The organism is Bradyrhizobium sp. in8p8, assembly GCF_000426845.1.
Lineage (GTDB): Bacteria > Pseudomonadota > Alphaproteobacteria > Rhizobiales > Xanthobacteraceae > Bradyrhizobium > Bradyrhizobium japonicum_C.
The window spans coordinates 57,672-173,014 of the sequence record NZ_AUGD01000013.1; the positions used below are offsets into that span (position 1 = coordinate 57,672).

The 115,343-nt window shown below is 64.5% G+C and carries 98 protein-coding genes, 1 tRNA gene and 1 pseudogene (2 of these 100 cut by a window edge); 40 read left to right on the forward strand and 60 right to left on the reverse strand.

The genetic code is table 11. The annotated features are described in order from the left end of the window. A protein-coding gene (gene pobA / locus K408_RS0128290) for a 4-hydroxybenzoate 3-monooxygenase (RefSeq protein WP_024341611.1) crosses the window boundary here: on the reverse strand, positions 1-192 show its start. The gene continues 981 nt to the left of window position 1, outside the view; the window shows 192 of its 1,173 coding nt (coding positions 1-192); its start codon is at positions 190-192; the stop codon falls past the left edge of the window. Positions 193-242: 50 nt separating this feature from the next. Here pobA and K408_RS0128295 point away from each other — a divergent pair, with 50 nt between their 5' ends. Then, entirely contained in the window at positions 243-1,148 is a 906-nt protein-coding gene (locus K408_RS0128295) for a helix-turn-helix domain-containing protein (protein WP_024341612.1), read from the forward strand. Between the two features lie 4 nt (positions 1,149-1,152). On the opposite strand, the gene pcaG is transcribed toward K408_RS0128295, so the two are convergent. Both pcaG and pcaH read right to left on the reverse strand, forming a co-directional pair. After that, the gene (gene pcaG, locus K408_RS0128300) at positions 1,153-1,779 is read right to left on the reverse strand and encodes a protocatechuate 3,4-dioxygenase subunit alpha (protein ID WP_024341613.1); all 627 of its coding nucleotides are present in this window, start codon (positions 1,777-1,779) and stop codon (positions 1,153-1,155) included. A gap of 3 nt (positions 1,780-1,782) precedes the next feature. Further along, entirely contained in the window at positions 1,783-2,574 is a 792-nt protein-coding gene (gene pcaH / locus K408_RS0128305; RefSeq protein WP_024341614.1) for a protocatechuate 3,4-dioxygenase subunit beta, read from the reverse strand. A gap of 91 nt (positions 2,575-2,665) precedes the next feature. Between pcaH and K408_RS0128310 the strand changes: the two genes are divergently transcribed. The 3 genes from K408_RS0128310 to K408_RS0128320 all read left to right on the forward strand — a co-directional run bounded on the left by K408_RS0128310 (position 2,666) and on the right by K408_RS0128320 (position 6,525). After that, positions 2,666-3,595, forward strand: a complete 930-nt coding sequence (locus tag K408_RS0128310; RefSeq protein WP_024341615.1) for a LysR family transcriptional regulator — start codon at positions 2,666-2,668, stop codon at positions 3,593-3,595. Between the two features lie 79 nt (positions 3,596-3,674). Further along, on the forward strand, positions 3,675-4,979 hold the full coding sequence (pncB, locus tag K408_RS0128315) for a nicotinate phosphoribosyltransferase (RefSeq protein ID WP_024341616.1): 1,305 nt from the start codon (positions 3,675-3,677) through the stop codon (positions 4,977-4,979). Positions 4,980-5,220: 241 nt separating this feature from the next. Next, a complete protein-coding gene (locus tag K408_RS0128320; RefSeq protein WP_024341617.1) occupies positions 5,221-6,525 on the forward strand; it encodes a sensor domain-containing diguanylate cyclase in 1,305 nt (434 codons plus the stop codon). 11 nt (positions 6,526-6,536) lie between these two features. Here the strand turns inward: K408_RS0128320 and K408_RS0128325 are convergent, their stop codons facing one another. Beyond that, the gene (locus K408_RS0128325; RefSeq protein WP_024341618.1) at positions 6,537-7,157 is read right to left on the reverse strand and encodes a TetR/AcrR family transcriptional regulator; all 621 of its coding nucleotides are present in this window, start codon (positions 7,155-7,157) and stop codon (positions 6,537-6,539) included. Between the two features lie 661 nt (positions 7,158-7,818). On the opposite strand from K408_RS0128325, the gene K408_RS0128335 reads away from it, so the two are divergent. Beyond that, on the forward strand, positions 7,819-11,223 hold the full coding sequence (locus tag K408_RS0128335) for an acyl-[ACP]--phospholipid O-acyltransferase (protein WP_024341620.1): 3,405 nt from the start codon (positions 7,819-7,821) through the stop codon (positions 11,221-11,223). 21 nt (positions 11,224-11,244) lie between these two features. Here the strand turns inward: K408_RS0128335 and tcuB are convergent, their stop codons facing one another. Next, the gene (tcuB, locus tag K408_RS0128340) at positions 11,245-12,345 is read right to left on the reverse strand and encodes a tricarballylate utilization 4Fe-4S protein TcuB (protein ID WP_024341621.1); all 1,101 of its coding nucleotides are present in this window, start codon (positions 12,343-12,345) and stop codon (positions 11,245-11,247) included. Then, the gene (gene tcuA / locus K408_RS0128345; protein WP_024341622.1) at positions 12,332-13,723 is read right to left on the reverse strand and encodes an FAD-dependent tricarballylate dehydrogenase TcuA; all 1,392 of its coding nucleotides are present in this window, start codon (positions 13,721-13,723) and stop codon (positions 12,332-12,334) included. The genes tcuB and tcuA overlap by 14 nt, the downstream gene beginning before the upstream one ends. 142 nt (positions 13,724-13,865) lie before the next feature. Here tcuA and K408_RS0128350 point away from each other — a divergent pair, with 142 nt between their 5' ends. Then, entirely contained in the window at positions 13,866-14,549 is a 684-nt protein-coding gene (locus K408_RS0128350; RefSeq protein ID WP_024341623.1) for a GntR family transcriptional regulator, read from the forward strand. 5 nt (positions 14,550-14,554) lie between these two features. Here K408_RS0128350 and K408_RS0128355 read toward each other — a convergent pair whose 3' ends face one another. The 15 genes from K408_RS0128355 to mobB all read right to left on the reverse strand — a co-directional run bounded on the left by K408_RS0128355 (position 14,555) and on the right by mobB (position 33,042). After that, a complete protein-coding gene (locus tag K408_RS0128355; protein ID WP_024341624.1) occupies positions 14,555-15,310 on the reverse strand; it encodes an IclR family transcriptional regulator in 756 nt (251 codons plus the stop codon). 8 nt (positions 15,311-15,318) lie between these two features. Next, the gene (locus tag K408_RS0128360) at positions 15,319-16,200 is read right to left on the reverse strand and encodes an NAD(P)-dependent oxidoreductase (protein WP_024341625.1); all 882 of its coding nucleotides are present in this window, start codon (positions 16,198-16,200) and stop codon (positions 15,319-15,321) included. Positions 16,201-16,258: 58 nt separating this feature from the next. Beyond that, positions 16,259-17,455, reverse strand: a complete 1,197-nt coding sequence (locus K408_RS0128365) for an ABC transporter substrate-binding protein (RefSeq protein ID WP_024341626.1) — start codon at positions 17,453-17,455, stop codon at positions 16,259-16,261. A 14-nt stretch (positions 17,456-17,469) separates the two neighbouring features. After that, positions 17,470-18,327 (reverse strand): alpha/beta fold hydrolase, encoded by an 858-nt coding sequence (locus tag K408_RS0128370; protein ID WP_024341627.1) that lies wholly within the window; start codon positions 18,325-18,327, stop codon positions 17,470-17,472. After that, positions 18,324-18,764, reverse strand: a complete 441-nt coding sequence (locus tag K408_RS0128375; RefSeq protein ID WP_024341628.1) for a hypothetical protein — start codon at positions 18,762-18,764, stop codon at positions 18,324-18,326. Before K408_RS0128375 ends, K408_RS0128370 begins: the two co-directional genes overlap by 4 nt. A gap of 163 nt (positions 18,765-18,927) precedes the next feature. Then, positions 18,928-20,013, reverse strand: a complete 1,086-nt coding sequence (locus K408_RS0128380) for a HupE/UreJ family protein (protein WP_024341629.1) — start codon at positions 20,011-20,013, stop codon at positions 18,928-18,930. A gap of 18 nt (positions 20,014-20,031) precedes the next feature. Next, positions 20,032-20,505 carry a Cys-tRNA(Pro) deacylase gene (ybaK, locus tag K408_RS0128385; RefSeq protein WP_024341630.1) on the reverse strand — a complete coding sequence of 158 codons (474 nt, stop codon included), beginning with the start codon at positions 20,503-20,505 and terminating at the stop codon, positions 20,032-20,034. 131 nt (positions 20,506-20,636) lie between these two features. After that, on the reverse strand, positions 20,637-23,405 hold the full coding sequence (fdhF, locus tag K408_RS0128390; protein ID WP_024341631.1) for a formate dehydrogenase subunit alpha: 2,769 nt from the start codon (positions 23,403-23,405) through the stop codon (positions 20,637-20,639). Continuing rightward, positions 23,402-25,105 (reverse strand): NADH-ubiquinone oxidoreductase-F iron-sulfur binding region domain-containing protein, encoded by a 1,704-nt coding sequence (locus K408_RS0128395; protein ID WP_024341632.1) that lies wholly within the window; start codon positions 25,103-25,105, stop codon positions 23,402-23,404. The genes fdhF and K408_RS0128395 overlap by 4 nt, the downstream gene beginning before the upstream one ends. A gap of 290 nt (positions 25,106-25,395) precedes the next feature. Beyond that, positions 25,396-27,048 carry an L-lactate MFS transporter gene (locus K408_RS0128400; RefSeq protein WP_024341633.1) on the reverse strand — a complete coding sequence of 551 codons (1,653 nt, stop codon included), beginning with the start codon at positions 27,046-27,048 and terminating at the stop codon, positions 25,396-25,398. A 338-nt stretch (positions 27,049-27,386) separates the two neighbouring features. After that, the gene (locus tag K408_RS0128405; protein WP_024341634.1) at positions 27,387-29,411 is read right to left on the reverse strand and encodes a sensor histidine kinase; all 2,025 of its coding nucleotides are present in this window, start codon (positions 29,409-29,411) and stop codon (positions 27,387-27,389) included. Beyond that, on the reverse strand, positions 29,404-30,831 hold the full coding sequence (locus K408_RS0128410) for a sigma-54-dependent transcriptional regulator (RefSeq protein WP_024341635.1): 1,428 nt from the start codon (positions 30,829-30,831) through the stop codon (positions 29,404-29,406). Before K408_RS0128410 ends, K408_RS0128405 begins: the two co-directional genes overlap by 8 nt. Before the next feature lie 138 nt (positions 30,832-30,969). Further along, positions 30,970-31,203: a sulfurtransferase TusA family protein gene (locus K408_RS0128415; protein ID WP_024341636.1), complete on the reverse strand. Its 234-nt coding sequence runs from the start codon at positions 31,201-31,203 to the stop codon at positions 30,970-30,972. Positions 31,204-31,248: 45 nt separating this feature from the next. Beyond that, positions 31,249-32,505 (reverse strand): molybdopterin molybdotransferase MoeA, encoded by a 1,257-nt coding sequence (locus K408_RS0128420; protein WP_024341637.1) that lies wholly within the window; start codon positions 32,503-32,505, stop codon positions 31,249-31,251. 9 nt (positions 32,506-32,514) lie between these two features. Beyond that, complete coding sequence (gene mobB, locus K408_RS0128425) at positions 32,515-33,042, reverse strand: molybdopterin-guanine dinucleotide biosynthesis protein B (protein WP_024341638.1); 528 nt, start codon at positions 33,040-33,042, stop codon at positions 32,515-32,517. A 206-nt stretch (positions 33,043-33,248) separates the two neighbouring features. On the opposite strand from mobB, the gene K408_RS0128430 reads away from it, so the two are divergent. Both K408_RS0128430 and mobA read left to right on the forward strand, forming a co-directional pair. Further along, positions 33,249-34,139, forward strand: a complete 891-nt coding sequence (locus tag K408_RS0128430; RefSeq protein ID WP_024341639.1) for a formate dehydrogenase accessory sulfurtransferase FdhD — start codon at positions 33,249-33,251, stop codon at positions 34,137-34,139. Continuing rightward, complete coding sequence (gene mobA, locus K408_RS0128435; RefSeq protein WP_024341640.1) at positions 34,120-34,779, forward strand: molybdenum cofactor guanylyltransferase MobA; 660 nt, start codon at positions 34,120-34,122, stop codon at positions 34,777-34,779. Before K408_RS0128430 ends, mobA begins: the two co-directional genes overlap by 20 nt. Positions 34,780-34,784: 5 nt before the next feature. Here the strand turns inward: mobA and K408_RS0128440 are convergent, their stop codons facing one another. From K408_RS0128440 to K408_RS0128455, 4 genes are all read right to left on the reverse strand, one after another. Continuing rightward, entirely contained in the window at positions 34,785-35,084 is a 300-nt protein-coding gene (locus K408_RS0128440; RefSeq protein ID WP_029674345.1) for a hypothetical protein, read from the reverse strand. Between the two features lie 111 nt (positions 35,085-35,195). Continuing rightward, positions 35,196-37,145: a molybdopterin biosynthesis protein gene (locus K408_RS0128445; RefSeq protein ID WP_024341642.1), complete on the reverse strand. Its 1,950-nt coding sequence runs from the start codon at positions 37,143-37,145 to the stop codon at positions 35,196-35,198. Between the two features lie 13 nt (positions 37,146-37,158). Next, positions 37,159-38,265 carry a molybdopterin-binding protein gene (locus tag K408_RS0128450; protein ID WP_024341643.1) on the reverse strand — a complete coding sequence of 369 codons (1,107 nt, stop codon included), beginning with the start codon at positions 38,263-38,265 and terminating at the stop codon, positions 37,159-37,161. A gap of 54 nt (positions 38,266-38,319) precedes the next feature. Then, entirely contained in the window at positions 38,320-39,147 is an 828-nt protein-coding gene (locus K408_RS0128455) for an ABC transporter substrate-binding protein (protein ID WP_024341644.1), read from the reverse strand. Between the two features lie 277 nt (positions 39,148-39,424). Between K408_RS0128455 and K408_RS0128460 the strand changes: the two genes are divergently transcribed. Both K408_RS0128460 and K408_RS0128465 read left to right on the forward strand, forming a co-directional pair. Then, positions 39,425-40,318: a substrate-binding domain-containing protein gene (locus K408_RS0128460; RefSeq protein ID WP_024341645.1), complete on the forward strand. Its 894-nt coding sequence runs from the start codon at positions 39,425-39,427 to the stop codon at positions 40,316-40,318. Between the two features lie 99 nt (positions 40,319-40,417). Then, the gene (locus K408_RS0128465) at positions 40,418-41,629 is read left to right on the forward strand and encodes an ABC transporter substrate-binding protein (RefSeq protein WP_024341646.1); all 1,212 of its coding nucleotides are present in this window, start codon (positions 40,418-40,420) and stop codon (positions 41,627-41,629) included. Between the two features lie 70 nt (positions 41,630-41,699). Here K408_RS0128465 and K408_RS0128470 read toward each other — a convergent pair whose 3' ends face one another. Continuing rightward, positions 41,700-42,677: a TAXI family TRAP transporter solute-binding subunit gene (locus K408_RS0128470; protein WP_024341647.1), complete on the reverse strand. Its 978-nt coding sequence runs from the start codon at positions 42,675-42,677 to the stop codon at positions 41,700-41,702. A gap of 106 nt (positions 42,678-42,783) precedes the next feature. On the opposite strand from K408_RS0128470, the gene K408_RS0128475 reads away from it, so the two are divergent. The 3 genes from K408_RS0128475 (at position 42,784) to K408_RS0128485 (ending at position 46,397) form a co-directional block, all read left to right on the forward strand. Beyond that, entirely contained in the window at positions 42,784-43,758 is a 975-nt protein-coding gene (locus tag K408_RS0128475; protein WP_024341648.1) for a Bug family tripartite tricarboxylate transporter substrate binding protein, read from the forward strand. 406 nt (positions 43,759-44,164) lie between these two features. Beyond that, a tRNA-Ile gene (locus K408_RS0128480) sits at positions 44,165-44,240 on the forward strand. 1,425 nt (positions 44,241-45,665) lie between these two features. Continuing rightward, positions 45,666-46,397, forward strand: a complete 732-nt coding sequence (locus tag K408_RS0128485) for a hypothetical protein (protein ID WP_024341649.1) — start codon at positions 45,666-45,668, stop codon at positions 46,395-46,397. 658 nt (positions 46,398-47,055) lie between these two features. On the opposite strand, the gene K408_RS0128495 is transcribed toward K408_RS0128485, so the two are convergent. The 7 genes from K408_RS0128495 to K408_RS0128525 all read right to left on the reverse strand — a co-directional run bounded on the left by K408_RS0128495 (position 47,056) and on the right by K408_RS0128525 (position 54,125). Next, positions 47,056-47,499 (reverse strand): cupin domain-containing protein, encoded by a 444-nt coding sequence (locus tag K408_RS0128495; protein WP_028146023.1) that lies wholly within the window; start codon positions 47,497-47,499, stop codon positions 47,056-47,058. A gap of 34 nt (positions 47,500-47,533) precedes the next feature. Further along, the gene (locus K408_RS0128500) at positions 47,534-49,702 is read right to left on the reverse strand and encodes a xanthine dehydrogenase family protein molybdopterin-binding subunit (protein ID WP_024341652.1); all 2,169 of its coding nucleotides are present in this window, start codon (positions 49,700-49,702) and stop codon (positions 47,534-47,536) included. Positions 49,703-49,704: 2 nt separating this feature from the next. Next, on the reverse strand, positions 49,705-50,175 hold the full coding sequence (locus K408_RS0128505; RefSeq protein WP_024341653.1) for a (2Fe-2S)-binding protein: 471 nt from the start codon (positions 50,173-50,175) through the stop codon (positions 49,705-49,707). Between the two features lie 62 nt (positions 50,176-50,237). Beyond that, a complete protein-coding gene (locus K408_RS0128510) occupies positions 50,238-51,086 on the reverse strand; it encodes an enoyl-CoA hydratase/isomerase family protein (RefSeq protein ID WP_024341654.1) in 849 nt (282 codons plus the stop codon). Between the two features lie 25 nt (positions 51,087-51,111). Continuing rightward, positions 51,112-52,425: an epoxide hydrolase family protein gene (locus tag K408_RS0128515; RefSeq protein WP_024341655.1), complete on the reverse strand. Its 1,314-nt coding sequence runs from the start codon at positions 52,423-52,425 to the stop codon at positions 51,112-51,114. A 241-nt stretch (positions 52,426-52,666) separates the two neighbouring features. After that, complete coding sequence (locus K408_RS0128520; RefSeq protein ID WP_024341656.1) at positions 52,667-53,356, reverse strand: VOC family protein; 690 nt, start codon at positions 53,354-53,356, stop codon at positions 52,667-52,669. Positions 53,357-53,459: 103 nt separating this feature from the next. Beyond that, positions 53,460-54,125: a sensor histidine kinase gene (locus K408_RS0128525; RefSeq protein WP_024341657.1), complete on the reverse strand. Its 666-nt coding sequence runs from the start codon at positions 54,123-54,125 to the stop codon at positions 53,460-53,462. Positions 54,126-54,434: 309 nt separating this feature from the next. Between K408_RS0128525 and K408_RS0128530 the strand changes: the two genes are divergently transcribed. The 6 genes from K408_RS0128530 (at position 54,435) to K408_RS0128555 (ending at position 62,216) form a co-directional block, all read left to right on the forward strand. Then, entirely contained in the window at positions 54,435-57,272 is a 2,838-nt protein-coding gene (locus tag K408_RS0128530; protein ID WP_024341658.1) for an ATP-binding protein, read from the forward strand. A 96-nt stretch (positions 57,273-57,368) separates the two neighbouring features. Continuing rightward, complete coding sequence (locus K408_RS0128535; RefSeq protein ID WP_245265920.1) at positions 57,369-58,094, forward strand: hypothetical protein; 726 nt, start codon at positions 57,369-57,371, stop codon at positions 58,092-58,094. 130 nt (positions 58,095-58,224) lie between these two features. Further along, positions 58,225-59,241, forward strand: coding sequence for a heme-binding protein (locus tag K408_RS43565; RefSeq protein WP_196232411.1), 1,017 nt, complete (start codon positions 58,225-58,227; stop codon positions 59,239-59,241). A gap of 15 nt (positions 59,242-59,256) precedes the next feature. Continuing rightward, positions 59,257-60,213: an alpha/beta fold hydrolase gene (locus K408_RS0128545; RefSeq protein WP_024341661.1), complete on the forward strand. Its 957-nt coding sequence runs from the start codon at positions 59,257-59,259 to the stop codon at positions 60,211-60,213. Positions 60,214-60,266: 53 nt separating this feature from the next. Further along, positions 60,267-61,307 carry an alpha/beta fold hydrolase gene (locus K408_RS0128550; RefSeq protein WP_024341662.1) on the forward strand — a complete coding sequence of 347 codons (1,041 nt, stop codon included), beginning with the start codon at positions 60,267-60,269 and terminating at the stop codon, positions 61,305-61,307. A 186-nt stretch (positions 61,308-61,493) separates the two neighbouring features. Beyond that, the gene (locus K408_RS0128555) at positions 61,494-62,216 is read left to right on the forward strand and encodes a hypothetical protein (protein ID WP_024341663.1); all 723 of its coding nucleotides are present in this window, start codon (positions 61,494-61,496) and stop codon (positions 62,214-62,216) included. 10 nt (positions 62,217-62,226) lie between these two features. Here the strand turns inward: K408_RS0128555 and K408_RS38935 are convergent, their stop codons facing one another. The 7 genes from K408_RS38935 to K408_RS0128590 all read right to left on the reverse strand — a co-directional run bounded on the left by K408_RS38935 (position 62,227) and on the right by K408_RS0128590 (position 70,030). Then, the gene (locus K408_RS38935) at positions 62,227-65,124 is read right to left on the reverse strand and encodes an ATP-binding protein (RefSeq protein WP_024341664.1); all 2,898 of its coding nucleotides are present in this window, start codon (positions 65,122-65,124) and stop codon (positions 62,227-62,229) included. Positions 65,125-65,369: 245 nt separating this feature from the next. Further along, positions 65,370-66,260: an enoyl-CoA hydratase/isomerase family protein gene (locus tag K408_RS38940; protein ID WP_063828476.1), complete on the reverse strand. Its 891-nt coding sequence runs from the start codon at positions 66,258-66,260 to the stop codon at positions 65,370-65,372. A 61-nt stretch (positions 66,261-66,321) separates the two neighbouring features. Then, positions 66,322-66,969, reverse strand: a complete 648-nt coding sequence (locus K408_RS0128570) for a cysteine hydrolase family protein (protein ID WP_024341665.1) — start codon at positions 66,967-66,969, stop codon at positions 66,322-66,324. Positions 66,970-66,986: 17 nt separating this feature from the next. Then, on the reverse strand, positions 66,987-67,517 hold the full coding sequence (locus K408_RS0128575) for a hypothetical protein (protein ID WP_024341666.1): 531 nt from the start codon (positions 67,515-67,517) through the stop codon (positions 66,987-66,989). Positions 67,518-67,806: 289 nt separating this feature from the next. Continuing rightward, positions 67,807-69,036 (reverse strand): YbfB/YjiJ family MFS transporter, encoded by a 1,230-nt coding sequence (locus K408_RS0128580; protein WP_024341667.1) that lies wholly within the window; start codon positions 69,034-69,036, stop codon positions 67,807-67,809. Positions 69,037-69,067: 31 nt separating this feature from the next. Further along, complete coding sequence (locus K408_RS0128585; protein WP_024341668.1) at positions 69,068-69,304, reverse strand: tautomerase family protein; 237 nt, start codon at positions 69,302-69,304, stop codon at positions 69,068-69,070. 15 nt (positions 69,305-69,319) lie between these two features. Next, on the reverse strand, positions 69,320-70,030 hold the full coding sequence (locus tag K408_RS0128590) for an SDR family NAD(P)-dependent oxidoreductase (RefSeq protein WP_024341669.1): 711 nt from the start codon (positions 70,028-70,030) through the stop codon (positions 69,320-69,322). Between the two features lie 210 nt (positions 70,031-70,240). On the opposite strand from K408_RS0128590, the gene K408_RS0128595 reads away from it, so the two are divergent. From K408_RS0128595 to K408_RS38945, 3 genes and pseudogenes are all read left to right on the forward strand, one after another. Beyond that, complete coding sequence (locus K408_RS0128595; protein WP_024341670.1) at positions 70,241-71,164, forward strand: LysR family transcriptional regulator; 924 nt, start codon at positions 70,241-70,243, stop codon at positions 71,162-71,164. A 112-nt stretch (positions 71,165-71,276) separates the two neighbouring features. Next, on the forward strand, positions 71,277-71,477 hold the full coding sequence (locus K408_RS0128600; RefSeq protein WP_024341671.1) for a hypothetical protein: 201 nt from the start codon (positions 71,277-71,279) through the stop codon (positions 71,475-71,477). A gap of 14 nt (positions 71,478-71,491) precedes the next feature. Further along, positions 71,492-71,898: pseudogene (locus tag K408_RS38945) on the forward strand (hypothetical protein). Positions 71,899-72,519: 621 nt separating this feature from the next. On the opposite strand, the gene K408_RS0128610 reads toward K408_RS38945, so the two are convergent. After that, complete coding sequence (locus K408_RS0128610) at positions 72,520-74,283, reverse strand: winged helix-turn-helix domain-containing tetratricopeptide repeat protein (RefSeq protein ID WP_024341673.1); 1,764 nt, start codon at positions 74,281-74,283, stop codon at positions 72,520-72,522. A gap of 158 nt (positions 74,284-74,441) precedes the next feature. Here K408_RS0128610 and K408_RS0128615 point away from each other — a divergent pair, with 158 nt between their 5' ends. After that, complete coding sequence (locus K408_RS0128615) at positions 74,442-76,019, forward strand: amidase (RefSeq protein ID WP_245265921.1); 1,578 nt, start codon at positions 74,442-74,444, stop codon at positions 76,017-76,019. 50 nt (positions 76,020-76,069) lie between these two features. Here the strand turns inward: K408_RS0128615 and K408_RS42895 are convergent, their stop codons facing one another. From K408_RS42895 to K408_RS38955, 3 genes are all read right to left on the reverse strand, one after another. Further along, positions 76,070-76,492: a hypothetical protein gene (locus K408_RS42895; protein ID WP_024341675.1), complete on the reverse strand. Its 423-nt coding sequence runs from the start codon at positions 76,490-76,492 to the stop codon at positions 76,070-76,072. Between the two features lie 255 nt (positions 76,493-76,747). Next, positions 76,748-77,113 (reverse strand): DUF3833 family protein, encoded by a 366-nt coding sequence (locus K408_RS44155; protein WP_433994147.1) that lies wholly within the window; start codon positions 77,111-77,113, stop codon positions 76,748-76,750. A gap of 114 nt (positions 77,114-77,227) precedes the next feature. Then, positions 77,228-78,157 (reverse strand): LysR family transcriptional regulator, encoded by a 930-nt coding sequence (locus K408_RS38955; RefSeq protein ID WP_024341676.1) that lies wholly within the window; start codon positions 78,155-78,157, stop codon positions 77,228-77,230. A gap of 93 nt (positions 78,158-78,250) precedes the next feature. Between K408_RS38955 and K408_RS0128635 the strand changes: the two genes are divergently transcribed. Then, positions 78,251-79,237 carry an MBL fold metallo-hydrolase gene (locus tag K408_RS0128635; RefSeq protein ID WP_029674353.1) on the forward strand — a complete coding sequence of 329 codons (987 nt, stop codon included), beginning with the start codon at positions 78,251-78,253 and terminating at the stop codon, positions 79,235-79,237. Between the two features lie 32 nt (positions 79,238-79,269). Here the strand turns inward: K408_RS0128635 and K408_RS0128640 are convergent, their stop codons facing one another. Next, on the reverse strand, positions 79,270-79,746 hold the full coding sequence (locus K408_RS0128640; RefSeq protein WP_024341678.1) for a DUF3833 family protein: 477 nt from the start codon (positions 79,744-79,746) through the stop codon (positions 79,270-79,272). Between the two features lie 242 nt (positions 79,747-79,988). Here K408_RS0128640 and K408_RS0128645 point away from each other — a divergent pair, with 242 nt between their 5' ends. Then, on the forward strand, positions 79,989-80,258 hold the full coding sequence (locus K408_RS0128645) for a hypothetical protein (RefSeq protein WP_024341679.1): 270 nt from the start codon (positions 79,989-79,991) through the stop codon (positions 80,256-80,258). 58 nt (positions 80,259-80,316) lie between these two features. Here K408_RS0128645 and ku read toward each other — a convergent pair whose 3' ends face one another. The 3 genes from ku to K408_RS0128660 all read right to left on the reverse strand — a co-directional run bounded on the left by ku (position 80,317) and on the right by K408_RS0128660 (position 83,195). Further along, the gene (ku, locus tag K408_RS0128650; RefSeq protein ID WP_024341680.1) at positions 80,317-81,285 is read right to left on the reverse strand and encodes a non-homologous end joining protein Ku; all 969 of its coding nucleotides are present in this window, start codon (positions 81,283-81,285) and stop codon (positions 80,317-80,319) included. 172 nt (positions 81,286-81,457) lie between these two features. After that, the gene (locus K408_RS38960) at positions 81,458-82,414 is read right to left on the reverse strand and encodes an SDR family oxidoreductase (RefSeq protein WP_024341681.1); all 957 of its coding nucleotides are present in this window, start codon (positions 82,412-82,414) and stop codon (positions 81,458-81,460) included. A 61-nt stretch (positions 82,415-82,475) separates the two neighbouring features. Next, positions 82,476-83,195: a hypothetical protein gene (locus K408_RS0128660; RefSeq protein ID WP_035728959.1), complete on the reverse strand. Its 720-nt coding sequence runs from the start codon at positions 83,193-83,195 to the stop codon at positions 82,476-82,478. A gap of 210 nt (positions 83,196-83,405) precedes the next feature. On the opposite strand from K408_RS0128660, the gene K408_RS0128665 reads away from it, so the two are divergent. After that, positions 83,406-84,026: a TetR/AcrR family transcriptional regulator gene (locus tag K408_RS0128665; protein WP_024341683.1), complete on the forward strand. Its 621-nt coding sequence runs from the start codon at positions 83,406-83,408 to the stop codon at positions 84,024-84,026. Positions 84,027-84,066: 40 nt separating this feature from the next. Here K408_RS0128665 and K408_RS0128670 read toward each other — a convergent pair whose 3' ends face one another. Continuing rightward, positions 84,067-84,864 (reverse strand): adenylate/guanylate cyclase domain-containing protein, encoded by a 798-nt coding sequence (locus K408_RS0128670; protein WP_024341684.1) that lies wholly within the window; start codon positions 84,862-84,864, stop codon positions 84,067-84,069. Between the two features lie 176 nt (positions 84,865-85,040). Here K408_RS0128670 and K408_RS0128675 point away from each other — a divergent pair, with 176 nt between their 5' ends. From K408_RS0128675 to K408_RS0128690, 4 genes are all read left to right on the forward strand, one after another. After that, positions 85,041-85,409 carry a rhodanese-like domain-containing protein gene (locus K408_RS0128675; RefSeq protein ID WP_028146025.1) on the forward strand — a complete coding sequence of 123 codons (369 nt, stop codon included), beginning with the start codon at positions 85,041-85,043 and terminating at the stop codon, positions 85,407-85,409. Positions 85,410-85,504: 95 nt separating this feature from the next. Then, positions 85,505-85,711: a hypothetical protein gene (locus K408_RS0128680; protein WP_024341685.1), complete on the forward strand. Its 207-nt coding sequence runs from the start codon at positions 85,505-85,507 to the stop codon at positions 85,709-85,711. Between the two features lie 86 nt (positions 85,712-85,797). Beyond that, positions 85,798-85,977: a hypothetical protein gene (locus K408_RS0128685; protein ID WP_024341686.1), complete on the forward strand. Its 180-nt coding sequence runs from the start codon at positions 85,798-85,800 to the stop codon at positions 85,975-85,977. Positions 85,978-86,184: 207 nt separating this feature from the next. Beyond that, positions 86,185-86,478 (forward strand): hypothetical protein, encoded by a 294-nt coding sequence (locus K408_RS0128690; protein WP_024341687.1) that lies wholly within the window; start codon positions 86,185-86,187, stop codon positions 86,476-86,478. A gap of 26 nt (positions 86,479-86,504) precedes the next feature. Here the strand turns inward: K408_RS0128690 and K408_RS0128695 are convergent, their stop codons facing one another. The 3 genes from K408_RS0128695 to K408_RS0128705 all read right to left on the reverse strand — a co-directional run bounded on the left by K408_RS0128695 (position 86,505) and on the right by K408_RS0128705 (position 90,598). Continuing rightward, positions 86,505-87,695, reverse strand: a complete 1,191-nt coding sequence (locus tag K408_RS0128695) for an adenylate/guanylate cyclase domain-containing protein (protein ID WP_024341688.1) — start codon at positions 87,693-87,695, stop codon at positions 86,505-86,507. Positions 87,696-87,845: 150 nt separating this feature from the next. Beyond that, entirely contained in the window at positions 87,846-88,430 is a 585-nt protein-coding gene (locus tag K408_RS0128700; protein ID WP_024341689.1) for a HutD/Ves family protein, read from the reverse strand. 80 nt (positions 88,431-88,510) lie between these two features. Then, entirely contained in the window at positions 88,511-90,598 is a 2,088-nt protein-coding gene (locus K408_RS0128705) for an adenylate/guanylate cyclase domain-containing protein (RefSeq protein ID WP_024341690.1), read from the reverse strand. Between the two features lie 315 nt (positions 90,599-90,913). Between K408_RS0128705 and K408_RS0128710 the strand changes: the two genes are divergently transcribed. The 4 genes from K408_RS0128710 to K408_RS38965 are packed head-to-tail and all read left to right on the forward strand — an operon-like array spanning position 90,914 to position 93,488. Continuing rightward, positions 90,914-91,219, forward strand: a complete 306-nt coding sequence (locus K408_RS0128710) for a BufA1 family periplasmic bufferin-type metallophore (RefSeq protein ID WP_024341691.1) — start codon at positions 90,914-90,916, stop codon at positions 91,217-91,219. A 43-nt stretch (positions 91,220-91,262) separates the two neighbouring features. Continuing rightward, positions 91,263-92,180: an MNIO family bufferin maturase gene (gene bufB, locus K408_RS0128715; RefSeq protein WP_024341692.1), complete on the forward strand. Its 918-nt coding sequence runs from the start codon at positions 91,263-91,265 to the stop codon at positions 92,178-92,180. After that, positions 92,170-92,952, forward strand: a complete 783-nt coding sequence (locus tag K408_RS0128720; RefSeq protein ID WP_024341693.1) for an HvfC/BufC N-terminal domain-containing protein — start codon at positions 92,170-92,172, stop codon at positions 92,950-92,952. Before bufB ends, K408_RS0128720 begins: the two co-directional genes overlap by 11 nt. After that, a complete protein-coding gene (locus tag K408_RS38965) occupies positions 92,949-93,488 on the forward strand; it encodes a DoxX family protein (RefSeq protein ID WP_024341694.1) in 540 nt (179 codons plus the stop codon). Before K408_RS0128720 ends, K408_RS38965 begins: the two co-directional genes overlap by 4 nt. An 82-nt stretch (positions 93,489-93,570) precedes the next feature. On the opposite strand, the gene K408_RS0128730 is transcribed toward K408_RS38965, so the two are convergent. The 3 genes from K408_RS0128730 to K408_RS0128740 are packed head-to-tail and all read right to left on the reverse strand — an operon-like array spanning position 93,571 to position 95,654. Next, positions 93,571-94,416, reverse strand: a complete 846-nt coding sequence (locus K408_RS0128730) for an SDR family NAD(P)-dependent oxidoreductase (RefSeq protein WP_024341695.1) — start codon at positions 94,414-94,416, stop codon at positions 93,571-93,573. 1 nt (position 94,417) lies between these two features. Next, the gene (locus K408_RS0128735; RefSeq protein ID WP_024341696.1) at positions 94,418-94,978 is read right to left on the reverse strand and encodes a carboxymuconolactone decarboxylase family protein; all 561 of its coding nucleotides are present in this window, start codon (positions 94,976-94,978) and stop codon (positions 94,418-94,420) included. After that, complete coding sequence (locus K408_RS0128740) at positions 94,956-95,654, reverse strand: TetR/AcrR family transcriptional regulator (RefSeq protein ID WP_024341697.1); 699 nt, start codon at positions 95,652-95,654, stop codon at positions 94,956-94,958. Before K408_RS0128740 ends, K408_RS0128735 begins: the two co-directional genes overlap by 23 nt. A 167-nt stretch (positions 95,655-95,821) precedes the next feature. Between K408_RS0128740 and K408_RS0128745 the strand changes: the two genes are divergently transcribed. The 4 genes from K408_RS0128745 to K408_RS0128760 all read left to right on the forward strand — a co-directional run bounded on the left by K408_RS0128745 (position 95,822) and on the right by K408_RS0128760 (position 99,585). After that, positions 95,822-97,033: an ABC transporter substrate-binding protein gene (locus K408_RS0128745; RefSeq protein ID WP_024341698.1), complete on the forward strand. Its 1,212-nt coding sequence runs from the start codon at positions 95,822-95,824 to the stop codon at positions 97,031-97,033. Positions 97,034-97,061: 28 nt separating this feature from the next. Further along, positions 97,062-97,931, forward strand: a complete 870-nt coding sequence (locus K408_RS0128750; protein WP_230646635.1) for an MBL fold metallo-hydrolase — start codon at positions 97,062-97,064, stop codon at positions 97,929-97,931. Between the two features lie 123 nt (positions 97,932-98,054). Then, the gene (locus K408_RS0128755) at positions 98,055-99,023 is read left to right on the forward strand and encodes a Bug family tripartite tricarboxylate transporter substrate binding protein (RefSeq protein ID WP_024341700.1); all 969 of its coding nucleotides are present in this window, start codon (positions 98,055-98,057) and stop codon (positions 99,021-99,023) included. A gap of 25 nt (positions 99,024-99,048) precedes the next feature. Next, a complete protein-coding gene (locus K408_RS0128760; RefSeq protein WP_024341701.1) occupies positions 99,049-99,585 on the forward strand; it encodes a VOC family protein in 537 nt (178 codons plus the stop codon). Positions 99,586-99,669: 84 nt separating this feature from the next. Here K408_RS0128760 and K408_RS0128765 read toward each other — a convergent pair whose 3' ends face one another. Beyond that, positions 99,670-101,214: a L,D-transpeptidase gene (locus K408_RS0128765; RefSeq protein WP_024341702.1), complete on the reverse strand. Its 1,545-nt coding sequence runs from the start codon at positions 101,212-101,214 to the stop codon at positions 99,670-99,672. 266 nt (positions 101,215-101,480) lie between these two features. Beyond that, on the reverse strand, positions 101,481-102,917 hold the full coding sequence (locus K408_RS0128770) for a lipopolysaccharide biosynthesis protein (RefSeq protein WP_024341703.1): 1,437 nt from the start codon (positions 102,915-102,917) through the stop codon (positions 101,481-101,483). Between the two features lie 347 nt (positions 102,918-103,264). Between K408_RS0128770 and K408_RS0128775 the strand changes: the two genes are divergently transcribed. Beyond that, entirely contained in the window at positions 103,265-104,332 is a 1,068-nt protein-coding gene (locus K408_RS0128775; protein ID WP_024341704.1) for an endo-1,4-beta-xylanase, read from the forward strand. Positions 104,333-104,335: 3 nt separating this feature from the next. On the opposite strand, the gene K408_RS0128780 is transcribed toward K408_RS0128775, so the two are convergent. The 3 genes from K408_RS0128780 to K408_RS0128790 all read right to left on the reverse strand — a co-directional run bounded on the left by K408_RS0128780 (position 104,336) and on the right by K408_RS0128790 (position 109,638). Beyond that, positions 104,336-105,283: a DUF6492 family protein gene (locus K408_RS0128780; protein ID WP_024341705.1), complete on the reverse strand. Its 948-nt coding sequence runs from the start codon at positions 105,281-105,283 to the stop codon at positions 104,336-104,338. Between the two features lie 97 nt (positions 105,284-105,380). Next, positions 105,381-106,175 (reverse strand): protein-L-isoaspartate O-methyltransferase family protein, encoded by a 795-nt coding sequence (locus tag K408_RS0128785; RefSeq protein ID WP_024341706.1) that lies wholly within the window; start codon positions 106,173-106,175, stop codon positions 105,381-105,383. Between the two features lies 1 nt (position 106,176). Further along, positions 106,177-109,638, reverse strand: coding sequence for an ATP-binding protein (locus tag K408_RS0128790; RefSeq protein ID WP_024341707.1), 3,462 nt, complete (start codon positions 109,636-109,638; stop codon positions 106,177-106,179). A gap of 135 nt (positions 109,639-109,773) precedes the next feature. Between K408_RS0128790 and K408_RS0128795 the strand changes: the two genes are divergently transcribed. After that, on the forward strand, positions 109,774-115,343 hold the 5' portion of the coding sequence (locus tag K408_RS0128795; RefSeq protein ID WP_024341708.1) for a non-ribosomal peptide synthetase. It continues 868 nt past the right edge of the window; the window shows 5,570 of its 6,438 coding nt (coding positions 1-5,570); the start codon lies at positions 109,774-109,776; the stop codon falls past the right edge of the window.

The window sequence follows — 115,343 nt, forward strand, 5'->3', positions numbered from 1 at the left end:
CCGCTCGCCGCACCGCGCCTCGCGCATCAGCTTGGCAAAGCCGTGCTCGAGCACGCCGGCGCGGATGCGGGCGAGCACGTGATCGCGGCTGTATTTCTCCAGCACGATCGTGTCGATGCCCTTGAGATGCAGCAGCTGGGACAGCAGCAACCCGGACGGCCCGCCGCCGATGATACAGACCTGAACTTTCATTATTGCGTCCTCCCGTCGGCACTTTTTTGCAGACTTTGCGCTGCAGACGGATGGAGGGTTTCGCCTTTGTCTTGTACTATTCGAACATGAGAAGCACAGCCCCTGCCCCGGCGATCCGGGTGTACAATTTGTTCGGCGAGTCCGGCGACCTGCCCGACGTCGTGCACTGCGAGACCATCGCATCCCGTTCGGTGCTGCACGACTGGACGCTGGCCGTGCATCGTCATGCCCGGCTGCACCAGGTCTTGCTGATCGAGCGCGGCGGCGGCGAAGCGACGCTCGACGGGCGCGTGGTGCCCTTGAGGCCGATGCAAATCGTCAACGTACCTGTCGGCCACGTTCACGGCTTCCGTTTCGTACCGGACACTCAGGGCTGGGTGTTGACCATCGCCGCCGAGATCCTGGATGAGGCGCTGCTCGCGGCCGAGGGCTTGCGCGGCGCATTGTCACGATCCGCCGTGGTGCGCGGCACGCCGCAGATCCGCGCCACGATGAAGCAGATCTTCGCCGAGCACGCCGCGCGCGATTTCGGCCGTGCCCATGTGCTCCGCGCCTTGTCCTCGGCCATGGTCGGGCTCGTGGCGCGCGCGCTCTCAGGGGAGAGCGGCGGCAACGGCACTGCCGAATCCAGCCTGTTCCGCCGCTTCGAGGCGCTGCTGGAGCAGCATCATCTCGAGCGCTGGAGCGTCGCCGACTATGCCAAGGCGCTGTCGGTGACGCCGACGCATCTCAACCGGATCACGCGAAGGGCGACCGGCGATACCGCCTCGCATTTGATCCTCAACCGGCTGATCCGCGAGGCGCGGCGCAACCTCGTCTACACCAACCTGCCGATCTCGACGATCGCCTACGCGCTCGGCTTCGAGGACCCCGCCTATTTCAGCCGGGTCTATGCCGCAGCCACGGGCCTATCGCCGCGCGCCTTCCGCGCGCAGCTCCATGGCGAAGAGGCGTGAGGCTTCACACGTCGAAGAACACCGTCTCCTCCGGCCCCTGCAAATTGATCGTGAAGGCGTACACGACCTTGCCGGCGCGCTCGCTGCGCGTTGCGATCAAGGTCTTGCGGCGCACCGGCTGTTCGATCAGGTTGAGCACGGGGTCGGCGGCGTTGGCGGCCTCTTCATCCGAGAAGTAGAGCCGCGTGTTGAGGCCGATGTTGATGCCGCGCGCGACGATCCAGACATTGATATGCGGTGCGCATTTGCGGCCCGCCTTGTCGGTGATCGCGCCGGGCTTGATGGTCTCGAAGGTGACGAGGCCGCTGTCGAAGTCGGACCCGGCGCGGCCCCAGCCGCGAAAGTCCTCATCGAGTGCGCCCGCCGAACGATCCGCCGGATGGTTGTAGCGACCGGCCGCATTGGCCTGCCATATCTCGAGCAGAACGTCGCGCAGCGGCGTGCCGGTGCCGTCGAGCACCTTGCCCTCCAGCGTGATGCGCTCGCCCTTGGTGTTGGGCGTCACCAGCACATTGGAGAAATTCCTCTCGAAGATGTCGAAGCCGGCCATGGCCGGGATCAGGCCGATATGGACGTAGGGCCCGGCGGTCTGCGAGGCAGTTTCCTTGAGATAATTGAGCGGCTGCGGCATGGCTCAGTTCCCCGCGGTGCGATTTTCGAAATAGGTGGAGCGCTGGCCGCGCAGCACGATGTCGAAGCGATAGGCGAGCGAATCGAACGGGCTGGAGGCGTTGAGGTCGAGCGGCGCCACGAGGCGGTCGAGCGCATCCTTGTCCGGGATCGTCGTCAGAATCGGGCAGATTGGAATCAGGGGGTCACCTTCGAAGTACATCTGCGTGATCAGCCGTTGCGCGAAGCCGGAGCCGAACACCGAGAAGTGGATATGGGCCGGGCGCCAGCTGTTGACATAGTTGCGCCAGGGATAAGGCCCCGGCTTCACGGTGCGGAAATAATAGTAGCCGGTTTCGTCAGTGAGCGCGCGTCCGCAGCCCCCGAAATTCGGATCGATCGGCGCCAGATAGGTGTCCTTTTTGTGCCGGTAGCGGCCGCCGGCATTGGCCTGCCAGAACTCGACCAGCGTGTTCGGCACCCCGCGGCCGGTTTCGTCCAGCACGCGGCCATGCACGATGATCCGCTCGCCGATGGGGTCGCCGTCCTTGGCGTAGTTGCGGATCAGATCGTTGTCGAGCGGGCCGAGATCATTGTGCCCGAACACCGGCCCGGTGATCTCCGAAACCGAGTTTTCCAGCGACAGCAGCGACTGGCGCGGCGAGCGCAGCACCGAGGATTTGTAACCGGGCGCATGCGCCGGCGGATGGATGGAACGATCGCGCTGGAAGAAGCCGCCATCGCCGAGCGGGGGCGTAAAAGGCTCGGGGCTGTTGAGGCGGGGATCCCGCAAGGCTGCTGGCGCCTGGGCGTTCATCGACGTTGTCTCTCCCTGGGAGCCCGGAGGCGGGCGTGGTTATCGGGAGATGATGGGACCCTCTATTCTCAAGATAAATAGATGAATTATAATGAATCACATGAAGGAAATCGATCATTTGGCCCTCGACGGACATGCCCTCGAGCTATTCCTCGCCGTGCTGGAGGAGGGATCGGTGACGGCAGCCGCGACACGTCTGGGGCTGACGCAGTCGGCGGTCAGCCACGGGTTGAACAAGCTGCGGCGGATTGCCGGCGATCCGCTGTTCGCTAAATCCGGCCGCGGCATCGTCGCCACGGCGCATGCCCAGGCCCTCGCGACGAAGGCGCGCGCGCTGATCGACGAGATGCGCAGCTTTGCCGGCGGCGTCAGCTTCGCGCCGGCGCAGGCCCAGCTGTCGCTGACGATCGCCGCCAATGATTTCCAGCGCGACCTGCTGCTGCCGCGCTTCTTCGACCACGTCGCCGCGCAAGTGAGGAGCCTGAACCTGCGCGTGATCCCCTCGCAATCGCCTTCGCCTGCGATGCTGCGCGAGAACCGCTGCGATCTCCTGATCACTCCGCTGCCGCCGTCCGGCGTCGACATCGTGCAGAAGCGGCTGCTGAGGGATCATTACGTGTGCTACTACGATGCAAAGGCCCGTTCGGCACCGGCCAGCCGCAGCGCCTATCTCGCGGCACGTCACGTCACGGTGGTCTATACCGACAACGAACGGCTCGATTTCGACCGCCGGCTGGCAGCAAACGGGCTTCATCGCGATATCGCGATCTCGGTGCCGAGCTTCTCCGGCGTACCGTCCTTCCTGCGGGGGTCGCAGATGCTTGCGAGCATGCCGAGCCTGCTCGCAGCCGGCGTGATGCGCGGGTTTGCGCAAGCGCCGATCCCGCTGGCGTCTCGCACGCGGACCCTGGCCGAGCTGCCGATGTTCATGGTCTGGCATCAGCGTTACCAGAAGGACCCGGCCCACCGATGGATCAGGAGCCAGCTGGAGGCCGTCGCGGCCACGGCCGCCAAGCCGTGATAGCCGGTGCCGCGTTCGACAAGACCGCCCCTCCGCAAACCCACTGGTTGCGGGACGGCCCCCGCGCTAAAATCCCTTCATGACAGTGACCGACATTGCGAGCCGGACCTACAATCACAGCTGGCGGCTGGATCCCATTATCCGCAGCCTGCTTGATACCGACTTCTACAAGCTATTGATGTTACAAATGATTCGGGAAGACTACCCGGATCAGCAGGTGACCTTTTCGGTCATCAACCGCTCGCGCCATGTACGTCTCGCCGAGATCATCGACGAGGGTGAGTTGCGCGCTCAGCTCGATCACGCCCGCACCATCCGCTTCACCAAGAAAGAGCTGATCTGGCTGGCCGGTAACACCTTCTACGGCAAGACCCACATGTTCTCGGCGGACTTCATCCGCTGGCTGGCGGAGTTCCGCCTGCCCGAGTACGAGCTGCGCAAGGTCGAGGGCCAGTACGAGCTGCATTTCCATGGTCCCTGGACCCACACCACGATGTGGGAGATTCCGGCGCTTGCGATCATCAACGAGCTGCGCTCGCGCGCTGCAATGAAGGGCCGCGGCCGCTTCGAGCTCGACGTGCTCTATGCCCGCGCCAAGGCCAAGCTGTGGACCAAGGTGGAACGGCTGCGCAAGCTCGAGAATTTGCGGCTCTCCGACTTCGGCACGCGCCGCCGTCACGGCTTTCTCTGGCAGCGCTGGTGCGTCGAGGCGGTGAAGGAAGGCCTGGGTCCGTCCTTCATCGGCACATCCAACGTGCTGCTCGCGATGGACAACGATCTCGAAGCCATCGGCACCAACGCGCATGAGCTGCCGATGGTCGCGGCCGCGCTCGCCAGGGACGACGAGGAACTGCGCTGGGCGCCCTACCGCATCCTCGACCAGTGGCGCCAGACCTATGGCGGCAATCTCCTGATCGCACTGCCCGACGCCTTCGGCACCAAAGCCTTCCTGCGCGATGCGCCGGAATGGGTTGCCGACTGGACCGGCTTCCGTCCCGACAGCGCGCCGCCGATCCAGGCAGGCGAAGAGATCATCGCCTGGTGGCAGAGGAAGGGCCGCAACCCCAAGGACAAGCTGCTGGTCTTTTCCGACGCGATGGACGTCGGCTCGATCGAGGAGACCTATCACCACTTCGCCGGCCGCGTGCGGCTCTCCTTCGGCTGGGGCACCAACCTCACCAACGACTTCGTCGGCTGCACGCCGGACGGCTCGTTCAACCTCGATCCGATCTCGCTGGTCTGCAAGGTCTCGTCGGTCGATGGCCATCCGGCCGTCAAGCTCTCCGACAATCCGGAGAAGGCGACCGGCCTTCCATCGGAGATCGAGCGTTACCTGCGCGTGTTCGGCGACGCGGGTCGCGTGCGCAAGCCGGTGCTGGTGTAGCACCCCACCAATTCTCTCGATCGAGGCAGCCGCGCACAGGGGATGCGCGGTATCGGATCGTCACCCCCAGCAGTCCCAGTTCACCCGCATTTGAAGCGATTTGCTTGCGCCTGCTTCACGACGGCTTCACCCTCTGACGGAGTCTTCCGCACCTTTCAGATCGAGTTAAGCAACCATCCCGTCTACTTCGTGTTGCAGGCGCAACGCTTCGCTGCGATCGTTGATCGGCTTGGGGAATAAGGTGTTTCGCAGAACAGCGACGTCAGCGGAGCGACACAGCTTCCTTCACGTCATCAAGCTCGTCTCGCCTTTCGTGATGGTCGTCGTGCTCCAGGCGGCGATCGCGGGATTCAGTCTCGAGGTGATGTCGTCGGTCCGCGCCTATGTGGCGGGCGAAGCGCTATGGTCGCGTTCGCAAAAGAACGCCGTCTATTTCCTCAACCGCTATCTGCACTCGGGCGAGGCCAGCCTGTTCGCGCAGTATCGAGCCTCGCTTGCCGTTCCCATCGGCGACGAGTTCGCGCGCTGGGCGCTCGAGCGCGATCCCGTCGACGTCGAGACCGCCCGCATCGGCTTCCTGCAGGGCGGCAACCATCCCGATGACGTACCAGGACTGATCAGGCTGTTTCGCTACTTCAACCGTGTCAGCTTCCTCCAGGAAGCGATCAGCGAATGGGCCGCCACTGATCCCATGCTGCTGGAGCTCAGCGTGTTCGGCGAGCTCATCCGGTCCGAACTGGAAAACGGCCCCATTGCAGACGATCGCCTGCAGTTTCTTGCGTCGCGGCTCTCGGAGCTCAACAGCCAATTCACGGTGCATGCAAAGCGGTTCTCCACCGTCCTCGGCGAGGGCTCCCGCGCGATCAAGTTGACGCTGACCTGCATCAACCTCCTGACCGCAGCGACGCTGATCCTGCTTCTGATCTGGCATACGCGGCGTTTGGTGCTGCAACGGCAGGCGTTCGAACACGCCTTGCATGCCGAGAAAGAGCGCCTGGCTTGGCAGGCGTCGCACGATGGGCTGACCGGCCTGTTCAACCGCCGCGCCTTCGAGGCCCGCCTGCAAAGCGAGCTGGACGATGCCGCGGCGGGTGCGTTCGGCCTCATCCTGCTCGACCTCGACCAGTTCAAGAGTGTCAACGACAACTGTGGCCACCTTGCCGGCGACCGCCTGCTCTGCGAGGTCTCGCGCCTCCTGCAGCAGGACCGGCATGCACATGATCTTGTGGCTAGGCTCGGCGGTGACGAATTCTGCCTGATCCTGCCGCGCTGCCCGCCCTACGAGGCTGTCGATATCGCCGAGCGTCTGCGCAGATCGCTCGAGATGTTCAATTTCGCCTGGGGCGACCGCTGCTTTTCCGTGACCGCCAGCATCGGCGTCGCCTGCATCACCGACCGCAACACCACGCTCGAAGATGCGATGCGGCGCGCGGATGCCGCCTGCTACCGCGCCAAGGAAAAGGGACGCAACAGCGTTCAGGTCGAGGGCGGGAGACCTGATGTGGTCGTTGTTGCGGCACGGCTCCGCGAGCCGGCGCGCGCTTAAGCAGCTCGTTGTCAGCTCCGGGGCAGAATCCCGAGGCCCGTGAGATGAGTGTCGACAAACTGTTCGATCTGCTGGCGCAGCATCTGCGGCGGCACGGCCACCATGCGCTCCTCGAGGCCGAGCGAGATGATGCCATGCACGGCGGAAAACAGCGTGCGCGACAGCAACGCGATCTTCACGTCATCGGCATCCGGCAATAGCCGCACCAGGGGTGGATGCATCAACGCGAAGGCATCCATCACCATCTGAAGAATATCGTCCGGGTAGGGACGGTCGTCCTCCATCCGATGCTCGAACAGCGAGCGCAGCAGATTGGCGTGCTCGGCAAAGAAATCGAGATAGGTCGCGGCCAAGCCATAGAGCTGGCGAACGGGATCTTCGGCAGGAACGCCCCGGAGCTGCGCCGTGAGCGCCTGAACCGTCTCCCGATTGACGGTCAGGATAACCCCATCGAAGTCTCCGAACTCGTTATAGACGCTGCCGACCGAGCAGCCGGCGGCCTCCGCGACGTCCCGAACCTTCAATGATCTCAGTCCCTTAGCTGAGATGATGCCACGGGCGATCTCCACGATTTGGAGCCGCCGCCGAATTTTTTTCTTATCGCGGAGCGATTCGTCTTGAACATTGTTCATTCTCGAGCTACTCACGTGAACATTGTTCAAATTAACCTGGAGACCTGCAAAATGCAAACCCTCGCTGTTGATATCGCCGTCACCTTCGTCGACGACGCCAAGGCTCTCGTCACCGGTCTGTGCCGCGCCGCCCTCAACGCCGCGACGGCGCCCATCAACCGCGTCGCCAATACCTGCGACGTTGCCGGCGTCCTCGAGCAGCGTCGGGCGACCTTCCGGATGTGGCGGGCGAGCCGCGCCCGAGCCCGCCGAGAGCGGCGCCGGTTTAGCCTGCTCGGTCGCTTCTCGCCCTTCCGCCGCCTTGCCCATCTGACCTGAGGCGCGCAGCCGGGACATTCCGATCTGCTCGAATGCGCAGCCCCGGTGCAAGGGGGCACTCACCACGTCCCGACGGTCGCGGCGGATCGGGCGGACTTCACCGGACGCGGTTCAGCTTTCTCATCGCGGCACGATATCCCGATCATGCGGTCTTCTGCAGCCGCGACAGCACATAATTGCGAACCTAACGAGACCACTTGTCGACCAACAGGATCGGAGGACGAGGAACAGACCAGGCCGGCGACATTCGTGTCCGGCAAAGGTTGATCCGGTCCGCTTCCGGTCGTGACGCCTCCCGACGATTGAACAACCTCAAGCCGCCTTTCCAAGAACAGGACTAGTCATGATCAGGGAATTGATGTCGTCACGCCGTTTCGCGCCGCTGTTCTGGGCGCAATTCTTTTCGGCGCTCAATGACAATGTGCTCAAGAACGCGCTCGTCATCATCCTGCTTTACAGCGCGGCGACGAGCCACGGCGATGCGCTGGTGACGGTCGCAGGCGCCGTCTTCATTTTCCCCTATTTCATCCTGTCCGGGCTCGGCGGCCAGCTTGCCGACAAATACGTCAAATCCGTCGTCGCAAGGCGGTTGAAATTCGTCGAGATCTTCGCCGCGTGCTTTGCCGCTGCCGGCTTCTTCCTGCATTCGGTGCCGCTGCTGTTCGCAGCGCTCGCGCTGTTCGGCACTATCGCCGCCCTGTTCGGGCCGGTGAAATATGCCATGCTGCCGGACCAGCTCGAGCTCGGCGAGCTCGCGACTGGCAACGCGCTGGTCGAAGGCGCGACCTTCATGGCCATCCTGCTCGGCACCGTCGCCGGCGGCCAGTTCGTGGCCGGCTCCGCACATATGGGCTGGGTCGCCTCCGCCGTGGTCGCGCTGGCGCTGCTGTCATGGGCGTTTGCCGCCCGCATTCCCCAGACGACGCCCTCCGCGCCCGATCTCCCCGTCGATGCCAATCCATGGACCTCGACGATGAGCCTGCTCAGGACGCTCTACGCCGACCATCGCCTGTGGGACGGCACCGTGATCGTCTCCTGGTTCTGGCTGGTCGGTGCGATCGTGCTGTCGCTGCTGCCGGCGCTGGTCAAGGACGTCGTCGGTGGCACCGAGGGCGTGGTGACGCTGTGCCTTGCCATCTTCGCGATCGGCATCGCGATCGGCTCGCTGTTTGCCGCAAGCCTGAGCCACGTACGTCCCAATCTCGCGCTGGTGCCGATCGGCGCCATCATCATGGGATTTGCGGGGCTCGATCTCGCCTGGGCCATCGGTGTCGCTGCCAAGGGGCACGAGATCACTGCGCTCGGCTTTGCGACCTCGTTCGGCGGCCTGCGTATGCTGGTCGACTTCGTTGCCTTCGCATTCGGCGGCGGCCTCTTCGTTGTGCCGTCCTTTGCCGCAGTCCAGGCCTGGTCGCAACCTTCCGAACGCGCCCGCATCATCGCCGCCGGCAACGTGCTGCAGGCCGCCTTCATGGTGGTCGGCTCGCTGTTCGTCGCGCTGTTGCAGGCGGCCGGGCTCCATGTCGGCTGGATCTTTCTCGGCCTCGGCGTCGCCAGCTTCGGCGCGGTGTGGTTCGTGCTCACGAAGTGGGGCAAGGAAGGCGTGCGCGATGCCGGCGGGCTTCTGTTCCGCGCCCTGTTCCGTACGGAGGTGCGCGGACTAGAAAACCTGCCGCCTCCGGGCACGCGCATGCTGATCGCGCCGAACCATGTCAGCCTGATCGACGGCCCGCTGCTGCATGCCGTGCTGCCGATCGACGCGAGCTTCGCGGTCGATACTGGTATCGCCAAAGCCTGGTGGGCCAAGCCGTTCCTACGCGCGGTCAGGCACTACACCATGGATCCGAGCAAGCCGCTGGCCGCGCGCGACCTGATCAAGCTCGTCGCCGCGGGCGAGCCAGTCGTCATCTTCCCGGAAGGACGCATCACCGTCTCGGGATCGTTGATGAAGGTGTATGACGGCACCGCGATGATCGCAGACAAGGCCGATGCCGTGGTTGTGCCGGTCCGCATCGAAGGCGCGCAACGCTCTTATCTCAGCTATCTCAACAGCAGCCAGATCAAGCGGTCCTGGTTTCCGCGTGTGACCGTCACCATCCTGCCGCCGGTCAAGCTCCCGGTCGATGAAACGCTGAAGGGCAAGGCACGCCGCAATGCCGCCGGCGCCGCACTGCAGGACGTCATGATCGATGCCCTCGTGAAGAACGCCATGCTCGATCACACGCTGTTCGAAGCGCTCGGACATGCCCATCGCGACCGCGACACCGGCAAGGTCATCATCGAGGACGCGCTCGGCGCCAGGCTAACCTATCGCAAGCTGATTCTCGGCGCGCAGGTCCTGAGCCGCAAGCTCGAGAGCGGCACCGCCGTCGGCGAGAATGTCGGCGTGCTGCTGCCGAACTCGGCGGGCGTTGCCGTGGTGTTCATGGCGCTGCAGAACGTCGGCCGTGTGCCGGCGATGCTCAACTTCTCCGCCGGCCCGGTCAACGTGCTCGCCGCCATGAAGGCCGCGCAGGTCAGGACCGTGCTGACCTCGAAGGCCTTCATCGAGAAGGGCAAGCTCGACAAGCTGATGACCGCGATCTCCGCGGAGGCGCGCGTGGTCTATCTCGAGGACGTCCGCGACACGATAGGCATCGCCGACAAGATCAAGGGCCTGCTCGCAGGCACGACGCCGCGTGTCGCCCGCCAGGCCAACGATCCCGCCGTCGTGCTGTTCACCTCGGGCTCCGAAGGCACGCCGAAGGGCGTGGTGCTGTCCCACCGCAACATCCTCGCCAATGCGGCGCAGGCGCTGGCGCGGGTCGACGCCAACGCCAACGACAAGGTGTTCAACGTGCTGCCGGTGTTCCACTCGTTCGGGCTGACCGGGGGAATGATGATGCCGATGCTGGCGGGCATTCCGATCTACATGTACCCCTCGCCGCTGCACTACCGGATCGTACCCGAGTTGATCTACCAGACCGGCGCGACCATCCTGTTCGGCACCGACACGTTCCTCACCGGCTACGCCCGCTCGGCGCACCCTTACGACTTCCGCACCTTGCGCCTCGTGATCGCCGGTGCCGAGGCAGTCAAGGATCGCACGCGCCAGGTGTTCATGGAGCGGTACGGCATTCGTATCCTCGAAGGCTATGGCGTCACCGAGACCGCGCCCGTTCTCGCCATGAACACGCCGATGGCCAACCGGCCCGGCACCGTCGGCCGCCTGTCGCCTCTGATGGAAAGCCGACTCGACCCGGTCCCCGGCATCGATGACGGCGGACGCCTCTCGGTGCGCGGGCCGAATGTGATGCTCGGTTATCTCAGGGCCGAGAATCCCGGCGTGATCGAAGTACTTCCCGAAGGCTGGCACGACACCGGCGACATCGTTTCGATCGACGCTGCCGGCTTCATCACCATCAAGGGCCGCGCCAAGCGTTTCGCCAAGATCGCGGGCGAAATGGTCTCCCTCTCCGCGGTCGAGAGCATCGCAGCAACCCTGTGGCCGCACGCCGCTACGGTTGCCGTGTCGATCCCCGACGCACGCAAGGGAGAGCGCATCGTGCTGCTGACGACGGAAAAAAACGCCGAGCGCAGCGCGATGCTGGCTCAGGCCAAGACGATCGGCGCATCCGAGCTCACCGTGCCTGCGACAATCATGGTGGTCGACAAGGTGCCGTTGCTCGGCACCGGCAAGACCGACTATGTCACGGCCATGACGATGGCCCGTGAGCAGGCGTCCGCGCCGGACCGGGAGGTGGCGTAGGGCCGGCAACCGGTTCGTCGGTCACGCCGCGGTCCGCCGCTCCTGCGCGTAGCGCACCAGTGCGGCGAAGCGGTAGATGCCGTGCACGAACTTGCCGTAGGGCATGGTGATGAACAATGCGAACACGGCGCCGAGATGCAGCGCGAGCAACGGCCCCATTGCGCCTGTCTCGCGCAGGACGAGCAGCAGCATTCCGGTGACGCCGGTCAGGAACAGCATGGCAATGAAGCCGACATCCATGCCGTAGCGGGTCTCATCGAGCAGCGCGGGATCGCGCCCCATCTTGGCCATGAACAGACCGATCGGCCCGACGATGAGGCCGATGCCGCCCAGCGTGCCCAGCACCACGGGCAGGTCCCACCACGGATACGGCGCCTCGCGGCCGAGCAGATAGTGATACAGCGTCGCCACCGACGTCGCGGCGAAGCACAGCAGGAAGCCGTAGAAGGTCAGATGGTGATAGCGTTTGCGCCGGTCAGTGGGCTTGTCGTCCTCGTTGTAGCAACCGACACCGCCGCCATGGAGATAGCGCAGCTCGCCGGCATCGCGGATCGCCTGGAAGATCGAGCCCCCGTCGGCGCGGCCGTCAATGGGCGGGCCGATGTCACGCCAGAAGGCGCGCACGCTCATAAAAAGCGCAAAAACGGCATAGAGAAAGGCAGCACCGAACAATCCGGCCATCATATTGTGCGGCATCAACTTGTAGAAGGCGCCAGGGCCGGTGTGCACACCAAACAGAACGCTCCGGTCATTCAAGGCGGCGAAGCCGAGGATGAAGGCCGCCATGCTGAGCGCTGCGACAATGCTGATGACGAGGCCGTTGCGCGCGAACGCGCCGGAGAGCGCCTGAGGCCAGGCATAGGCCGCGTAGGATTCCGCGCGCGCGACAGCCAGCGTCTTTGGGACATTGACGTTGAACTCGTGCGGCGGCGAGAACTGGCAGTCGACGTAGCAGGCGCCGCAGGCATGGCAGAGATTGGCAAGGTAGTTGAGGTCGCCGTCAGAGAAGGCGCGGCGCATTTCCATCGCCGGAAATACCGCGCACAGGCCCTCGCAATAGCGGCAGGAATTGCAGACCGTCATCAGACGGTCGGCTTCGTCCAAGATCCTAGTTCCGTGCATGTTTTGCCGCTTCCCGTCCCGCGATCCGCCCGAACACGCTGCCGATGGTCATGCCCATTCCGGCCGCATAGCCCTTGCCCAGCACGTTGCCGGCCATGATCTCGCCGGCCGCGAACATGTTGGCGGACGGCTTGCCGTCCTTCATCAGCATCCGCGCCTCCTTGTTCACGCGCGTCCCGAGATAGGTGAAGGTGATGCCCGGCCTTACCGGATAGGCGAGATAGGGCGCTGTCTCGATTTTGCGCGCCCAGTGTGTCTTGGGTGGCGTGATGCCCTCGGTCACGCAGTCATCCAGAATCGTGTGGTCGAACGTGCCGGGCCGCACTGCGGCGTTGAACTCGGTGATGGTCTTTTCCAGCGCGGCCGGATCGAGTTCGAGCTTGCCCGCCAGTTCGGCGACCGTCTGCCCGGCGATCGGTGGAAACAACGTCGGCATGAAGCTGGTGACGACCGTGGAGTCGAAGATGATATAGGCGATCTGGTCGGGCTGCGCCGCAACCAGCCGGCCCCAGATCGCATAGCGCTTCGGCCAGATGTCCTCGCCCTCGTCGTAGAAGCGCTGCGCGTGCTTGTTGACGACGATGCCGAACACGACCGAGTCGTGGCGCGTGATGATGCCGCCGTCGAATTTCGGCGCGCGGGCGTCGATCGCGACCGCGTGGCACTGGGTGGGATCGCCGACCTCCTGCACGCCCTTGTCGAGCAGAATCTTCAGGATCGACCCGCGATTATAGGGCGTGCCGCGAATGAGGAAGTTGTCGGCGGCCTCGCCCCAATATTGCTTGAGCCATTCGATGTTGGCTTCGAAGCCGCCGGCGGCGGCAACCAGCGAGGTGGCGCGGATCTCGGTCTGCCCGTTGATCGGCCGCTTGAGGCGCGCCGCGAGGAACATGCCGTCCTCGATCTCGAGGTCGGTGACCTCGGCGTCGTATGCGACGTCGACGCCGAGCCGCTCGGCCGTGAGATAGAGCGCATTCAGCATCGCGCGGCCACCGCCGAGAAAGAAGGAGTTGGTGCGGCCGAGGCTCAGCGTGCCGCCCAGCGAGGGCTGCCAGCGCACGCCCTGCTCCACGATCCAGTTCAGGATGTCCTTGGATTCGCGGATCATGTGGCGCGCCAGCATCTCGTCGGTCTGCCCGCCCGTGACGCGCAGCAGGTCCTCCCAGAACTCCTCTTCGGTATAGGGGCCGGTCAGGATTTCGGTCGCGGCATCATGGGCGCAGCGCATGTTGCGGGTGTGGCGGGTGTTGCCGCCGCGATAGAACTTCGGCGCGCCTTCCAGCACGAGCACCGAGGCGCCGCCGCGCCTGGCGCTGATCGCCGCGCACAGCGCCGCATTGCCGCCGCCGATCACCAGCACGTCGTATTTGCTGCCCATACCGTCTGCCCGATGCGACGCAGTTGGAGACATTCTACCCGCAGGCGGCCTGGACCCGCCATTGCGCACGTTTGTATACAAAGATATACGAGAATGGAGCAACCGGCATCTCTGCATGGGCAGGATGCGCCCCGGGGAAACCATGGCAAGGCGTCCGGCGAAGGCAAGCGGATCGATCGCGCGCGGCGGCGGTGTCGCATTGGGCGAAGCCGTATTCCGCTCGCTGTGCGAGGCGCTGCAGGCCGGCAGCTACCGCGCCGGCGACCGATTGCGCGAAGAGGAAGTGGCGCAGCGGCTGAACGTCAGCCGCACGCCCGTGCGGGAAGCCCTGGGACGCCTCGCCGCGCGCGGCTTCGTCGAGCCAGCCGGTGGCCGCGGGCTGATCGTGCGCAATCTCGACATTTCCGAGGTGCTCGAGCTCTATGCCATGCGCGAGATCATGGAAGGCGCCGCGGCGCGCCTCGCCGCCGAGCACGCCTCTACCCCGGAGATCGACGCGCTCGGGGATATCGAGCAGGCTTTCGTCGCGGCGGCCAAGACCGACAAGGCCGAGATGGCAAGGCTCAACCGGGCTTTTCACGAAGCCATCTGCCGGGCGGCGCGCAACCGCTATCTCGACAATGCGTCGCGGGAATTGCAGGACTGGATCGCCCTGCTCGGCCCGACCACCTTCACGGTGACCGGACGCCCCTCGACCAGCCATAGCGAGCATCAGGCGATCATCGCCGCGATTGCGGCGCGCGACGGCGACAAGGCCGAGCAGCTCGCGCGGGCGCATATCCGTGAGGCGCTACGCTGCCGGCTGAAGCTGCTGCAGAAACAGTAGGTCCCCTAGCGCCTCGCCCCTCGCGCGGGACGCACATCTTCAGCCGAAGCCGATAAAGCACTGTTGAGCAACTCGGTCGGGCCACCCAGCGCACGCGTCAGGCGGACGGCGGCTCTCAGCAACAGCGACGCCATCGCCTTGATATTGTCCCGCGTGAAGCGCGGCTTCGGCCCTGAGAGCGACAGGGCACCGACGCATTTGCCGCCAGGACCGAACACCGGGCAGGCAAGCCCGGCGCAATCGGGATCGCGCTCGCCAAAGGACACTGCGATGCAACCCTCGCGAATCTCATCGTAGGCCTCGCCCTTCTCCCCGTCGAAAGCCAGGATAATCCGTCCGGCCGCGCCGCGGTCCAACGGCAGCAGCATGCCGGCCTCGACGCGGTCGAGCGTCGAATGTTGGGAATCGACCCGGAAGACGCAGAGCCTGCGCTTCGCATCATGCCGCACGTGATACGACGGACTTTCCGTGCCGTCGGCGACGAGCTGACGCAGCAGCGGCACCACGCGATCATGCAGATTGTTGCTGCGCTGGTAGACCGCGCCGAGCCGGAACGGTGTCGGCCCGAGATGGTAACGACCGTCGGCGAACTGCACGAGGTAGCCGAATTCCTGAAGAGACGTCATCAGCCGCAACAGCGTGCTTTTGTACATCTTGGTGCGCCGGGCGAGCTCAGCGAGCGTCATCGGCTCCGGCGCGTCCTCGAAGGCGGCCAGGATGCTCAGGGCACGGTCGACGGCTGCGACGCCGGGCGAAGGCATGGCGTGTCCTATTGGGGAAATCCGGAGGGGTCGATGAGCTTTGCGATAACGGGAAAATACGCATCGCCCATGCCCTTGTCGATCGTCTCCTGGAAGATGGTGCGCATCAGCGCCGCGCCGCGCAGATTTAGCCCGGCTTGCGCGCCAAGCTCCAGCGCATAGGAAAGGTCCTTCATTGCATATTCGGTGGAGAACGCCCGCAGAGGAAAATCCTTGGCAACGATCGCCTTCATGCCGTGATTACGCAGCGCAAAGCTGTCCGCTGACCCCTTGGACAGCGTCTCCAGCAGCAGCTTCGGCTCGACGCCGCTGTGCTTGGCGATCGCGACCGCCTCCGCCAGCGCATTGACGGTCTCGAACAGAACCATGTTGTTCAGGATCTTCGTCACCTGTCCGGCCCCGGTGCCTCCGCAGAGGGTGACGTCCGTTGCGAAATGCCGGATCAACGGCTCGACCCTGGCAAAGTGCTCGGGTGTGGCGCCAACCATGACGCTGAGCGTGCCGTCCTGCGCAGCCTGGCGCGTGCGCGCGATCGGGGCGTCGATCCAAAGCGCACCCTTGTCAGCGAGCTGCTTGGCGAACGACCGCGTTAGGCCGACATCGGAGGTGCCGAGATCGATCACGGTCTGGCCATTTCTGATCACCGGCAAAATGCCCTCGAAGACCGACATCACGTGCCTCGCGCTAGGCAGGCACAGGAAGATGGTCTCTGCGCCGGTGACGAGATCCCCGATCGACTTCGCCGCCGTGGCCCCGTCGTCCACGATCCGCGCCAGCGGCTCCGCGGCAAGGTCGAACGCGAGCACCGCCCGGCCGCTCTTGCGCAACAGGTTGCGGCAGATCGGCTCGCCCATGACGCCAAGACCGATGAACCCAATCGAACCAGACATTCCGTACTCTCCTCGAAATCTTCCGGCCGGGCAGGTACAGCCTGCCCGGCCGACGCGGTTACTTCACCAGCGGGCAGCCGCCTTCGCTCATCGGGCGGAACACTTCTTCGCCCGGCTTGGAGCTGACGACCCGGTAATAGTCGAACTTATACTTGGACTCCTCCGGTTTCTTCACCTGCACCAGGTACATGGTATGCAGCACGCGTCCGTCCGGGCGGATCGCAACGTCCTTGTTGTACATATCATTGACCTTCAGCTCGTGCATCTTGGCGGCAACGGCGGTCGCATCGGTGGTACCGGCTGCCTTAACGGCTGAAAGGTAGTGGTGGACGCCGCTATAGACGCCGGCCTGCACCATGCTGGCGACCTTGCCGTCCATCTGCGCGGCGTAGCGCTTCGACCAGGCACGGGTCTGCTCGTTGAGGTCCCAATAGAACGAGGTCGTCACCTGCAAGCCTTGGGTGACCTTCAGGCCCAGCGAGTTCACGTCCGTGATGAAAACGAGCAGACCAGCGAGCTTCTGGCCACCCTCGACGATACCGAATTCACCAGCCTGCTTGATAGCGGTCTGCACGTCTGCGCCCGACGTCGCAAGCCCAACAACGTCGGCCTTCGAGCCCTGCGCCTGCAACAGGAAGGACGCAAAATCAGCGGTGCCGAGCGGATGGGCGGCCGAGCCGATCACCTTGCCGCCCGCGGCCTCGATGAATTTCGTGGCATCGCGTTGAAGCGCGTGGCCGAAAGCGTAGTCGGCCGTCACGAAGTACCAGGTTTTGCCGCCGGCCCGCGTGATCGCGTCACTGGTGAGCTTGGACAGCGCGTAGGTGTCGTAGTTGAAGTGGAAGCTGACCGGCGAGCAGGATTTCCCGGTGAAGTCGGACGAGCCGGGGCCAGAGATGACGAAGATCTTGTTCTTCTGTTTCGCAACTTCGAGGATGGCAAAGCCGGCCGACGAGGCCGCGCCGTCCGCAATCATGTCGACGCCTTCATTGTCGAACCATTTGCGCGCGGTGGCCGATGCGATGTCGGGCTTGTTCTGATGGTCGGCCGAAATGATCTCGATCTTCTTGCCGAGCAGCTCGTTGCCGAAGTCGTCTGCGGCGAGCTTTGCAGCGACCACCGAGCCGCGCCCGCCATTGTCGGCGAACACGCCCGACTGGTCGTTGAGCACGCCAATCCTGATCACATTGTCGGCTGCAAACGCAGTGCTCGCTTGTGCGGCCAGAATCGCCGCCATCGTCCAACGCAACTTCATAACTACGCTCCCTTTCAATAATTCTGCTTATCGAGGATGTCTTGCAGCACCGGCGCGATGTAGCGCCGGAACTGTTCCGGGTTCTCACTCATCGGAAAGTGGCCGAGCCGCTCCATCACCGTCGCCTTGGCACCGGGAATGCCGGCGGCGGTGCGCAGCGTGTCTTCCGGCGTGCAGGAGAAATCGTACTCGCCGGTGAGGAGATAAAGCGGGCACTGGTTGACGTCGATGTCAGAGGTGCGCCCGCGCAGATCGCCGTCGACGCGATAGAAATAGAGATCGCCCTTGAAGATGCCGGGGCCACCCTGCTTGTAGCCCCACAGCGTCTCGTTGCGCGAGGCTTCCGGGCCGTTGGGCGCGATCAGCCCGGAGACCAGCGCGGCGCAGACCTCGCCGCCATGAACGTCGGGCCGGTTCAGCCAAGCCGTGTCGTACCAGGGTTGCTGGAAGTCCGCGGCCTCCAGCCCGATCAATGCGCGAAACTCGCGCGCATGCTCGATGGCCAGATTGAGCACGATACGGCCGCCGATCGAGCACCCCATCACCACCGGGCGCTCCAGCTTCAGCGCGTTGCAGAACGCGCGGATGGTTGCCGTGTAGCTCGCGGTGGTCAGCCGATACTCGGTGCCATATTGGCTGTCAGGCGGATTGGACTTGCCGTGCCAAGGCATGTCGAAGGCGACGACGCGGAAATGTCTGGTGAACTCGGGATCGGTCAGCAAGTGGCGCCATTGCCGCGCGTCAGAACCGGCGGTGTGGAGGCAGACCAAGGGAATGCCGCTGCCGTTCTCCTCGAAATAGATCCGGTTGATCTCTCCATTGATTTCGACGTGCACGTAGCGCCCGACGATCGGCTCGATGAAGCCGTTCATGACGCACCTCCGAAACCGCTCCGCCGGGGCAACGCCAGCAGATCCTTGAAATACTGAAGATGCGTCATGAAGGGATGCAGATCCCCTTCAAGGGTCGCCTGTCCGCGCTTGGTCAGCGCGAGCAGGTCATGCCAGCCGGCCGGTGGCATCTGCTGCCAATGGGCAGCAAGTGCAGCCGGCGTCGCACGATAGGCGAACTGCCAGGTGCGCATCAGGACAGGTGCCGGCGTCATATCCACGATCTGCCCGGCGCGGATGGCGACGTGAAATGGCTGGGTGCTCGGGCCGAGCAGGCAGTCGACGTCGAGCCAGCGTCCGCGGACGGTCAAATCAGCGTCGTGTGCCAGCAAGTCCGGGATCGTCTTGAAGGCTGCGATGACGGTGTCCGGCGCGAACGGCACCGGATCGGTGTCGCGACGAACCAGTCTCGATTCCATCGTCTCGCCTCCCTTATTCTGCTGTACAGAACGTCATTCTATTTATATTCTAGTTCTATACAGGCCTCCCGCCCGAACTCAAGTGGGTGTGATGCTCAAGGAGCCGCATGCCGTCGCGAGGGGCTTCAACAGGAGGGCTGTCTCGGGAGTTGTCGGCTCGAGATCAGGCCTCGAAGACGCGCGCAAGCAACCAATAGCCGCCAAGCACGCCGATGATCGCGGACAGCGCGTAGACCAGCGCCGGCGCCCTCACCGGTTCGGAACGGTCTTCAAGGCTGGGTCGGTCGGCCAAACGGAGGATCGGCAACGCGATCGCAACGATGGCAACCTGTCCGATTTCGACGCCGATATTGAAAGCGGCAAGCGCCGTCGCCGCTGCGTTCGGCGGCAGCCCGATCTCGCGAAGCACGCCGGCGAAGCCGAAGCCGTGGATCAGTCCGAACAGAAACGCCACGCGCCAACGCTTGTCGACGTCGCGCGAGAAGAAGTTCTCCACGGCGACGAAGACGATCGAGGCTGCGATTGCGGGCTCCACGATGCGGCTCGGGATGACGAGAACGTCAAGTGCGGCGAGCGACAAGGTGATCGAATGGGCGATGGTGAAGGCAGTCACGATCTTGACCACAGGAATGAGCCGTCTTGCCCACAGCACCACGGCAACCAGAAATGCGACGTGATCGTAGCCGAGAAAGATGTGTTCGATCCCGGTGAGGACATAGCGCTGCATCGTCGACAGCAGCGACGGCGGCGCGGCTGAAAGCGTGACTGTCGTGTTGCCTGCATCGAGCAAGGCCTGCGCCTCCGACCGGCCTTGCGCAATCAGTACGATTTGACGTGCGGCCGGATCCTTATCGGTCAACACGGTCGAACGATAGACGATGTCGCCGGCGGCATCAGCGCAGGCAAAGCCGTTGCGATAGATGATGCCGTCGCCGTCGGCCAGGATCGCCGCATCTCCGGCCGCACAGGGCTTGGCACCGCCCGTGACAGCTAGGTGCGTGCTCATATAGGCGAGGATGGCGGATTTGGCTGCTTCGACCGCGGCGGGATCGACCGCGTCTTGCCTGGGGTCGTACGTACGCAAACCGATCAGGCGATCGACATCGCTGCCCTTCAATCCAAGTTCGATGCTGACCGCGCGATCGGGGCTCAACGCCACGCGCGCCGTGACGAGGTTGACCTGATGCGCCTCAGCCGGGACACAGATGCCGAGCAGGACCGCAAGCCACGGCAGAAGCAACCGCCTCATGACCCCGCTCCATCCCGCTCACGCCAGCACATCCGCCACGACCGCGTTGAGGACGCCCCGAGCATCGGCCGGCTTCAGCCGCACCTGCAAGCCGCGTTGACCGCCATTGAGATAGACCATGTCATGCGCGAGCGCACTCCGCTCGATCACGGTGCGCACGGGCTTACGCTGCCCGAACGGGCTGATGCCACCGACCTTGTAGCCGGTGACGCGTTCCGCCTCGGGCGGCTTCATCATCTGCGCCGACTTGCCGGCCATGGCGGCGGCGAGCTTCTTCATCGAGACTTCACGGTCGGACGGCACGACCACGCAGACCGGCTTGCCGTCTACCTGCGCCATCAAAGTCTTCAGGACGCGCGCGGGATCCTCACCGAGTGCCGATGCAGCTTGCAGCCCGATGCTCTCGGCGTCGGGATCGTAGTCGTAGGCGTGGACGGTGAAGGCGACACCGGCGGCGGTGAGCGCTCGCGTGGCTGGGGTGACCCTGGACATGGGCCATATCTACCACCGACACTGCGAGGAGCGAAACGGCGAAGCAATCCAGGATCCCACCACGGACAGTCTGGATTGCTTCGCTACGCTCGCAATGACGGTGTGGGCGCAGACGAGGGTCACACCGTCCCCTACTCCGCCGCGTCCCGCATCTCGGCGCGCTCGGCTCGTGCCGCGCAGAACTTGAACTCCGGGATCTTGCCAAACGGATCGAGCGCCGGGTTGGTCAGCAGGTTCGCGGCCGCCTCCGCATAGCAGAACGGCATGAACACCATGTTCTCCGGCACATCACGGTCGGAGCGGACCTTGACCTCGACCGCGCCGCGGCGCGTCTCCAGGCGGATGAAGTCGCCCGGCATCAGCCTCTTCTTGCGCATGTCCTTTGGCGACATGAACGCGACCGCCTCGGGCTCGATCTGGTCGAGCACCTGTGCGCGGCGCGTCATCGAGCCGGTGTGCCAGTGCTCCAGCACCCGGCCGGTCGAGAGCACCATCGGGTATTCGTCGTCGGGAATCTCGTCCGGGGGGATGACCTTGGCCGGCACGATCTTGCCGCGCCCGCTCGCGGTCGGGAAGCCCGTGGTGAAGATGATCTCGTTGCCCGGCTTGTTCGGATCGTCCGCCGGATAGGTGACGGCACCTTCGCGCACCAGCCGTTCCCAGCTGATGTTCTTCAGCGAAGGCATCAGCTGCGCCATCTCGGTATAGACATCGCCGGGACCGCTATAATTCCACGGCAAGCCCATGCGCTTGCCGATCTCCTGGATGATCCAGAGATCCTGCCGCGCATCACCGGGCGGCTTGACCACCTGGCGTGCGAGTTGCACGCGGCGGTCGGTGTTGGTGAAGGAGCCGTCCTTCTCCGCGAAGGCGGACGCCGGCAGGATCACGTCGGCATGGAACGCGGTCTCGGTGACGAAGAGATCCTGCACCACGAGGTGATCGAGCATCGCCAGCGCCTGACGCGCATGCTGGAGATCCGGGTCGGACATCGCGGGGTTCTCGCCCTCGATATACATGCCCTTGATCTCGCCGGCGTGGATCGCATTCATGATCTCGACCACGGTCAGGCCGCGGACGGGATCGAGATCCTGCCGCCAGAGCTTCTCGAAATTGCTGCGCATGTCGTCGCGGCCGACCGGCTGATAGTCCGGCAGGAACATCGGGATCAGGCCGGCATCGGAGGCGCCCTGCACGTTGTTCTGGCCACGCAGCGGATGCAGGCCGGTGCCGGGACGGCCGACCTGGCCGGTGATCAGCGCCAGCGCGATCAGGCAGCGCGCATTGTCGGTGCCGTGGACGTGCTGGCTGATGCCCATGCCCCAGAAGATGATGGACGACTTCGCGCGGGCATAGGTCCGCGCCACCTCGCGCAGGGTCTGCGCCGGGATACCGCAGATCGCCTCCATCTTCTCCGGCGTGAACTCCTTGATCTTCTCCTTGAGCTCGTCGAACCCTTCGGTGTAGCCGGCAATGTACTGGTCGTCGGTCAGACCCTCGGTGATAATCGTATTGATCATCGCGTTGAGCATGGCGACGTCGGAGCCAGGCTTGAACTGCAGATGCTTGGTGGCGTGGCGCGACAGCGTCTGCCGGCGCGGATCCATCACGAACAGTTTTGCGCCATTCTGCTTGACCGCGTTCTTGATGAAGGTCGCCGCAACCGGATGGTTCACGGTCGGATTGGCGCCGATCACGATGATGACTTCGGCATCCATCGCCGCGGCAAACGGCGCCGACACCGCGCCCGAGCTCAGGCCTTCGAACAGCGCCGCCACCGACGAGGCGTGGCACAGCCGCGTGCAGTGGTCGACATTGTTCGAGCCGAAGCCGGTGCGCACCAGCTTCTGGAACAAATAGGCCTCTTCGTTGGAGCCCTTGGCCGAGCCGAAGCCGGCGAGCGCCTTCACGCCCTTCTCGTCGCGGATCTTGACGAGCCCCTTGGCGGCGATATCGAGCGCTTCCTCCCAGCTCGCTTCGCGGAAATGCGTGAACGGATTGGCCGGGTCGACCTGGTCGTTGGCATCCTTCTTCGCATTCGGCAGCCGCACCAGCGGCCTGGTGAGACGATGCGGATGATGGATGTAGTCGAAGCCGAAGCGGCCCTTCACACAAAGCCGATTATGATTGGCGGGGCCGTCGCGGCCCTCGGCGTAGATCACCTTCTCGTCCTTGACGTCGTAGGTGACCTGGCAGCCGACGCCGCAGAACGGGCAGAGCGAATCGACCTTCCTGTCGGGAAAGGTGACGCGGGTCTGCTTGTCGTCCAGCATCACGGCCGGCATCAAGGCGCCGGTCGGACAGGCCTGCACGCATTCGCCGCAGGCGACGCAGGTGGACTCGCCCATGGGATCGTCGAAGTCGAACACGACCTTTGCACCGTGGTTACGATAGGCCATGCCGATGACGTCGTTGACCTGGACCTCGCGACAGGCGCGCACGCACAGGCCGCACTGGATGCAGGCATCGAGATTGACGCGCATCGCCGGATGGCTGGCGTCGGTCGTCCACCGCTCGGCGGCGGGGAAGCGGCTCTCGGTGACGCCCGTCGTTTCGGCCCAATGCCAGAACTTCGAGTCCGGATCGTGCGAGGTCTCGCGCGCCGGCTGGTCGGCGACCAGCAGCTCCATCACCATCTTCTGCGCGGACACCGCGCGCGCGGATTCGGTCTTCACCTTCATGCCGACCGATGGCGTACGCTTGCAGGACGCCGCCAGCACCCGCTCGCCCTCGATCTCCACCATGCAGGCGCGGCAATTGCCGTCGGGGCGATAGTCCGGCGCGGGCGAATAGCACAGATGCGGAATCTCTCGCCCCTGGCGTTTTGCGACCTGCCAGATCGTTTCGCCGGGATTGGCCCCGACCTGCTTGCCGTCGAGCTCGAACGTAATCTTGGTCATTCGGCCGCTTCCTTGAACTCGTCAGGGAAATATTTGATCACGGATGAGAGCGGATTCGATGCCGCCTGTCCGAGCCCGCAGATCGAGGCATCGCGCATCGCCTGGCTCAATTCTTCCAGCAAGGCACGGTTCCAGACCGGCTTCTGCATCAGCAGCGCCGCCTTTTGCGTTCCGACGCGGCACGGCGTGCATTGGCCGCAGCTCTCGTCCTCGAAGAACTTCATCAGGTTCAGCGCCGCTGCGCGCACGCTGTCCTTCTGCGACAGGATCACGATCGCCGCCGATCCGATGAAGCAGCCGTATTTCTCCAGCGTGCCGAAATCGAGCGGAATGTCGTCCATCGACGCCGGCAGGATGCCGCCGGACGCACCGCCCGGAAGATAGGCGTAGAACTGATGGCCGTCGGCCATGCCGCCGCAATATTCGTCGATCAGCTCGCGTACGGTGATGCCGGCGGGGGCGAGCTTCATGCCGGGATCCTTCACGCGTCCCGAGACCGAGAAGCTGCGGAGACCATGACGCTCGTGGCGACCATGGCCCCTCCACCAGTCGGCGCCCTTCTCGACGATGTCGCGCACCCACCACAGCGTCTCGATATTGTTGATGAGCGTCGGCAGCCCGAACAGGCCGACCTGGAACGGATAAGGTGGCTTGTGCCTGGGCAGGCCGCGCTTGCCCTCGATGCTCTCCAGCAGCGAGGATTCCTCACCGCAAATGTAAGCGCCGGCACCGCGCCGCAGGTGCAGCGTCGGCCCGCCCGGCGGCAGCTTTGCGATCTCGCGCTGGAGAATCTCGCGCGAGGCCGGATATTCGTCGCGAAGATAGATGTAGACATCGGAGGCCTGCACGACATGCGCGCCGATCAGCATGCCCTCGATGAAGCGATGCGGATCGGTTTCGAGGTAATGACGATCCTTGAACGTGCCGGGCTCGCCCTCATCGCCGTTGATCGCCATCAGCCGCGGCCCTGGCTCGCCGAGCACGGCGCGCCATTTGCGCCCGGTGGGAAAGCCCGCGCCGCCAAGTCCGCGCAGCGAAGCGTCGTCGAGCGCCTTCAGGAGATCGTCCTTCGACAGCTCGCCCGAGCGTACGCGATCGAGGAGCCTGTAGCCGCCGGCAGCGACGTACGCGTCGTAATCGAGATATTTGGGCAGATGCGCGTGAGTGTCGCCGGCCTTGGCCGCCTCCATCACATTGGCGACGGTGGCGTGGTCGACGAAATTGTGACCGACCTCTGCCGTGGGCGCGGTATCACAACGGCCGACGCAGGGCGCGCGCACGACGCGGATGCCAGGCCCGGACGCGCTCTGCAGATCCTCGAGCAGCTTCTCGCCGCCAAGCATCGCGCAGGTCAGCGAATCGCAGACGCGGATCGTCAGCGGCGGGATGTCCGGCTCGCCTTCCTTCACCACGTCGAAATGCGCGTAGAAGGTTGCCGTCTCGAACACCTCGGCAAATGCGAGCTTCATCTCGTCGGCGAGCGCGGCCAAATGCGCCGCCGAGATCTGGCGGTACGTGTCCTGGATCAGGTGGAGATATTCGATCAGGAGATCGCGACGCCGCGGCCTGTCGCCAAGCAGAAGCTCGATCTCGTGCGCGGCGGTCGGATCAATCTGGCGCCCTTTAGGGGTGGCCTTGGCGCGCCGGCGCCCCTCGCCCGGATGCTCGAACGGGCGGACCTCATGCACGTCGTGGCTCATCGATTGGTCCCGATCTCGTCTCATTCTAGAACGACTGCAGTTCTAGCTTCTGGCATGCCAGATGCCAAGTAGGTTATCATGCTGGCGGAAGCAGTTGAGCGCAGCAACGCATCCCTGGAGCGCGCGCGGACACGTCTTGCGTTGGTCCGACACGCCAACTGACAGAAGGAAGCCTGAATTAGTCCGGAGATCAATAAAGGCGTCCTATGCTGCGATAGCGAAATCAAATCGCGCTCCCGCCCAAAGCTAGGCGGGAGCGCGGATGGTGCTCTCCCGTGGTGAATGCGCGATCAGAAGATCTTGATCGCGCTCTCCAGCGTCTTCCACACACCCCAGGCCAGGGGAACGCCGACGAAGGTCCAGAACAGCGCCGCCTTGGCATCGAGGCCGCCAAAGCCGATGCCGTAGGAGCCGTGCGGTCCCGTGGCTGCGGCGCTGGCGCTCGCCGCCTGCAGCTTGGCAACGTCGGCGTCCTTCATGTGCCATTTCGAGTCGACCGGCTTGATCAGATAGTTGCAGATCAGGCCGGCGATCAGCATGGCGCAGAGAATGTACATCGTCGTGTTGTAGAGCTGGTCGCGCGGCACGCCGGCCGCAAGCTGGAACTCGCGGATGTAGTTCACAACCACGGGACCAATGATGCCCGCGGTCGACCACGCCGTCAGCAGCCGGCCGTGGATGGCGCCGACGAACTGGGTGCCGAACATGTCGGCAAGATAGGCCGGCACGGTCGCAAAGCCGCCGCCATACATCGACAGGATGATGCCGAAACCGACCACGAACAGCAGCTTCGAGCCCATCGCCGCGAAGGTCGGCGCCAGCGCATACAGCACGATGCCGAGGATGAAGAACGTGTAGTAGGTGTTCTTGCGTCCGATCTTGTCCGACAGCGAGGCCCAGAAAAAGCGGCCGCCGATATTGAACAGCGAGAGCAACCCGGCGAAGCCCGCGGCGATCGCTGCGATCTGCGCCTTCTGTCCTGCATCAAGCGCATTGAAGCCGACGTCCGGCAGGCCGATCAGCTTGCCGCCGAAGATCTCCTGCAGCATCGGCGAGGCCATGCCGATCACGCCGATGCCAGCCGACACGTTCAGGCACAGGACCCACCAGATCAGCCAGAACTGCGGCGTCTTGTGCGCATCATTGAGATGGACGTTGTTCTTCGAGATCATCGCGTTGGCCTTGGACGGCGGGGTCCAGCCCTCGGGCTGCCAGCCCGCCGGCGGCAGGCGATAGCGGAATGCGCCGATCATCATGAACACGAAGTAGATGACGCCCATCGCGACGAAGGTCTCCCAGACGCCGACCGAGCTCGGACTTTTGAAGTAGTTCATCAAGAGGTTCGCCAATGGCGCGCCGATCATGGCGCCGCCGCCGAAGCCCATGATGGCCATGCCGGTCGCCATGCCGCGACGGTCCGGAAACCATTTCACGAGCGTCGACACCGGCGAGATATAGCCGAGGCCAAGACCGATGCCGCCGATCACGCCCGATCCCAGCCACAGCAGCCAGAGCTGATGGGTGTAGATGCCGATCGCGCCGAGGAAGAGACCGCCGCACCAGCACAGCGCCGAGACGAAGCCGGCCTTGCGCGGGCCGACGCGCTCCAGCCAGCCGCCCCAGACCGCAGCCGCAATGCCGAGCAGCACGAAGAACAGCGTGTACATCCAGCCCATGCTGGCGACCCGCCAGTCGCAGGTGGTCGTAAACAGCTCCTGGACCAGCGACATGTCCGGACATGCCTTCGGCGCGGTCACGCCGATCGCGCGCGACAGCGGCAGCCAGAACACCGAAAAGCCGTAGGCCATGCCGATGCACAGATGGATGCACAGCGCCGCCGGCGGCACCAGCCAGCGATTGAAGCCGGCGGTCGCGATCGTGCGTTCACGATCGAGCAAACCGGGAGCACCAACCGGTGCAAGAACGGTATCAGCGGTCGTCATAAGCATTCCCTCCCAAGTGCGGCCTTGCCGGCACATCGATTTGAGACCGGCCATGCGTGCTCGGCAGCCGCGCATGACAGGTCGGATTTCGCGTCGAAGCGGAATGCGCAGGCGCGCTCGCGTCATGTGCGCCGAGCAAGCAGCTGATCGCGGCGACATCCCTTCGCCTCGCCAGCAGCGTTGCAGTCGCGCTATCGCGCCCTCATCCCCCTCAACACCTTGTCCCGAGATGAGCAACGCGCGTGCCAGAAGTCGCATCGTGACGATTCAACGACTTCCCGCAGCGCAATGTGCTGCGCCGGACAGAATGTCCGGATCTCATCGGACAAAATGTCCAATCAGGAGGCTTCCGGCAGCCAGACCGTGAACGTGCTTCCGAGGCCGACGCGGCTTTCGGCGGTGATCTGGCCGCCCTGTCGCTCGATCAGTGTCTGGCTGATGGAGAGTCCGAGCCCGGTGCCTTGCCGCCGTTTCGTCGTGTAGAAGGGATCGAAGATCTTCTCGATCACCTCAGTGCTCATCCCGATGCCGGTGTCGGCAACCGCGATAGCGACGCCCTGATGGCCGTCGCGCTCGGCATCGAAAGAGTGGAGCGTCAGGGTTCCGCCGTCCGGCATGGCGTGAATCGCGTTGACGATGAGATTGATCAGGACCTGCTGCAACTCGTTGTGGTTCATCAGCACGAGCCGGCTGGCGCGGTCGTCCCTGACCACGGCGATCTCGGTCTTGTTCAGAAGATGCTGCACCAGCGGCAGACAGTCGGAGATCACGCTGGCTGGCGCATGGCGCTCGACATAGCCGGCATATTCCTCCGGCCTTGCGAACTGCAGCAGCTTGGTCACGATCTGGCTGATGCGATGGATCTGCTCGTCCAGCAGGCGAAACTCGACCTTCGCCTTGTCGGCATCGGCACCGAACACGCTGCGGATGACGTCGAGATTCCCTTGCATCACCGCGATCGGGTTGTTGATCTCGTGCGCAACGCCGGCAGTGACCTCCCCGATCGCAGCCAGCTTCTCGGACATGATGAGCTGCTTGGTGGTCGCCTCGAGCTTGAGATTGGCGTGCTCGAGGTCGCGGGTGCGCTCCCGCACGCGGACGTTCAGCTCCTCATTCCATTCCCGGAGCTGCCGGTCGCGTTCCTGGATCTGGTCAAGCAGGCTGTCGAGATGGACGGCGACGCGACCGATCTCGTCACCCGAAACCGGCATCTTGGTCCGGGCGGAGAGGTTGCCGCGCTCCACCTCGGAGATCGTCGCCGTGACGCGCTCCAGCGGCATGAAGATGGAGGACGCCCAGCGCAGGAAGATCGGCACGGTCGCGGCCGTGATGGCGACGAACGCTGCGACGATGATCACCAATGTCTGGTACTTGGCTTCGCTGAACGGCTTCTCCAGGAAGCCGACATAGAGCATGCCAACCCGCTTGCCGTAACTGTCGACCAGCGGCTCGTAGGCGGAGATGTACCAGTCGTTGACCACGAAAGCGCTGTCGAGCCAGGTCCGCCCCTCGCCCAGCACGGCCGAGCGCACCGCCGCCGAGACGCGGGTGCCGAGCGCGCGCCGTCCCTCGAACAGACGGACGTTGGTCGATATCCGTACGTCGTCCAGGAACAGCGTCGCGGTGCCCTGACTGCCCTCAGGCAGGCTCGCCGCGCGATAGACGAGATCGTTGATCGTGTCGATGAATTCGAGATTCTGATTGAGCAGTGTGCCGCCGACCAGCGCAGCGGCGCCGCCGTCGAGCAGCATCGCCCGGCTCGCCGCATGCACGACCATCCCGCGCGTCTCGGTGCTGCGGTCGGTCGGCACCGCGTTCGGCGTCGGCACGATGTCCAATCGCGCGCGCTCGGCCAGGACGGGCGAAATTGCGGCGAGCTCGTCATTGTCGAAAATGTCGACCCCGGTCGCGGGGACCTCGCCCGACAGTGCCGACTTGATGATCGGCCAGTCACTTCTCGGCCGATGCTGTAGCGGCGGCGATGCTGCCAGGACGTCCCCGCGACCGTTGGTCAGATACAGAAAATCGAGACCGATCTCCTTGCGGGCCTCGTCGAGCAGATCCTGCAGGGGGCCGCGCGCATCCGACGCCAGCACCTCGTGGAAGCGGGCCGACAGGCTGAGCGCCCGGATCTGGACGCCGGTCTTTTCCAGGATGCGGGCGAGATATTGGTGGGCGATGGTGAGATCGCCGTTCACCTTGGAGATCAGGGTCGCATCGAATTTCGCGTTCCAGCGATAGATCGCAACGCCGAGCAGGAGCGGCAGGATGACCAGCATCGGCAGCAGCGCGATCGCGAGCAGGCGAAAGCGGACGGAGCCCCCCCGCACCAGTTCGGCGCTGCGGCCGGCAGCTTCAGGCATCCCACAACGCGCATTTGCGGTCGATGGTCTTGCGCGAGATACCGAGGCGCCGGGCCGCCTCCTCGCGATTGCCGTTGACCTCCTTCAGCACGCCGAGAATGTGACGGCGCTCGAGCTCCGCAAGACTGTCGGCGGGCGCCGGCTGAGTGTCGTTGCGGGGACCGGCGAAATCGTCGGGGAAGGCGCCGAGGATGAGCGTCCGCTCGATCAGATTGCGCAGCTCCCGCACATTGCCGGGCCAGTCGTAGCTGGCGAGCGCCGCCCGCACCGAGGCGTCGATCGGCACCGGCGGCATGCCGAGCTGCACGGACAGCTTGCTCATGAAGATGGTGGCAAGCTCCTGCACGTCGTCGCCGCGATCCTTCAGCAGCGGCAGGCGGATCTGCATCACGTTGAGCCGGTAGAACAGATCGGCTCGGAAACGGCCCTTTTCGACCTCCTTCTGGAGCTCGGCATTGGTTGCGAAGATGAAGCGCAGGTCGACCGGCACTTCACGCTCGGAGCCGACCGGACGGACGCGGCGATCCTCGAGCACGCGGAGCAGCTTGCTTTGCATCGGCAGCGGCAGCTCCCCGATCTCGTCCAGGAACAGCGTGCCGCCATGCGCATACAGGAACAGGCCCTCGCGCCCCGAATCGGCGCCGGTGAAGGCGCCCTTGATGTGTCCGAACAGCTCGGCCTCGATCATCTCGGGCGGGATAGCCGCGCAATTGACGGGCACGAACGGCTTGTCGGCGCGGTCGGACAACGAGTGGATCGAGCGCGCCGCCACTTCCTTGCCGGTGCCGGATTCACCGGTGAGCAGAACCGAGGTCGGCAGGCGCGCGACGCGCGCGATGGTCTCGCGCACGCGCAACGTCGCTGCCGACTGTCCAATCAGATTGTCGCGCAGCAAGGTGCGGTCGGACGAGGCACGCAAAGCATAGCGCAGGACATAATTCTCGCGCTGGAGGCGGACGCGGTCGAGGCACCGTGCCACCGCGTTGAGAATCTGGTTCGAGCGGAACGGCTTCAGCACGAAATCGGCCGCACCGGCGCGCAGGGCCTGGATCGCGGTGTCGAGGTCGGCATAGGCGGTGATCAGGATGGCGTCAGCGAAAAAGCCCACGGCGCGCTGCTCGGCGAGCCAGTCGACGCCATTCTTGCCTGGCATGATGTTGTCGAGAATGACGACGTCGTACCGATTGGAATCGAGCTTGCGCGAGGCCTGGTCAGTATCGGCCGCCTCGTCCACCAGCTTGCAGCGCGGGGCAAGCGTGCGCATCAGGAAATTGCGCATGCCCGGCTCGTCGTCGACGATCAGGATCGAGGCTTGCGCCAGGGCACTGAACTCCGGCCCTGCAGCCGTCTTGCCGAGCTTGATGGCGGGCTCGCGGCTCCCCGCGGGACTTGCGGCTGCCCTCGATGTTGAGAAAGTCATGCCCGATGTCTTAGGTTCGAGAACTTGGGTTTGAGATCATCCGCAACAATCGGCGCCTTCGCATTGCAGCGAAAGCTCCGGCCGTTTCCGCCGCAGGCGCAGCATAGTCAAACCACGCCGTCGTGAACATTCGCCTTTCTACAAGGCGCCGCCCTTTTCGACCAGGAACACGATGCGCGCCTCGTTGCGCTCGGTAATTTCGACCTTGTCGCCGGTCTCTCGGATCAGGTTCGGAATGTCAATGACCGACAAGGGATCGGTGCAGTGAACCTCGAGCTGATCGCCCGGCTGCAAAGGCTTGAGCGCCTTGCGCGTCTTGAGGGCCGGCAACGGGCACTTAAGCCCGGTGAGATCGAGGGTCGTTCGGGTCATGGCCGCAACATGGCGGGACGAAGCGATGGCGTCAACGGAGTGCCTCTAGAGCAGGTCGGCATAGGACAAGAAGCCCACGTCCTGCCCCGGCTCCACATTCGTGATGTCCTCACCGAGCGCGACGAGACCGTCGGTCTCGACCAGCGAGGACAGCAGCCCGGCCCCCTCGCGCGGGAACTTGATCGCCTCGAGCCGGCCGTCCTGCGCGCGCCGCAACGAAGCGCGCACATACTCGCGCCGCCCCGCCTTCTTCTTGTAAGCAAACGCCGCGCGCACCGGGATGGGCAAGAGCGGCTCCGGCAGACTACCCGCAAGGGCCAGCACCGTCGGCCGCACCACATGCACGAAGGTGACGAAGCTCGCGACGGGATTCCCGGGCAATCCGATCAGCGGTGTGCCGTCGACGATCCCCATCGCCACGGGCCGCCCGGGCTTGATCGCCATCCGCCACAGCACCAGCGAGCCGATGCTCTCGACCGCCGCCTTGACATGATCCTCCTCACCGGTCGAGACGCCGCCGGTCGTGAGGATCAGGTCGTGGCGGCCTGCGACCTGCTTCAGGCCGCTCGCGAGCGAGGTGCGCTCGTCGCGCAGGATGCCGAGATCGCTGACCTCGCAGCCGAGCCGGCGCAGCATCGCCACCAGCATGAAGCGGTTGGAATCGAACAGCTGCGAGGCTGCGCGCGCCTCGCCGGGCGAAGCCAGTTCGTCGCCGGTCGAGAACACGGCAACTCGGATGCGCCTGACAACGTCGAGCCTTGTCAGGCCGAATGCGGCGGCAAGCGCGACATGCTGGGGCCGCAAACGCTGCCCGCCACGAAGCGCGACGTGACCTTGCGCAATATCCTCACCCGCCGGACGGACATTGGCGCCAGGCTTCAGCCCCGGCGGCAGCACGATCTTGCCGGACTCATCGACGCGGACATCCTCCTGCATGAAGACGGTCTCGGCATCCGGCGGCATCGGCGCGCCGGTGAAGATGCGCGCCGTGTGGCCGGGCTTGATCGGCGCCTGTGCGCGGCCGCCGGCCTGGATCCGGCCATCGAGCGGGAACGATTGCTCCGTGCTTTTCGGAAGATCTGCGTTGCGGACGGCATAGCCGTCGACGGCGGAATTGGTGAAGGGCGGCAGCGGCAAAGGTGCGGCCACATCGCGCGCGAGCACGCGTCCGTCCGCATCGACGAGCGCAACCGTTTCGAGATCCGCGATTGCGTTGACGCGCGTCGTGATCAAGCCGACTGCGTCGTCGACCGACATCATCGGTCCGCCAAAGGCAAAGCAATCGTCCGACAGTTGCGCCATGGTGCCTCGTCAGCGCATCGCCGCGCTTTTCGCCACTGCTTCCTCGACCGGCATCGCCGCGCGCAGCATCAATGCGGCGGCGCCCGCGACATCGTCGAGATGGACAGTCGGGAGGCTTGTGTCAATCGCGACGTCGCTCGCAATGCCGGCAATCCCGGTATCCTCGGGGAACAGCAGCGGCTTGCCGTTTGCGGCGCGATGCACCTCGATCTTGCGATGCGGCTCGCGCTTGAAACCCTCGACCACGACGAGATCGACCGCAGACAGCTTGCCGAGCAGCTCCGGCAGCCGCGGCTCCGCCGCCCCGCGCAGCTCGTGCATAAGGGCCCAGCGGTTCGACGAGGCAACCAGCACCTCCGCGGCTCCGGCCTCGCGATGGCGCCAGGAATCCTTGCCGGGCACATCGACGTCGAACCGGTGATGCGCATGCTTGATGACCGAGACGCGCAAACCTTGCGCGTTGAAAAGCGGAATCAGCCGCGTCAACAGCGTCGTCTTGCCCGCACCGCTCCAGCCTGCAAGGCCGATGACTTTCATTCCAGCTCCGTCTGGGCACGCGATCCGGCCCTTGTGGAACCGCTCTCTCCACCGTCATTGCGAGCGTAGCGAAGCAATCCAGACTGGATCTGGGGGGCATTCCTAGATTGCTTCGCTGCGCTCGCAATGACGGCAAGGCGGCATTTCGCTCTCTCGCCGCCATGCATATATCGGCCTCGACCGAATGTCATGCTAACCTCTCGACCATGATGAAGATCGACAAAGCCCCCGTGCCGCTGATCGTCCCGAACCCGGACGACCCACGCCTGACCCAGAGCGTGACCGGGACCGACCAGACCGGCGCCACGGTCGAGATCAAGGTTCCGATGGAGCGACCGCTGACGCTCTACCTGAACGCCCAGGAGATCGTCACAATGATGACGATCGGCGACTATCCGGAATATCTGGCGCTCGGCTACCTGCTGAACCAGAACATGCTGAAATACAACGACGTGGTCACCGAGGTCGAATATGACGACGACCTCCAGGTCGTCGTCGTGCGCACCGAGCATCACACCAACTTCGAGGCCAAGCTGAAGAAGCGCACGCAGACCTCGGGCTGCGCGCAGGGCACCGCTTTCGGCGATTTGCTGGAGGCGGTCGAGAGCGTCGCGTTGCCCAGGGCGGAGCTGCGCACCTCCTGGCTCTACCAGATGACGCAGACCATCAACACCATGCCTTCTCTCTACCTGGAGGCCGGCGCGATCCATGGCTGCGTGCTGTGCCAGGAAGGGGTCCCGCTCTGCTACACCGAGGACGTCGGCCGCCACAACGCGGTCGACAAGATCGCGGGCTGGATGTATCGCCACGGCGTCGATCCCGGCGACAAGATCCTCTACACCACTGGGCGCCTCACCTCGGAGATGGTGATCAAGACCGTCCGCATGGGAATCCCGATTCTGGTGTCGCGCTCCGGCTTCACCGCCTGGGGTGTCGATCTCGCAAGGCAGGTCGGACTGACGCTGGTGGGACGCACCCGCGGCAAGCGCTTCATCGCACTCGCGGGCGAGGAGCGCATCGTTTACGATCAGAACCTCGCTTATGTCGAGGAGGAGTCGGCCAAGCACAAGCGCAAGGGTGAAGGTGGTGACGACTGAATTGCCGGGGAGGACGAGTGTTCCGCCGACTGTCGGCGTGCTGCTCGCCGGCGGCCTCGCCCGGCGCATGGGTGGCGGCGACAAGCCGATGCGCACCATCGGCGGCCGCACCATTCTGGAGCGCGTGATTGCGCGGCTGTCGCCCCAGTGCATCGGGCTGATCCTCAACGCGAACGGCGATCCCGCACGTTTCGCCGCGTTCGGCTTGCAGGTGGTCGCCGACGATGTGCCCGGCTTTCCGGGCCCGCTCGCCGGCATTCTCGCGGCGCTGGACTGGACCGCGGCGAACCGACCGGAGACCGAATGGGTGCTCAGCGCCGCCGGCGATTGCCCGTTCCTGCCCCGCGATCTCGTGGCGCGACTGCATGAGGCGCGTGCGCGCGAGAACGCGCAGCTCGCGGTAGCAGCATCAGGCGATCAGTCGCATCCGGTGATCGGGCTGTGGCGAGTCGCCTTGCGCGAGGAGTTGCGCCACGCCCTGGTCGTCGAAGATCTCCGCAAGATCGATCGGTGGACCGCGCGCTATCCGCTCGCGACCGTGACGTGGCCGGCCGAGCCGCTCGATCCGTTCTTCAATGCCAACACGGTCGAGGACATTGCCGATGCTGAACGGCTGGCAGCACTGGACGATGCATCTTAGCGATCTCAGGACTTCGGGAACTCGTTGAGGAGCTGCGCCCAGATGATCGCGAAGGCGATCAGGCCAGAGAGGCCGACGATGGTGGTGAATCGCGGCAACCGGCCGATCGCGACCAGCAGCCAGGCCGGCAGGAAGAACAGGCCGAAGACCATGCCGAGCGGGAAAACCGCGAGCCATTGAAAGCCGGTGCCGTCCCCGGGCGGGACATTCGCAATGTAGTAGAAGGTGTAGAGCCAGAACAGCGTACCCGTCGCGGCAACGAGTGCAGCGATCCTGCGGAAATTGAGCGGTGTGGGCGCGCTCATGACTTGGCTCATGCTGCTTGGTCGCGACAGCGGTCACACAAGTTCATGACGTCGCCGCCCAGACTGCCAGCGTCACCGACCAGGCGTCCTGGCCGCAGACCAAACTGGTATCTATGCGGGCCGGAAACCCGCGCGCTCGAGTGCGGCGCGCGCCGCGTCCGAGCCAAGCGCGTCGAGAAAGGCCTGCACCGCCGAGCGGTCCTTGCGAGCCGTCACCAACGCGAAGTCGTAATGCTCTTCCGCGAAGGGGATGAAGCCGAGTCCGACTGCGTGGGCGACCGGCGCGATGGTCATGCCCCAGTCGGCGCGGTGCTGCGCCACGGCCGCCGCAACCGCATTGTGCGAACGAGGCTGGTTCCAGTAGCCCTCCGGACGCGCGCCGCCGAGCAGGCGGTCGATCAGGATGCGCGTGCCGGCGCCCTGGTTGCGGTTGACCATGATGCAGGTGCGGTCAGCGAGTGCCGAGGCAACCGCTTCCTTCGCGTTCAGGCCCTCGAAGCGCGTATCGCCCTTGCGGAAGACAATGCCCTGCATCCGCCGCCACCCCGGCACGAGCTCGAGCCCCTCGACGAGATAAGGCGCGTTGTAGATCTCACTTCGATCGTCGAACAGATGGATCGGCGCGAAATCGCACTCGCCACGCTTTGCTGCCGCCAATCCTCCGAGGCTGCCGACCGCAATCGAGCGCACGGTCAGGCCGGCATGCGCAAGCTGTGCGGTCACGAGGTCGAGACCAGTGCAATGGCTGCCGACGATGACGAGATCGGGCACGCGCACATGCGGCGTGAAGAGCGTCACCTCGGTCTCGGTCCCGGCCGACATCTGGTCGGCGAGGGCATCGATGCGCAGGAATCCATCGGCCTGCGCAAAAGACGTGATCGCGCCAGACCCCTTGCCGGAGGGATAGGCGATCAGGCCGCCCTTGCCCTCGACCAGCGAGACCATGACGAATTCGGTGCGACCGAGCTCGGAGGCGATGCGGACCGGCACCGTCGCCTTCACCTTGGCGTCGGTGCGCGGCGGCTGTCCGGCCATCCTGCGCAGCACCGGCACGATCATGTCATGGAAGGTGAACATCGCCGAGGTCGGGAACCCCGGCAGGATCACCACCGGCTTGCCATCGCACACCGCAAGGCACAGCGGCTTGCCGGGCTTGAGCGCAACGCCATGCGCGATGATGCCGGGCGCGCCGAGCCGGCCGATGATGCGATGGGAGAGATCGCCCGCGCCTTTCGAGGTGCCGCCCGACAGCACGAGCATGTCGCAGTCCGCAAGGGCGCGGCGCATGACCGCTTCGAGCTTTGCTTCATCATCGGGAATGGCACCGAGGAAGACCGCTTCACCGCCATTCTCGTCGATGGCGGCGGCGACAATGGCGCCGTTGGTATCGTAGATGTCGGCAGCCCCGAGCGATTGGCCGGGCTGAACCAGTTCGTCGCCGGTGGAGATCACGGCAACCCGCGGCTTGCGCGCGACACCCACCTCGGCAATGCCGCAAGCCGCGAGCATGCCGATCTCGCGCGAGCCGATGATGGTGCCGGCACGCAGCAGCGCCTCGCCGCGCGCGATGTCGGACCCGGCATACGAGATGAATTGTCCCGGCGAAACCGCGCGACGCACCTCGATCGCATCCGGTCCATCCGGCTGGGTGTGCTCCACCATGACCACGGCATCGGCGCCCCGCGGCAGCGGACCACCGGTGGCGATCGGGGTCGCGGTCCCCGGCGCCACCTGCAGCGTCGGTGCGGTGCCGCAATGGACGGTCTCGCCATTCAGCGCGAGGCGCACGGGCGCGCCCTCGCCGGCCGCCGCAAGGTCGGCGGAGCGCACGGCAAAACCGTCGACGTTGGAGCGGTCGAACGGCGGCACGTCGATCGGCGCCGTGATGTCTTCGGCGAGGGCTGCGCCGAGCGCAGCAGCGAGCTTGCGGCTTTCGCTGAGGAGCGCTCGCGGGAACAACGCCGCCTCGAAGCGCGCCAGCGCCTCCTCGCGCGACAGGATGGTGAGGAACTGCTCCTGTTGGAGCGCGCTGCGGTCTGGTGATTTTGGGATCATCGTCATGCCAGGACCCATATCATTTCCGCATGAGATGGGCATCGACCGGCGTACCTGCCGCAAATCCCTCGTGGCTGGCGGGGATCAGCAGCCATGCGTCCGCACGGGCGATGGCTTGAAGGGGCCAGTCGCCCACGGCAAGCGGCACCCAGGCACGATGTTCCTCCGCCAGCAAAGCAATCTCTGCGATGCCGACGACGGATGCGATCTTTCGCGCGAGCGGCAGGGACACCTGCGGGCGGCGACGACGCACCGACAGACGATCCACGAGCGGCAGCACGAGCGCCAGCCACACCGCAAGCGCATGATCGGGGGAGCCGGGCAAGGCGACGACGGGCACCTGGCCGAGCCGTCCGACCGCGGCAGTGCGGCCGGGCCGGAGGGCGAGGCCGTGCGCCATCACCGCGCCGCGCTGCGCCAGCGCCGTGATGGCAGCATCCTGGCGGCCGACGCCGCTGCCGCCGATCGTCAGCAGGAGATCGCAAGAGGACACATCAAGCGCATCGGCAATCGATGCTTCACCGCGTGCACGCGTTTGGCAGGTGTCCACCTCCAACCCCACTGCGCGCGCCATCCCGGCGATCATGTCCATCGTTGCCGTTGCGCCGGGCACGTTGACGATGCGCAACCGGGGCCGCCGCACGCCGAGTTTCTCCAGACCCGCCACGCTCGCAATCAGCAGATCAGCCGCACCGATCGGATCGCCTTCGGCGGCCGCTGGCATGCATTCGGGGATGTCGCTTCCGGCGCGTCTGACGCCCTGTCCCGGCACGCCCTCTGCCAGCACCTGAGGAAGCGGCCCCGACAGCTCGATCGCGCCGGCATCGAGCACGCAGTCGCATCCCATCGGCACCGCATCGCCGACCTCGACCCATACAGGGGCCATCGTCAGTGGCAACGGCGAATAGGAGGACGCGCCGACGAGATCGTTGGCGGATAGCGCCCAGCCGTCCGCCGCCGCGATGCCGTGCGAAGGATAAGCTGCAAGCAGCGGCGTGCCCGCAGCGATGCAACCGATCGCGTCTGCCAGCGGCACTTCTACCGGTGCGACAGCATCAACGCTTTGCAGCAAGGCCGCGAGCGCGGCGTCGAGCGGCGTGAGCGAGGGCGGCAGGCGCTGGGTCATGTGCCATGATGGATCATGCATCGCCCGGTTTGGCAACCGTCGGCGATGCGGACGTCAGCCGCCCGACCTGTCCGAATTGGGGAAGAACAGCTGCTGCCCCTCGACCTTGTAAGCGGCGATCGCCGTCTGCCCGTCAGGCGAGGTCAGCCAGTCGATGAAGGTCTGCGCGAGGTCTTTCTTCACGTTCGGAAACTTCGCGGGGTTCACCAGCATCACGCCGTACTGGTTGAGCAGCCGCCTGTCGCCCTCCACGAGGACGTCGAGATCGCCGCGATCTTTGAACGCGATCCAGCTGCCGCGATCCGACAACACATAGGCTTTCGCAGCGCGCGCGGCATCGAGCGCGGAGGCCATGCCCGGCCCGACCTCGCGATACCAGGGGCCCTTGGCCGCGGTGATATCGATCCCTGCGACGATCCACAGCGCAAGTTCTGCGGCGTGGGTGCCCGACCGATCGCCGCGCGTGACGAACGGCGCGCCCTTGGCTTCGATAGCCTTCATCGCCGTCGCGATGTCCTTGCCCTTCACACCGGCAGGATCGCTCTTTGGCCCGATCAGCACATAGTCGTTGTACATGACGTCGTAGCGCTTCACGGCAAACCCGTCGGCGACGAATTTCTCCTCCTGGGGCCGCGCGTGCATCAGCACGACGTCGACTTCGCCTCGTCGCGCACCGTCGAGCACTTCGTCGGCGCGCCGCGCGATCACGGTGACATTGATGCCCGTCTTGTCGCGGAAGATTGGCAGGAGATAGTTGAGCAGGCCGGACTCCTGCGTCGCCGTCGTCGAGGCGAGGACTATGCCGCGATCCTCCGCGAATGACGCCGCGACGCCCGCAGCGAGCCCGCAGAGAAACGCAAGTGCAACGGACAGGCGGCGCATGGTCGGGTTCCCTCGTTGTGACGCGTCATGATGATGGTCGATTGCGCCGCGCTCGTGACGCGTTGTCGCGCCGACAAGCGGGAAATCTCGGCAACGTCGCGAAGTGGACGCGCGCGCGTTGGTTCGAGATCGTTCACCAAAGCAAAATTCGCACGTGCGGATATGTTGCAAAGCGGCGAGATGATCGGGCATGGTTCCCGCGGCAAAAAATCTGAAATGCAGAATTTCCCCTGCGTCGGACGTCAAAAAGAAGCAAGAATTTGCATAGGAATGCAGGATGGAATTCCTGACGACCAGCGAAGCCGCCGACTATCTTCGGCTCGGCGAACGCAAGCTTTACGAACTCGTCACAACCGGTGCGATCCCCTGCAGCAAGGTGACGGGAAAGTGGCTCTTCCCGCGGCACGAGCTCGACCTCTGGGTACTGTCGGGCCTCTCGCGTCCGGCCGGCATGCTGATGGCCGAGCCGCCGCCGGTCGTGGGCGGCAGCCAGGACGAACTCCTGGATTGGAGCCTGCGCGAGTCCGGCTCCGGCCTGGGATCGATGAGTGAAGGCAGCGCGCGCGGGCTCGAGCGCCTGCAGCGCAACGAGGTGATGGCTGCGGCGGTGCACTTCCACAGTCTGGATGCCTCCAACAATCTCGCCGGCGACGCCAGTGTCGAGGCGCTGCGGGCCGCTCCGGACCTGCATGATGCGGTGCTGGTCGCGTTCGTGCGCCGCGAAGAGGGCCTGGTGCTGCCACAGGGCAATCCCAAGCGGCTGCACGGCCTCACCGACGTGCTCGCGCTCGGCGCCCGGATGGCGATGCGGCAACAAGGCACGGGCGCGCAGATGCTGCTCGACGTGCTGCTGAAGCGGGCGGGCGCCTCGACGCGGGACTTGCGCCGCATCGACACGCCGGCCCTGACCGGCCCGGATCTCGCCGAACTGGTTCGCGCCGGCCAGGCCGATTGCGGCATCGGGACCCGCGCCGTCGCGCGCTCGGCCGGGCTCGACTTCGTGCCGCTGGCCTGGGAGAACCTCGATCTTGCGATGCGGCAGCGCAGCTATTTCCGTCCTGCCATGCAGGCCTTGCTCCGGTTCCTGAACGAGCGGCGGCTGCGCCAGCGCGCCGATGAGCTGACCGGTTACGATCCCTCGACCGCAGGACAGATCCGCTTCGCGGCCTGACGTTGACGCCCGCCCCCGAATAGTTGCAAAAGAAACCAATTCAGCCGGGCATACCCGGATGCAACACCGGCCAACGAGCCGGCTCAGGGGAGGACAAACGTGAATCCAACCAGATTTGGACTGCCGCTAGCGGCCGCCTTGGCGACACTGCTTCCAGGTGCGGCGTCGGCGCAGCTGTCCGACGACGTCGTCAAGATCGGCGTGCTCACCGATATGAACGGCCCGGCCTCCGCGCCGACCGGCCAGGGCTCGGTGACCGCCGCGCAGATGGCGATCGACGATTTCGGCGGCACCGTGCTCGGCAAGCCGATCAGCGTCGTGATCGGCGACCACCAGCTCAAGGCCGATATCGGCGCTTCGCTGGCGCGGCGGTGGTACGACGTCGAGCAGGTCGACCTGATCGTCGACGTGCCGGTCTCCGCGGTCGGCCTCGCCGTGCAGAACATCGCGAACGAGAAGAAGCGGCTGTTCATCACCCACTCCACCGGCACCGCGGATTTCCACGGCAAGTTCTGCTCGCCTTACGCGATCCAGTGGGTGTTCGACACCCGCGCGCTCGCGGTCGGCACCGCGGATGCGGTGGTCAAGCGCGGCGGCGACAGCTGGTTCTTCATCACCGACGATTACGCCTTCGGCCATTCGCTGGAGCGCGACGCCTCCGCCGTCGTCACCGCCAATGGCGGCAAGGTGCTGGGCTCGGTGCGGCCGCCGCTGGCAACGCCCGACCTCTCCTCCTTCGTGCTGCAGGCGCAGGCCTCCAAGGCCAAGATCATCGGCATTGCCGCCGGTCCCCCCAACAACATGAACGAGATCAAGACCGGCGCCGAGTTCGGCGTGTTCAAGGGCGGCCAGCAGATGGCGGCGCTGCTCGCGCTGATCACCGACATCCACGGCCTCGGCCTGCAGGCGGCGCAAGGCCTGCTCCTGACCACGTCGTTCTACTGGGACATGGACGACAAGACCCGCGAATGGTCGAAGCGCTATTTCGCCAAGATGAACAAGATGCCGTCGATGTGGCAGGCCGGCGTCTATTCCAGCGTGATGCACTATCTCAACGCCATCAAGGCGGCCGGCACCGACGATCCGCTGAAAGTGGCCGCCAAGATGCGCGAGAAGCCGATCGAGGATTTCTTCGCCCGCAACGGCAAGCTGCGCGAAGACAATCTGATGGTGCACGACCTCTGGCTGGTGCAGGTGAAGACGCCGGAGGAAAGCAAATATCCGTGGGACTATTACAAGATCCTCACGACCATCTCCGGCGACAAGGCGTTCGGTCCGCCCGACCCGGCATGTGCGCTGGTGAAGAAGTAAAATTGGCGAGTGGCGAATAGCGAGTGGCGAATGGGAACGTTTCCATTCGCCATTCGCAACTCGCCATTCGCTATTTCACCACGCCGATCTCCCGGAAGTATTTCATCGCGCCCGGATGGATCAGCTCGGCCTTCGGCGCGGCCGCGATCGTGTTCGAGGCCGTCGTCTCGCAGGCCTGGGCGAGCTTCTTGCAGAACGTCGCCTCGACGTCGTGCAGCGACTTCGCGAGGCGATAGGCGACATCGTCGGGCAGGTCCTCGCGCGTGAGGACAAAGCTCCACGATCCCAGCGAGGCGATCGGCGCGGTCTGCTTGGGATAGCTGCCCGCCGGCACCAGCAGCGGCTTGAGGAACCCGTGCTTGGCGCGGATGCGCGCCATCTCTTCGACATCGGGTGCGATGAAGCGCGCGCCTGACGGGCCCGAGGCCACCGCGGCAAAGCCGGGCCAGCCGATGCCGGCGCCCCAGAGCGCGGCGACGCGGCCATCCTCGACCATCGCGGGGCCATCGCCGGCGCGGTCGAGATAGACCGCCTTGAAGTCTTCGTCCTGCTTCAAGCCGAGACCATCCAGCATGTAGCGCGCCAGAATCGGCAGGCCCGAACCTTTCGCCCCGAAGGCCACCGGCTGGCCGACGAGATCGCGGATGGTCTTGTAGGGACTGTCGGCGCGCACCACGAACAGGCCGGGGTTGGAATAGATCGCGGTGAGGATCTTCAGGCGCGCAGGCGCGCGGCTGATGCCGGCGAAGGCCTCATAGGCCGGCTCGCCCGCGACCAGCGCGAGATCGAGCTCGCCCTTCTCCAGGAGCGGAATGTTCTCGCTGCTGCCCTTGGTGTTGCGGGGAACGATGGTCGCCAGCGGATCGGCCGCGTTCATCACCTCGGCAAAGGCGTTGCCGTAGAGCGGGAAGCCGCCGCCGGGCGTCGCCGTTCCCAGGCTGATCGTCCGGCCGATCGTCGCGGGCGGAATGGCCGTGCCTCCGGTTTGGGCGGCGGCGGGGCCGGCAAGCAGCGCCGCGCCGAGCAGGATAGGACAGGCGAATCTCATGGTCGTCCCTCGCGGGCCGGCGTCAACACCGACTTGCGACGGTGTAGGCAGCGGCCCGATTTTGTGAAAGCATGCAGCCAACCACAATAAAGCAATGGGAGGCGTCATGTTGCGAATGTTGCGTCGCGGTCTTTTCGGACTTGCAGTTCTTTCGGTTCTTTTCAGCACCACCCCTCCCGCCTCCGCCGCCTATCCCGACCGTCCCATCCACTGGCTGATCGGCTTCTCCGCCGGCGGCCCCGTCGACATCGTGGCGCGGATCATGGCGCAGTGGCTGTCGGAGCGGCTCGGGCAGCAGGTCATCGTCGAGAACCGCACCGGCTCCGGCGGCAACATCGCCGCCGCCGCGGCGATCAACGCCCCGCCGGACGGCTACACGCTGCTGTTCGTCGCGCCCAACAACGCGATCTCGACCTCGCTCTACAAGAAGCTGCCGTTCGACTTCCTGCGCGACACCGTGCCGGTCGCCAGCATCATGCAGCTCACCAACATGCTGGTCGTCTCAAACGCGTTCCCGCCGAAGTCGGTCAAGGAGTTCATCGACTATTGCCACGCCAACCCCGGCAAGATCTCCTATGCCTCGTCCGGCAACGGCACCTCGGTGCATATGTCGGCCGAGCTGTTCAAGGTGATGACGAAGTGCGACATGGTGCACGTGCCCTATCGCGGCTCGGCCATCGCCTTCCCCGACATCATCTCCAACAAGGTGCAGCTGATCTTCGACAATCTGCCCTCGGCGATGGAGCAGGTGAAGGGCGGCAACGTCCGCGCCCTCGGGGTGACCTCGCCGAAGCGCTGGCCGAGCGTGCCCGACGTGCCCGCGATCGCCGAGACCGTGCCGGGCTTCGAATCGGTCGGCTTCTACGGCATCTCCGCGCCGAAGGGCACGCCGCCCGAGGTGATCGAGACCCTCAACAAGGCGGTCGGCGAAGCGCTGAAGGACCCGAAGCTGGTGGCGAAGCTCGCCGAGACCGGCGGCATCCCCAAGCCGATGACGTCAGCCGAGTTCGGCAAGCTGGTCGCGGACGAGACCGCGAAGTGGCGCAAGGTGGTCGAGTTCGCTGGGGTGTCGGTGGACTAGGCAGCGGCCCGGCCGCGCGGCATCGCCCGCCGGCACGACGCTTGAGGGGGCCAGCAGGCCCTCTCAACACCAAAGTGCGAAAACAACCCCATGCACAGTAGAGGACGCGAGCAATCGCAGGGGCTTGGCAAAACACTGCGGACAGCCACCCGCCGAACGCCTCATCCTTTGACCTGTCGGGCAAAACAGTGGCAGAATGCGACATTCCGAATTCCGCGACCATCACCGCACCGCGCGTTCCGCCCCCCCTTGGCGTTCCGTCGATCAGCCCCGTTCCACGCATTGCCCGACCTGGGCCGAGACCCGCTTCGCCTTGAAAACGCTTGAGGATTGCGCCCCCGCCTCAGGCCCTGTAAACGAACCGCGCACCGTTGCCGGCCGCTCCTGAAGCGGCCGCCTCGCGGCGGGGCCTGTAGCTCAATGGTTAGAGCCGGCCGCTCATAACGGTCTGGTTGCAGGTTCGAGTCCTGCCGGGCCCACCAATGAATGTTGGACATAATATGCGGACTACGAAAGAGTGACTCGATCCCGCATTAAGAATGCAACGATCTCAGCGTTCCGCGCCTAAACCGATTTCCTAGACCACTGATAATACCGCCGAAATCGGCACCGAGTTTAAGGAGTTCAAGTTCCACCGCCGAAAAAGCGAGGGGGTTTCGATAATTCCCGCGGCAAAGGACCGCCTTCTCGCTTCCCAACCCTTTTACGTTGTTTAGCGCGCAGCAATCAGAGAAGGTAAGACATGGCGTTGGTACGAGGCCCTGCCCGCATCGCTCGGACGATCGATCTACGCAATGTAGCCGTCGACCTCGTGGCCCTGCGAGGCGAACTCCGACCATAGCTCCAAGCGCAAAGGCTGCTCTCTACACCGGCGGATCGAGTCTGGTGCCCTCAGCGGCGTCGAAGATGCGCACGCGAACGTTCGGAAAGCGGCGCTTGAGTTCAATGGCGCTATCCTCCGCGCCTTTCTTCGTGGTGAATTCGGATTTCAGAATGCCATCGATTTCGATAACGTAACCGGACTTCGGCAGCTCGACGTGTCGGCGAGGTATCTAGCGCCAATTAAGTTTCGGCTAGACAATTAAGCCTTGGCAAAACGGGCCCGGCTTTCGGCGCGTTTTTGTAGGCGCTGAAAGGGGCTGCTGGTAAGTCCCCCTTCGAGATCCTTCGCAAATCTCGCCATCCCATCGACAGCGCATCAGCCGGCGGTCTCCTCAGCCCACTGCGCGAGGATAGCGTCTAGGAGCGCGCCATAGACCCCACAATTCCTTGGCAAGTCATCGCGTGCCCACCGCGGTCCCTCTTCGACTAGTAAAATGGCATGCCCCATAGCCGGACGGCTGCAATTTCCGGCTTCTCGCCCCCAGCTTGAGATAGATCCTCCACACCGCTCCCCCGCTGGTCCCTCCATAGGCTCCGGGCAGCGTGAAATCCGGATAGTCCAGGCGGTCATAAAAGATCGATGCTGCGCGAAGGCCGTATGAGGACAAGAGCTTGTTTCACGCCGAGGTTCCGACGGCCGTCCGCGATGCAGACAATTGGTCGGCGCCCTGGCGAGGTCAGCGAATCGGACGTACTCGCACCGCTCCGTCACATTCGCGGCCACTCGAACCCTCTGCGATCGAGTTACCGTGTCCCACCCTCGGGCGCGGGCCTACGAGCCTCGCGCGGCAGCCTCGTTCGCGAGTCATATGGGCCGTGACGCGAGCTCGGAAGCAGGCACGCCCTTATTTTCCTGGGGACGAATTCCTGAATGTCGCATCTTGAGAGCTTAGCTTCCCACTGCGATTTGCCCGCTACCTTTGATCCGCCCATGCTGATGTGTCGGCCGCCGACCAGACAAACCCGGCGGTCCCGAAGCCGGATGTGCTCGCGGGCAAAGTGCTTGGCGAAGGAAGGAGTAAGCTATGATCGAGCGCGAGGAATTGCGGGAGCGATCAGTGTTCAACAGCATCAAAGCGATCTTGATCGATCCCCAGATGAAGTCGGTCGCCAGAATCGACATCAGCAAGACTGCGCGGCTGGCCCACTATTTCGGCGCGCAACCGCGGGCGGCCATGAAATTTCCGAAGGGCGACGTCTTGTTTGCAGGAATCGAAGAGCGCGAGGAGGCGTTTACGGTTGGAGGATCTCGGCCGATCCCGGGACCTGCTCTGATCGTGGGCCGGCGCAGCGGACCCGGGGAGCGCGGTCCGGTACACGTTCGCCTTGCCGAGGTGGTCACGATGGTCCGTTGGACAACAGTAGATGTGCCTCCCAAGCCGCTGGCCACCGTGCGAGCGATCGTTATCGATCCGGAGCAGGGTCTCATCGATGAAGTGGTGATCGCAGCAAACAGGCTTGCGCTGGTGGGCTTATTGGGTGGCCAAGTCGATTCGTACATGCGCGTTCCGGGGAACGACCACGTTGCGTCGCGCGCGACCAGCCCGGAAACGCCTTGGTGCTGGCGAAAGGACGATCTGACGTTCGCCTCGCGATGCGTGCTAGTCGGTCACGATTCAGAGACCGGCTATCTAGCCGACGCTGTGACGTCCGTAGAAAACTTGCGGAACAGCGTTGCGTTTCGGAGGCCTGACGGAAATTGCTGGACCAGCTACGCGGATCGCAAGGCGCAGGCGGAACGGTCGCCGGTGGACTAGGCCGCTCGGCAGGGCTCGATGCACTCGCGAGACGGGACCTTTGATTTTCGATGTGCGAAGAGAGGTAATGGATGGGTAAGCCGCGCACGTATTCGTGCTGGGACACGTCGGTTAAGATTCAGGAGGCTAGTCACGGGCTCGGAGTCTACGGGAACACCTATGAGGTCTTCCCGGGAGGAGGTTACACGCGCACCGGGCACCCGATCAGGATCCATATGACGCCAGCCATCCGGTTTCGGATCAAAGATGTCGATGCAGCCATTGCTGAGGCTGATCGCCGCGTAAACGAGCGCGTCTGATCTGTGGATCATCATTGACCGACAGACTCAAACCCACTTGAGGACTGAGCGCACTCGTGGGCGTTGGAGCTCGGAGCCGTATGACATTCCGCGCGCTGCCGTCCCGGGTCATGCGTTCAAAGCAAATATGCCATTAGGAGCGAGGACCTGGCGGAGAGAGTGGGACTCTCTTCCCCTTCGGCCACGTTGCTCGAAAAGCCGCGGAAAACAAGGATTCCAGAAAAGCCCGGTCGGATTTTGTGACCACCGCCGTGTACCACTTATTCGGCCCTTGGAGCCGTCAATCTCAAGCGAATTCGAGGCTTTCAAGGAACGCACGAACCCGGCCCGCTGCTCCCTTCCTCCGGCATTTCCGCGCATCAGCCTGACTGCGTGCCGAAGCTCTCTCCCGCGCTCAGGCGCGGGTCATCGTGCCTATTACGATATTCGAGACCAAGCGGACGGATGGCGGAGACCTGCGTGACGTATTCGCCGGACTTCGCCCAGTGGAAATGCCAGGTATCACCGGGCAGCACGAGAACGGTGCCCGCGGGGTAGGCCTCCACCTTGCCACCGTCGAAGGACTCGCCGAGCCCTATGTAGAAGACGCCGGACATCACCGTGTAGATCCGATCCTCCGGATGTTTGTGCGGCATCAACTTCGTGCCGCCGGACACTTTCACTCGAACAACGTAAGGACCAGGTTCAGCCGGATGGCCGATCATGACGGCCAGCCGCGCGCCCGGCGGAAAGGCTGGAAGCGGCTTCCACGCGATTTCCTCGGGCAGGATGGCCCTGAACCTATCTTCATCGGGCTGATGCATTTTGTTCTCCTTTGCCGAGATGTACTTGAGGCACTCACGTCTTGAGCGCGTCGGGGTCGATCGGCATTTTGCGCAATCGCCTGCCGGTGGCTGCAAAGACGGCGTTCGCCACGGCCGGGACGATGCCCGAGGTTCCAGCCTCACCCATTCCGCCGGGTGGCTCCGCTGATTTTACTAGGTAGACCTCGATGGCGGGCGCCTGGTCGATGCGCAGCATCTGATAGGTATCGAAATTTGCCTGTTCGACGCGACCGCTTTTCAACGTTATCTCACCGTACAGGGCCGCGGTGACGCCGAACATGACGCCGCTCTGGATCTGTGCCTGCACTGTGTCGGGATTGACCACGATGCCGCAGTCCATGGCGCACACGACGCGGTGCACGCGGACCGATCCGTCCTTCGCAACCTCGACCTCCGCAACCTGCGCGAGATAGCTTCCGAACACATTTTGCAATGCAACGCCCCGGCCTCGTCCCTGGGGCAATGGTGTGCCCCATCCCGCCTTTTCCGCCGCGAGCTCGAGCACAGCTTTCGCACGCGGGTTGTGGTCTAGCAGCGCACGGCGATAGGCGACCGCATCCTGCTTGGCCGCCGCCGCCAATTCATCGATGAAGCTTTCGGTGACGAATACGTTGTGCGAGGGACCGACGCTGCGCCAGAAGGCCGTCGGAATGCCCGGCGGTTCGACGCGAACATACTCGACATGGACGTTCGGAAGCGAATAGACGAGGTCGATCGCGCCTTCCGTCGTGTCGGGATCAAGCCCGTTCCTGAATGCGGGCGGAAGCCACCGCGCTATCACAGAGGAGCCGGCGAAGCGGTTGGTCCATGCCACGGGTCTACCTCTCTCGTCGAGACCGGCCTCGATGCGATCAACCCAATAGGGACGGTACATGTCGTGTTGGATGTCCTCCTCGCGCGTCCACACGACCTTCACGGGACCATCGACTTGCTTGGCGATCTCGACGGCACGTACCGCACCATCGGCCTCAAGGCGGCGTCCAAAGCCTCCGCCGATCAGATGATTGTGGACGGTGACCTTGTCCGGCGGCAGGCCGGCTGCCTTCGCCGCCATCGCCTGGACTCTTGCGATCGCCTGCGTGCCGACCCAAATCTCGCACTCATCGCCGCGGAAGTGGACCGTGCAGTTCATCGGCTCCATCGTGGCATGCGCCAGAAACGGCAGATGATAGCTTGCCTGGACCCGGGTCGCGGCGCCGGCCAACGCCTTCGCGGCGTCGCCGATGTCTTGCGCAACCGGACCGGCCTTCAGAGTGGCGTCCTCGAGCTCGCGGGCGATGTCCTGCGTGCTGAGACCAGCGTGGCGTCCGTCCTCCCACTCGATCTTGAGTGCCGCCAGACCCTTCTTGGCCGCGCCCATGTGATCCGCGACGACGGCAACGGCATCGTCGAGCCGGACAATCTGGCGCACGCCTTTGATAGCCATCGCCGCACTGTCATCCACCTTCTTCAGTCTGCCGCCAAACACCGGCGATTGAGCCAATGTCGCGATCTTCAGTCCGGGTGGCCGCGCGTCAATTCCATAGAGGGCGGAGCCGTTCACCTTGCCCGACACGTCGAGCCGCCGTACCGGCGTGCCGATCAGCTTGAACTCATCCGCATTCTTCAGAACCACGCTGGCAGGCGGAGGAATCATCGCGGCCTTGGCGGCGAGCTCACCGTACTTAAGGCGACGCCCGCTCGGCGTATGGATGACCTCGCCTGCCTCGGCCCGGCAGTGTTTCGCATCGACACCCCAGCGCCGCGCGGCTGCTTCGATCAGCATGATCCGCGCTGTCGCGCCGGCTTCTCGCAACGGCTTCCAGGCACCGCGAATCGCGTTCGAATTGCCGGTGGCCTGCACGCCCAGCAGCGGGTTGGCATAGAGCTTTTCGTTGGGCGGCGCATGTTCGAGCCGCACCTGCCCGAGGCCGACCTCCAGCTCTTCGGCGATCAGCATCGGAATGGAGGTGTAGGTACCTTGCCCCATTTCGACATACGGCATGGTCAGGACCACCTCACCGTCATGGCCGATCCGGATAAAGGCGTTCGGTTCGAACTTCCCAGTGGAGGAGCTTCTGCTCTGGCCAAGCGGCAAGCTCAGGCTCAGCACCAGACCGCCGCCGGCCAGGGACGTCTTCACCAGAAAGCTGCGACGGGACAGCGTGGCAGAGGCGTGAGACGCCGTGCGATCCGATGTCATGATCAACGCTCCTTCACCTGCGATCCGGCGGCAAGCTTGATCGCCTCCCGAATGCGGACATACGTCCCACAGCGACAGATGTTGCCGCTCATGGCATCATCGATATCCGCGTCGGTCGGATGAGGCTTGTCGGCGAGCAGCGCCGAGGCCGACATGATCTGGCCGGACTGGCAATAGCCACATTGCGGCACTTCGTGCTCGAGCCAGGCTCTCTGAATCTTCGCTCCTGCCGGCGTCCCGCCGATCGCTTCAATGGTGGTGACCTTGCCCTCGCCGATGCTGTCGACAGTGGTGATGCAGGAGCGGACTGCCGCGCCGTCAAGATGGACCGTGCACGCTCCGCACAATGCCATGCCGCAGCCGAATTTGGTCCCGGTCATGCCGAGCACGTCGCGCAACACCCAGAGCAGCGGGGTGTCGCCATCGACGTCGACGCTGCGCGGGATTCCGTTTACATCGATCGTGAAGCTCATATGATCCTCCTTGAATTGCGACAGAACGGGTACGACTTGCGGTCCCGCGCGGGACCGTTGTGTCAGCCGCCCAGCTGGCCGACGTGGAAACCGAGCCGATTCTCCACGTCGCCGGGGCGGTGAAAGCCGCGCGCCATGAGCGCCTTGATGCGGCTCTGAGCTGCAGGGCGTGCGAGCGAGGCCAAGAACGCGTCCCACTCGGGCTTGATCTCGACGTCGGGCGGCAGGCTTGCGATATCGACAAGGCGCTTGGTCCCGGCGATGGCGTCCTTGTCGAACGAGGCGATACGCATCGCAAGTGCCTCGACGAATCCGTCGAGCTCGGCATCCGGCAAGGATCGGTTCACATAGCCATACCGTTCGGCGAGGTCACCATGGACGTCGTCGGCGCTCAGTAGAACCTCGAGCGCGCGGCCACGGCCCATCAGGCGTGGCAATCGTGCCATCGGTCCTCCGCCCGGCACGAGGCCCGCGCCGACCTCCCATTGCGACAGGATCGCCTTCTCGCGGCTGGCAAAGCGCATGTCGCTTGCGAGCGCGAGCTCGCTCCCGACGCCGGTCGCACGGCCGCGGATCGAAGCGATGGAGACGACAGGCGCGCGGCTGAGCCGCACCAGGGTGTCGGGCAGCGACGGCAGACCCGTCGGTCCGGACGGAACGGCAAGCGATTCCTCCAGCGGTGCGAGGAAATCGTAATGCGTGATGAAGAATCCTTCGACGGCGCTGTCGAACACCACCACCTTCACTTGCGGATCGGTCTCGATCGCGGTGACGATGTCGCTGAGCAGCGGAAGATGCCTGGGGCCGAAGATATTGACCGGCGGCATGTCGAAGGTGACACGCCAGTAGGTCGGCAGCCGGCGTTCAAGGCGGATCTCGTCGGTCGCAAATCCACGTTCGGGACGGTTCATGGTCTCACTCCTGATCTATGCCGTTTCAGATTGACTGGCGCAGCGGGCGGAATGCGGTGCGCATCTCCGCGGTGAACAATGCGGGCTGCTCCCAGGCTGCGAAGTGACCGCCCTTGTCGAGACGGTTGTAATGCATCAGCCTGGGATAAGCTTTCTCGGCCCAGCTGCGCGGCGCGGCATAGATCTCGTCGGGGAAGACGCTGACCGCGACGGGAATCTGCACGTGCTTGGGCGCGAAGAACACCAGCTTGTTCTCCCAATAGAGCCGCGCCGACGAGACCGCGGTGTTGGTGAGCCAGTAGAGCGTGATGTTGTCGATCACATCGTCCCGCGACAGGCCTTCCGTCTTGCCGTCGAAGACGCGCGCGATCATCGCGGCACTTCGCGCATCATGGTCGAGCATCCAGGACGCGAGGCCCGCGGGGGAGTCGACCAAGCCGTAAAGCGTCTGCGGCCGGTTGGACATCTCGATCGCATAGCCGAGGCCGTGCTTGTAGAAATCGTCGAGCTGATCGTAGGCGATGCGCTCCTCCGCCGAGAGGTTCGCCGCTCGCGTTCCGCCCGGCTGAAGTGCCTTGGCGATATCGTCGGGGACTGTGGCGGGCATGTTGGTGTGAATGCCGAGCAACTCCGGCGGCGCGATCAGCGCCATCTGTTCGGTGACCGCATTGCCCCAATCACCGCCTTGCGCCACGTAGCGGGTGTAACCGAGACGCTTCATCAGCACGATCCAGGCGCGCGCGATACGCTGCGGATCCCAGCCGAGCGTGGTCGGCTTGCCGGAGAAGCCGTGACCGGGCAGCGAGGGAATGACCAGATCGAATGCGTCCCTGGCGTGCCCGCCGTGCGCGGTCGGATCGGTGAGCGGATCGATGATCTTGATCTGCTCGATAATCGAGCCTGGCCACCCATGCGTGACGATCATCGGCAGCGCGTTTTCGTGCCGCGAGCGGACGTGAATGAAATGGATGTCGACCCCGTCGATCTCGGTGACGAATTGCGGCAGAGCGTTCAACCGCGCTTCCATCCTGCGCCAGTCGTAATCGCTCTGCCAATAGCCCACGAGTTCCTGCATTGTCCTCAGCTGCACACCTTGCGACTGGTCAGGGACGATCTCGCGATCCGGCCAGCGCGTTGCCGCCAGGCGCCGGCGCAGGTCGAGCAGGTCCTCCTCGGGCACGTTGACGCGGAACGGGCGGATCGCGTCGCGCGCGGCAGCCTTTGCCGGATGCAGCGGCAGCAGGCTCGATACACCGGCGGCAACGGCTCCCATCGCGGCCTGGCTCAGCAGTTGACGACGGTCGGGGTTGAGGATGTCGGTGCGCGCCTGCGTGGTCATTGCGAATCTCCCTTGCTATGATCGGTCGATGGCCAATCTCAAGATCGGTCCGTCGCTTCGTCGTGCATGGAGATTGACGCAGCCCCCTTTGCTTGGCGAGTTATCGGTTGTTAGACCTCGTTAGCCCTTGCGAGGGTGCGCGATCAGGACGAGCGGCGACATTACTTCGGGCGATGCAACGCGAAACGGCGCACGACAGCGAGCTGCCGTGCGCCGTGGGCAGGAGATGCTCTTGCCTTTTCTATGATGGCAAGGACTGGCCGGCCTGCTCGCGCGCGATGTACTCGGCGTACCAGTCGGGCCAGTTTTCGTCGTGCAAGCCAGTGCGCTTCTCGTGCTCGCCATGCGCTACCGCCGCACGACCCAGCGCGGCAGCCAGATCGGCCGTCGAGGAAAATGTCGCGCCGTCGCGCCCAATGCGTCCGGGCAGTCGCGTGGTCACCTCCTGCAGGAACCAGCCATTGCCGTCAGGATCGCTGAACGAGGCGAACGAGCTGTAGCTACCGCGCTTCGGATCGACGCCGCCGATCCGGACGGTGCCGAACAGGTAGGGGTCATCGGCGCCGGTATGGACATCGCCGCCGCCGTGAAAAGCTTCGCTGACAGCAATCCCGCGCTCGATCAACTCATTCCTTGCAGTCTCGAGATCGGGCACGATCAGATACAGACCGCGTGTCGAGCCCGGCGATGCCGACGTGACATTGCGGCCGAAGATCACCGAGCAGGCAGAGCCCGGCGGTGTGAACTGGACTACGCGCCATCCATCGCCAGCGGCGAAATCGGCGTCCAGTCGCCAGCCGAGACGCTCGTAGAACGCCTTGGAACGGTCAACGTCGGACACTGGAATCACGACGACTTCGAGCTTTGGATCAACGCTACGCGATGCCGATGTGCCTTTCCCTGCGTCGCGATCAACTTCAAGTTTTGCCATGTCGAACTCCCGATGTAAGGGGCGAGCCCAAAGCTGACCCCGCTGTTGCATCACCTGCTTGGTCTTAGTGTCGTGGCGCAGCGTTCGTGACAGCCTTCAATCTTCAGGCGGTAGTCGGCATCTCGATGGAGATCCGAGTGCCACCCTGCCCCGCTTCGCCATTCAGGCGGGCGTGAATGCTGCGCGCAAGCCCTTCCAGGATACGGCTGCCAGTGCCCCGGAGCTGACCTGTCGCACCGATGCCGTTGTCAGCCACGGTGCAGATCCATATCTCATCTCTGCGGACGATCTCGATCCGGATCAGCGCCTCATTCTTGCTCGGGAAGGCGTGTTTCGCTGCATTCGTGACCAGCTCGGTGATCATCAGCGCAAGCCGATGACATTGTGATGCCGGCAGAACGCCGCCCTCGACCAAAGCCTCGCAGCGCACGCCGGCGGGCTCCAGAACCGCTGCCGAAAGTGCTTCGCAGAGATTCTCAAAGAAGATCGCGACGGACACGGACGGCTCGTCGCTGTTTGAAAGCAGTTGGTAGAGCCTGCCAAAGGCACAGATTCGCCGCTCGAACCGATCCACCGCCCCCGAGACGTCCCGACTGCCGGCTCGGGTGAGGTCGCGGCGGACCGAGGCGCCCAGCAGTGTCAGCGTGTTTTTCATACGGTGATGGGATTCCTGCAGCACAAGCTCCCAATCCCGCGATTGAACCTCAAGGCCATAGACGAACTCAGATCGAACGGTATCTCCGTTCGGAATGGAGCCGATGGCGGACATGATAACCTCCCCGTTGGATGGACCTGGTGCGAGCCTCATACTGGCTGCGCAGCGCGCGTTTAGCTCGTTAGACGTTGCGAGATTCTGTTATGATCGGGGCGGTCGCCATCCATCCTGCGGCGACCTCGACCGCGCTGACGAATTGTCGCCGCGGCGCAATAAGCTGCTCACATTGCAGCAAGATCTCTAGGTTCCCCTTCAGACGTTTCGGCGATTGGCGCGCCTTTCACCACGCTCAGGCAGTTTACTCGCAACATTGTTCTGCTAGACAGAAACGTGACAGCGCCCCCTTCACTGGAATTTGTGCCCGTGCCGGACACCAGCGATCAGGATTCGCCGATTTCCTTCGGGCCTTTCCAGCTATTTGCAAGCTCGCGCCGGCTCGAGAAAGACGGGGCCCCGCTTCACCTCGGCGGGCGCGCGCTCGACATCCTCATTTTTCTGGCCGAACGGGCGGGCCAGGTGGTGGACAAGCGCGAGCTCATCAAGCGCGTTTGGTCCGACGTGACCGTCGACGAAGGCAGCCTCCGCTTCCACATCACCACGCTGCGGAAGGCTTTGGGAGATGCCGGCGAAGGCTCACGATACGTCATCAACGTGCCAGGACGCGGCTACTGCCTCGCAGCCCCGCTGCTCCGCTCGCCACCTTTCCACCGCCAGCCCACCCCGCCGGCCGGCCCGGCGCATCCGCTGCCGTCTCCGCTGACGAGGATGATCGGACGGGACGAGGCGGTCGAGCAGGTTTCCAGCGAGCTTGCCGCGCATCGTTTTGTCACAATCGTCGGCCCCGGCGGGATCGGCAAGACTTCGGTCGCAGTGGCCGTGGCTCACCGCGCGCTCGAGACTTTCGACGGCCAGGTGTACTTCGTGGATTTCGGTGCGCTCTCGGATACGAGCCTAGTTGCCGGGACGATTGCGGCCGCATTAGGCTTGACTGTCAACTCGGACGATCCGGCTCCGGGGCTACTGACGGTCCTGCGCAGCAGGCGAACGCTGCTGGTGTTCGACAGTTGCGAGCACATTATCGACGAGCTCGCTCCGCTGGCCGAGCGGATCGTCCAGGAGGCGCCAGGGCTGCATGTGCTCGCGACCAGCCGCGAATCCTTTCGCGCGGAGGGTGAGCGCGTCCATCGGTTGCTTCCATTGGCTTGCCCGCCCGAGGGGGTGGGATTGGCCGAAGTCCTTGCCTATCCTGCAAGCCAGCTCTTCGTGGAGCGCATTACAGAGAGTCTGAGCGGGTTCGAGCTGAGCGACGAGGATGCGCCGCTCGTTGCCGAAATCTGTCGACGCCTGGACGGTATCGCGCTGGCAATCGAGCTCGCGGCCGGACGGGTCAACGCCCACGGCATCGCCGGGACGGCATCCCTGCTCGACAGCCGGTTCTCGCTGCAGTGGCGGGGACGACGTACGGCGATTCCGCGGCATCAGACTTTGAGCGCCGCGCTTGCCTGGAGTTACGACTTGCTGCCCGCAGCCGAAAGTGCGGTGCTGCGCGGATTGTCCGTGTTCGTCGGGCCGTTCACCCTGGAGGCTGCGCTCGCGGTCGCCTTGAGCCAAGGCATCTCCGAAATTCAAGCGGTCGAGGCGATTTCGAACCTGCTCTCCAAGTCGCTAATCGCAACTGTTCCTGCGGAACGGCTGCGCTATCGGCTGCTCGATACGACGCGCACGTTCGTCGGCGGCAAGCTCGTCGAGAACGGCGAGGCAAACCGCGTCGAGCGTGCACATGCCGAATATTTTCGCGATTTCTTGCGCGACATCGCATTGAAGTTCGCGGGCCTGCAATCGGCCGGCGGCTTCCTTCCCTATGCCGACCATTTGCCCAATGTTCGGGCCGCGCTGATCTGGAGCTTTTCGGAGAAGGGCGATCGGACGATCGGCGTCGATCTGGCGGCTTCATCCGCCCAATTCTTCCTCGAACTGACTCTGCTGACGGAGTGCTATCGGTGGACCCGGCAGGCCCTTGCATCGCTGGACAAGCCTGCTGTGGACGTTCGCCAGGAGATGACGTTGCAGGCTGCACACGGCGTGTCCGTGATGTTCACGCAGGGCAATACCGAAGCGGTAAGATCGGCATTCACGCGCGGCCTTCAGCTTGCAGAGGAACTTGAAGACCTACATTGGCAACTTTGGCTCTTGCGCGGCCTCCATATCTACCTGACGAGGATTGGCGATTTCCACGGTGCCCTGGGCACTGGGGAACGAGGAGAGGGCGTTGCGCGGAAGCTGAACGATCCTGCCGCCACACTGAACGTGGAGTGGATGGTGGGGGTCGCTCATCATTTGATCGGCAACCAGCGCGAAGCCGTGCGGTTCTGCGAAAGCGCGATGGTGCAGAACTCCGACTCGCAGCGGTTGAACATCGGGCATCTCGGCTACGACGACCGCATCGTCGCACTGGTCGCGCTGGCGCGCGGCCTCTGGCTCACGGGACGGCCGGACCGCGCGATCGAAGCGGCCAGATACACTGTCCGCGAGGCCGAGCAGCTGGAACAGCCGCTCACGCTCGGCATCTCCTTGATCTGGACCATCTACGTATTTCTCTGGGTCGGCGATTGGAGGAATGCCGAAACCCTGATCGAGCGGCTGATCGATCACGCGGCGCGACACTTTCTCGGACCCTATCACGCCGTAGGCATCGGCCAGAAGGGGGAGCTGTTGCTGCGCCGCGGTGACCTTGCCGCTGGCGTCGAGCATCTTCGCGCCAGCCAGGCCACTCTCTATGCGACGCGACACCGGATCATGACAACGGTGTTTGCTACTGCGCTCGCGGAGGGTCTCGCGGCGCAAAATCATGTGGTCGAGGCCTTGTCCACGGTCGACGAGGCAATCGCGGAGATCCCCGACCACGGCGGATCTTTCGATATGCCCGAGATGCTGAGGGTCAAGGGTGATATCCTTGTCCGGTCGGGCGAAGCTGCCGAGGCCGAACGCTTTTTCCGCAAGTCGCTCGACCTGTCCCGTCGTCAATCCGCCCTCGGTTGGGAGCTCCGCGCAGCGATCAGCCTCGGCCGCGTGTGGCAACAGTGCGGCAGAGTCGGGGACGCCCGCGCTCTGCTCGCCCCACTTGTCGCGCGCTACGGCGAGGGCCTCCAGACCCGCGATTTGATCGCAGCAAATGAGCTCCTGGGCGCACTAAATCGATAACGCCTTCAACGGGATACAGCCAAGAACGCGACTCGCAAGTCCTAACAAGTTCTAACACGCCAAGCCGCAGGCACCCCGCCATGATGGAGAGGCTTCATGGTGATATGGCGGGACATGTCTCTTCTCGACGACGTCTTAAGTGCCGGTGGCGGCTTGGCCCACTGGAACAGTCTAAGCCGCTTCACGCTCCACCTTTCCGTCAGCGGAAAGCTCTTTGACAGCGTCGGACGTCCTGGTGAATTCAAGGATGTGACTGCGGAAGGCGCCACCCGGACGCAATCCATCCGCTTCATGGGAATCACTGGCGGAAAGTATTCGGGCTCGTTTCAGCCGGATGCGATCACGGTCGAAACCTTGCATGGCGAGGTGCTGAGAACCTGGCGCAATCCCAGCCCTGCGTTCCCGGACTCCGACTCTGCCGTTCTCGCAGACGAGTTGCAGCTCGTCTTTTTCTGCGGCGTTGCGATCTGGAACTATGTGGTCGGCCCATTCCTGCTTGCGCGTCCAGACGTGGTTGTGGAGGAACTGTCGCCCTGGGAGGAGAGGAAGGAATCGTGGCGCCGGCTACGGGCGCGAATTCCTCCGAGCGTGATTACGCTCGCACCCGAGCAGGTGTTCTATTTCGACGCAGACGGATTGCTGCGGCGGACGGATCACGACCTCTTCGGAATGAAAGTCGTGCAATATTCCTGGGCACACGGCAGCTTCGGCGGCGTGATCGCGCCGACACTTCGCCGCGTGCACATGCTGCAGCCCGACGGAAGCGTGGTCGCCAAGCCGGTGCTGATGGACATCGAGATCTTCGACGCGTTCTTCGAATGATCGCGACAACAGCGATCGCTCTCAACGCCTAACAATACATAACGAGCCAACAGACGGCTTGGGGTGCAGATTGCACTCAGCGAGTAACGGAGTTCGAGCGAGACCCAAGCCGACGCGCCTCCACGCTCGCGTGGAGGCCTTCGAAGGCCTCCGCAAAGCGCACGCTACACTTATTGGAGAGGACACTGTCATGGACCTGCTTTCCTACGCCAAGACCATCGCAGGGCGCATCGAGGCGGAATCGACGAAAGCCAAGGTGCCGGTTGCAATCTGCATCATCGATGTACACGGCAACATCATTCTCAAGCACCGCATGAGCGGCGCCCCGACATTCTCGCTCGAACTTTCGGAGCGAAAGGCCTACACGTCTGCGCTCGTGGGGCTTCGAACCGCGGACCTGTCACCACTGGTGCAGCCTGGACAGGCGCTGTTTCCATTAATGGGTGTCGCAGGCGGACGCTTCTGTTCGATGGGCGGAGGCGCGCCACTCTCCATCGACGGGCAACTCCTTGCCGGCGTCGGCATCAGCGGCGGCACCGTGGAGCAGGACATCCGGATCCTCGAAGAAGGGCTTCGCGAACCCGCAAACCTCGACAAGGTCGAAATGAAGCTCGAGGTCGTCGTCCTGCCGGTTTCCGACGTCGAGCGTTCCAAGCGGTTCTACGCAGAACTTGGCTGGCGACTCGACATCGACTACGAAGGCAAGGACGGCTATCGCGTGATCCAGTTTACGCCGCCGAGTTCCGCGTGCTCAGTGATCTTCGGCAGCAAACTCACGACTGCCGCCCCCGGCTCGGTGAAAGGGCTTCACCTCGTTGTATGCGACATTCAAGCGGCACGCGACGACCTGCGCCGCCGTGGCATCGCCATCAGCGAGCCATTCCACGATCCCGTCGGCATCTTTCATCACGCCAGCATGCATGACCTCGTCGCCGGTCCCAATCCGGAACGCAAGAGCTACGCTTCCTACGCCTCCTTCATCGACCCCGACGGCAACGAATGGATACTCCAGGAGATCACCACACGACTGACTGAACATATCGAAGAAGGTGACGAGAGCTTCACGCCCGAACTCACGGCGGTGGTCCGACGCGCGGAAGTCGTCGCGCAGGCAAGGGCCGGCGCAGGCGTTCACGCAGCGGCATGACATTGGAGCAACGACATGAGCATTCCGACCACGCTCGCCCTCTCAGCGGCCCTAGCCTGCGCATCGGTGCAAGCTTCGGCGCACGATCTGCGGTCGAGCCGCCGCTCGATCAGCTATCACACGGTGGATATTCGTGGCCTCAAGGTCTTCTATCGCGAGGCCGGCCCCGCCGACGCGCCGACCGTGCTTCTGCTGCACGGCTTTCCTTCCTCCTCGCGGATGTGGGAACCGTTGTTGCCGCTGCTTGCGGACCGATATCATCTGATCGCACCCGATTATCCCGGCTTCGGCAACAGCAGCGCGCCATCGCCTTCCGATTTCACCTACACCTTCGACAACATCGCCGACGTGATCGGCGAGCTTGCGAACCGGCTCGGCCTCACCAGCTACGTTCTCCTGATGCAGGACTATGGTGGCCCGGTAGGCTTCCGCATGGCGCTGGACCACCCGGAACGCGTTCGCGCCATGATTATCCAGAACGCTGTTGCACACGAGCAGGGTTTGAGCCCGCTCTGGGAAGCGCGTCGCAAATACTGGGCCGACCCCGCGCATGAACTCGAGGCGCTCAAGGTGAACTTCACGTCTCTCGAGGCGACGCGTCAGCGTCACCTCGGCTCAAGCCCACATCCCGAGCGCTACGACCCCGACGCCTGGCGGGATGAATATGCCTTCCTCACGCGTTCCGGCCAGCCCGAGATTCAGACCACCTTGTTCCTGGACTACCGGACCAATGTCGCTCGCTATCCGCAATGGCAGGATTGGCTGCGCAGGAAACAGCCTCCGATCCTGGTGATGTGGGGCAAGTACGATCCCTCCTTCACCGTCGCCGGCGCGAGCGCCTATCGCGACGATGTCCCGACGGCGGAAGTCCACATCCTGGAAGCCGGCCACTTCGCACTGGATGAAGCTACCGACGAGATTGCCACCTTGGTCCGCGACTTTCTTGCGCGGCTCGAGGGGCAAAGGGGCTGAACACCACAATCCAGGCCGCGCTGAAAACAACGGAACCACGATAGGAGCCTTTCATGTCAGATGATGTTGATCACGAACGCCGCCGCTTCTTCGCAGGCGCCGCGACGATGCTCGCTGCAGCCCAGCTTGCGCCAAGCACAGCCGTGGCCAAGCCTGCGAGGCCTGCTACCGCCGCCAAAACAGGAGGCAACACTTCATTTCCGTCGTTCAAGCAGGTCGATGCCGGCCTGCTCAACGTCGGCTATGCCGAAGCAGGACCGGTCGACGGTCCAGCCGTGATCCTGTTGCACGGATGGCCGTACGACATCTACAGCTTCGTCGATGTCGCGCCAATTCTCGCTGCCGCGGGCTACCGAGTGATCATGCCCTATTTACGTGGCTACGGCACCACGCGGTTCCTTTCCGACGGGACGATGCGTAATGGGCAGCCATCGGCGATTGCTGTGGACATCATCGCTGTGATGGATGCGCTCAAAATCGACAAAGCCACGATCGCCGGCTTCGACTGGGGTGCGCGGACTGCCAACATCATCGCGGCGCTGTGGCCGGAGCGCTGCAAGGCGATGGTCTCGGTGAGCGGCTATCTCATCGGCAGCCAGCAGGCCGGCAAGATGCCCCTGCCGCCGAAGGCAGAGCTTCAATGGTGGTATCAGTTCTACTTCGCGACCGAGCGTGGTCGCGAAGGCTACGAGAAGTATCGTCGGGAGTTTTCGAAATTGATCTGGCAGCTCGCGTCCCCGCAATGGCACTTCGATGATGCCACTTTCGAGCGCAGTGCCGCAGCATTCGATAATCCGGACCACGTCGCGATCGTGATCCACAACTACCGTTGGCGCCTCGGCCTTGCCGAAGGCGAAGCAAGGTATGATGACTATGAGGCGCTGCTTTCACGGGCTCCTGTCATTGGTGTCCCGACCATTACCATGGAGGCCGACGCCAATGGGGCTCCGCATCCCGATCCGTCGGCCTATGCCAAGATGTTCTCCGGCAAATATTCGCACCGCACGATCAAGGGAGGCGTGGGCCATAACCTCCCGCAAGAGGCGCCCAAGGCATTTGCCGCTGCGATCATGGACGTTACCGCCGACGTCTGATCGAAGCGCGGCCGTCTAGCCGGCCCCGAGGTTCGGCTGGACGGCACCTCTGCCGTTTGGATGAGAGATCCGGGTTTCTACGGCGTTTCTTCGGTTATGCAGCGCCACTTAACAACGCTTAACGAGCGATCATCCGTATTTGGGCATACCTGTCGGGGTAGTTCTCACGCGAAGGAAAGTCGACGGATGATTGCGCTGCTGGCGAATGCGATTGAGGCTCATGGCGGCCTGAACCGATGGAATGCCCGCAAGCGCCTCACCGCCACTATCGCGACGGGCGGCGACGTTTCGGCCCTGAAAGGCATCGAACAGGATCATCTGCAGCGAACCGTGCGGATTGACCTTCACCGGGAGCAGGCTCTCATTGAGCCGTTTGGAAAGAACGGCCAGCACAGCGAGTTCAGCCCCGAGCGGGTCGCCATTGTTGCCGCCGACGAACGTGTCGTTGCGGAACGAAAGGACCCGCGCACCTCATTCGCGCGGCACGATATGCGGACGCATTGGGATCCGCTGCACCGCATCTACTTCGAAAGCTGCGCCCTCTGGACCTGCCTCACCACGCCGTTCCTGCTTTCCGAGAAGGCTTCGGAAGTGCACGAGATCGAGCCATGCCATGAGGGAGGTGAGGTGTGGCGGGGGCTGCGGGCGACCTTCTCGCCGGCGATCGCAAGCCACAGCATCGAACAGGACTTCTACTTCGGTCCCGACCTGCTCATCCGCCGCCATGACTATCGAGTCGAAATAGCAGGGAATTTTCCCGTCGCCGAGTACGCGTCCAACCCCGTCAACGTCGATGGCATCAAGATCCCGACGAGACGGCGCACCTATCTACGTGACGAGACGACCCTGACCCCGATGCTCGATACGCTGATGATATCCATCGATCTCTGGGATTTGCGGTTCGACTGACGCTCAACGGTCAGACGAGCGACGAATCGAGCATGAGCCGAGCGGCCTTTAGATCAGCCGTGTCAAACCCTTCCGAGAACTTCGCAAAGGTCGCGGCAAGCTCCTCCAGGTGACTTCCCGTTCCCTGCTCGCGCCTCAGACGCACCATCGACATATCAGTCCGCAATCGCCAGGAGAGCGCGCCCTGCTGGTCAGCCAACGCTGCCGACGACCGGAGACTTGCTTCTGCGGCATCAAGATCCCCATTGCGCAGCTCCAGTTCCGCCCGCACGCGCAAGAGCTTCGGCATGTCGAAGGCGCCGCCTGCAAGCTCGATGCGCGCGATCGCTTCGTGCAGGATTCCAAGTCCATCGGACGGTTGCCCGAGTTCGGCCAATCCCCAAGACAGGTCCGCAACGAATGCGGACGCATAGAGTTCGTAGCGGTCAGCATGCAGGCGCGGAAGTGCGATTCTCAGTAACTCGACGCCGCCGCGCAAATCCGCGCCGGCGATCATCGTCTGCGCCCGGAAACCGGCCGCGACAGCCTGGTAGGGCGCGAGCCCATGCAGGCCGGCATGCGTTTCGAGCCGACCGGCCATCGCCTCGACCGCGGTCCAGTCTCCGATCCATCCGTACAGCGAGGCGGACCAGCAGAGCGCGATACAGTGCATGACGACATCGCGAGGCGCGCCAGTGCCCGTCAGTGGACGAGCACATTCCACGGCTCGATCGGGAAAGCCGCGCAGCCACAACACGCGAGCAAGCGGTATCTGCGGTGTTCTGGAATAGGCAAAATGGCCAGGTTGCGCCTCCCGTAGCGCCGCATCGTTGCGAACCCCTTCGTCCAAATGAAGCTGCGCCTCGGCCTGGTTGCCGACGAGATGATGGGATACCCCGATGAGGGCCTTTGCGCCGGCAATCCCCGCCGCATCACCGATCAGACGAGCGACGCGCTCGGCCTCGAGTGCCACCGGCAGCAGATGCCGATAGTCGCCTGTCCGGCGATAGAACATGTTCAGCCGCGCCAACAGCCTGAATGTGTTGGCGTCGTCTCCGATCGCGGCCGCGATCTCGAGTCCGCGTCGAAGTGCGGCCTCGGCTCGCTCGCCATTGCGTTCCGTGAACATGAAGGCATGACCGAGCGTGGCTTGAAGCTCCAGCTCCCACTTGCCTCCACGGTGGCGGTCGTCGAGAACTGAAAGCGCGCGCTCAGACCATATGCGCGCCTCATTGAGCAGGTTGAGCTCGATGAACAGACGTGCACAACTGCCTGCGAGCGGAACACGAAGCTCGTCATCGTGAGCGTAGCTCCATTGAAGCGAGGCGCGGGCGTCCGCCAACAGACCGCCGCGGCTCAGCTCAGGCAACATGCGATCCGCAGAGCCAGAATCGGCCATACCCGCTTCGAGGGAGCGGTGAATGTGTTCGGCGTGACGCCGCGCGACGTCCTGGGCTTGGCCGCTCTCACCGAGCTTCTGGAGTGCATAGGCGCGGGTGGCGTCGAGGAGGCGGAAGCTTCGCGACAAGCGGCTCGGTTGCGTCGACAACAGAGACTTGGCTACGAGTTGCTCCAGTGCGTCGACAGCGCCTTCGACAGGCTCCCCCTCTTCCACCACTACGGCAATCGCATCCTGCAGCGTGAAGGGCCCGGCAAAGATGGCGAGACGCTGAAGGACCAGCCTCTCGGCCTCGCCAATCAGACCGAAACTCCAGTCAAGGGTGGCGCCGAGCGTCTGTTGTCGTGGCGGCGCCGTGCGTCGGCCCCGCCATTCGAGCTTGAGCCGGCCATCGAGCAATGTTGCTATCTCCCGCAAGCCGTAAACGCCAACGCGGGCGGCAGCGAGTTCGATCGCCAACGCGATGCCGTCAAGCTTGCTGCAAATATCTGCAAGAACCTCCGCATCCTGCTCGGTGATATCCAAGCGGTGGCCGGCGGCAGCTGCACGTTCGGCGAAAAGACGCGCGGCCGGATAGCTCAGCACCTCACCAGCATTGAGCCGAGCGCCCTGCGGAGGGCCTGGTAGCGGAACGAGTTCGTAAATGTGCTCTCCTTGCACCAATAGCGACTCGCGACTGGTCGCTAGAATGGTGATGCCGGATGCTTCGCGGTGAATCGTCTCTGCCAGACGGGCAACATCGTCGATCACATGTTCGCAGCTATCGAGCACGAGAAGCAGCCGACGATTGCGAAGAAAACTGACGATGCTTTCGGTTGGGTCGGCGTGATGAACGACGAGGCCCAGAGCAGCGGCCACCGTGGAGGCAACGAGCGTCGTATCCTTCAAGGGGCCAAGATCGAGGAAGTGGATCTTGCCGTCGAACTCATCCCACATCTTATGCGCGATCGCGACGGCAACGGTTGTCTTGCCAATGCCGCCCGGTCCCCTCAGAGTGACGAAGCGCTCGCTCAGCAGACGTGCCGAGAGCTCGGCCAGGACGTCCTCTCGTCCGACCATTCGGTCGAGGCGATACGGGAGTGCGGAAGACGGGTCCATCGCACCGGCGTGGGTCTGCGGGATCTCCGCCGGCGCCAAATTGCGTTCGCCCCGTCTCACGGGCGCGACGAAGCAATATCCTCGGCTCGGAATATTGGTGATATAGCGGGCTCCGTCCTTCCCATCGCCCAAGGCTTTCCGGAGTTCGGCAACGTGCACGCGCAGGCTGATCTCTTCTACCGCGAGGCCAGCCCACACATATGCGAGGATGTCATTCTTCGGCACGACTTCGCCGGCGCGATCCACGAGCAGGCGCAGGATGTCAGTTGCCCGGCTGCCAAGCCTGACTGGCAACCCGTCCTTTTCGAGTATTCGTGATCGAAGAGAAAACGGACCGAACGTGACCGGATCGAAATCCCGGCCCGCCCCGGTGTTGCTGTGATGCGCGCCGGTCGCTGCTTCCGGCTGTGTGCTGCTCTTGGGAGAGTTCATTCCGGGTGCGCGCCTTGTCGCCAAGGGTACGGCGAGCGCGCGGCACTGCGTAACCTCGACTGCGATTTCGGTGAGCCGAAGTATAGGCAGGGCCGGACCGAAACACAACGGATCCACACGAATCGGCCTCCGGCTTTGAGCTGCCGATCTTGAGTTCAATCAGCGCCTAAGGCGACGCTCAAGGCCGACACGTGTCGGCGCTCGACCGAACGGCGCCCACCAGCCCATGCGACAGCCCGTCGAAATCAAGGAAGGCATTGCCGCACATGGTAAGGCCAGCTGCCTTCGATCGATCGGAATTCACCACGTTCCGAGAACCTCGCTTCAGCCACCGCCTGGCCGAGCCTCATCTCGGTTTCGGATCGACGCTGTAGTCCGCGCTCGAGGAGGAATGCCGCCCGCTCCCGGGTGCCAGGGTGAGCCACCGACGTAAAGAAGGCCGATAACGAAGGGGGAAAGACCGCATCCGCCGGCAACGTGACCTCGTCCATCAGGGCCTTCGCACCTACGATGGCGTGCTTCTCGAACGAGGCGAGACGGCGCGCGAAGGATTCAACAAAGGTCGAAAGCTCCTCGTCCGGCAAGGCTCTGTTGACATAACCATAGCGTTCGGCGAGCTCCGCCGAGAAGTCGTCCGCGCCCAAGATCACCTCCAATCCACGCCCCCGGCCCATCAGACCGGCCAACCTCGCCATGGGATTGCCGCCCGGCACCGCACCGAGGCCCACCTCGAATTGTCCGAGAATTGCACGCTCGCGGCTGGCGAAGCGCATGTCGCAGGCCAGCACGAACTCGCTCCCGGCCCCGCGGGCGCGCCCGCGAATCTCCGCGATGGAGGCAACCGGCGCACGTGACAGCCGAACGAGCAGGTCGATCCAGGGATGCATGCCCGTCGGACCCGACGGCATGGCGGCGACTTTCCGCTTGTCTGCGAGCACATCCCAATGCGCCAGGAAGAACTCCGGGTCCGCGCTCCGGAACACCACGACCTTGATCTCTGCATCGCTTTCGAGCTCGGCAAGCAGGTCCTGCAGTTCGCCGATCGTGTCGGGATCAATCAGATTGATGGGCGGGTTATTGAACGTCGCCGTCCAAAGACCGGAAGACAGCTTGTCGATGGTAATCTGTCGAGCCATTGAGTTTCTCCATTCCGGTCAGGAAAGACGATTCAGGACGGGGGGACGTGCGACGAGAAGGTCACGCGGCTGACGCTTCGGAACTCCTTGCCGACAACGCCTCGACGATCTCCTGCGTGGTTACGATCGCGCTGGCGTAGTTCGGCATATTGATCTCCAGCGCGGCCCGCATCATGTCGTCGGAATAATCGGCAACTGCGTCCTTGACGACCGTCACGTCGTAACCAAGCTCGGCAGCAAAGCGCACGGTCGCCTCTATACAGGTGTGAGCGACCAACCCTATGACGATCAGCCGTTGGATGCCGTGCCGCTTGAGTTGTAGATCGAGGTCGGTATTCGCGAAGCCGCTAGAACACCAATGTTCGTCTGCCACGATCTCTCCGGGCGCCGGCACGAATTCTGCGCGAAACTCTCCACCCCAGGTGCCGAATTCGAAGCTCTTGTTGTTCCAGGCTCTCCTTTGAATTGGAGCGATGTATTTCCAGGAGGCATAATCACCGGGCCGGTAGCGGTGATGCATGGCATAAAACACACGAATGCCGGCGTCCCGAGCGGTCTGTAGCACCTGGATCATGTGCGGAACGCAGTCGTTTCTTTCGGCCACGGCCTTGATCCGGGGCCAGATCTTGCCTCCCTCCGAGATGAAGTCGTTGTAGGGATCGACCACCAGCAGGGCGGTGATTCCCTTCTCATAGGACAGTTGCGTCATCGAACTCTCCTTTCGGGCTATCGGTTGTTCTGCAGCGCCGCGCGCTCGATGCTGGCGGCAAACAGCGGTGTTTCGCTCTGGTTGTGAGCGATCGAGAAGGGCTGGCGCTGCGCTCGGAACAGCTCGAACGGAATGCCCTGCTTGCCGATGAACGTCATGAACTCGTCCGTGGCATGCGTTTTGACCCTGTTGGTGAACTCGCATTTTCCAGGTTCGATTTCCTTGACGCTCAGCTCCCAGGTCACGTGAATGGTGGTCCGCCCGTTCGGCGTGAAGACATCGGATGTGGAGTCGAGGATCAGGTGATCTTTGCGGCCAAGCGTTTCCACGTAATGCTGAACCATGAGGCTGCCGCCGATGATCTCGACATTGATCGACATGCGCTTGCCATCGGGCGTGGTCGTAAAGCCCGCAGCGATATGCGCAGGCGAACAGCCCTGATACTCGCGCTCGGACAGATTGAAGCACCAATTGGGGATATCGATCCGATCGATCGGCGCGTTGATGATGGCTGTGAAGCTGGAATCGACGATCTGGTTGTTGTTCATCGCTTGATCTCCCAATGTGTTGCGTCTCATCGACATGTTCGAGCAGAAACCTTCGCGGATCCGCACCGGGCAGACCCTGGCTGTACATTCGGCACTAGATCGCCGTTTGTCCTGCGACCACATTGCTACGGGTGGCCGCGGTTTGCTCGTTATGCGTTGTTATGGTTCGTTAGCTTCTGCGAGCGGCTCGATGTGCCGAGGATTGCCACGGCAAATCCGACGCACGGGTCTCGTCTCGGGAGACACCATGAAGCTCGGCATTTCCTTATGCCGGGCCGAGTTCCGGTGCCTACCGTTCGCGGGTCGCAAGCGAGACGCCAACATCGATCGCCAGTGCGAGCATCAGAGCGGCGCCGCCGAGTCCAAAGAGGACCGAATAGTCGCTTCCGGCCTGTGCGAAGATCCACGAAAAACCATAAGCAGCAGCCGCCTGGAACAGGGCAAAGCTGGTCGTGGCGTGGCCCCACATCGCTCGCTGTTGCTCAAGCGAGTGCGGCACCAGTTCATGCACCCGTCCAAGGACCAGGGGCACGATACCGGGCGTGAAGGCGCCGACCACCACGCTTGAGACGATCAATGACACCGGCGCCGTGCTGGCAGTGGGCAGCAGCACAGCGGCGGTCTCGATCAGGAACGCCGCGCGCAAAGCCGGACCGAATCCAGACCGGTCGCCCAGTTGGCCGGTGACGAGTGGCCCGACGACCGCGCCGAGGCCGTAGAGCACCCAGTAGCGGGACCCCGCGGCGATGCCCTGGCCAAGGCCACGCGCTACGAAATCGACGATGAAGACCATGTGCGGCACCAGGGCTACCGCATTGAGGCCGTATTGGAGCAGGAGCGCGCGGGCAACGAGCGAGCCACGATGGTGCTTCGCTTCATGCAAAGGCGTGGCAACAGGTTTCGCCTCCACAGGCCAATTCCACCAGCTCGCGATCGTGAGGAGCGCCGAAAGAAGACCAAGACCGTACCAGCTCTGCGACAAGCCCTGCTGCAGCAGCAACGGCACCAGCGTGCCCGATGCGGCCACTCCCAGGCCCACGCCAGCGAAAATCACGCCGCCGACGATGCCGCGCCGGGCGGCCGAAATGTGCGGCAGGATGACGGAAGCCGTCAGCACCATGATGATGCCGCCGGTCAGGCCGGACAGGAAGCGCCAAGCGAAGAACCACGCAAACGACAGCGGCGTTGCGCTTGCAAGAAACGAGAGCGTTGCAAGCAACATCATCGCCCGCAGGGCGCGGACCGCACCGATTCGGGTCGCGAGAGCCCGTGCCGCGAGCGCGCCGGCGAGATAGCCGGCCAAGTTCGCCGCACCGAGATAGACGACATCTGACGCGCCGAACCATTTCGCTGCAATGAGCGCCGGAATTAGAGGCGTGTAGGAAAACCGTGCGAGCCCGAGGCCGACCAGCGATGCAGACAAGCCTGCTACGGCGTATCGCCAGGTTGATCGTGAGTCCAATTCTGGTCGCGGGTGCAACCGGGACTTGATGTGCCGCTTCGTATCTGCAGTGGTCATGTCATCCTCCTGCGCGCGAAACCCGAGCGGATCAGTCCGTCCGCGCGGCTCGGCGGCGCCGGAATTCCGGCACGGGCATGCCGCCCCGGCCCCAATTGTCGGTGTCGACCTCCTCGATCACCACGAAAGTGGAGTCGAGCGGCTTGCCGAGCACGTCGCGCAAGAGCTCGCTCGATCCCTTGATCAACGCAGCTTTTTCCTTCGCCGTGAGCGACGTCGCTCCCGGCGTCGTTCCCTCGCGGGTTACTTGAATGGTAACGATTGGCATGGTCTCGCTCCGCGTTCAGTGACCTGCGCTCTGGCCGCCGTCGACATGGAGGATCTCGCCGGTGACAAAGGAGGCACCCTCGAGGTAAAGCACCGCATCGACGATGTCTGACATCTCACCCATGTGGCCGACCGGGTGCAGCGCGTCCAGCTGCGCATGCGTCGCGACGGGATGCATCGGCGACTTGATGATCCCGGGCGACACGGCATTCACACGGATGCCGCGCTTGGCATACTCGATCGCAAGCGACCTGGTCGCGGCATTCAGCCCACCCTTGCTCAGCGAAGCCAGTACCGACGGCACGTTCGAGTTGGCCTGATCGACCAGCGTCGTGGTGATCTGGACAATGTGACCCGACCCCTGCTTCTCCATTTCCGCAATCGCGAGTTGCGTGACGTTGAAGAAGCCCGCGACGTTCGTTCCCATCACCGCCGCATAGTCCTCGGCCGTGTATTGCGTGAACGGCTTTGCGACGAAGATGCCGGCGTTGTTGACCAGCGTGTCGACCCGACCGAAGCGGGCGATCGCCTGCGAGACGGCGCGTTCGGCGGTGGAACGATCGGCGATGTCGCCGGCAACGGCGAGGACGTCATCGTCGTCGGATGGCTTGATGGAGCGCGCCGTCGCCACGACGCGGTAGTTGCGATTGCGAAAACCCTGGACCAGGGCTGCGCCAATACCCTGCGACGCACCGGTGATGATGGCAACCTTCTGCTCGATACCCATGAGAGGCTCCTGTTGCTGGTTTGAAAGCTCGCCAGCGCCGGCTGGCTTGCCTCCTCAGCTACGCTGCGGCGGCTTGCTTGCGAATATCCGCAGCCCGGCAGACACTCTTTCGCCAGGCGAACGAATGCGGGGCTGGCGCCTCGAGGTGGTTGTCGCGACGAGGCTGAACGCCTAGCCTGCCACCGGAATGTGATGGTGCGGCAGGAAGGCATGGATCGACTGGATGCGATGAAGGTGTTCGTCCTTGCGGTGGACGAAGGAAGCTTGGCTGCGGCAGGGCGCAAACTCGGCCGCTCCCCGGCCGCGGTGAGCCGTGCAATCGCTTTCCTGGAGGAGCGTGTCGGCGCCGAGCTGCTGCACCGGACCACGCGATCGATCAAGCTGAGCGAGGATGGCGAGCGCTATGTCGAGGTCTGCCGCCGCGTCCTCACCGAGCTCGAGGAGGCCGAGGGCATCGCAACCGGAGCGCGCGCGGCGCCGCGCGGCCTTCTCACGATCACGGCTCCCGTCGTGTCGGGCGAGATGGTCTTGCGCCCCATCCTCGATGCGTTTCTGGACGCCTATCCCACCGTGTCGGCAAAGCTCCTGCTGTTCGACCGCGCGGTCAATCTGATCGAGGAAGGCGTCGACGTCGCGCTTCGCATCGGCCCTTTGGCGGATTCGGCGATGATCGCCATGCGGGTCGGCGAGATCAGCCGTGTCGTCGTGGCGGCGCCGCGCTATCTGAAGCAGCATCCGCGCATTGCCGAGCCCGGCGACCTCGCCAAGCACCAGATCGTTGCCATGGCGCATCTGCCTAATTCCTGGACGTTCGCGCCGCAGGCCGGCTCGTCAGCGCCGCGCACGGTCCAATTCACTCCGCGCCTCATCGTCAACAGCACCTATGCGGCAGTAGCCTCCGCGGTCGCCGGGCGCGGCGTGGCTCGGATGTACTCGTACCAGGTGGCGGAGCCTCTCGAACGTGGCGACCTTGAGATCGTACTGGCTGACCAAGAGGATCCCCAGATGCCCGCGCATTTGATCTGCCCGCAGGGCCGGCTCTCGGTGCCAAAGGTGCGCGCCTTCACCGACTTTGCAGTGCCGCGCCTGAAAAAGCAGTTTGCATCGCTGAAGAGGAGCATCTCGGCACGCTGATCATTGCTGCAATTGTTGGCGAGGGCCCATAGACCCGCCGCTTAACATGCTTGAATCGTCAGACCGGGAAAATTCGGCTAAGATGCTACTTTCCCTTATTGGGGGGCATCTCATGTTCGATACGGCAACCACCGCGCTTTTGCGAGCGGTCCTCGATGAAGTCTGCGAATGTGTCTCGCAGCGCGAGATCGGTGCACGTACCCACGTCACCTCGAAGATCTTGGAGGCGGCTACCAGGGGGGAGGTTGCTCCGGAGGCTCTCAAGCAGGTCGGTCGCGATGCCCTCTCGCACGCGCCCACGATGTGGCGCTGATCTGGAGGGCGGGCGTGAATTTCCAGGTCACAGTCCTCAAGATCCTGGCGGCTTATCCGGAGGGGTTTGCCGTGATGGAGGACCTCAAGAGAGACATGGCGATCCTGGCGACCAGCGGACGCGATTGGCTGATCGGACCAGACGCCTCGCGGCGCGGGTCCCTGACCTCGACATCTGGTCGCAAGGACTGGTCGAACGCCTAGGCGGAGGATGGAAGATCACCGCCAAAGGGCGGGCGGTGCTCGAGGTCATGGAGGCCCGCCCGGCAGTGTTAGAGACGGCTCATCTGCCCCCGGTGGAGAGTCCCAATCCGTCCTCCGAGGAGCCCGTTCCTCCGCTGCGACAGCCCGCTGATCGTGCCAAGCGGCGCCGGGAGCGGCGCCGCGAGGCCCGTGAACGAGCTAGGGCGAACGCCTCCTGAGGGAGGGTCGAGCTCCAAAAAGCCGCCAGCGGAGCTGGGCGGCTTTCCCGGACTGTCGGGTGCTTCCCAAGCTCAAGCGTGCTGCCGTTACCTTGTTCGCGGCAATGGCGCTCCGACCCACTAAACGAGCTTCGATTCGGCCACTGGGGGGCCGAGTTGTGCACCGGGTGTCGAGCCCGCCGGAACTCCGCAAGAAGCGGCGCGCAACGCGCCGCAGCGGTCGGTAGCGCCAATCGGAGATTGCGTTTTGCTCAGCCCACGGCCCATCGGAGGCGGAAGATGCGGAAAGCAAGAGCTGAAAGCTCAGACAAGCCGCACCAGTTTCGCACCAGAAACAGCCCGATCGAAACGGGACGAACGCCATCGAAATCAAACGAATGCGCAGCAAAATCAACGACGCTCGCCACTCTCCCGTCGCTCATAACGGTCTGGTTGCAGGTTCGAGTCCTGCCGGGCCCACCATAGTGAAATCATTAACTTCCTGGACCGGGAGCTTATTTGTTGTCTCGCCCACAGAAGCGCGTTCACGAAAATCAACGGACGTGAATGAAGGCGAGTGGGTTTGCGCGAACGGACAGACTGTCAAGACGGTCTTCTTGCCAGGCAGTTGGCTCCGCAGTGTTACTCTGGAAGCCCCGCCATCCTCAGACCTTCATAGAAGCGATTGCGCTCCTGCCAGAACGTAGCGTCGCGCGAGGATTCCGACGCTCTCAGGCTGCTCACCGTGTGGCCTCGAATACGCTTCTGGTATTCGGTCAGATTGTTCCTGGCCTGCTCGCCGCGACCGTGCAGGGCATCGATCGCCGCCCGCCATTGCCAAGCAAAGCCGTTTTCGGGACTACTGATCGTTGCCTGACGCATGTGCGCGTAGGCAGCTTCATCATGATGAAGGTGAAATTCAGCCATCCCCAAGGTAAAGTAGCCAAGGCTCACCTGTTCAGCATCGATTGGATCAAGACGGAGCGATAGCATAACCGGGGCGGCTACTTCTGCTGGACGGCCCTGTTGCAGCCTCAAGAAACCCAGCCGTTGCAACGCCCGCGGTTGATTCGGATAGAGTGATAGCACGCGCTGAATCGCCTGCTCCGCATCGTCGATCCGACCTTGCGCGGATAATACCAAGCTTCGCACGTAGTTTGCGCGGGGATCGTTAGGTTGCATGGCCAATGAACGATCGATCGCTTGCGCGGCGAGCGCGGTCTGAATGTCCGGTGCCTTGCTCCAGCGCGCCAGCACTTCGGTGATGTGACTAAGGGCAAGTCCCGCCAGCGCAGAGGCCGAATCGGGGTCTATCTGCAACGCCTGCTCGAATAGGGCCCGCGCCCGCTGCGGCTCTTCTCGTGTATGGATGCGCTTCAGCAGTCGCCAGCCGTGCAGCGTGGGATCGATAGCGGCAAACTTTCGCCCGCCGTAGGGCCGGTCGAAAGGCGTCTCGGCCTCGTCAATGCGTACTTTCAGCTCGTTGGCGATACGCGGCGTGATGTCCCGGCGCCAATTCCATCCGGCTTGTTCGGCATAGTCGAACCTACCCGACCACAACAGCGCCCCAGTGGCGCTCGCCTGCAGTTTCAGCACGATCGAGACAGCTTCTCCCTGCCGCTCTAAGCTGCCGCCCAAAACGTAGGCGACCGCCAGTCGGCGGCCGATGCTCTGTGTATCATTGTCGTAGCCGGCCGGCGAATGCCCCGCTGGATATCCGATCACGAGTGTGTCTGGGAGGCGAGACACTTCGATGGTGAGATCTTCAGTAACGGCCTCGGCGAGTACAGCGGCGCTGTCACCGCCGATACCTGCAAGTGGCAAAATCGTGATCGTGTTCTTGCTGACGAGGGCGCCGTTTTGTCCACGATGCATCAGCCCGAACCAGAGCACTCCTGCAAGCGCAGCAATACATATGGTCACGAACGCCAGCAGCCACGGAAGTGATCCGCGACGCTGCGCCCCCTGCGCCGCGGAGCCGAGCGAGTCGAGGGCACCCGCACCCTGTCCGCCCCCCTGATCGAGGGGCAGCGTGTCGACGGCAAGCGCGTCCAGCAAGTAACCACGGCGAGGCACGGTCTTGATCAGGCGTTGATCGCTGTCCCCGAGCGCGGCTCGCAGTTCGCTGATGCACTGAACCAGAGAATCGTCGGTTACTGCGACATCGGACCAAACGGCTTCAATGAGCTCATCCTTGGTTAGAAGCTGACCGGGATGACGGGCGAGGTAAACCAAGAGCGCAAAGCTCTTCGGGCGCAAGGCTACCACGGCGCCCCTAACGCGCAATTCGCCACGGCCCGGGTCAACATCAAAGCCACCAAAGTGAAGACCGCCACGGAGAGTCGGGGCCGGCTTGTCACCACCAGCCGCGTTTGGCTTCGTTTTCGTGCCAATTTCGGCGTTCATTCGGCGCTCTTTCGGGTGTCGTGGCGCCAACGCGCCTAGCCTCCCCCAACCGCACAGAACGGCGGCAATGCCGACGTCGTGCTGGTCCGCAATGCTAGTCCAAATCGGACGCCGCGGGAATGGCGCGCCGAAACGGCCCGGAGGAGCCAACCATGACGATGAACCGACGATTCCTTCTAGGGGCAGCCACCAGCACCGTCGCGACCATGACCGTGAAACCGCTCACCCGGGCTTTCGGCCAAGAGCCTGCCCGCTCGCCCATTCCCGAGCAACGCCTGGACTACGCTGACGTAAGCGCGTTGCGGTCGCTGCTCGACGCACGCAAGGTTTCGGCGACCGAATTGGTGGAGCACGCAGTTGGCAGGATCGAAGCCCTCGATTCCCGTATCAATGCCGTTGTCGTGCGCGATTTCGAACGCGCCCGGGCGGTTGCGCGCGAGGCCGATGCCGCGCTGGCGCGCGGCGAACGCCGACCATTGCTAGGAATACCTATGACGGTCAAAGAATCCTTCAATGTCGGAGGATTGCCGACCACCTGGGGGCTATCGACGGGTCGCGACTGGCGGGCAACTGAAGACGCCGTTCCAGTCGCCCGCCTCAAGGCAGCAGGCGCAGTGATCCTCGGCAAGACCAACCTCGCCATCGCGATTGCCGACTGGCAATGCTTCAATCCGATCTACGGAACGACCAACAACCCCTGGGACCTCGAGCGCACGCCGGGAGGCTCATCCGGCGGATCGGCGGCCGCGCTTGCCGCCGGCTATGTGCCGCTGGAACTCGGCTCGGATCTCAGCGCTTCGCTGCGAGCGCCCACGCATTTTTGCGGCGTCTTTGCCCACAAGCCGACGTCCAACCTGGTCCCGCAGCGAGGGCACGCACCACCCCGATCCCCTCCGCTGGCAACCGATCTCACCAGCGGATTGGGTGTTTGCGGGCCGATGGCGCGAACCGTCGCCGATCTCTCAACTGCGCTCGACGTGATCGCGGGCCCGGATGAGTACGAAGTGAAAGCCTATCGCCTCTCACTTCCGGCACCGCGGCATGGCGCGCTGAAAGACTTCCGCATACTCGTGCTCCACAGTCATCCTCTGCTGCCGGTGGCCAGCGAGATACGCGCCGCGCTTGATCAACTTGCGAACTGGCTGGCGAGGGCAGGAGCAAAAGTCGCGCGGTCCAGTTCGCTGCTGCCTGATCTCGCCGAATCCGCACGCCTGCATACCCGTATGGTGAGAAACTTCGCAGCGTTCGGCCGGCCTCCGGAATCCTTCAAGACGATTCAGGAGAACGTCGCTACGCTGAAGCCTGATGACGACAGCCTGAAGGCATGGCGATTGCGCGCGCCGCTGCTCAGCCACCACCAGTGGATGGCTGCGGAGATCGCGCGGGCCCGCCTTCGCCAGCAATGGGCCGGTCTGTTCAAGGAATTCGACGTGGTTCTGTGTCCGCCATTTTCTGTGGTCGCGTTCCCGCACGACCAGAAGCCGGAACAGGAAGATCGAACGATCGATATCGACGGCGAAACTCACCCCTATTTGTCGCTGATCGTCTGGGCGACCCTCGCTACGCCTCCAGGCCTGCCCGCCACCGTGATGCCGGTCGGCCGTTCCAAGGCGGGGCTTCCCATCGGCGTGCAGATCATCGGCCCATTATTCGAGGACCGCACCCCGCTTGCCTTCGCTCAACTGCTCGAAAGGGAATACGGAGGATTTGTAAGGCCGCCCGAAATTCGGCTTTGACTTACAGGTGCCACAAAAGCGGAGATAGTGCCGCCGACCTCCATCCCGCTTCAGGACGCGTTCGCCCTCGCCCGTTCGCGGGCTTCGCGGCGGCGCTCTCGCCGCTCGCGCCGCCGCTTGGCGCGGTCAGCTGGCTGCGGCAGCGGGGGAAGCGGCGCAATCTCCACTACCGGCTGGAACGTCTCATCGACCACGGCTGCAAGGCTGGGCTCGCTTGGTGCCGGGCGGGCTTCCATGAACGCCAATATCTCTCGCCCCTTGGCCGTCACTCGCCAGCCACCGCTGATGCGCTCGACAAGCCCATGCGAAAAGATGTCGAGGTCCGGCACCCGGCTGGCGAGACGCTTCGTCCGGTCGGCCCAATCGCGGCCGCTGGTTGCCAGGATGGCCATGTCGCGCTTGAGGTCTTCCATGACAGCAAAGCCGTCCGGATAGCTCACCAAGATCTTCAAAACCGTCACCTGAAAATTCACGCCCCCCGCCCCCGCTCTGGACCAATCAGCGCCAGAAGATCCCCTCCCGCGAGACGCCAACTGTAGTTTGCTTCAGCCCCTTCGCGATTCAAAAATGTTAAGTTCGAGGAAGAAGGGCGCGCAAGGAGCAGGGCTGCCCGCGTCGCCCGAACCTAGAGCTTCCGATACGTCACATGCGCCGTCGCGAACGGGATGCCCGCACGCCCGGCGCTGCCGCGAACGATGCAGGCGCGATCGTCGATCGCATAGAACCAGTCATCGAAATTCAACTTGAACGACTTGCCATCGCCCTGGGCGTGTCGCGCGTGTATGTCCAGTGGAAGGCGCACCCGGCCTGCTCGCCGGAGGCTTCGCCTTCCAGGCGATTCTCATGGCCGGTGTATTGACCCTCGCCCAGCTTGTGAATGGTCCAGCGCAGCGTGTCGCTGTGGCCGTCACGAAGGTGTAGGTTTCGGTCAGGACGACGGTGTCGGCGTCCAATTCGCCATGCGCCGCGATCGTCGCCCGCTTCAAGAGCCCGCCGACGAGGCTCTCGACCACCGCCCATCCTTCCAGGCGGCCGACGAAGAACTGCTCAGGGAGAAACAGCGGCGTGGTGCAGGCGAACGCATCGATGGCCATGGGCTTTTCCTATTGAAACCGACGACGACATAAGCCGCCTCTCAGCACCTGGTTCCTCGGGAGGAAACCTGTGGGCTATTGCGACAGCAAGCCGGTCCGACATTTTCGCGTCGGTTAGGCGCCGTCGCTTCCCGGTTTGACACCATCGATCACGAGCCGGCGCAGCCAGACCGCGCCGGGATCGTCGTGGCTTCGTTCGTGCCAGAGCAGGCGGTAGCCGTAGGGCGTCACCTGCGCCGGCGGCTTCAGCATCACGAGGCCGAGCCGCGGCGCGAGCTGCCGGGCGGCCCGCGAGGGCATGGTCACCAGGTAATCCGACGCTGCCGTGATGACCGCGGCCGTTGCGAAATAGGGAACGCGCAGCGCGACGTGCCGCTTGTAGCCGCGCTCGGCCAACGCGGTGTCGATCGGCCCGCCCTGCCCGCCGAAAATGCTGACCACGATGTGCGGCCAGGCCGTGAACAGCTTGATCGGCAGCACGTCCCTAGCCCCGCGCATCTCCTTGAGCAGAGGATGGCCTTGCCGGATCAGCGTCACGAAGCTTTCGCGGAACAGCTCGCGCGCCCGAAACGTGCCGGAGACCGGATTATCGGCATACAGCACGAAATCGACCTGACCGTCGGCGAGCATGCGAAACACATCACGCGAGAAGCCGACGATTTCGATCGCCGCACCGGGTGCCTCGCGCGCAAAGCGGGCGGCGACATTGGGCAGGATGGCGAGCGCGCCATAATCGGTGGTCGCGATGCGAAAGACGCGGTCGGTGGCGGACGGATCGAATTTCGGCTTGTGGAGAAATGTCTCGACCCCGCCGAGCAGGTTCGCCAGCGGCTCGCGCATCGCCTCGGCGCGGAGCGTCGGCATCATGCCGCTTGCCGCCTTCACCATCAGCCGGTCGCCGAACAGGCGCCGCAGCTTTGCCAGCGCACGGCTGACCGCCGGTTGACTGCTGCCGAGACGCTCGGCGGCGCGCGTGACGCTGCCGGTCTCGAGCAGCGCATGCAGCACCACCAGCAGATTGAGGTCGACTTTCGCTAAATCCATTGATCGCATAATGCAAATTCTATCATGACATTTGTGGATGACACCAGATCGGCATACACAGCCGTCCAGCGCCGCCAGGCCGGAGAAGCCGTCATGCCACTGCAACTGAACATCAGCCGCCGCCTCCTGCTCGCGGGCAGCACGGCCGCAGCGATGACGCCGCTGCTGGGCATGCCGGCCGCGCTCGCGCAAACGGCGGCGCCCAGGACCAATTCCGGCCACTACAGCTTCCGGATCGGCGAGATCAAGGCGACCGTCGTCAGCGACGGCACGCTGAGCGGCAATCCGCGCATCTACGCCTCGACCGCGCAGGCGGAGGAGCTCGGCAGGACCTTGAGCGATGCGTTCCTGCCAACCGACAGCTTCAGGCTCAACCTGAACACGCTTCTGCTGGAAACCGGCGACAGGAAAATCCTGATCGAGGCCGGTGCAGCGCAAACGCTCGGCCCTGACGGCGGACATCTGTTCCGCAATCTTGCGGCGATCGGCGTGCAGCCCGAACACGTCGACGCCATCGTGATCACGCATACCCACCCCGATCACGTCGGCAATCTCAGCCGCCCCGACGGGTCGAGCGCCTTTCCGAAGGCGGCCGTTTATATTCCCGAGGACGACTTCGCCTTCTTCATCCGGGGCGAGCCGGACCTGTCGCGGCTGCCCATGCCGGAAGATTTCCGGCGCGCCTTCATCGCCAATATCAAGCGCAGCGTCGCGCCGGTCGCCAAATCTGCCGTGCTGTACCGGCCGGGCAGCGAAGTGTTGCCGGGCCTGACGACGATCGCCGCCGGCGGCCACACGCCTGGCATGTCGGCGATCCTGGTGCACTCCGGCGCGCAAGCATTGCTGATCACGTCCGATGCCGCCTATAGCCCCCTGCTCAACATCGACAATGCCTGGCGGCCCGGCCCCGATCTCGATCCCGATACCGCCTTGCAGTCGCGCAGGCGCTTGTTCGACCGCGCCGCGGCGGACCGCATCCCGGTGCTCGGGTTTCATTTTCCGTTTCCGGGCATCGGCAACATCAGGAAAACGGACGGCTTCTATCGCTGGGTGCCGGCGAACTGGCGGTTCGAAGGCTGAGCCGGTCACACCTGAGGCCGTGCCGCCCGAACCTAAAACCTCCGATAGGTCACATGCGCCGTCGCGAACGGGATGCCCGCGCGCCCGGCGCTGCCGCGCACGATGCAGGCGCGATCATCGATCGCGTAGAACCAGTCGTCGAAGTTCAGCTTGAACGATTTGCCATCGCCCTGGGGCGTGTCGCGCGTGTACGTCCAGTGAAATGCACAACCGGCCTGCTCGCCGGCGGCTTCACCTTCCAGGCGATTTTCATGGCCGGTGTACCGACCTTCGCCCAGCTTGTGAATGGTCCAGCGCAGCGTGTCGCTGTGGCCGTCATCGAAGGTGTAGGTTTCGGTCAGGACGACAGTGTCGGCGTCGGCGTCCAGCTCGCCATGAGCCCTGATCGACGCGCGCTTCAGGAGCCCGCCGACGAGGCTCTCGACCACCGCCCATCCTTCAAGGCGGCCGACGAAGAACTGCTCGGGGAGAAACACCGGCGTGGAGCCGGCGAACGCATCAATGGCCATGGCGAGTCCTCCGAACCGATGGCGACATAAGTCGCCGCGCGATGCCTGGTTCCCAAAGGCGAAGCCTGCCTGGCCGCCGAGTGCCTTGCAACGCATGCAGACCCTGCGCCACACCGCGCGCTCCCCTCATGCGGAACACGTGGACAAAGCCCAGCCCTGTGGTTCGGGAATCCCTGCCCCGTGCTAACCGCCCGGAACGATTTGGCAATGGCACGGATTCGTCCCGCAGGAGCGATCTCGAAATGCTGATGACCAAGGAAAGACGGCCGGCGATCCGCACCTTGAGGGGCTGGGCCATCCACTTGCTGCAGGAAGCGGGCGCGATCTGCGAATGCGAGGAGCATGGCTGGGCCAGGGATCGCGCCGACCCGCACGCGCGGACGCGCGCGCTCGCGCTTGCGCGCCGGGAGCCGCCGGACGGCGTCTCCGCGGATCAGGCGGTCGCGGAGATCAACGATGTGCTCGATTCGATCGGCGATGCCTGTCCGGAGTGTCCCGACGAGAACCTTTGAGGCTTCCACAAGCGACCGCGGACGACGAGGTCGCGTCCGTCCGGCGTCGCCGGATGCTTCATGCCGATTTCCGCCGCGCTCCTGAGGCCTGCTTCTTCGCGGACGAGTCCTTGGCGGCGGCCGCCTTCCTGCCTGCGATCGGCATCAGCATCTCCTTCTGGCCGGCCGCCGCCTTCCTCGGCTTCTTCGCCGGCTTGCCCGCCTTCGCGGGCGCGGCCTCCTGCCCGGCCTGCTTGCCGGCGTCCTTCCCGGCCTCCTTGCCGACGCTGCGGCGCAGCGCCTCCATGAGGTCGACGACGTTCTCGCCCTGCGGCCGCTCCTTCGGCCGGATCACCTTGCCGGCGCGCTTCTCGTTGATCAGCTCGATCAGCGCGGTCTCGTAATGGTCCTCGAACTTTTCGGGTGTGAAGCGTCCGGCCTTCTGGTTGACGATGTGCCGGGCGAGATCGAGCATGTCCTTGGTGACCTTCACGTCCTGGATCTCGTCGAAATAGTCCTGCTCGCTGCGGACCTCGTAGGGGTAGCGCAGGAGGGTGCCGACGAGGCCCTTGTCCATCGGCTCCAGCGCGATGATGTGCTCGCGGCTGGTCAGCACCACGCGCCCGATCGCGACCTTGTCCATCTCGCGGATGGTCTCGCGGATCACCGCGAAGGCGTCGTGGCCGACCTTGCCGTCGGGCCGGATGTAATAGGGGCGGATCAGATAGCGCGCGTCGATGTCGGACTTGTCGACGAACTCGTCGATCTCGATGGTGCGCGTGGACTCCAGCGCGATCTCCTCGAGCTCTTCCCTGGACACCTCGATGTACTGGCCCTTCTCCAGCTCGTAGCCCTTGACGATGTCCTCGTTCGGCACCTCGTCGCCGGTGTCCGCATCCACCTTCACGTATTTGATGCGGTGGCCGGTCTGCCGGTTGAGCTGGTTGAACGAGATCTTCTCGCTTTCGGATGTGGCCGGATATAGCGCCACGGGACAGGTGACGAGGGACAGTCTCAGGAAGCCTTTCCAATTGGCGCGCGGGGCCATTTACGCAGAACTCCGGTTCGAGGCACGGATTCAAGACGAACGGCCGTCCTGGGTTCCGACATGGCTTGTGGAGAAAACGGCAGCCATCCGTCGACCGGCCGCGGCGGGCCCCGACGGGACCGGTTTGGGCCGAAAAGCGGCATGAATCGCGTGGATTTCCGGTATTCGGGCGTCAAGTGCACGGATCTGTCTTCGTCCGGGCGCGATGTGACTCCGTCGCGAAGCTGGCGCCGGTCAATCTTGCCGAGACATCCCACAGGCGAGACGCCACCGCGTCGTCATCGGCCTGCGGCGGCACGCGCGCCACGGAGGGCGAGCCGCGCGTTTCCCCGAACTTGTCCGGGCCGTAATAGCCACCGGGGACAATGTCCGGCGATGTCGCCGCGAACAACGTCGGCAGCGCACCTTGCGCCGCCGGCTGAAACAGGAACCAGAGGGCCGTCCGCGCCAGGCCGGGGAGGCTCATCCGGCCGGCCCCATTCGGGATGAGGTCGGTGCGCGACACGCCGGGATGGGCCGCAACGCTGGTGATGCCCCAGCCGAAGGCCCGGCTGCGCCGCTGCAACTCGAACGCAAACATCAGGTTCGCAAGCTTGGACTGGCTGTAGATCGGCATCGGCTCGTAGCGACGCTCGGCCTGCAAATTGTCGAACGCGATCGCTCCGCTGCGCGCGGCCACGCTGGAGACGGTGACGACACGGGGCTGAACGCCTTTCCGCAGCAATGGGAGAAGCTCGGCCGTTAGCGCGAAATGGCCGAGATGGTTGGTGCCGAACTGCAGCTCGAAGCCGTCGGCCGTCAGCTGCCGGGTCCGGGGCGTCATCACCGCGGCGTTGTTGACGAGCAGGTCGAGACTGTCCCGTTCGGCGCGCAATCGGGCGCCGAAGGCTCGAACCGAATGAATATCCGCAAGATCGAGCCATTCGAACCGGACGTTCGCATTCGGCTCGTGCGAGCGGATGCGCGCGACGGCGTCGGCTCCCTTGGCTGCATTGCGGCCGGCGATGATCACCTCGGCGCCCGCGCATGCGAGCGCAAGCGCATCCTCGTAACCGAGGCCACCCGTGCCTGTGACGACGGCGCAGCGCCCCCGCTGTGACGGAATATCGCTCGCATTCCAACCGGGCATCGGGCCACCTCCCACGGCACAACGTGACGTCCGGCGCATTAAATTACACTGAGTGTAATTTTCAAGCTTCGTGCCGCGTGGGCGTGTTGACCTTCTCGTGAACGGCGCCTGCATCGCGGCCTGGTGGCACATTGCGCTTGTTCGGCTGCAGCGAAGCTTTCAGGACGCCGCGCAGCCGAACAAGCCCGAGCGCGGCGAACGAGCGCAGCTTCGCCAGCATCCCGGCGCGGATGACGGTCAGCGCCGGAAGCAGCGCGAGCAGCAGGCTGAGGCCGATCCAGCGCAAGAGGCGGCCGGCCAGAAAGGCCTGGATAGTCGGCGTCCACTCGTTCACGACGAGATTGACGGTCGCGGCGAACGCGGCCTTCGCACCGAGGCACAGGAAGCTGTTCGAGACGATCTTCGCCAGATCGAAGCAGGGATGGAACGAGATGGCGCAGAGCAGGAGGAGGATGCCGACGTTGCCGAGATACGGCGACCGCATCGCCCTCGCCGCGCGGGCAAGGCTGCGCGCGGCAAATCGACGCTCGTCGCGCTCCCTGGGCGCAGCGTGCACGGGGCCGTCCAGGCGATGCCCGGCGGGTTGGAAGGCTCGCGCGTCGCGTACCGTCGGGCTGGTGATCTGCAGGCCTCTGTGAGGTCTGCCGATTGCACGGCGAGGCCGGTGCATCGCGCCTGGGCGGTTGGTGGCGACGGCGTAGCCGGCGGGCCGGCGGCGCAGAAGCTCGATATGGCCGGAGCTGCGCACGCGCTGGTCCATTCCGGCGGCCGGTTGCAGCAAGCCTGGCTCTGCACCACGGGAATCGCAACGCGAGGCATCGGCATCCCGGTCGTTCGCCGGGCCGTCCCTGTCTGCAGTCATCTTGCTCCGGTTCGCTTGGTCTTGGACGCTTGGATCGGTCGAGCCTTGCCGGCCGGCCTCACATGCAGTAATTTCGCACTTGATGCGGAATTTTATCGCACTGAGTGTAATTTTGAATGAGGCCGTTGTGTGTCGGAACAGGACGGAGACGACGCATCACCAAAAAGAGAAGGACTGCGGGAGCAAAAGCGGCGCGAAACGTTGCGACGGATCGCGGACACCGGGTTGAGGCTCTTCCTCCGCAACGGCTATGAGGCGACCACGCTCGATGCCATCGCCGCGGCAGCGGGAATTTCGCGCCGAACCTTCTTCTATTACTTCAAGTCGAAGGAAGACATCATCCTGGCCTGGCAGGGCGGTCTCGCCGACGCCATAGGGCGGGCGGTTCTGGAGCAATCAACCAAGCAGACGCCGCTGGACGCGGTGAAGAACGCGCTGGTCAAGCTCACGGCGTCCTACGAGGACGTTCAGGCCCGCAAGCAAATGATGGAGATCGACCGCTTCATCCGCGCCAACGAGACGCTTCGCGCCCGCGAGGCCACCAAGTACGCGCAGCAGGAGCAGGCGGTCTTCGACGCGCTCTGCACGTTGTGGCCGCAGCCGAAGCGGCGGACCGCACTCCGCATGGTCGCGATGGTCTCCATCGGAGCCTTTCGCCTTGCGATCGACAGCTGGAGCCAGGACGAGGGAAGGCGCCCGTTTGCCGCCTATCTGCGCGACCGTTTCGCCAACATGAAGGCGGAAGCTTGAGCGGCCGGTGGCGTTTGATCGGGTGAGAGTCCGATCGCCCTCACCCCTCCACCCGCCACAGCCGCCACCGCTCCGGCACGCCCTTGAGCCGGTGCATGCCGTGATCCCTCAGGCTCGCCGCCGCCTGCGCCGTCATCAGCGCCCTCACCGCGCTCGACACCAGCACCTCTCCTCCGCGCGCTTTCGCCGCAACGCGGGTGCAGATGTGGAAGGCGAGGCCGACCATTTCTCCGCCGCTGATGGTGTATTCGCCGGCATGCAGGCCGACCCAGATCTCGAGGCCGAGCGTGCGCACGGCTTTCTGGATCGCGTTCGCGCAGGCGAGGCCGGCGGCGGGCTTCCGGAATGTCGCCAGCACGCCGTCGCCGGTGGTGACGACTTCCCTGCCGCCGCACGTCTTCAGTTCCTTGCGGACGGCGGCGTAGTAATGGCCCATCACCCTCGTCCAGCGCGCATCGCCGAGCTTGGCGGCCTTCGCGGTGGAGCCGACGATGTCGACGATGAGAATGGTGGCGAGCGCCTGCTTGAGCTCCGCGTTGCGCGCGGCGGACGGGCGCCGGTTCGCGATGGGTCCGGTCAGCGGCTCGTAGCGATGATTGCGACGCCGTGCGATCGCGGCCTTGGTGTAATCCTGCGCGCGCTGCGCCGTGCGGCAGCGGATCGTCTTCTCCTGCGGTGATCGCGCCCAATACACCTTGCGCGCGGCCCCGGTGCCCTGCACCTCCACGGCGCCCCACTTCAGGAAGACCGCCGAGCCGACGCACCTGACGCACCACGCCTTCGACGTGTATCCGGAGACGTTGGATTGATGGACTCCGATGCGAAGGAATTTCGGCATGAAGATGCGGCCAGAGACCGTTTGGGCGTCGCTTTCGCAAAGGCTAGTCGCACATTCCTGCGTTGGCAACCGGGCCTCCGCCCCCCTCACTTCAGCAAGGCAACCTCATCCGGGAGCGACTTCCAATTCGATGTGCTATCCTCCTGTGGGGCGGCAGAAGAAAACCCGGAGAAACCATGGCAACGAGTGTCAAGCAAATGCTGGAAGCTGCGAACGCGGAGGTCCCGAAGATCGCCTCGGAGCAGGCGGCCGAGATGATCAACAAGGGCAACACGCTGGTGGTGGACGTTCGCGACGCGCCGGAAGTCGCCGCCAGCGGCAAGATCGCCGGCGCCGTCAACGTCTCGCGCGGGATGCTCGAGTTTCGCGCCGACCCGGAGTCGCCCTATCACGACAAGGCGTTCGACAGAAGCAAGACCGTCATCCTCTATTGCGCATCCGGCGGCAGGTCGGCGCTGGCCGGCAAGCTCCTGAAGGATATGGGCTACGAGAACGTCTACAACCTCGGCGGCTTCAAGGACTGGACGGGCCCGGTGGAGAGGTAGGGGATACAAGCAGCGCGGTTCCCTCGACTGCGCTGCGAACTCCGATTGGCACTTCCTGCGACAAGGCGCGTTGCGGTCTTTTCGAGGAGGTGCAGATGACCAAGACGAAGGCGTCCGACACGCAAGTCGCGAGCACCGGAGCGCAGCCGGCACTCAATCCCGGCGATGAAGCCCCGTCGGGAACGACGGGCACCGGTGAGGATGTCTGCCCGGACTGTAACGGCAAGGGGCGGATCGACGGCGCTCCCTGCGAGACCTGCAGGGGGAGCGGGACCGTCACCCGGGCCATCGGCGGGGCCTGACCGGCTCGGTCGATCGAGGCTTCATCCTTGAAGCAACGATCGGCCTCCACGTGCGTTTTGCCTGCGGAGACTCCGCGAGGCGCGCCATGAGCAGGGATAACGAACTGAAGCCCGACGATTTCCCGATCCAGGCCGACAAGGACAAGCTGAGGACGCACAAGGGCGAGCCGGTTGCAGTGGCGGAATCGGAGCAGATTGCGGACGAGATCGCCGACCGGCTCAACGAGCACGCCCACCAGGAAGAGCAGGATCGCTGGTCGGCCTGAGGGCACGCGCGCTCCGAACGGGAAACAGGAACGCTGATAGGGCTGATAGGAACGGCTTGATAGGAACGCCTTGGGTTCCCGCGCATTGGGCCACGCCGGGGTTCTGCAATTCCGGCACATGGCGGCCCCGGCAAGCCCTCCCCCGGACCGGCCGGGGCCGCCTGACCCCAACCCGCAGGAGCCTGACCCCAACCCGCAGGAGCAGACATGAAAGCACTCGTTCTCGCAGCGCTAGTCGCGGCGCTCGCCTCCCCTCTCGCCGCATTCGCCCAGGGCGGTACCGGCGCATCCAGGACCGGGTCGAGCATCAATTCGAGCGGGACCGGCGGGACGACAGGCGCGGGAGCTTCGGGCCTCAACACATCCGCGGACAACAACAGCGGCGGCGCGAGCGCACCGGCAAAGTCATCGACCATGCGGCCGGGCGACAACGATCCTTCCAGGCGGGACCAGGGCGGTCGGCAGGCCGAGCCGAACGCCCCCGGCACCCAGCGCAAATAGCCGCGGCGTTTTGCGGCCGTTCGCGCTCACTCCGGATAGGCAAACAGCTCGATCGGTTTGCTGAAGCCGCGCACCTCGTGCTGGCCGACATGCTCCAGCGCGAACTCGTTCTCCACCAGGTCGGCGAAAGCGCGCGAGAGAAGCACCTTCCTGCCGATGGTCTTGGTCAGCGCCTCGAGGCGGGAGGCCATGTTGACGGCCGGGCCGATCACGGTGAAGTCCAGCCGGCTCGATGATCCGATATTGCCGTACATAACGTCGCCGACGTGGACGCCGATGCCGTAATTCAGCGGCGCGCGGCCGGTCCCGTTGTTCCGCTCGTTCAGCGCGGCCATGGCCTGCCGGGCTTCGGTCACGGCATGCAGCAGGTTCGCGCAGGCGTTGGGCTGGCTCAGCGGGAAGATGGCGAGCAGACCGTCGCCGATGAACTTGAGGATCTCGCCGCCATGGCGCGCGATCGGCTCGGACATCGCGTCGAAATAATCGTTGAGCAGATCGATGACGTCGTCGCGCGGCCAGTTGTCGGAGATCTTGGTGAAATCCCTGAGGTCGCAGATCATGATCGCCGCGCGCACCGTGGTGCCGGTGCCGCGCCTGGTGGCGCCGGCCAGAATCAGCTCGCCGGCGTGGGAGCCGACATAGGTCTCCAGCAGCGTCCGCGCCAGGCGGTTCTTGATACGGATCTCGCTGACCAGCGCCAGCACCGGCAACAGCTTCTTCAGGCCCGCAATGTGCGCACCGTCGAAGCCGCCGGGCCGATCGGTCGCGAAAGTGACGAGATGGCGCTTGCCGAGCGTGTGGAGTAGCGGCCAGGCGACATAGTCGGTCAGGCCCTTGGCCCGCATCTCGTCATAGAGGGTGTGCTTGCGGCCCAGCGTGGGATCCTGCTCGAGCCGCTCGCGCACCTCTTCGGCGCCATCCTGGATTTCGCTGGCGGCGCTGCCGATATACTCGGACCGCTCGCGAACTTCATAATCGACCAGCGCGATCTCCGCATTGCGCATCCCGTCGGACCACATCATGCGGGCCCCCAGCCATTGCGGGTGATTGATCAACACGTGCAGCGTCGCGCGCTTCAACGGAATGCCGGCCTGCTGGAGGCGAATGCACATCTGCGCGAAGATGTCGTCGATGAAGCGCTCGTCGCGTGTGCCGTTGGTGAGCCAGTCGACGACGCCATCGGCAGGTGTGGCGGCGTTATTCGGAAGCGCGTTCATGTCCTGCCCTCGAGCGGCGGTCTGCATCGGGGCAGTTATCGTGCTCAGCATTGCCGCGTCAACCTGCCCAATTGCCCGGTTTGTACGCAGTGGCTTGCGGTCGTTGTTTGAGCATGAACCTTCCGGAAAATCGCTGCGCACTTCTGCGGATCAATCGACGATGCGGATCGATCCCAGCACAGCCAGGCCGGATGCGAGGACGAGCTGCGATGGCTCCCCCGTTTCGACCTTCAGCGTGCCCTGGCTCGGGATCGCAAAATCCTCACGGCCAAGACGAACAAGGCAATCGCCGCGCGCGGCGTAGACGAGACGCGTTCCCGCGGCGAGCGGCCGCTCGCCGGGTTCCCTAAGCGCCTCGAGCTCGATCTCGGCCGCCCCCCGCCGCGCCATCAGGTTCACGACCTCGACCGGACCGGCCTCGAGCTCGGTGACAATCTCGAGCTCGCCGGTGAAGCGCACCGTCGTAAAAGGTTCACGCTCGTCGAATTCCTGCGTAGGCGATTTCAGCACCAGCCCGCGCCCGCCGACCACCATCTGCAAGCGGTCGATGCCGGGCATGTAGGAGAACGGGCCGGGCGCCACGATCGGGGTCGAGGCAAAACGCCAGACCAGGCTATCCCAGTCCTTCTGCCGCGCATCGGCCCGGTGGGCGTCCGCGATGTCGGTGAAGGTGCCGCCGCCGTTCTTCCAGGGCGAGCGGGTGTAGTGTTCGGATTTGAGCAGTGTGGTTTTCATGTCCACATCATGCGCGGGACAGACCGGCTTTGCCACCGGTTTTCACTTCAGCCGCTGAATCTCGAGTCGGGTTTATGTCGCTATTTCGACGTCAATGCCGCCACGGGTCGCCAGGCGCTATCAGGCGACGTCGCGGCGAACTGCCGGCATCGGTCACGCATCAGTTCGGCCGGACGATCGCGGCCGCGCTGCTTCAACACCATCTCGAAGTCGGCGAGCGCGTCGGCGAACCGCCGCGCACGATAGGCGGCGAGGCCGCGCTCGTAATTCGCGATCCAGCCGGGGTCCGCCGCTGTCTCGTTCACCATCCCAATCAATTCGTAGGCCGAGAGACCCTCCTCGCGTCCGTAGACAGCGATGCTGTCGACCTCGCGCGTGATGACGGCACCGCGCACCAGACGTTCCGTCGCTTCGCCGATCAGGATCTGCGTGCCATAGGATTTGTTGGCGCCTTCGAGCCGGCTGGCGACGTTCACGGCATCGCCGATCACGGTGTAGTTCAACCGCAGCTCCGAACCGATATTGCCGACCAGCATGCGGCCCGAATTGATGCCGATGCGGATCTGGAGCGGCTGGCCGAGATCGTCGACGAGGCCCGATTGTTCGATCGCCCTGCGGCAGGCGAGCGCAGCGCGGCAGCAGCGCGCAGCGTGATCGGCTTGCGGCTGCGGCGCGCCCCAGAACGCCATCACGGCATCGCCGATGAACTTGTCGATGGTCCCGCCATTGGCGACGATGATCTCCGAGGTCTGGTCGAGATAGTGCGACAAGAGCGGCACCACGCGATCGCCCAGCCGCTCGGACAGGCCGGTGAAGCCGGCGATGTCGATGAACATCACGCTGAGCTCCTGCACGCTGCCGCCGGGGCTCGCCTCGACACCCTGGCGCAGCAGGCCGCGGACGAGATCGGCCGGAATGAATTTGCGGAAGGCGGAGAGGCCGGCCGCCATCTCGGCAATCGCACCCGACAGGCTCGCGATCTCCTTGAGCCGCGAGGGATGACGGCGCACCTGCTCCAGCGCGAATGCCTCGACGTGGCGAAGCTCGCCGACGACGCGCGACAGCGGCGCGGCGATGACGGAGCGCGCCAGCATCGCCGAGCCAAGCGCTGCGAGCACGGCACCGATGGCGAGGCCAAGGATCAGGCGCTGCAACGTCGTCTCGACCGGCCCGAGAAACTCGGCCTCCGGGATCACGGTTGCAAGCGACCAGCCGGGAAACGGCAGCGGCGTCAGCGCCACCTCGTAGGCCGCGCCGCCTGACGTGAGGCGACTGCGCCAGGCTTCCTTGCGCCCCGCTTCACCGGCCTTGCCGAGCGCAAGGCGCGCGAGCGGCAGCAATCTCGTATCGCCACGTGCCGGATGGAGTTCGTCAGCGTCCTTGTCCGGCGCGGCGACGAGCTCGCCGCTGCCGTCGACGATGAAGGCCGTGCCGGTGCGCCCGACCTCCAGCTGCGACAGGAAGCGCGCAAGGCGCGTATACTCGATGATGACGGCAAGCACGCCTTGCCGCTCCTGGTAGACGTCGATCGGCCCGGCAAAGGCGATCGACGGCCGTTCTCCGGACGCATGCTCCGACACCCTGAACCATTGCGGATCGTCCGCGCTGAGCCCGGATTTGAACCAGGCCTGGTCGGCAACATGGAACGAGGTCGGCTCGAAGCGGCGATTGGCGAACTCGATGTCGCCGGGCACGACGTCATATTCGTCGATGCGGCGCTCGCCCGGATGATCCGTCAGCGAGATTTCCATCATCTCCAGGCGGCGATCGCCGAGCTTGTGCGCGGCGAAGAAGGAGCCGTCGGGCCAGCCGAACGCGACCCAGGAGATCGTCGCCTGCGACTGCAATTGCGAGAGGAAGACGAATTCGCGCTTGTCGGCCTCGCGGGTGTCGAGCACGTTCTGCAGGAACAATGTGCGGATCGCGGTATGCGCGGCGCGCGCCTCGTCGACGATGGCCGCGACCTCCTTGCGCACCGCCGCCACGATCTGCTGGTTGATGGTCGAGGCAAGCTGCCGGCTGGTCGCCTCGGCCGTACGCCACCACAACAGGCTGGAGAGGGCTGCTGTCAGCAGGATCGCCGTCAGGACCAGCGCAGACACGGCGAGGCGGATGCTGACCGTCACCCCTGCGATCGCATGAAGCCGTCGTTCGGGATCGACCTTCATCGCTGCCTTCGCCTTACGCGTCCACCCCGGAAGCACTGACAGTGCCTACGTCGCCGGTGCGCGTTCGTTACCTCTCTGGCGGAATCATGGGCCCGGCACCAATGCCCGGCGGCTAATGTCTCGATAGAAGCTCGGCATTGGCTTTGCGCCGACGCCTGCCCGCTAATCCCTCCAAGCGCACCGCCCGTGCGCCCGATCCAACGGGTCTTCACGAACTCGTGAGCAACCTCGTCCGTAACGCCGGCTGCACGCGAGCGAAGGAGACGAAGCGCCAATCGCCTGAAGGGCGATGCCATCTCGAAACAGGAGAATTCGATGTCTGCCAAACACGCCGTTACCTCCCTCGTCCTCGCCGGAGCGGTGTCGACCGCGCTCGCGACCCTTGCCGCCGCCGGTCCGCTGAGCAAGGCCGAGGCCGAAGCCGCCGTCGCCGCCAAGAAGGAAAAGTGCTTCGGCGTCGCGCTGAAGGGCCAGAACGATTGCGCGGCCGGACCAGGGACGACTTGCCAGGGCACCTCGACCGTCGATTACCAGGGTAATGCCTGGAAATTCGTGCAAGGCGGCACCTGCACCAGCATCGAGCTGCCGAACGGCAAGAAGGGTTCGTTGAAGCCGGTGTGACGACCGGCGCGAGGTCGGCCCGAACTGCGAAGGGAGCAGCACGATGAGCACGGCGATCAGGCCCACCTCGCCAACAGCGATGCCGCTCCGCTTTGCACTGCCGATCGGCGGCGTCGCCGGGACGAGCTTCAAGCCCGAGCATCTCCCGGCGATTCTCGAAGCAGGACCTCGGCGCGGCTTTTTCGAAGTCCACGCCGAGAACTACATGGGCGCCGGCGGCCCGCCGCATCGCGCGCTGGAAGCGATCCGCCGCGAGCATCCACTCTCGCTGCATGGCGTCTGCATGTCTATCGGCGGACCGCGGCCGCTCGACAAGGCGCATCTGGCGCGCTTCCGAGGCCTGGTCGCACGCTATCAGCCAGCGCTGGTGTCCGAGCATCTTGCATGGTCCACGCACGAGACCAGCTTCTTCAACGATCTTCTTCCCCTGCCCTACACCGAAGCGACGCTGGCCTGCGTCTGCGACCACATCGATCAGGTACAGGAAGCGATCCGGCGGCCGCTGCTGCTGGAGAACCCGTCGACCTATGTCGCATTTCGCGAATCCTCGATGAGCGAGACCGAATTCATTCGCGCGGTGGCAGAGCGCACCGGTTGCGGCCTGCTGCTCGACATCAACAACGTATTCGTCTCCGCAACCAACCACGGATTCTCGGCGCTCAACTATCTCGCGGACTTCCCGCTGTCGCGCGTCGGGGAAATTCATCTCGCCGGGCATGCCGAGCAAGCCGACGACGAAGGTGATCTGCTGTTGATCGACAGCCATGACGGCCCGGTCGCCGACGCAGTCTGGAAGCTCTATGAGATCGTGATCGGTCGCCGCGGTGCCGTGCCGACGCTGATCGAGTGGGACAGCAGGATTCCCGATTGGCCGATCCTGGAGGCGGAAGCCACGGCGGCCCAGGCGATCCTCGACCGGCGTCAGTCTGCCGTGCCAGCAGGAGAGCGCCATGCCGCCTGAGGCCAACCTGTCCTTCGCCGCTGCATTCGCGCCGGCGCTGCTCGATCCGGCACGCAGCACGCCCTCGCTCGTGACCGGCCCGAACGGCAAGGCTGCCGGCCGACGCTACGACGTCTACCGCAACAACGTCACGGTCAGCCTGATCGATGCGCTGGCCGCAATTTATCCGGCGGTGCAACGCATCACGGGCACCGACTTCTTCCGCGCCATGGCCCGCTTCCACGTGCGCAGCAATCCGCCTGCATCGCCGCTGCTGTTCGAGTATGGTCGCGATTTCCCGGACTTCATCGCGCAATATGAGCATGCGCAGGCCATGCCCTGGCTCGCCGACGTCGCACGCATCGAGCGGGCCTGGCTCGATGCCTATCACGCCGCCGATGCCGTGCCGTTGTCGCCGGCCCGGCTCTCGGCGGTGGCGCCCGATCGTTTGGCCGGTCTGGTGTTCATTCCGCATCCGGCGGCGCGATGCCTGCGCTCGGGCTATGCGGCCGTGACGATCTTTGCGGCCAACCGCGACAACACAACGGTCACGCGCATCGATGCCTCCAAGCCGGAAGATGCCCTGATCACGCGGCCTGAATTCGACGTCACCGTGCGCCGCCTTCCGCCCGGCGGAGCCGTGTTCGCGAGCCGCCTGATATCGGGACGCCCGCTCGGCGAGGCCGCGGCGGCGGCGCTGGAAGCTGCAAGCGACTTCGACATTGCCGCGAACATCGCCGGGCTGATCGAAGCCGGCGCCTTCACCTCGCTCGCCGACGGAGACCGATCGTGATCACAGACCAACCCATGAGCACCGGCGGCAGCCTGCCGTCGCCTGGAGCACTCATCGCCAAGTCAAATCGTCTGATACAGGCGCTCGCAAAGCCGTCGCTGGTCCAGCTCGTGCTGCGCATTGCGCTGGCCGTGCCGTTCTGGCGCTCGGGCATACTGAAATGGGACGGCTTCCTTAGGCTCAACGAGACGGCGGTGACGCTGTTCAGCGACGAATTCATGCTGCACTTGCCGGGCGGGCCCTATCACTTTCCGGCACCGACGATGATGGCATTCCTGTCGGGCTCAGGTGAGATCATGTTCCCGATCCTGCTGGTGCTGGGATTGGGCACACGGTTTGCGGCGCTCGGGCTTCTGTTCATGACCGTGATCGTCGAGCTCACGGTGCCCGACGGCTGGCCGATTCACCTCACCTGGGCGGCCATGGCACTCGGCATCATGGCTTACGGACCCGGGAACGTCTCGCTCGACCATCTCATTTGTCGCGTCCGTAGCCCGGATGGAGCCAACGGGCCGGCGCGAAGCGCCGCCCGATGACAGGCTCCGCGCAATCCGGGGCAGCTCGCGCGATGAGGTAGCGGCCCCGGATTACGCTTTCGCTCCATCCGGGCTGCAGGCCTTACATCCCGCTCAGCCCGCTATCCACGGCGAGGGCCTGCGCGGTGACGTAGACGCTTTCGTCCGAGAGAAAGAACAGCACGGCATAGGCGATCTCCCAGGCGGTTGCCTGGCGGCCGAACGGGATATGACCCTTGCCGCGGTTGGGGCGGCCGGCACCGGCTTCGCGGCCGTTCGGAGTGTCGACGAGGCCGGGATAGACGAGATTGGCGCGGATGCCGCGGCGCGCGCCGAGATGGGCGATGTTGCGCATCAGGCCGCCGAGCGCGGCCTTGGAGGAATCGTACACCGCCATCTGGGAGCCGGCCTTCAGCGCGGCGATCGAGGAGATGAAGACGACGGCCCCGCCGTCGTTGAATTTGGGCAGCGCCGCGCGGCAGCACAGCATGGGGCCGCGGACATTGACGTCGTAGATCCTGTTCCACTCCTCGGGACTGACGGCATCGAGCCCGACCTTGCCGAAGGTACCTATGTTCAGCACCATGCCGTCGAGTCCGCCCATCATGCGACGGGCTTCCTCGATCATGCGCTGAACGTCCGCTTCGGACGTGACGTCCGCGGCGATGGCGAAGCCCTCGCCGCCTTCGTCGGTGATGCAACTGACGGTCTGCTCGGCAGAGGGGCGATTGAGATCGGCGACCGCGACCTTCGCACCTTCGCGTGCGCATAAAATGCTCATGGCGCGGCCGTTGCCGATCGGATCGGTGGCGGCGTCGAAGACGCGCTGGCCGCCGCCGACGATGAGGATGCGGCGCCCTTTGAGGCGTCCCCTGCCCGGCGCCTCGCCTGATGATTCCGCGCTGGGCGGGCGGATGTAGCGTTCCGGCCTGCTCTCGGTTTCCGCCATCTCAGCCGCCCGGCCTCTTGCCGCCGTCATAGACCTTCATGCCGGCGGCGGGATCGAGATCGGTTTCGGTCGCCTCGGTGAGGCGCGCCATCATCATGTAGAAGCCGAGTGCGACAATGGATTCGACGATCTCCTGATCGCTGAAATGCGTTCGCACGGCAGCGAAAGTGGCCTCGGGCACGCGGACGTTCTCGACGACCTCGCGGCCGAACTCGAGCAGCGCACGCTCGGCTCCGCTCAGCGCGGCCGCACCGTAGTCGCCGCGCTCGACCGCATCGATCTGCGCCTGCGTACAGCCGACGCCGAGCGCGATCGGAACGTGCTGGCGCCATTCATAGGCGCCGCCCTCCAGCTGGGCGGCCTGGAGGATCAAGAGCTCGCGGTTGACGGCCGAGAGCTTCTGCTTGTGCAGGATCGAATTGCCGAGCCGCATCGCCGGGATCATGTTGGCCTCGGCATGAGCCATCATGCGGAAGATGTTGAGCTTGACCGGCATGCGGTCGAACGAAGCGCGGATGTCGCCGCTCGTCGTCTCCGGATCAATCAGGGGCAGCCTTGCCACGGTTCTCTCCCTTGGGCTTTCGTTTCTTGTTGTCGGCGTCGTTGCCTGCCGCGATCAGCGACAGGAAGAAGGCGAGATAGCGGTCGATCGCCTCGATCACCTTTGCTCGCGGCGAAGGCGCCGCACCCATCACGTAATGTTCGAGACCGATGTAGATGAGCCCGGCCGCGAACAGGCGTGCGGTCTCGCGCGGGTCAGTCGTCGAGATCAGACCGGCGAGCGCAAAGCCGCGAAAATAGTCCGTCATCAGGCTCTGCTCGCGCGCGTAGAATTGATCGGCGAACTTGGCCCGGATGCCGGGGACGCGGTTGCGCTCGGCGGTGATGACCTTCTGGAACTGGTGCTCGCGCGGATCGGACCATTGCTCGACGAGGTCGAGCGCGAACTGCCGGCAGAACGCGGCGGGTTGACGTGCGAGCTGCTTGTAGCGCGGCTCCTCCAGCCGGCTCGCCGAGCTGGCCGGACCGTGCTCGGCCACGATCGCCTCCAGGATCGCGGCCTTGCCGGCAAAATGGTTGTAGAGGCTGCTCTCGCGGATGCCGACCCGGCGCGCCAGCTCGCGCATCGAGGCGCCGCCATAGCCGCTCTGCGCGAACAGGTCGAGCGCTTCGGAGAGGATGCGCTCGCGGGTCGTGGGCGCAGCCGCGTCCGCCGCGCTGGAGGTAGGGACAGCCATGCCGCTTGACTAACGAACGATCGTTCGATAGTCAACCGTACGAACGATCGTTCGTCTCGTCATCCTGCTGGGAAATGATCGTGGCCCGCAAGTCCAGTGCGGGCGCTGTCATCGCGTTTCAACTCCGCTCCATCGAGAAGCGGGGAGCAATTTCGGGGAGATCTTTCATGGCGCGCCTTGCCCGTCTTCGCCTGGCCTCGGCCTGCATCCTTGTGCCGCTGCTCGCAGCCGGCACCGCGTCCGCCCAAAGCGCAAAACACGATCCCGGCGCCGACGACAAGACCATCAAGATCGGCACCACCGCGCCGTTGAGCGGGCCGGTCTCGGCCTTCGCGCAGATCGCGAAATCGGCCGAGGCCTATTTCCGGAAGGTGAACGACGAAGGCGGTGTCAACGGGCGGCGCATCCAGATGATCATCGCAGATGACGCCTACAGCCCGCCCAAGACGGTGGAGCAGACCCGGCGGCTGGTCGAGAGCGAAGAGGTGCTCCTGATCTTCGGCGGTGTCGGCACGCCGACCAACAGCGCCGTGCACAAATATCTCAATGAGCGAAAGGTGCCGCAGCTCTTCCTCGGATCGGGCGCGGCGAAGTGGGACGACCCGAAGAATTTCCCGTGGACCGTCGGCTGGCAGCCGACCTATCGCGACGAAGCGATCGCCTACGCCAAGTACATCAAGGCGAGCCACGCCAACGCGAAGGTCGGCGTGCTCTACCAGAACGACGATCTCGGCAAGGACTATCTGAAGGCGCTGGAGGAAGGGCTCGACGGCGGCGAAGCGATCGTCGCGCGGGCGGCTTACGAGACCTCGGCGCCGACCGTCGACACCCAGATCCTGCAGTTGAAGACCGCGGGCGCGGATGTCGTCCTCGTCGCGGCGACGCCGAAATTCGCGGCACAGGCGATCCGCAAGATCGGCGAAATCGGCTGGAAGCCGGTCACCATCATCTCCAACGTCTCGGCCTCGATCAGCGGCGTGCTTGAGCCGGCCGGCAAGGACAACTCGACCGGCGTCATCTCAAGCCAGTACCTGAAGGACGCGACCGACCCCGCGCTGAAGGACGATGCCGGCTACAAGGAATGGCTCGCCTTCATGGACAAGTACATGCCGGACGGCAACAAGAGCGACTGGCTCAACGTCTATGGCTACACAATCGCGCAGACGCTGGTGACCGTGCTGAAGGCATCAGGCAACGATCTCACCCGCGCCAATGTCATGAAGCAGGCGACCTCCATGAAGGACGTGCGGCTGCCGATGCTTATCAACGGCACCGCGGTGAGCAATTCGCCCGAGCGCTTTACGCCGATGACGAGCCTTCAGCTCATCCGCTTCGACGGAACTCGCTGGGTGCCGTTCGGCGGTCTCCTGAAGAATTGAGCCGATGCGGCAGGTGAGGATCGGCAGCATGCGGATCGATCTCGTCAGCGAGATCCCTTCGCTTGCCTTCGACAAGAGCTGGCTATTCGCGAACGTCACCGACGCCGTGATCGCGGAGAACCGCAGCTGGCTCGATCACCGCTATATCGAGCCGGAGACCGGCCGCTTCATCCTGAGCCATCACTCCTATCTGGTGCGCACGCCGAGCTGGACCGCGATCGTCGACACCTGCTGCGGCAACCACAAGCACCGGCCGCGCGTGCCGGCATGGAACGGTCTCGACCGACCCTATCTCGAAAACATGCGGGCGCTCGGCGTTGCCCCTGAAGAGGTCGACTTCGTGATGTGCACGCATCTGCATGTTGACCACGTCGGCTGGAACACGCGGCTCTGCGACGGTCGATGGGTGCCGACCTTTCCCAACGCGCGCTATCTGATGGGACGGGACGAGTACCGGCACTTCGAGGCCGCCCACAATGCCGCGCCGGCGACACCGGTGAACCACGGCTCGTTCGAGGATTCCGTGCTGCCGGTGGTGGCGGCCGGGCTTGCCGAGTTCGTCGCGACCGATCATTGCGTGTTCAGCGATCGCGATGCGGCCGTGCGTTTCGCGCCGGCGCCGGGACATACGGCGGGCAACATGCAGATCCACCTCAATGGTGGCCACGAACACGCGGTGATGTCGGGCGACGTCATCCATCATCCGATCCAGTGCGCCGCGCCCTGGCTGTCCAATGCCGCCGACGTCGATCCGGCCGCGGCGCTCGCAACCCGGATGGCCCTGCTGGAGGAGCTTGCGGACACGCCGAGCTATCTGCTGACCGGCCATTTTCCGGCACCGACCGCCGGGCGCGTGGTCCGGCACGGCGATGCCTATCGCTTTCGTTTCGAGGATTAGCCGTCGTGAGATCAATTCAGTCGGCACCGAAGATCACCTCTCTCCGGCGCGGACAGGTGGTCGAGTTCTTGGCTCGCATTCAATTCCAACCAACGCTCTTTCTTGCTTGAGGGGACCCCGATCATGAAGCTCAGCACCGTCACGCTCTCACTGTTCGCGTCGTTGATCATGGCGGCGCCGGCCCGCGCCGAGGACCCCGCGTCCTACCCCACCCGCAAGATCCGGATGCTGTTGCCCTATGCGGCCGGCGGCGGCGGTGACGTGGTCGGCCGGCTGCTTGCGGACAGCATGGGCAAGGCGCTGGGGCAGAGCATCTATGTCGAGAACCACACCGGCGCTGCCGGAACGCTCGGCACGAAGATGGTCGCGACCGCTGCGAATGATGGCTACACCATCACCCTCGGCGGCATGACCACCCATGTGCTGGCGCCCGCGATCTATCCGAAGCTGCCCTACGATCCCATCAAGGATTTCACCACAATCGGCCGCGTCGGCACCTCCTCGATCATGCTGGTCGCGACCAGGAATTTCGCCGCCAACGACGTCAAGGGCCTGGTCGCGCTGGCCAAGAAGGGCGAGCCGATCCAGTACGGCAGCTGGGGCGTGGGTTCGACCGGGCAATTCTGCGCGGAGATCCTGATGCAGCAGACCGGCATCAAGATGGACCACGTGCCGTTCAACGGTATCGCAAAGCTCGCCGGCGACCTGCTCGGCGGCCACATCTCGCTTGCAACGCTCGACATGGCAACTGCGACGCCGCTGGTGAAGGACGGCTCGATCAAGGCGCTGGCAGCCTGCGGCGAACGTTCGCCGAGCCTGCCTGACGTCGCCAGTTACAAGGAACAGGGCGTGCCATTCGACCGCAATCTGTCCTGGGCGATGTATGCCCCGGCGGGCATCGCGCCTCCGATCGCACAGAAATTGTCAGCGGCCTTGAAGGAGGCGCTCGGCGACGAGGTGGTGAAGCAGAAGCTCCTGGCGCTCGGCATCACGCCCCAATTCGTCCCCGGCGAGGAGCAACGCGACATCAACGCACGCGACATCGCGGCCTGGAAGCAAGTCGCCAAGGGCGCGGGCATCGAGGTGAAGTGAGCAGGTTGAGAAGGGGAGCGCGGGCATGAGCCGCATCTTCGGCGCGGTGCGCCAGAACGGGTATGTGGTGCGGGACATCCACGCCGCCATGAAGCACTGGATCGAGGTGATGGGCGTAGGTCCCTGGTACTACATGGACCGGGTGAAGACCGATTGGTTCCGCCATCGCGGCCAGGATTCCGCCGTGGAGATGAGCATTGCGCTAGCCAATTCCGGCGATCTTCAGATCGAGCTGATCCAGCAGCGCAACGATGCACCTTCGCTGTACAAGGAGTTTCTCGACGCCGGCCAGGAGGGGCTCCAGCACATGTCGTACTGGAGCCATGACTACCAGGCGCTGTACGACACGGCGCTTGGGCTCGGCTACAGGATCGGCCATGAGGGCCAGATCGGCGGCGACAGGGGACGCTTTGCCTATTTCGACACGCAGGCCCATCCGGGCACGGTGATCGAGATCTCGGACATCAGCGGCGCCAAGGGCCCGTTCTTCGAGAAGGTCCGGCTGGCCGCGATGAACTGGGACGGCACCCGGCCGGTCCGCGAAGTCGGCGGCCGTTCGTAGGATCGATCGCCGGCTTGGCCGAATCTTGCAACTGGAGCCTCGACAGTAGGGATCGCAGCGCAAGGGCGAAGCGCGCGGCGTCCCTTACCAGAAGCCGCGCTGGAACGGCTGCGCCGGCTGATAATACTGATACTGGCTGCGGCGGCGCGGATTGCCTTGCTGGACGTAGGGATCACGCGGGTAGAAGAAGCCGAAGCCGTTGTCCCATCCGTCATCGCTGGCGACCATGGCCGGCGCGGTCGGCTTGCGCGTGATGAAGCCGCCCTGCGGTTCGTTGCTGAGCACCGCGACGAACTCGGTCCGGTAATTGGTCTCGTTGCTCAGCGGCTCATCGGAGATGACGATCGACGAGCGCGGCAGCGCGGTCGGTCCGATCCGATCCCACACGTCCTGCGGGATGGTGACCCGGTCGAGCGCGCTCCTGGCCTCATCGCCATTCTCGATCGTCACCACGCTCCAGCGCAGGCCCGTATCGGTCTTCGCCATCGCCGTGAAGATATGCGTTCCGATCGGCTGCTCGGGATTGCGGATGGTGACGGGGACCTCGATGCTGGCATCGAACACCTCGCCGCCGCCGTCGGGCGCCGGCTTGTGCGTGTTCCGCCGCACGTAGAGCTTCTGCGTCGCGCGGCTGATGTAAACCGAGACCGGCTCGCCGGCGAGCTTTGCGTCGGTCGCCGCCTTGACGGCGTCGGCTTTCCTGGCTGCCGCCGCCTTCGCGGCGTCCTTCGTGGCGGCGACCGCATCGCGCTTCGGCTGCGCCGCGGCCATGGCGGCCTCGAGCTGCGTTGCCGCGTCGGCAGCCTTGGCCTCGGCCTTCTGCTTCCGCTCCTCGGCCCTGGCGCGGGCCTGATCCGTCTTGGCATTGGCGAGCGTCTTGTCGGCGAAGGCGAGCTCGGCGTCTGCGCGGGTCTTCTGCTGCCCCAGCTTGCGCAGCGTGGCCGGCAGCGCGGTAGCCTCCTTCGCGGCGGCGGACGCAGCTTTCTTGGCCTCGTCGGCCGCCCTGGTGGCCTCCTCCGCCTCGGCGGAGAGCTTGTCGGCCCGGCCGGGCACGGCCGCGATGGCCTCCGGCTTGGGCACGAACAGCGAGGGATGCGAGATATCGGTCGGGACCGTGTCGTGCGGCGAGACAATCACGCGCATCCCGATATAGGTCCTGTCGAACACGTTCTCGGCAAAGCCGAACGGCATCCGCACGCAGCCGTGCGAGGCGGCATAGCCGGGCAGCGGTCCGCCATGCAACGCGATGCCGTTCCAGGTGATGCGCTGCATGTGCGGCATCCAGGCATCGTCATACATGCTCGAGCGATGCTCCCGGTTCTTCTCGAGGATGGCAAAGACGCCAGCCGGGGTCTCGCGTCCCGTGGTGCCGGTCGACACCGGCGCGCGCACGATCCAACCCTCGGCATCGTAGAAAGTGATCTGCTGGCTCTTGATCGAGACGATCGCCATGATCGGCTCGCCGGCCTGGCGGGGCGCGACCGCCTCGGCGGCCTGGCGCTGCTGCTTGGCCGCGGTCGCGGGGGCCGCGCCCACGAATGTGGCAAGCGTCGCGAGCGCAACCATTCCGGCAGGCCGGAGACGTCGCATCGCCTTGGTGAATTGCGCCGTCGCCAGTTGATTTTTCATGCCATCCTCGGTCGAGCTGCCAGCCTGCTGTTGTCGCTCACGTGCAGATTGGAATCATTGCTTAAGAAATCGCAGCCGCCTTACGTTCCGTCTGTGGCGGGATTCGGTACGTTCGAGCGACAAATCTCTCATATACGAGGGTTGGCACAGGCGGAAGGCGGGCTTCGGCCGAGGCCGGCCCGAAGCTGGGCTCGATCGCTGCGGCAGAATGTCCGGATCACCTTTTGGTGCAGCCGTCCCGGCCGAGCGGGGCGGATGGTCCCTCGCTAGACGCCGAGCGCCTTGCGGTTCAATGTTCGCAGGAAACGCAGCGACAGCGTTCGCACGTTCGCAACATTCAGCAGCCAGGCCGCGGCGGCATAGGCGAGGCCGCCGGCGAGACTGACCATGACGAGCGGCACGAGGCCGGTGCCGCCCGCTTGCGATCGGGCCATCAGGATCGCGGCGGCCATCGCGGCCGCGGAGACGGCAACGCCGGCGAGGCGATTGAGCTCGAACGGGACCGGGTGGGCCCGATGCATCAAGACGACCGCAACGAGCAATCCGATCGCCTCGGTCGCCAGCGTCGCCAGCGCCGCGCCGTGAAGGCCATAGCCGGCGATCAACGCGAACATCAGGACGACGCTGATCAGCAGCGTGAGGAAGGATTGCGCCGCCAGCATGAAGGGCCGCTCGGCAAGCTGGAAGCTGATCTGCACGTAGAACTGATTGGCGATACCGAAGAGGCGGGCCAGCACCAGGATCGGCAGCAGCGCCGAGACGCCGGCGCGGAAGTCGACGCCGACGAGCGTGCCGGCGACCTGGTCCGCCGCAAGCGCAAGCCACACCGCAACGGGTGCGACGACGACGAGCAGAAGCTCGAGGCTTTCGGTCAGCCGCTCCCGCGTCGTCTCGCTGTTGTTCTCGGACAATGACCGGAACACCAGCGGCACGGTCGCCGCGGCAACGCTGGAGGCGATCATGACCATGAACTGGCGCGGCAGATCGGCGGCAACGCCGAAGATGCCGGCGGCATCCTTGCCGAGCAGATAGGCGACGATGAGCCGGTCGCTGGCCGAATAGACCGCAACGGACAATCCGGCCAGCGTCAGCGGCAGGCCGTAGCGCGCCAGCTGCATGAACTGGCTGCGCTGGAAGCGTGCGATCCTGGTGCGGTCGCCGACGAGATTCATGATGATGCCGGCGAGCGATCCCAGACCGAACGCGGCGAGCAGCCCCAATCCACCCCAGCCGAGCCAGATGCCGAGAAGACCGAAGCCGACGCTGGAGACGCTGCGCACGATCGAGATCGCCGCGAACCGGTAGGGGCGCAACTTGGCGCGCTCGAACTCCTGGCCGACGTCGACCGCGTTGGCCATGATCGCCACGAACATGCTGGCGAGCAGCAGCCCGACGCTGACGTCGCTGCGGAACAGGAAGACCAGCGGAGTGGTGGCGCAGAGCACTGCGGCCGTCAGGGCGAACGCCACGATCGCCGTGCCGCGAAAATCGACGTCCGCCGACATCGCCTGATAGCGCGACACCGACAGCTTGATCCAGGCGAAGAAGATCGCGCCCAGAATGCCCGCAAGGCTGATGCCGACCACATAGACGCCGTACTCCGCCGGGCTCAGCAGCCGCGTATAGGCCGTGACGGCGAAGAAGCCCACCGCCGCGGGCAGGATGTAGGCGACCAGGTAGATCGAGAAATGACGATTCAGCATGCGATCAAGGGACCGGCGGCGGTCTTGCGAGTGTGGTCGATCCGATCGGATCCTGGCGGCGAACGAAACGGCGCCGCAGCATCTCTCAAGAATGTCACATTAGTCTGCAGATCGGGCGGCGAATGAGGCCTTGCGGCCGCTTTCGCGCGTTAGCGTTAAATTTGCCCTGTGCCGAACCGGCGGACCGGTCATCGAAAAGAAACCATGTTCCGGGCGATCTCCCGCGTTCGGCGCGGCCGTAACACACACGCGCCGAAGGTTCCGAGTTAACCCAACAACATGAAACCCGGGCGGTGCACGGCGCCGCTTGGTACGAAGGCGCGTTGGTTGCAAAAGGAACGCCCAACGTGGTCAGGCTCGATCGACGCGAATTTCTCCTCGGCAGCGCCGCAGCCCTCGCGGCGGGCGCATCGGCGTCCGCAGTGCCGGCGTCGAAACGCGCCCAGCGTCGTCCCGGCTTTGGCGCTGCGGCCACGTTGTGGGATCTGCAAGCGGATCCGCGGCTCGGCGAGGCCATCAGCACCTATTGCACGCAGATTGTGCCGGTGCTCGAGCTGAAATGGCCGATGCTGCGGCCGGATGCGCACACGTTCGCTTTCGAGCGCGCCGACGCGATCCTGGATTTCGCGCGAGACAACGATCTCTCGATGCGCGGCCACGCGCTCGCCTGGTATCATGACATTCCGGACTGGACCAAGCAGATCAAGGACACCAAGGGCGTCGAGCGCGCCTATCGCGACCACATCGGCACCGTCGTGTCCTACTACAAGGACAAGCTGACATCGTGGGATGTCGTGAACGAGCCGATCCCGGACAATCCTCGCAGTCCGAAGGACCGGCGCGACACGTTCTGGACGCAGCATCTGGGTCAGAGCTGGATTCCGCTGGCGTTCCGCACGGCGGCTGCGGCGGACCCCTTCGTCAAGCTCGCGATCAACGAATACGACATCGAATCGGCGAAAGACTCGTTCATCGCCAAGCGCGCGGCCTATCGCAACCTCATCATGGATTTGCTCGACCGGGGCGTTCCGCTCCACGCGGTCGGGCTGCAATCGCATCTGCACGCCGAGCTCGAGATCGACACGCACGGGCTCGCCGAATTCGTTACCGAGCTGCGTTCCTGGGGACTCGATGTGCTCGTCACCGAACTCGACGTCGACGACCAGAAGCTGGCGGGTAGTCCGGCGGAGCGCGACGCCATCGTCGCCAAGCGCGTCGACGACCTTCTCACCGCAATCTCGGTCAGCGGCCCGGTCCGCTCGATCCTGACCTGGGGACTCTCGGACCGCTACAGCTGGATCAACGGCACGTTTGCCCGCAAGGACAAGCAGCCGAACCGCCCCTTGCCGCTCGACGGCGAGTTCAAGCCTAAGCCGTTCATGGACGTCATCAGCAAGTTCACGAACGAGGCTTGAAGGCTATCGCATCTTCGGCGTTTCGAACGCGGGCGCATCTCCGACGTGATCGGGAGCCAGGCCCGGACTGCGACGATCGCGCGATGAGAGACGGAACACGTCGCGGATGTCCTCGACCGAGGTTGACGAATAGGACTGGATGCAGAGTGCAACCTGCTCGGGGGAGGCCGCATGCATCATCGCTTCGATGGCCGGGCGGTCAAGGGGCGTGTCATCCCAGTGCGAGACTGCAATGCTGTCTTCGGTGACCCGATGTCTCGCCAGATGGTCCGGCGAATTCGCGACGAAATTCCCGTAAAGCAGATATTCGGAGAATTTCTTCTTCCGGCACAATGCCAGAGCCCAGCTCAAGCCCGTGGCCGACTTGATGGCGCCGACCATCGCACGCACCGTGTCCTTGTCCCAGACCAGCGCGTTGCCGACATAATCGTCGGCCGGGAACGAGCGCTGCTCGATACCGAGAAGCTGATCGACCGTGCGGAGCCAGAGGCCATGCAGCGGATGATCCGCCCCGATCGCCTTGGGCGCGACGAACAGCGGCGTCTTCTCGGCGCCTGCATATTGGCGGACGTCGAATTCGCGGAAGAAAAGATTGTCCGAGTCGAGAATGCAGACGCGCTGCTCAGGTGCATTCAGGACGCCGGCGATCTTCAGGATCTGCTGGATATGCCAGCCGTGCACCGGTGAAGACAGCAGCGACAGCCAGATGCGCCGGTTGCCGAATTGCAGCGCCGGCGGCAGCGCGAGCAGCCATTTCGGCAGATAGCGCGAGGCCGGAACGATAACGCGCCTGTCGGAGACGAACGGTGCGAACAGCGGCACGTCCTCGTCGTTCACAAGCACATAATGCCGCGTGAATCCCGAGAGCCAGGTGTCGATGCTCTCGCTGAGGAGCGAGAAACGTTCGATATCCTTGGCATAGCTGGCAGTCAGCAGTGCAACGGAATGCATGGAGCGCGCTCAAGAATTGCCATCAGGCCGCACTCATAGCGGCAATGGGGAGCGTTGGAAACTTGCTATCGCAATCAAGGTAAAATGAAACGAAGAATTAACCATCCGACGGCAGCCCTTGCGCGAGACCGCGAAAGCGCAGCGGTGCCGGGGCCGATGCCCGCTGCCACCAATCGGCGACCCGGTCGTCGAGGGCAGTCACACCGCGCCCCTGGCCGGGGAAGATGCGAATCTGCTGGATCGCCTCGGCCTCGAAACGTTTGGCCTTCCGCGTGATCTTGATCGCGGCGCCTTCGCGATCCCGCTGGGTCAGCGGCACCAGAAGACGGCCGCGCGGACGCAGCGACCGCAGCCAGAGCGGATGCGGGTGCGAGAAACCGGCATGCACAATGATCACGTCGGCGGGTTCGACGACATCCTTGCATCCGTCGCCATGGACGACCGTGACGTTGCCATAGCCGCGCAAATAGTTCCCCGCTCGGGCCGCGAGCCGCTCATCGCATTCGATCGCATGCACGTGGCCCTTTGGGCCGACCATCCTCGACAGCACCGCGGAGAAATAGCCGAGGCCGCAGCCGATCTGCACGACACGCTCTCCCTGCTTGACGTCGAGTATGTCGATCAAATGCGCCCACAGGCTCGGCAACCCCGTGTCGAGCTTGCGACGCGCGTCGATCGCGACCAGCACATTGTCGTAGAGATGGACCGGATCTGCATCGGGCGTCAGCCGGTAGCTGCGCGCCGCCTCGTCCTTGATGCGCCAGGGTCCGCGCGGCAGAAAATCCTCACGCGGAACGGCAGCAAGCGCATCGAGCAGGCGCTTTGAGGAAATCAGCTCGCGCCTGGCAATCAATCCCACATAGCGCGCACGTGCGGCGGCAATATCCCGCATGTCACAGATCGGCCTGCTCGCGAGCGGGCGCATCCGCGCCAAGCTCGTTGACGAGCTGCATCGCCTGCTTCAGGTCCGCCGTGTAAAGGCCCTCGCTGAATTTGGCCACGATCGGCACCAGCAGGAGTCTTGCGTGCTCGCGCTTGCCGGTTTCAAGCGACAGGCGCGCAAGGCTGACGGCGGTGCGGAGCTCCCAGGACAGCGCACCCTGCTTGCGTGCGATCTCCAGGGATAACTCGAACAGACCTTCGGCCTCCTGCACCGAGACCGGATCACCGTCCGACAGCGTGATCTCGCCCTGCAGGCGATGGACCTCGGCGAGGTAGGAATGATCGCCCGTGCGCCTTGCCGTCGCGAGCGCACCATCGAGGGCGCGCAGGGCGGCCTCGCGCAACCCAACCTTGGCATAGGCTTCCGCGAGCAGGCAGCGGAACCAGCAGCCGGCCAGCCAGGAATCCATCGCCTCGTACTCGTCGAGGCCGAGGCGCATCTGGCGGAGCCCTTCGTCGGCGTCGCCGAGCTGAGCCAGCGCCCAGCCGCGCAGGATCGCCGCCTGCTGCTTCCAATGCAGGAAATTGTGCTCGGTGGCGATGATCATCGCGCGGTTGGCATGGTCGCGCGTGCCCTCGACGTCGCGCAGATGCTGACAGAGATAGGCACCGAACACGAGAGCGAAAGCGAGGGTGAAGGGATGCCGGATCTTCTCCGCATTCGCGATCGCCTGCTCGCTATGCTGGCGTGCTGCGTCGGGGCGACCAAGGAACCACAGGAGATAGCCGAGATAGGACAGCGAGACCACTCCGGGATCGGTGCCGTGTCGCTCCATCAGATCGGAATGCAGATCCGGGCTGTAGAGGTTGATGCACCGGTGCAAATGATGCTGGGATGCGGCAAAGCGCCCACGATAGAGCATGGTCATCGCGATCGAGCGGTGCGCTTCGATCAGGTATCCGGTCTGCTGCGCCGGCTGCGCCCGCTCGTTCAGTCGCGCGCGCTTGGCGAACCTCAACAGCTCGACGCTGAGTTCGTGCGCGCGGGTCAGATCTGCGCGGATGAAATGACAGACCCAGAGGCCGCGGGTCGCAGCGAAGGCCTTTTCGTCGTCGTCGAGCTGATAGCCGAGCTCCAGCGCGCGGGTATAGTTCTCCTCGACTTCCTGCACCGCGTAGCCCTTGGCGGCAATCAGCGCATTGCCGAGCGCAATGCGCAGCTCGAGCTCCATCTCGTCTGCGCCCTGCATGCGCGCATTGGCTTGCACGACCGCGAGGCCGCGGTGCAGATGGCCGATCGCCTCCAGATTGGCGCCGCTCTTGGCGGCCTGCTTGCCGGCCTTGAGCCAGAAGCTCGCAGCGCCCTCGCTCTGGCCGGATTCGGTGAGGTGATGGGCGAGCAGCTCCGGTTCGCGATCGGTCTTCTCCGGGTACATCTCGACGAGCACCTGGGCGATCCTGGAATGCAGCTTGCGCCGCTCGCTGTGTAGCAGGCTGTCATGCGCGGCGTTCTGGATCATCACGTGCTTGAAGGAGTAGAGCGCGTCCGGCGGATGGCCGCGGCGGATGATCAAACCCGCCTGCTCCAGATGATTGAGTGCCGCCTCGATCTGCTCGGCCGGTGTATTGGCGACGGCGTGCAGCGTCTCGTAGGAGAACTCGCGGCCGATCGTGGCACCGATCTGCGCAATCCGCTTGAACGGTCCCATCCGGTCGAGCCGCGCCATCAGCGAGTCGGTCAGGGTTGCCGGGATTGCGAGTTGCCGCCAGGGCCCCGACAACACATAGCGCCCGTGGCGCTCGGTCAGGAGGTTGGATTCAAGGACGGTCTTCGTCAGTTCTTCCAGGAACAGCGGCACGCCGTCCGTCTTGACGATGATCTCCTCCACGACCTCCTTGGGCAGCTCTCGACCGGCGACACGTTCGACCAGAGTCGTGCGAAGCTGCCGGCTCAGACGGTTCAGGACCAGGGTGGTGATGTGCGAATGGGCGTTCCAGCTTGGCTGGAATTCGACGCGCGCGGTGATGACGACCAGGATCGGGCGGTTCTGTACCCGCTCGACCAGCAGGTCGATCACCTCGCGGGACGTCGGATCGATCCAGTGCAAATCCTCGAACGCGATCACCAGCGGCATGTCGCGTGCAAGGCCGAGGAAGTGGTTGACCAGCGCCACAACGGTCGCATCCTTCTGCTGCTGCGGCGACAGTTCGAGCGGCGGATAGCGGTCCCCCGTTGGTATCGACAGCAGAGCGGCAAACAGCGGCGTGACTTGCTCGATATCGCCATGAGCGGCAGCGATCGCTTTTTCGAGGCTCGCCAGCGACAGCGCTGACGTATCATCGCGATCGAGGCCGAGCGAGAACTTGAGCTGCTCGACGAACGGATGGAACGCGGTGGAGGTGTAGTAAGGCGAGCACTGGAGCGAAACCTGCCCATGGCGGTCGCCCGATATCCGCTCGAAGATCTCCTGGATGATACGCGACTTGCCGATGCCGGGCTCGCCGAACTTGACCACGACCTGGCCGTCGCCGTCCTTGGCCTGCTGCCAGCGTCCCATCAACAGCGCGATCTCCTCCTCGCGGTTGACGAGGGGCGTCAGCCGCGTGCCCATGGCCGCGGCAAAGCGCGTCTCCACCCGCGAGGCGCGCACCACGTGCCAGACCTGCGTCTTCTCGGAGATGCCCTTCAAGTCGTGGACGCCCAGATTGCGGTAGTCGAACTTCCCCTTCAGCAGCGACTGCGTCGAAGCGGAGATCACGACGCCATTGGGCGGAGCCAGGGCTTGCAGGCGCGCGGCGAGGTTGACGGTTTCTCCCACCGCGGAGTCGCGCTCCTCGGTGCCCTGCCCGACGAGATCGCCGACCACGACGAGGCCGGTCGCGATTCCGATGCGCACGGCCGGCGAATGGCTCGGCGCACCACGCGGCTCGACCGCGCGCGCGCTCGACAGCGCCCTCACGATTTCCAGCCCGGCGCGCACCGCACGCTCCGCATCGTCCTCATGGGCGGATGGATAGCCGAAATAGACCAGGATACCGTCGCCGACGAAACGCGCGGCAAAGCCCTCGTAGTGCTTGACCACGCGGACACAGGTTTCGCGGAAGCCGGCAATCATGTCGCGGACGTCTTCCGGATCGAACTGCGTGGAAAGCAACGTCGAATCCACCATGTCGCAGAACATGGTGGTGAGTTGGCGCCGTTCAGCACCGACCTCCGCCCGCGCTTGTGGACGCACCGCTGCGGTGGGCGATTCCGCCGTTTCCGCCTGAAACAACGCCGCCATCGCCCGCTGGAGCCGCTTGCGATCGCCGAGCGGCAATCCGAGCTCGATCAGATCGGGTTCGGTCAGGTCCCCCATGACGTCGAGATCGAGACGATGCTGCGCGAACAGATCGCTGTAGCGGCCGAGGCCGATACCTTCGAGCCAGCGTTTCAGCTCGCCTTCTCCCGTGCCCGGCTCATTCTCCAGCATGGTGATTCTGCCCGACCATCACTCCGTCGAAGGGCTTAGAGCCCCTCAACCACAGATATTGGGGCCCAAACTTCACCTCGGACTGGACGCATTCCCTAACTTCTTGGAAGAATAGCTCAATCGCATCAAAAGGGAATGGCGTTGTCGGACATTGCATCCGGAGCAGATGAGAGATCAGCCGGCACGACGGCCGAAACCAGGATATTCGCGCATATCGGCGGCCTTCTCGAATTCTACGCGCGCAAGACACCTGGTGCGCCCGCACTCCTTGCCCCTGGACGGCCGGCCCTCAGCTATGGCGCACTGGGCGTATCGATCCGGCAACTGGTCGGCACCTTGCGCGACCTGGGCATCGCCCCGGCAGACCGCGTCGCGGTTGCGCTGCCACGCGGCGCCGACAGTGCGCTGGCGCTGATCGCGGTCGCCTCAGGTTGCGCCTGCGTCCCCGTCAATCCCGAACTGACGTCGGACGAGCTCCAACGCTATTTCAGCGAATTGAAGTTGGCGGCGCTCCTGACCCGAGCCGACATCAACTCGGCGAGCCGCGACGCCGCCAGGGCCCTCGATATCGCGGTGATCGATTTCGTGCCGGGGCCGGTCGGCGATCTCGGCGGTTGTGCGTTCGTCGGCCCGGCGATCGGAGCGGCGAATCCCAGCGGCGCCCCGCGCGGCGACGACGACGCCTTCATCCTGTTGACGTCAGGCACGGCGGCGCGGCCGAAAATGGTGCCGCTGACGCACCACAATGTCTGCCTGTCCGCTTACAACGCGGGCCACGTGCTGTCGCTCACGTCGCACGATCGGCTGCTCAACGTCCTCCCGCTGTTTCATGCCCATGGCCTGATCTCGGGTCTTCTCACGGCGCTGGCGGCCGGCTCCAGCGTGATCTGCACCGACGGGTTCGACGCCTCGTCCTTCTTCGGCTGGATGCGGGAGCTGCAACCGACCTGGTACACGGCGGTGCCGGCCATTCATCGCGCCCTGCTGACGGCGGCGGAAGCAGACCCGGACCGCGCCCGTTCGTCGTCGCTGCGCGTGATCCGCTCGGCCTCGGCCTCGCTCGCGCCTGCGCTTCTTCGAGGATTGGAGGCGACGTTCGGCGTTCCCGTGCTCGAGACCTACGGGATGACGGAAGCGGCCTCGCAGGTCGCAGCCAATCCGTTCGAGCTGCGCAAGGCCGGATCGGTCGGCCGCGCCGCGGGCCCCGAGATCGCGATCATGGACCAGGCCGGCCGCACGCTCGCAAGCGGCGCCCATGGCGAGATCATGTTGCGCGGGCCGAACATGAGCCGCGGCTACTACAATGACGATGCGGCGACGCAGGCGGCGTTCCGCAAGGGCTGGTTTCGGACCGGTGATCTCGGCTATCTCGATGAGGACGGCTATCTCTTCATCGTCGGCCGCATCAAGGACATCATCAACCGCGGCGGCCAGAAGGTCTCGCCGCTGGAGGTCGAAGAGGTCCTGCTCAGCCATCCGGCGGTGCTGGAGGCCGGCGTGTTCGCCGTCCCGCACGAAAAGCTCGGCGAGAACGTCGCCGCCGTCGTTGTGCTGCGGCCGAATGCCGAGGTGACTTCCGACCAATTGCGCCGGTTCGCCCGAAAGCGGCTTGCGCCCTACAAGGTACCGAGCTTGATCCGCAGCGTGGCAGCGCTGCCGAAAGGCGCCAGCGGCAAGGTGAAGCGCAACGCGCTGGCCGAGCTGATCGCAACAGCACACAGCCGCGACGAGATACGGCTGCCGCGCAATGCGATGGAGACCGAGCTCGCCGAGATCTGGGCTGGCCTGCTGGAGCTGCCGCAGGTCGGCGCCGACCAGGACGTGTTCGCGCTCGGTGCGGACTCGCTCGCGGTGACACAGATGCGCTCGCGGCTGCGCGAACGGTACAACGTCGATTTCTCTTTCGAGGACATCTTCGATTGCCCAACCGTCGCTGCGCTTGCGGCCCGGATCGACACCGCCGCAAACCGGCGCGAGACAGCGCTGCCGGCCTGGCAACGAGCCGCAGATGCAGACGCACCGCTGTCGTTCCAGCAGCAGCGGATGTACCTCCTTTCGCGGCTCGATTCGACACGCTGCAATTACAACGTCGTCGAAGTCGCGCTCCTGAAGGGCCCGGTCGACGTCGCCGCTTTGTCCGCAAGCCTCACCGCCATCTGCAAGCGCCACGAGGCGCTGCGAACCGTCTTCATCGAACGCCAGGGCGAGCCGGCCCAGCTCGTGCTGTCGTCGCCTCCGCGGTTCGAGCGCATCAAGCTCAGGCCCTGCCCCGCGCAGAAGCGGGCCGCTGTTATCAGGCACGAGGCGCTCAAGCTGGCGCAGTATCCGTTCGACCTCGCTCGCGAGCCGCTGCTGAAGCTGACATTGCTGTCGTTCGACAGAACCAACCACGCTCTGGTCGTCAACATCCATCATCTCGTCACGGACGGCTGGTCGCAGCGCCTGTTCTGGGAGGAGCTCGCCGTCCATTATGCCGCTTCGCGCAAGAAGGACCGGGCCGCACTGCCTGCGCCCGCCTTCCAGTATCGCGACTTCGCACTCTGGCAGCAGGGCTGGGCGCAGGCGCCGGCGGCCAGGGAGCAGCTCGATTATTGGCGGACACAGCTCGACGGTGTCACCACGCTGCCGCTGCGAACCGACAGGCCGAGGCCGGAAGTCTGGAGCGGTCACGGGGCGCGGCACTATCTCGAACTCTCCAAGAACCTGTCGGGCGAGCTGCGCGCGCTGAGCCAGGACCACGGCGTCACACCGTTCATGACGCTGCTCGCGGCCTTCCAGTGCCTGCTGTTCCGCCACACCGGGCATGAGGACGTCGCTACGGGATCGCTGATCGCCAATCGCAACCAGATCGAGAGCGAGAGCCTGATTGGGCTGTTCGCCAACACGCTGATCCTGCGCAATCATTTCGGTGGCGATCCCGGCTTCAGCGAGATGTTGCGGCGGGTGCGGCAGGTGACCTTGGACGCCTACCGCAACCAGGACCTCCCGATCGAGGAGGTGCTGCGCGCACTGCAGATCGCGCGCCGCAGCGACGGCAATCCGTTGTTCCGGATCATGTTCATCCTCCAGAACGCCTCGATCGAGGCGGCCCGCTTTCCCGGCCTTTCGATGCGGCGGCTGGAAGTCGATCCCAAGGTGGCGCGCTTCGACATCACTCTGGAACTGGTCGAGGCCGATGGTCGCTTCACCGGCTTCTTCGAATACGCCACCGATCTCTTCGACGCTGCGACCATCGAAGGCATGGCCGGCCAGTTCAAGACGCTGCTCAAGGCCGTCATCGCCGATCCGGAGCAGCGCATCTCGCGCCTGCCGCTTCTCACCGGGACGGAACGCCAGCAGCTGCTGGCACAAGGTCGGGGCCTGCCGGCCAATTTCACCGCGCGCGGCAATTTCATCGAACGCTTCGACCGGCAGATGAAGAAGACACCGGACGCCATTGCGGTGTCGGACGGAAGCACGTCGCTGAGTTATCGCGAGCTGGCGCGTCGCAGCCAGGCGGCCGCACGCTGGCTCAGCCGCGAGGGGATCGGCGCCGAGAGCGTGGTCGCCCTGCTTGCGGAGCGCGGGGCCGACCTGCTCGCCGCGATGATGGCAGTGCAGCGCGTCGGCGCGGCCTTCGTCAATCTCGATCCCGACCAGCCGGCGGCCCGGCTTACGACCATCCTCGGATCGAGCTGCGCCCGCATCCTGCTGACCGGACGGCCTCAGTCCACCTTGGCCGACGCCCTGCTCGCGCCGCTGGTCGAGCGCATTGAAGTGGCCGAGCTCGAAGACGTGATTGCCCCGGCGGCGACCAGGCCGGCTCGCGCCGCGCAGCGCGACGCCTCGAGCCTCGCCTATCTCGTCTATACATCCGGCTCGTCCGGCGCGCCGAAGGGCGTCATGATCGAGCAGCGCGGCCTGTCGAACCACCTGGCTTCGCTCATCTCCGAACTCGACCTTTCCGCCAGGGACGTGATCGCGCAGACCGCTCCGCAGAGCTTCGTCATCTCGGTCTGGCAGTTCCTTGCCGGACCGATGGTCGGCGCGCGCGTGCATGTCTGCGCCAATGCGATCGTGCGAGACCCGATCCTGCTGGCACGGGAGATCGCGCGCGAGGACATCACGGTGCTCGAGATCGTGCCTTCGCTGCTGCGCGTCATTCTGGATCGCATGGACGAGGCGCCTGTGCTGCGCGCCTTCTCAAAGTTGCGGCTGCTGATCTCGACCGGAGAGCCGCTGCCCGTCGAGCTCTGCCGTGCCTGGTTCGCCCGCTGTCCTGAAGTGCCGCTTATCAACGCCTATGGCGCGTCGGAATGCTCGGACGACGTCTCCCTGCATCGCCTGACCAAGGCGCCGGCGATCGCGATCGGCACCGTTCCGGTCGGCGCGCCGCTGCCGAACACCCAGCTCTACGTGCTCGACGCAAACCTTCAGCCGCAGCCCGTCGGAGTGACCGGCGAGCTCTGCATCGGCGGTGCCGGCGTCGGTCGCGGCTATGTCAACGACCCCGCGCAGACGCGGCAACGCTTTCTGCCCGATCCATTCTCACGCCAGGCGGGCCGGCTCTACCGGACCGGCGATCTGGCCAGACGCCGCTCCGACGGCACGATCGAATGCCTCGGCCGGGCCGACCATCAGGTCAAGATCCGCGGCTATCGTATCGAGCTCAAGGAGATCGAGAGTGCGCTTGCCGAACATCCAAACGTGCGTACCGGCATCGTCGAGCCGCGCCGCGAGGCGAGCGGCGACATCAAGCTGATCGCCCATATCGTCGCAGAGCCCCACAGCCGGAGCAGCGCCAGCGAGCTGCGCGGATTCCTGAAAGGCAGGCTGTCGGACCATGCCATCCCGTCCGCGTTTCTGTTCCTCGACCGGATGCCGCTCAATGCCCACGGCAAGATCGACCGCTCCGCGCTGCTGGCGCCTCCCCACGAGCCATCCGCAGCTGATGCTGCCGTACCGGCCCGGCGGTTCACGGAAAAGGTGCTCTCTGACATCTGGATCGACCTGCTGAAGGTCGAGCGGGTCGGTGTGACCGACAATTTCTTCGACCTCGGCGGCCATTCGCTGCTGGCGGGACAGGCGATGGCGCGCATTGCCCGCGCGCTCGGCGTATCGCTGCCGCTCAAGACCATCTTCGAGGCATCGACCATCGAACAGCTCGCCCGGCAGGTCGACGAAGCCGCGGCGGCGAAGCCGCACGAGCCTGCCGCAACCCTGCCGCGATCGGCTGCAGGCGGACTTCCTGCGCCTTCCATCGCGCAGGACCAAATGCTGCGGATCGAGCGAAATCTGCCGGGGCTGCCGCTCTTCAACCTGCCCTTCGCCTTCCGTCTGCAGGGCCCGCTCGATTCGGCCGCGCTCGCAAAGGCGATCGATGATGTCGTACGCCGGCACGAATCGCTGCGGACCGCGTTCGCCTGGAACGGCGATGAGCCCGAAAGCCGCATCGTCGCGCCTCGCACCCTCGGCCATGTCATGACCGTGGAGACGATCGGTGACGGCCATCCGCACACCAACAAGCGACGCAAGGCGCTCGAACTCAGGAAGATCGATCTCCTGATCAAGCAGGAGACCTATACCCCGATCGACGCCGCGCGCGCGCCGCTACTGCGCGCCCGGTTGTTGCGGCTGCACGACGAGGACCATGTGCTGCTTCTGACGCTTCATCATGCCATCGTCGATGGCTGGTCGATCGGCGTGCTGTTCGAGGACTTGTCGAG

Excerpts from the sequence above, each read along its gene's own strand:
- K408_RS0128295 (WP_024341612.1), top strand. The coding sequence starts at position 243 with ATGGAGGGTTTCGCCTTTGTCTTGTACTATTCGAACATGAGAAGCACA.
- pcaG (WP_024341613.1), bottom strand. The coding sequence starts at position 1,779 with ATGCCGCAGCCGCTCAATTATCTCAAGGAAACTGCCTCGCAGACCGCC.
- pcaH (WP_024341614.1), bottom strand. The coding sequence starts at position 2,574 with ATGAACGCCCAGGCGCCAGCAGCCTTGCGGGATCCCCGCCTCAACAGC.
- K408_RS0128310 (WP_024341615.1), top strand. The coding sequence starts at position 2,666 with ATGAATCACATGAAGGAAATCGATCATTTGGCCCTCGACGGACATGCC.
- pncB (WP_024341616.1), top strand. The coding sequence starts at position 3,675 with ATGACAGTGACCGACATTGCGAGCCGGACCTACAATCACAGCTGGCGG.
- K408_RS0128325 (WP_024341618.1), bottom strand. The coding sequence starts at position 7,157 with ATGAACAATGTTCAAGACGAATCGCTCCGCGATAAGAAAAAAATTCGG.
- K408_RS0128335 (WP_024341620.1), top strand. The coding sequence starts at position 7,819 with ATGATCAGGGAATTGATGTCGTCACGCCGTTTCGCGCCGCTGTTCTGG.
- tcuB (WP_024341621.1), bottom strand. The coding sequence starts at position 12,345 with ATGCACGGAACTAGGATCTTGGACGAAGCCGACCGTCTGATGACGGTC.
- tcuA (WP_024341622.1), bottom strand. The coding sequence starts at position 13,723 with ATGGGCAGCAAATACGACGTGCTGGTGATCGGCGGCGGCAATGCGGCG.
- K408_RS0128350 (WP_024341623.1), top strand. The coding sequence starts at position 13,866 with ATGGCAAGGCGTCCGGCGAAGGCAAGCGGATCGATCGCGCGCGGCGGC.
- K408_RS0128355 (WP_024341624.1), bottom strand. The coding sequence starts at position 15,310 with ATGCCTTCGCCCGGCGTCGCAGCCGTCGACCGTGCCCTGAGCATCCTG.
- K408_RS0128360 (WP_024341625.1), bottom strand. The coding sequence starts at position 16,200 with ATGTCTGGTTCGATTGGGTTCATCGGTCTTGGCGTCATGGGCGAGCCG.
- K408_RS0128365 (WP_024341626.1), bottom strand. The coding sequence starts at position 17,455 with ATGAAGTTGCGTTGGACGATGGCGGCGATTCTGGCCGCACAAGCGAGC.
- K408_RS0128370 (WP_024341627.1), bottom strand. The coding sequence starts at position 18,327 with ATGAACGGCTTCATCGAGCCGATCGTCGGGCGCTACGTGCACGTCGAA.
- K408_RS0128375 (WP_024341628.1), bottom strand. The coding sequence starts at position 18,764 with ATGGAATCGAGACTGGTTCGTCGCGACACCGATCCGGTGCCGTTCGCG.
- K408_RS0128380 (WP_024341629.1), bottom strand. The coding sequence starts at position 20,013 with ATGAGGCGGTTGCTTCTGCCGTGGCTTGCGGTCCTGCTCGGCATCTGT.
- ybaK (WP_024341630.1), bottom strand. The coding sequence starts at position 20,505 with ATGTCCAGGGTCACCCCAGCCACGCGAGCGCTCACCGCCGCCGGTGTC.
- fdhF (WP_024341631.1), bottom strand. The coding sequence starts at position 23,405 with ATGACCAAGATTACGTTCGAGCTCGACGGCAAGCAGGTCGGGGCCAAT.
- K408_RS0128395 (WP_024341632.1), bottom strand. The coding sequence starts at position 25,105 with ATGAGCCACGACGTGCATGAGGTCCGCCCGTTCGAGCATCCGGGCGAG.
- K408_RS0128400 (WP_024341633.1), bottom strand. The coding sequence starts at position 27,048 with ATGACGACCGCTGATACCGTTCTTGCACCGGTTGGTGCTCCCGGTTTG.
- K408_RS0128405 (WP_024341634.1), bottom strand. The coding sequence starts at position 29,411 with ATGCCTGAAGCTGCCGGCCGCAGCGCCGAACTGGTGCGGGGGGGCTCC.
- K408_RS0128410 (WP_024341635.1), bottom strand. The coding sequence starts at position 30,831 with ATGACTTTCTCAACATCGAGGGCAGCCGCAAGTCCCGCGGGGAGCCGC.
- K408_RS0128415 (WP_024341636.1), bottom strand. The coding sequence starts at position 31,203 with ATGACCCGAACGACCCTCGATCTCACCGGGCTTAAGTGCCCGTTGCCG.
- K408_RS0128420 (WP_024341637.1), bottom strand. The coding sequence starts at position 32,505 with ATGGCGCAACTGTCGGACGATTGCTTTGCCTTTGGCGGACCGATGATG.
- mobB (WP_024341638.1), bottom strand. The coding sequence starts at position 33,042 with ATGAAAGTCATCGGCCTTGCAGGCTGGAGCGGTGCGGGCAAGACGACG.
- K408_RS0128430 (WP_024341639.1), top strand. The coding sequence starts at position 33,249 with ATGATGAAGATCGACAAAGCCCCCGTGCCGCTGATCGTCCCGAACCCG.
- K408_RS0128440 (WP_029674345.1), bottom strand. The coding sequence starts at position 35,084 with ATGAGCGCGCCCACACCGCTCAATTTCCGCAGGATCGCTGCACTCGTT.
- K408_RS0128445 (WP_024341642.1), bottom strand. The coding sequence starts at position 37,145 with ATGACGATGATCCCAAAATCACCAGACCGCAGCGCGCTCCAACAGGAG.
- K408_RS0128450 (WP_024341643.1), bottom strand. The coding sequence starts at position 38,265 with ATGACCCAGCGCCTGCCGCCCTCGCTCACGCCGCTCGACGCCGCGCTC.
- K408_RS0128455 (WP_024341644.1), bottom strand. The coding sequence starts at position 39,147 with ATGCGCCGCCTGTCCGTTGCACTTGCGTTTCTCTGCGGGCTCGCTGCG.
- K408_RS0128460 (WP_024341645.1), top strand. The coding sequence starts at position 39,425 with ATGGAATTCCTGACGACCAGCGAAGCCGCCGACTATCTTCGGCTCGGC.
- K408_RS0128470 (WP_024341647.1), bottom strand. The coding sequence starts at position 42,677 with ATGAGATTCGCCTGTCCTATCCTGCTCGGCGCGGCGCTGCTTGCCGGC.
- K408_RS0128475 (WP_024341648.1), top strand. The coding sequence starts at position 42,784 with ATGTTGCGAATGTTGCGTCGCGGTCTTTTCGGACTTGCAGTTCTTTCG.
- K408_RS0128485 (WP_024341649.1), top strand. The coding sequence starts at position 45,666 with ATGATCGAGCGCGAGGAATTGCGGGAGCGATCAGTGTTCAACAGCATC.
- K408_RS0128495 (WP_028146023.1), bottom strand. The coding sequence starts at position 47,499 with ATGCATCAGCCCGATGAAGATAGGTTCAGGGCCATCCTGCCCGAGGAA.
- K408_RS0128500 (WP_024341652.1), bottom strand. The coding sequence starts at position 49,702 with ATGACATCGGATCGCACGGCGTCTCACGCCTCTGCCACGCTGTCCCGT.
- K408_RS0128505 (WP_024341653.1), bottom strand. The coding sequence starts at position 50,175 with ATGAGCTTCACGATCGATGTAAACGGAATCCCGCGCAGCGTCGACGTC.
- K408_RS0128510 (WP_024341654.1), bottom strand. The coding sequence starts at position 51,086 with ATGAACCGTCCCGAACGTGGATTTGCGACCGACGAGATCCGCCTTGAA.
- K408_RS0128515 (WP_024341655.1), bottom strand. The coding sequence starts at position 52,425 with ATGACCACGCAGGCGCGCACCGACATCCTCAACCCCGACCGTCGTCAA.
- K408_RS0128520 (WP_024341656.1), bottom strand. The coding sequence starts at position 53,356 with ATGGCAAAACTTGAAGTTGATCGCGACGCAGGGAAAGGCACATCGGCA.
- K408_RS0128525 (WP_024341657.1), bottom strand. The coding sequence starts at position 54,125 with ATGTCCGCCATCGGCTCCATTCCGAACGGAGATACCGTTCGATCTGAG.
- K408_RS0128535 (WP_245265920.1), top strand. The coding sequence starts at position 57,369 with ATGGTGATATGGCGGGACATGTCTCTTCTCGACGACGTCTTAAGTGCC.
- K408_RS0128545 (WP_024341661.1), top strand. The coding sequence starts at position 59,257 with ATGAGCATTCCGACCACGCTCGCCCTCTCAGCGGCCCTAGCCTGCGCA.
- K408_RS0128550 (WP_024341662.1), top strand. The coding sequence starts at position 60,267 with ATGTCAGATGATGTTGATCACGAACGCCGCCGCTTCTTCGCAGGCGCC.
- K408_RS0128555 (WP_024341663.1), top strand. The coding sequence starts at position 61,494 with ATGATTGCGCTGCTGGCGAATGCGATTGAGGCTCATGGCGGCCTGAAC.
- K408_RS38935 (WP_024341664.1), bottom strand. The coding sequence starts at position 65,124 with ATGAACTCTCCCAAGAGCAGCACACAGCCGGAAGCAGCGACCGGCGCG.
- K408_RS38940 (WP_063828476.1), bottom strand. The coding sequence starts at position 66,260 with ATGGCTCGACAGATTACCATCGACAAGCTGTCTTCCGGTCTTTGGACG.
- K408_RS0128570 (WP_024341665.1), bottom strand. The coding sequence starts at position 66,969 with ATGACGCAACTGTCCTATGAGAAGGGAATCACCGCCCTGCTGGTGGTC.
- K408_RS0128575 (WP_024341666.1), bottom strand. The coding sequence starts at position 67,517 with ATGAACAACAACCAGATCGTCGATTCCAGCTTCACAGCCATCATCAAC.
- K408_RS0128580 (WP_024341667.1), bottom strand. The coding sequence starts at position 69,036 with ATGACCACTGCAGATACGAAGCGGCACATCAAGTCCCGGTTGCACCCG.
- K408_RS0128585 (WP_024341668.1), bottom strand. The coding sequence starts at position 69,304 with ATGCCAATCGTTACCATTCAAGTAACCCGCGAGGGAACGACGCCGGGA.
- K408_RS0128590 (WP_024341669.1), bottom strand. The coding sequence starts at position 70,030 with ATGGGTATCGAGCAGAAGGTTGCCATCATCACCGGTGCGTCGCAGGGT.
- K408_RS0128595 (WP_024341670.1), top strand. The coding sequence starts at position 70,241 with ATGGATCGACTGGATGCGATGAAGGTGTTCGTCCTTGCGGTGGACGAA.
- K408_RS0128600 (WP_024341671.1), top strand. The coding sequence starts at position 71,277 with ATGTTCGATACGGCAACCACCGCGCTTTTGCGAGCGGTCCTCGATGAA.
- K408_RS0128610 (WP_024341673.1), bottom strand. The coding sequence starts at position 74,283 with ATGAACGCCGAAATTGGCACGAAAACGAAGCCAAACGCGGCTGGTGGT.
- K408_RS0128615 (WP_245265921.1), top strand. The coding sequence starts at position 74,442 with ATGAACCGACGATTCCTTCTAGGGGCAGCCACCAGCACCGTCGCGACC.
- K408_RS44155 (WP_433994147.1), bottom strand. The coding sequence starts at position 77,113 with ATGGCCATCGATGCGTTCGCCTGCACCACGCCGCTGTTTCTCCCTGAG.
- K408_RS38955 (WP_024341676.1), bottom strand. The coding sequence starts at position 78,157 with ATGGATTTAGCGAAAGTCGACCTCAATCTGCTGGTGGTGCTGCATGCG.
- K408_RS0128635 (WP_029674353.1), top strand. The coding sequence starts at position 78,251 with ATGCCACTGCAACTGAACATCAGCCGCCGCCTCCTGCTCGCGGGCAGC.
- K408_RS0128640 (WP_024341678.1), bottom strand. The coding sequence starts at position 79,746 with ATGGCCATTGATGCGTTCGCCGGCTCCACGCCGGTGTTTCTCCCCGAG.
- K408_RS0128645 (WP_024341679.1), top strand. The coding sequence starts at position 79,989 with ATGCTGATGACCAAGGAAAGACGGCCGGCGATCCGCACCTTGAGGGGC.
- ku (WP_024341680.1), bottom strand. The coding sequence starts at position 81,285 with ATGGCCCCGCGCGCCAATTGGAAAGGCTTCCTGAGACTGTCCCTCGTC.
- K408_RS38960 (WP_024341681.1), bottom strand. The coding sequence starts at position 82,414 with ATGCCCGGTTGGAATGCGAGCGATATTCCGTCACAGCGGGGGCGCTGC.
- K408_RS0128670 (WP_024341684.1), bottom strand. The coding sequence starts at position 84,864 with ATGCCGAAATTCCTTCGCATCGGAGTCCATCAATCCAACGTCTCCGGA.
- K408_RS0128675 (WP_028146025.1), top strand. The coding sequence starts at position 85,041 with ATGGCAACGAGTGTCAAGCAAATGCTGGAAGCTGCGAACGCGGAGGTC.
- K408_RS0128680 (WP_024341685.1), top strand. The coding sequence starts at position 85,505 with ATGACCAAGACGAAGGCGTCCGACACGCAAGTCGCGAGCACCGGAGCG.
- K408_RS0128685 (WP_024341686.1), top strand. The coding sequence starts at position 85,798 with ATGAGCAGGGATAACGAACTGAAGCCCGACGATTTCCCGATCCAGGCC.
- K408_RS0128690 (WP_024341687.1), top strand. The coding sequence starts at position 86,185 with ATGAAAGCACTCGTTCTCGCAGCGCTAGTCGCGGCGCTCGCCTCCCCT.
- K408_RS0128695 (WP_024341688.1), bottom strand. The coding sequence starts at position 87,695 with ATGAACGCGCTTCCGAATAACGCCGCCACACCTGCCGATGGCGTCGTC.
- K408_RS0128700 (WP_024341689.1), bottom strand. The coding sequence starts at position 88,430 with ATGAAAACCACACTGCTCAAATCCGAACACTACACCCGCTCGCCCTGG.
- K408_RS0128705 (WP_024341690.1), bottom strand. The coding sequence starts at position 90,598 with ATGAAGGTCGATCCCGAACGACGGCTTCATGCGATCGCAGGGGTGACG.
- K408_RS0128710 (WP_024341691.1), top strand. The coding sequence starts at position 90,914 with ATGTCTGCCAAACACGCCGTTACCTCCCTCGTCCTCGCCGGAGCGGTG.
- bufB (WP_024341692.1), top strand. The coding sequence starts at position 91,263 with ATGAGCACGGCGATCAGGCCCACCTCGCCAACAGCGATGCCGCTCCGC.
- K408_RS0128720 (WP_024341693.1), top strand. The coding sequence starts at position 92,170 with ATGCCGCCTGAGGCCAACCTGTCCTTCGCCGCTGCATTCGCGCCGGCG.
- K408_RS0128730 (WP_024341695.1), bottom strand. The coding sequence starts at position 94,416 with ATGGCGGAAACCGAGAGCAGGCCGGAACGCTACATCCGCCCGCCCAGC.
- K408_RS0128740 (WP_024341697.1), bottom strand. The coding sequence starts at position 95,654 with ATGGCTGTCCCTACCTCCAGCGCGGCGGACGCGGCTGCGCCCACGACC.
- K408_RS0128745 (WP_024341698.1), top strand. The coding sequence starts at position 95,822 with ATGGCGCGCCTTGCCCGTCTTCGCCTGGCCTCGGCCTGCATCCTTGTG.
- K408_RS0128750 (WP_230646635.1), top strand. The coding sequence starts at position 97,062 with ATGCGGATCGATCTCGTCAGCGAGATCCCTTCGCTTGCCTTCGACAAG.
- K408_RS0128755 (WP_024341700.1), top strand. The coding sequence starts at position 98,055 with ATGAAGCTCAGCACCGTCACGCTCTCACTGTTCGCGTCGTTGATCATG.
- K408_RS0128760 (WP_024341701.1), top strand. The coding sequence starts at position 99,049 with ATGAGCCGCATCTTCGGCGCGGTGCGCCAGAACGGGTATGTGGTGCGG.
- K408_RS0128765 (WP_024341702.1), bottom strand. The coding sequence starts at position 101,214 with ATGAAAAATCAACTGGCGACGGCGCAATTCACCAAGGCGATGCGACGT.
- K408_RS0128770 (WP_024341703.1), bottom strand. The coding sequence starts at position 102,917 with ATGCTGAATCGTCATTTCTCGATCTACCTGGTCGCCTACATCCTGCCC.
- K408_RS0128780 (WP_024341705.1), bottom strand. The coding sequence starts at position 105,283 with ATGCATTCCGTTGCACTGCTGACTGCCAGCTATGCCAAGGATATCGAA.
- K408_RS0128785 (WP_024341706.1), bottom strand. The coding sequence starts at position 106,175 with ATGCGGGATATTGCCGCCGCACGTGCGCGCTATGTGGGATTGATTGCC.
- K408_RS0128790 (WP_024341707.1), bottom strand. The coding sequence starts at position 109,638 with ATGCTGGAGAATGAGCCGGGCACGGGAGAAGGCGAGCTGAAACGCTGG.